General features: G+C 63.3%; 99 protein-coding genes, 1 tRNA gene and 2 pseudogenes. 50 read left to right on the top strand and 52 right to left on the bottom strand.

Translation table 11 applies throughout. The features are described 5' to 3' along the window. The 3 genes from AB4048_RS17990 to AB4048_RS18000 form a co-directional block, all read right to left on the bottom strand. Positions 1 to 5,827 (bottom strand): hypothetical protein (locus AB4048_RS17990; protein WP_442203356.1); only part of this gene is annotated, 5,827 nt, incomplete at its 3' end. A 10-nt stretch (positions 5,828 to 5,837) separates the two neighbouring features. Beyond that, on the bottom strand, positions 5,838 to 6,602 hold the full coding sequence (locus AB4048_RS17995) for a hypothetical protein (protein WP_442203357.1): 765 nt from the start codon (positions 6,600 to 6,602) through the stop codon (positions 5,838 to 5,840). A gap of 589 nt (positions 6,603 to 7,191) precedes the next feature. Beyond that, on the bottom strand, positions 7,192 to 9,357 hold the full coding sequence (locus AB4048_RS18000) for a transglycosylase domain-containing protein (RefSeq protein WP_442203358.1): 2,166 nt from the start codon (positions 9,355 to 9,357) through the stop codon (positions 7,192 to 7,194). Positions 9,358 to 9,570: 213 nt separating this feature from the next. Between AB4048_RS18000 and AB4048_RS18005 the strand changes: the two genes are divergently transcribed. Next, complete coding sequence (locus tag AB4048_RS18005) at positions 9,571 to 10,092, top strand: YcgN family cysteine cluster protein (RefSeq protein ID WP_442203449.1); 522 nt, start codon at positions 9,571 to 9,573, stop codon at positions 10,090 to 10,092. A 12-nt stretch (positions 10,093 to 10,104) separates the two neighbouring features. On the opposite strand, the gene AB4048_RS18010 is transcribed toward AB4048_RS18005, so the two are convergent. From AB4048_RS18010 to AB4048_RS18020, 3 genes and pseudogenes are all read right to left on the bottom strand, one after another. Further along, on the bottom strand, positions 10,105 to 10,431 hold the full coding sequence (locus tag AB4048_RS18010) for an MmcQ/YjbR family DNA-binding protein (protein ID WP_442203359.1): 327 nt from the start codon (positions 10,429 to 10,431) through the stop codon (positions 10,105 to 10,107). A gap of 68 nt (positions 10,432 to 10,499) precedes the next feature. Then, positions 10,500 to 10,988, bottom strand: a pseudogene (locus tag AB4048_RS18015) (hypothetical protein); the annotation flags it as partial. Positions 10,989 to 11,017: 29 nt separating this feature from the next. Beyond that, positions 11,018 to 11,515 carry a c-type cytochrome gene (locus AB4048_RS18020; protein WP_442203360.1) on the bottom strand — a complete coding sequence of 166 codons (498 nt, stop codon included), beginning with the start codon at positions 11,513 to 11,515 and terminating at the stop codon, positions 11,018 to 11,020. Positions 11,516 to 11,837: 322 nt separating this feature from the next. Between AB4048_RS18020 and AB4048_RS18025 the strand changes: the two genes are divergently transcribed. After that, positions 11,838 to 12,509 (top strand): hypothetical protein, encoded by a 672-nt coding sequence (locus AB4048_RS18025; RefSeq protein ID WP_442203361.1) that lies wholly within the window; start codon positions 11,838 to 11,840, stop codon positions 12,507 to 12,509. A 190-nt stretch (positions 12,510 to 12,699) separates the two neighbouring features. Beyond that, a complete protein-coding gene (locus tag AB4048_RS18030) occupies positions 12,700 to 13,914 on the top strand; it encodes a DNA-packaging protein (protein ID WP_442203450.1) in 1,215 nt (404 codons plus the stop codon). Between the two features lie 165 nt (positions 13,915 to 14,079). On the opposite strand, the gene AB4048_RS18035 is transcribed toward AB4048_RS18030, so the two are convergent. Continuing rightward, the gene (locus AB4048_RS18035) at positions 14,080 to 14,211 is read right to left on the bottom strand and encodes a hypothetical protein (RefSeq protein WP_442203362.1); all 132 of its coding nucleotides are present in this window, start codon (positions 14,209 to 14,211) and stop codon (positions 14,080 to 14,082) included. Positions 14,212 to 14,583: 372 nt separating this feature from the next. Between AB4048_RS18035 and AB4048_RS18040 the strand changes: the two genes are divergently transcribed. From AB4048_RS18040 to AB4048_RS18095, 12 genes are all read left to right on the top strand, one after another. Next, positions 14,584 to 15,231: a hypothetical protein gene (locus AB4048_RS18040; RefSeq protein ID WP_442203363.1), complete on the top strand. Its 648-nt coding sequence runs from the start codon at positions 14,584 to 14,586 to the stop codon at positions 15,229 to 15,231. A gap of 72 nt (positions 15,232 to 15,303) precedes the next feature. Next, positions 15,304 to 15,609 carry a toxin-antitoxin system TumE family protein gene (locus AB4048_RS18045; RefSeq protein WP_442203364.1) on the top strand — a complete coding sequence of 102 codons (306 nt, stop codon included), beginning with the start codon at positions 15,304 to 15,306 and terminating at the stop codon, positions 15,607 to 15,609. Positions 15,610 to 15,620: 11 nt separating this feature from the next. After that, positions 15,621 to 15,983: an HVO_A0114 family putative DNA-binding protein gene (locus AB4048_RS18050; protein ID WP_442203365.1), complete on the top strand. Its 363-nt coding sequence runs from the start codon at positions 15,621 to 15,623 to the stop codon at positions 15,981 to 15,983. A gap of 133 nt (positions 15,984 to 16,116) precedes the next feature. Further along, complete coding sequence (locus AB4048_RS18055) at positions 16,117 to 16,434, top strand: Dabb family protein (RefSeq protein ID WP_442203366.1); 318 nt, start codon at positions 16,117 to 16,119, stop codon at positions 16,432 to 16,434. 93 nt (positions 16,435 to 16,527) lie between these two features. Further along, entirely contained in the window at positions 16,528 to 17,682 is a 1,155-nt protein-coding gene (locus AB4048_RS18060) for a phage portal protein (RefSeq protein WP_442203367.1), read from the top strand. A gap of 229 nt (positions 17,683 to 17,911) precedes the next feature. Continuing rightward, positions 17,912 to 18,220, top strand: a complete 309-nt coding sequence (locus AB4048_RS18065) for a DUF6107 family protein (protein WP_442203368.1) — start codon at positions 17,912 to 17,914, stop codon at positions 18,218 to 18,220. Positions 18,221 to 18,252: 32 nt separating this feature from the next. Further along, complete coding sequence (locus AB4048_RS18070; protein ID WP_442203369.1) at positions 18,253 to 18,855, top strand: HK97 family phage prohead protease; 603 nt, start codon at positions 18,253 to 18,255, stop codon at positions 18,853 to 18,855. A 4-nt stretch (positions 18,856 to 18,859) separates the two neighbouring features. Further along, complete coding sequence (locus AB4048_RS18075; RefSeq protein ID WP_442203370.1) at positions 18,860 to 20,113, top strand: phage major capsid protein; 1,254 nt, start codon at positions 18,860 to 18,862, stop codon at positions 20,111 to 20,113. 212 nt (positions 20,114 to 20,325) lie between these two features. After that, entirely contained in the window at positions 20,326 to 20,895 is a 570-nt protein-coding gene (locus tag AB4048_RS18080; RefSeq protein WP_442203371.1) for a head-tail connector protein, read from the top strand. 1 nt (position 20,896) lies between these two features. Further along, positions 20,897 to 21,232: a phage head closure protein gene (locus tag AB4048_RS18085; protein ID WP_442203372.1), complete on the top strand. Its 336-nt coding sequence runs from the start codon at positions 20,897 to 20,899 to the stop codon at positions 21,230 to 21,232. Between the two features lie 103 nt (positions 21,233 to 21,335). Beyond that, a complete protein-coding gene (locus AB4048_RS18090; protein WP_442203373.1) occupies positions 21,336 to 21,746 on the top strand; it encodes a DUF3168 domain-containing protein in 411 nt (136 codons plus the stop codon). A 232-nt stretch (positions 21,747 to 21,978) separates the two neighbouring features. Then, positions 21,979 to 22,668 carry a VOC family protein gene (locus AB4048_RS18095; protein ID WP_442203374.1) on the top strand — a complete coding sequence of 230 codons (690 nt, stop codon included), beginning with the start codon at positions 21,979 to 21,981 and terminating at the stop codon, positions 22,666 to 22,668. Positions 22,669 to 22,780: 112 nt separating this feature from the next. Here the strand turns inward: AB4048_RS18095 and AB4048_RS18100 are convergent, their stop codons facing one another. Then, on the bottom strand, positions 22,781 to 23,095 hold the full coding sequence (locus AB4048_RS18100) for a type II toxin-antitoxin system YafQ family toxin (RefSeq protein ID WP_442203375.1): 315 nt from the start codon (positions 23,093 to 23,095) through the stop codon (positions 22,781 to 22,783). Positions 23,096 to 23,127: 32 nt separating this feature from the next. Beyond that, positions 23,128 to 23,397: a type II toxin-antitoxin system RelB/DinJ family antitoxin gene (locus AB4048_RS18105; protein ID WP_442203376.1), complete on the bottom strand. Its 270-nt coding sequence runs from the start codon at positions 23,395 to 23,397 to the stop codon at positions 23,128 to 23,130. A 261-nt stretch (positions 23,398 to 23,658) separates the two neighbouring features. Between AB4048_RS18105 and AB4048_RS18110 the strand changes: the two genes are divergently transcribed. From AB4048_RS18110 to AB4048_RS18170, 13 genes and pseudogenes are all read left to right on the top strand, one after another. After that, positions 23,659 to 24,066: a phage major tail protein, TP901-1 family gene (locus tag AB4048_RS18110; RefSeq protein WP_442203377.1), complete on the top strand. Its 408-nt coding sequence runs from the start codon at positions 23,659 to 23,661 to the stop codon at positions 24,064 to 24,066. Continuing rightward, positions 24,066 to 24,428, top strand: a complete 363-nt coding sequence (locus AB4048_RS18115; RefSeq protein ID WP_442203378.1) for a gene transfer agent family protein — start codon at positions 24,066 to 24,068, stop codon at positions 24,426 to 24,428. The genes AB4048_RS18110 and AB4048_RS18115 overlap by 1 nt, the downstream gene beginning before the upstream one ends. A 62-nt stretch (positions 24,429 to 24,490) precedes the next feature. After that, positions 24,491 to 24,655, top strand: a pseudogene (locus AB4048_RS18120) (rcc01693 family protein); the annotation flags it as partial. A 42-nt stretch (positions 24,656 to 24,697) separates the two neighbouring features. Continuing rightward, positions 24,698 to 25,276, top strand: coding sequence for a phage tail tape measure protein (locus AB4048_RS18125; protein ID WP_442203379.1), 579 nt, complete (start codon positions 24,698 to 24,700; stop codon positions 25,274 to 25,276). 9 nt (positions 25,277 to 25,285) lie between these two features. Beyond that, positions 25,286 to 25,927, top strand: a complete 642-nt coding sequence (locus AB4048_RS18130) for a phage distal tail protein, Rcc01695 family (protein ID WP_442203380.1) — start codon at positions 25,286 to 25,288, stop codon at positions 25,925 to 25,927. After that, on the top strand, positions 25,924 to 26,814 hold the full coding sequence (locus AB4048_RS18135) for a DUF2163 domain-containing protein (protein ID WP_442203381.1): 891 nt from the start codon (positions 25,924 to 25,926) through the stop codon (positions 26,812 to 26,814). Before AB4048_RS18130 ends, AB4048_RS18135 begins: the two co-directional genes overlap by 4 nt. After that, complete coding sequence (locus AB4048_RS18140) at positions 26,811 to 27,248, top strand: NlpC/P60 family protein (RefSeq protein WP_442203382.1); 438 nt, start codon at positions 26,811 to 26,813, stop codon at positions 27,246 to 27,248. The genes AB4048_RS18135 and AB4048_RS18140 overlap by 4 nt, the downstream gene beginning before the upstream one ends. Before the next feature lie 1,168 nt (positions 27,249 to 28,416). Beyond that, positions 28,417 to 32,259, top strand: a complete 3,843-nt coding sequence (locus tag AB4048_RS18145) for a baseplate multidomain protein megatron (RefSeq protein ID WP_442203383.1) — start codon at positions 28,417 to 28,419, stop codon at positions 32,257 to 32,259. Positions 32,260 to 32,289: 30 nt separating this feature from the next. Continuing rightward, positions 32,290 to 32,502: a hypothetical protein gene (locus AB4048_RS18150; protein ID WP_442203384.1), complete on the top strand. Its 213-nt coding sequence runs from the start codon at positions 32,290 to 32,292 to the stop codon at positions 32,500 to 32,502. A 127-nt stretch (positions 32,503 to 32,629) separates the two neighbouring features. Further along, the gene (locus AB4048_RS18155) at positions 32,630 to 32,878 is read left to right on the top strand and encodes a hypothetical protein (RefSeq protein ID WP_442203385.1); all 249 of its coding nucleotides are present in this window, start codon (positions 32,630 to 32,632) and stop codon (positions 32,876 to 32,878) included. A gap of 61 nt (positions 32,879 to 32,939) precedes the next feature. After that, positions 32,940 to 33,611, top strand: coding sequence for a response regulator transcription factor (locus tag AB4048_RS18160; RefSeq protein ID WP_442203386.1), 672 nt, complete (start codon positions 32,940 to 32,942; stop codon positions 33,609 to 33,611). Further along, entirely contained in the window at positions 33,601 to 34,998 is a 1,398-nt protein-coding gene (locus tag AB4048_RS18165) for an ATP-binding protein (protein WP_442203387.1), read from the top strand. The genes AB4048_RS18160 and AB4048_RS18165 overlap by 11 nt, the downstream gene beginning before the upstream one ends. 100 nt (positions 34,999 to 35,098) lie before the next feature. Beyond that, the gene (locus AB4048_RS18170; protein WP_442203388.1) at positions 35,099 to 35,530 is read left to right on the top strand and encodes a hypothetical protein; all 432 of its coding nucleotides are present in this window, start codon (positions 35,099 to 35,101) and stop codon (positions 35,528 to 35,530) included. Positions 35,531 to 35,543: 13 nt separating this feature from the next. Here the strand turns inward: AB4048_RS18170 and AB4048_RS18175 are convergent, their stop codons facing one another. Both AB4048_RS18175 and AB4048_RS18180 read right to left on the bottom strand, forming a co-directional pair. Further along, positions 35,544 to 35,855 carry a type II toxin-antitoxin system RelE/ParE family toxin gene (locus AB4048_RS18175; RefSeq protein ID WP_442203389.1) on the bottom strand — a complete coding sequence of 104 codons (312 nt, stop codon included), beginning with the start codon at positions 35,853 to 35,855 and terminating at the stop codon, positions 35,544 to 35,546. 2 nt (positions 35,856 to 35,857) lie between these two features. Beyond that, the gene (locus AB4048_RS18180) at positions 35,858 to 36,124 is read right to left on the bottom strand and encodes a type II toxin-antitoxin system ParD family antitoxin (RefSeq protein WP_442203390.1); all 267 of its coding nucleotides are present in this window, start codon (positions 36,122 to 36,124) and stop codon (positions 35,858 to 35,860) included. 162 nt (positions 36,125 to 36,286) lie between these two features. On the opposite strand from AB4048_RS18180, the gene ccmI reads away from it, so the two are divergent. The 8 genes from ccmI (at position 36,287) to AB4048_RS18220 (ending at position 47,399) form a co-directional block, all read left to right on the top strand. Beyond that, positions 36,287 to 37,423, top strand: a complete 1,137-nt coding sequence (ccmI, locus tag AB4048_RS18185) for a c-type cytochrome biogenesis protein CcmI (protein WP_442203391.1) — start codon at positions 36,287 to 36,289, stop codon at positions 37,421 to 37,423. Continuing rightward, complete coding sequence (gene ccmE, locus AB4048_RS18190) at positions 37,420 to 37,869, top strand: cytochrome c maturation protein CcmE (protein WP_442203392.1); 450 nt, start codon at positions 37,420 to 37,422, stop codon at positions 37,867 to 37,869. The genes ccmI and ccmE overlap by 4 nt, the downstream gene beginning before the upstream one ends. Next, on the top strand, positions 37,866 to 39,854 hold the full coding sequence (locus tag AB4048_RS18195; RefSeq protein WP_442203393.1) for a heme lyase CcmF/NrfE family subunit: 1,989 nt from the start codon (positions 37,866 to 37,868) through the stop codon (positions 39,852 to 39,854). The genes ccmE and AB4048_RS18195 overlap by 4 nt, the downstream gene beginning before the upstream one ends. Positions 39,855 to 39,916: 62 nt before the next feature. Continuing rightward, positions 39,917 to 40,363 carry a cytochrome c-type biogenesis protein gene (locus AB4048_RS18200; RefSeq protein ID WP_442203451.1) on the top strand — a complete coding sequence of 149 codons (447 nt, stop codon included), beginning with the start codon at positions 39,917 to 39,919 and terminating at the stop codon, positions 40,361 to 40,363. A gap of 167 nt (positions 40,364 to 40,530) precedes the next feature. Beyond that, positions 40,531 to 42,081 carry a Do family serine endopeptidase gene (locus AB4048_RS18205; RefSeq protein ID WP_442203394.1) on the top strand — a complete coding sequence of 517 codons (1,551 nt, stop codon included), beginning with the start codon at positions 40,531 to 40,533 and terminating at the stop codon, positions 42,079 to 42,081. 163 nt (positions 42,082 to 42,244) lie between these two features. Continuing rightward, positions 42,245 to 42,922 (top strand): response regulator transcription factor, encoded by a 678-nt coding sequence (locus AB4048_RS18210; RefSeq protein ID WP_442203395.1) that lies wholly within the window; start codon positions 42,245 to 42,247, stop codon positions 42,920 to 42,922. Beyond that, positions 42,919 to 44,328, top strand: coding sequence for a sensor histidine kinase (locus tag AB4048_RS18215; protein ID WP_442203396.1), 1,410 nt, complete (start codon positions 42,919 to 42,921; stop codon positions 44,326 to 44,328). The genes AB4048_RS18210 and AB4048_RS18215 overlap by 4 nt, the downstream gene beginning before the upstream one ends. A gap of 113 nt (positions 44,329 to 44,441) precedes the next feature. Further along, positions 44,442 to 47,399, top strand: coding sequence for a bifunctional [glutamine synthetase] adenylyltransferase/[glutamine synthetase]-adenylyl-L-tyrosine phosphorylase (locus AB4048_RS18220; RefSeq protein ID WP_442203397.1), 2,958 nt, complete (start codon positions 44,442 to 44,444; stop codon positions 47,397 to 47,399). Between the two features lie 12 nt (positions 47,400 to 47,411). On the opposite strand, the gene AB4048_RS18225 is transcribed toward AB4048_RS18220, so the two are convergent. The 11 genes from AB4048_RS18225 to AB4048_RS18275 all read right to left on the bottom strand — a co-directional run bounded on the left by AB4048_RS18225 (position 47,412) and on the right by AB4048_RS18275 (position 63,014). Further along, a complete protein-coding gene (locus tag AB4048_RS18225) occupies positions 47,412 to 49,733 on the bottom strand; it encodes a PAS domain-containing sensor histidine kinase (RefSeq protein ID WP_442203398.1) in 2,322 nt (773 codons plus the stop codon). A 151-nt stretch (positions 49,734 to 49,884) separates the two neighbouring features. Further along, positions 49,885 to 52,533, bottom strand: coding sequence for an aminopeptidase N (pepN, locus tag AB4048_RS18230; protein WP_442203399.1), 2,649 nt, complete (start codon positions 52,531 to 52,533; stop codon positions 49,885 to 49,887). 174 nt (positions 52,534 to 52,707) lie between these two features. Then, positions 52,708 to 53,958 carry an MFS transporter gene (locus tag AB4048_RS18235; RefSeq protein ID WP_442203400.1) on the bottom strand — a complete coding sequence of 417 codons (1,251 nt, stop codon included), beginning with the start codon at positions 53,956 to 53,958 and terminating at the stop codon, positions 52,708 to 52,710. Positions 53,959 to 54,135: 177 nt separating this feature from the next. After that, complete coding sequence (locus tag AB4048_RS18240; RefSeq protein ID WP_442203401.1) at positions 54,136 to 54,321, bottom strand: hypothetical protein; 186 nt, start codon at positions 54,319 to 54,321, stop codon at positions 54,136 to 54,138. A 144-nt stretch (positions 54,322 to 54,465) separates the two neighbouring features. Beyond that, positions 54,466 to 55,341 (bottom strand): uracil-DNA glycosylase, encoded by an 876-nt coding sequence (locus AB4048_RS18245; RefSeq protein ID WP_442203402.1) that lies wholly within the window; start codon positions 55,339 to 55,341, stop codon positions 54,466 to 54,468. A gap of 64 nt (positions 55,342 to 55,405) precedes the next feature. Next, on the bottom strand, positions 55,406 to 56,695 hold the full coding sequence (locus AB4048_RS18250; protein ID WP_442203403.1) for an Hsp70 family protein: 1,290 nt from the start codon (positions 56,693 to 56,695) through the stop codon (positions 55,406 to 55,408). A gap of 179 nt (positions 56,696 to 56,874) precedes the next feature. Further along, complete coding sequence (locus AB4048_RS18255; RefSeq protein ID WP_442203404.1) at positions 56,875 to 57,201, bottom strand: type II toxin-antitoxin system PemK/MazF family toxin; 327 nt, start codon at positions 57,199 to 57,201, stop codon at positions 56,875 to 56,877. Beyond that, the gene (locus AB4048_RS18260; RefSeq protein ID WP_442203405.1) at positions 57,198 to 57,422 is read right to left on the bottom strand and encodes an antitoxin MazE-like protein; all 225 of its coding nucleotides are present in this window, start codon (positions 57,420 to 57,422) and stop codon (positions 57,198 to 57,200) included. Before AB4048_RS18260 ends, AB4048_RS18255 begins: the two co-directional genes overlap by 4 nt. Before the next feature lie 92 nt (positions 57,423 to 57,514). After that, on the bottom strand, positions 57,515 to 60,631 hold the full coding sequence (locus AB4048_RS18265; protein ID WP_442203406.1) for an efflux RND transporter permease subunit: 3,117 nt from the start codon (positions 60,629 to 60,631) through the stop codon (positions 57,515 to 57,517). Next, the gene (locus AB4048_RS18270) at positions 60,628 to 61,866 is read right to left on the bottom strand and encodes an efflux RND transporter periplasmic adaptor subunit (RefSeq protein WP_442203407.1); all 1,239 of its coding nucleotides are present in this window, start codon (positions 61,864 to 61,866) and stop codon (positions 60,628 to 60,630) included. Before AB4048_RS18270 ends, AB4048_RS18265 begins: the two co-directional genes overlap by 4 nt. A gap of 359 nt (positions 61,867 to 62,225) precedes the next feature. Continuing rightward, positions 62,226 to 63,014: an SDR family oxidoreductase gene (locus AB4048_RS18275; protein ID WP_442203408.1), complete on the bottom strand. Its 789-nt coding sequence runs from the start codon at positions 63,012 to 63,014 to the stop codon at positions 62,226 to 62,228. Between the two features lie 223 nt (positions 63,015 to 63,237). Here AB4048_RS18275 and AB4048_RS18280 point away from each other — a divergent pair, with 223 nt between their 5' ends. Then, on the top strand, positions 63,238 to 64,902 hold the full coding sequence (locus tag AB4048_RS18280) for an electron transfer flavoprotein-ubiquinone oxidoreductase (protein WP_442203409.1): 1,665 nt from the start codon (positions 63,238 to 63,240) through the stop codon (positions 64,900 to 64,902). 183 nt (positions 64,903 to 65,085) lie between these two features. Beyond that, positions 65,086 to 66,189, top strand: a complete 1,104-nt coding sequence (locus AB4048_RS18285; protein ID WP_442203410.1) for a branched-chain amino acid aminotransferase — start codon at positions 65,086 to 65,088, stop codon at positions 66,187 to 66,189. Between the two features lie 59 nt (positions 66,190 to 66,248). Here AB4048_RS18285 and mgtE read toward each other — a convergent pair whose 3' ends face one another. Together mgtE and AB4048_RS18295 are read right to left on the bottom strand one after the other, a co-directional pair. Continuing rightward, entirely contained in the window at positions 66,249 to 67,625 is a 1,377-nt protein-coding gene (mgtE, locus tag AB4048_RS18290; RefSeq protein WP_442203411.1) for a magnesium transporter, read from the bottom strand. A 248-nt stretch (positions 67,626 to 67,873) separates the two neighbouring features. Further along, on the bottom strand, positions 67,874 to 69,052 hold the full coding sequence (locus AB4048_RS18295; protein WP_442203452.1) for an MFS transporter: 1,179 nt from the start codon (positions 69,050 to 69,052) through the stop codon (positions 67,874 to 67,876). 358 nt (positions 69,053 to 69,410) lie between these two features. Here AB4048_RS18295 and AB4048_RS18300 point away from each other — a divergent pair, with 358 nt between their 5' ends. Continuing rightward, entirely contained in the window at positions 69,411 to 70,358 is a 948-nt protein-coding gene (locus AB4048_RS18300; protein ID WP_442203412.1) for a diacylglycerol/lipid kinase family protein, read from the top strand. Between the two features lie 14 nt (positions 70,359 to 70,372). Here AB4048_RS18300 and AB4048_RS18305 read toward each other — a convergent pair whose 3' ends face one another. Beyond that, complete coding sequence (locus tag AB4048_RS18305) at positions 70,373 to 71,731, bottom strand: glutamine synthetase family protein (RefSeq protein WP_442203413.1); 1,359 nt, start codon at positions 71,729 to 71,731, stop codon at positions 70,373 to 70,375. A 192-nt stretch (positions 71,732 to 71,923) separates the two neighbouring features. Between AB4048_RS18305 and AB4048_RS18310 the strand changes: the two genes are divergently transcribed. Beyond that, on the top strand, positions 71,924 to 73,294 hold the full coding sequence (locus AB4048_RS18310) for an aspartate aminotransferase family protein (protein WP_442203414.1): 1,371 nt from the start codon (positions 71,924 to 71,926) through the stop codon (positions 73,292 to 73,294). A 45-nt stretch (positions 73,295 to 73,339) separates the two neighbouring features. Here the strand turns inward: AB4048_RS18310 and AB4048_RS18315 are convergent, their stop codons facing one another. Together AB4048_RS18315 and AB4048_RS18320 are read right to left on the bottom strand one after the other, a co-directional pair. Then, positions 73,340 to 74,929, bottom strand: a complete 1,590-nt coding sequence (locus AB4048_RS18315; protein WP_442203415.1) for a glycosyltransferase family 39 protein — start codon at positions 74,927 to 74,929, stop codon at positions 73,340 to 73,342. A gap of 288 nt (positions 74,930 to 75,217) precedes the next feature. Next, positions 75,218 to 76,234, bottom strand: coding sequence for a glycosyltransferase family 2 protein (locus AB4048_RS18320; RefSeq protein ID WP_442203416.1), 1,017 nt, complete (start codon positions 76,232 to 76,234; stop codon positions 75,218 to 75,220). 83 nt (positions 76,235 to 76,317) lie between these two features. Between AB4048_RS18320 and AB4048_RS18325 the strand changes: the two genes are divergently transcribed. Continuing rightward, positions 76,318 to 77,286, top strand: coding sequence for a lysylphosphatidylglycerol synthase transmembrane domain-containing protein (locus AB4048_RS18325; RefSeq protein WP_442203417.1), 969 nt, complete (start codon positions 76,318 to 76,320; stop codon positions 77,284 to 77,286). Here AB4048_RS18325 and AB4048_RS18330 read toward each other — a convergent pair. The 3 genes from AB4048_RS18330 to AB4048_RS18340 are packed head-to-tail and all read right to left on the bottom strand — an operon-like array spanning position 77,283 to position 79,261. Continuing rightward, positions 77,283 to 78,524 carry an RNA polymerase sigma factor gene (locus AB4048_RS18330; protein ID WP_442203453.1) on the bottom strand — a complete coding sequence of 414 codons (1,242 nt, stop codon included), beginning with the start codon at positions 78,522 to 78,524 and terminating at the stop codon, positions 77,283 to 77,285. The genes AB4048_RS18325 and AB4048_RS18330 overlap by 4 nt on opposite strands. 8 nt (positions 78,525 to 78,532) lie before the next feature. Beyond that, positions 78,533 to 78,892, bottom strand: a complete 360-nt coding sequence (locus tag AB4048_RS18335) for a YciI family protein (RefSeq protein WP_442203418.1) — start codon at positions 78,890 to 78,892, stop codon at positions 78,533 to 78,535. Between the two features lie 9 nt (positions 78,893 to 78,901). After that, a complete protein-coding gene (locus AB4048_RS18340) occupies positions 78,902 to 79,261 on the bottom strand; it encodes a YciI family protein (protein WP_442203419.1) in 360 nt (119 codons plus the stop codon). 154 nt (positions 79,262 to 79,415) lie between these two features. Between AB4048_RS18340 and AB4048_RS18345 the strand changes: the two genes are divergently transcribed. Continuing rightward, positions 79,416 to 79,628, top strand: a complete 213-nt coding sequence (locus AB4048_RS18345; protein WP_442203420.1) for a hypothetical protein — start codon at positions 79,416 to 79,418, stop codon at positions 79,626 to 79,628. A 67-nt stretch (positions 79,629 to 79,695) separates the two neighbouring features. Here AB4048_RS18345 and AB4048_RS18350 read toward each other — a convergent pair whose 3' ends face one another. Together AB4048_RS18350 and AB4048_RS18355 are read right to left on the bottom strand one after the other, a co-directional pair. Continuing rightward, positions 79,696 to 81,201: an AMP nucleosidase gene (locus tag AB4048_RS18350; RefSeq protein ID WP_442203421.1), complete on the bottom strand. Its 1,506-nt coding sequence runs from the start codon at positions 81,199 to 81,201 to the stop codon at positions 79,696 to 79,698. Positions 81,202 to 81,300: 99 nt separating this feature from the next. Continuing rightward, positions 81,301 to 81,474, bottom strand: a complete 174-nt coding sequence (locus AB4048_RS18355; RefSeq protein ID WP_442203422.1) for a hypothetical protein — start codon at positions 81,472 to 81,474, stop codon at positions 81,301 to 81,303. Positions 81,475 to 81,636: 162 nt separating this feature from the next. On the opposite strand from AB4048_RS18355, the gene AB4048_RS18360 reads away from it, so the two are divergent. After that, positions 81,637 to 82,335 carry a glutathione S-transferase family protein gene (locus tag AB4048_RS18360; protein ID WP_442203423.1) on the top strand — a complete coding sequence of 233 codons (699 nt, stop codon included), beginning with the start codon at positions 81,637 to 81,639 and terminating at the stop codon, positions 82,333 to 82,335. Between the two features lie 204 nt (positions 82,336 to 82,539). Here AB4048_RS18360 and AB4048_RS18365 read toward each other — a convergent pair whose 3' ends face one another. Together AB4048_RS18365 and AB4048_RS18370 are read right to left on the bottom strand one after the other, a co-directional pair. Continuing rightward, positions 82,540 to 82,890: a DUF2147 domain-containing protein gene (locus AB4048_RS18365; protein ID WP_442203424.1), complete on the bottom strand. Its 351-nt coding sequence runs from the start codon at positions 82,888 to 82,890 to the stop codon at positions 82,540 to 82,542. Positions 82,891 to 83,064: 174 nt separating this feature from the next. Continuing rightward, positions 83,065 to 83,412, bottom strand: coding sequence for a DUF2147 domain-containing protein (locus AB4048_RS18370; RefSeq protein ID WP_442203425.1), 348 nt, complete (start codon positions 83,410 to 83,412; stop codon positions 83,065 to 83,067). A gap of 435 nt (positions 83,413 to 83,847) precedes the next feature. Here AB4048_RS18370 and AB4048_RS18375 point away from each other — a divergent pair, with 435 nt between their 5' ends. Beyond that, complete coding sequence (locus AB4048_RS18375) at positions 83,848 to 84,108, top strand: sel1 repeat family protein (RefSeq protein WP_442203426.1); 261 nt, start codon at positions 83,848 to 83,850, stop codon at positions 84,106 to 84,108. A 121-nt stretch (positions 84,109 to 84,229) separates the two neighbouring features. Here the strand turns inward: AB4048_RS18375 and AB4048_RS18380 are convergent, their stop codons facing one another. The 3 genes from AB4048_RS18380 to AB4048_RS18390 form a co-directional block, all read right to left on the bottom strand. Next, positions 84,230 to 85,342, bottom strand: a complete 1,113-nt coding sequence (locus AB4048_RS18380; protein WP_442203427.1) for a pyridoxal phosphate-dependent aminotransferase — start codon at positions 85,340 to 85,342, stop codon at positions 84,230 to 84,232. 110 nt (positions 85,343 to 85,452) lie between these two features. Then, the gene (locus AB4048_RS18385) at positions 85,453 to 85,875 is read right to left on the bottom strand and encodes a PilZ domain-containing protein (protein WP_442203428.1); all 423 of its coding nucleotides are present in this window, start codon (positions 85,873 to 85,875) and stop codon (positions 85,453 to 85,455) included. Positions 85,876 to 86,016: 141 nt separating this feature from the next. After that, positions 86,017 to 86,355 (bottom strand): hypothetical protein, encoded by a 339-nt coding sequence (locus AB4048_RS18390; RefSeq protein ID WP_442203454.1) that lies wholly within the window; start codon positions 86,353 to 86,355, stop codon positions 86,017 to 86,019. A gap of 319 nt (positions 86,356 to 86,674) precedes the next feature. On the opposite strand from AB4048_RS18390, the gene AB4048_RS18395 reads away from it, so the two are divergent. Further along, positions 86,675 to 87,112 (top strand): glyoxalase superfamily protein, encoded by a 438-nt coding sequence (locus AB4048_RS18395; protein WP_442203429.1) that lies wholly within the window; start codon positions 86,675 to 86,677, stop codon positions 87,110 to 87,112. A 39-nt stretch (positions 87,113 to 87,151) separates the two neighbouring features. Here AB4048_RS18395 and iolB read toward each other — a convergent pair whose 3' ends face one another. The 5 genes from iolB to AB4048_RS18420 all read right to left on the bottom strand — a co-directional run bounded on the left by iolB (position 87,152) and on the right by AB4048_RS18420 (position 93,919). Next, a complete protein-coding gene (iolB, locus tag AB4048_RS18400) occupies positions 87,152 to 87,955 on the bottom strand; it encodes a 5-deoxy-glucuronate isomerase (protein ID WP_442203430.1) in 804 nt (267 codons plus the stop codon). An 87-nt stretch (positions 87,956 to 88,042) separates the two neighbouring features. Further along, positions 88,043 to 88,960: a myo-inosose-2 dehydratase gene (gene iolE / locus AB4048_RS18405; protein WP_442203431.1), complete on the bottom strand. Its 918-nt coding sequence runs from the start codon at positions 88,958 to 88,960 to the stop codon at positions 88,043 to 88,045. Positions 88,961 to 89,030: 70 nt separating this feature from the next. After that, a complete protein-coding gene (iolD, locus tag AB4048_RS18410) occupies positions 89,031 to 90,884 on the bottom strand; it encodes a 3D-(3,5/4)-trihydroxycyclohexane-1,2-dione acylhydrolase (decyclizing) (RefSeq protein WP_442203432.1) in 1,854 nt (617 codons plus the stop codon). Positions 90,885 to 91,011: 127 nt separating this feature from the next. Further along, complete coding sequence (locus AB4048_RS18415; protein WP_442203433.1) at positions 91,012 to 92,946, bottom strand: bifunctional 5-dehydro-2-deoxygluconokinase/5-dehydro-2-deoxyphosphogluconate aldolase; 1,935 nt, start codon at positions 92,944 to 92,946, stop codon at positions 91,012 to 91,014. Positions 92,947 to 93,043: 97 nt separating this feature from the next. Next, the gene (locus tag AB4048_RS18420; RefSeq protein WP_442203434.1) at positions 93,044 to 93,919 is read right to left on the bottom strand and encodes a MurR/RpiR family transcriptional regulator; all 876 of its coding nucleotides are present in this window, start codon (positions 93,917 to 93,919) and stop codon (positions 93,044 to 93,046) included. Between the two features lie 225 nt (positions 93,920 to 94,144). Between AB4048_RS18420 and AB4048_RS18425 the strand changes: the two genes are divergently transcribed. The 4 genes from AB4048_RS18425 to AB4048_RS18440 all read left to right on the top strand — a co-directional run bounded on the left by AB4048_RS18425 (position 94,145) and on the right by AB4048_RS18440 (position 97,577). Then, on the top strand, positions 94,145 to 95,263 hold the full coding sequence (locus tag AB4048_RS18425; RefSeq protein ID WP_442203435.1) for a Gfo/Idh/MocA family protein: 1,119 nt from the start codon (positions 94,145 to 94,147) through the stop codon (positions 95,261 to 95,263). 105 nt (positions 95,264 to 95,368) lie between these two features. Then, positions 95,369 to 96,595, top strand: a complete 1,227-nt coding sequence (locus AB4048_RS18430; protein WP_442203436.1) for an NAD(P)/FAD-dependent oxidoreductase — start codon at positions 95,369 to 95,371, stop codon at positions 96,593 to 96,595. Beyond that, the gene (locus tag AB4048_RS18435) at positions 96,592 to 97,401 is read left to right on the top strand and encodes an aldolase/citrate lyase family protein (protein ID WP_442203437.1); all 810 of its coding nucleotides are present in this window, start codon (positions 96,592 to 96,594) and stop codon (positions 97,399 to 97,401) included. The genes AB4048_RS18430 and AB4048_RS18435 overlap by 4 nt, the downstream gene beginning before the upstream one ends. Positions 97,402 to 97,486: 85 nt before the next feature. Then, a tRNA-Ser gene (locus tag AB4048_RS18440) sits at positions 97,487 to 97,577 on the top strand. Positions 97,578 to 97,781: 204 nt separating this feature from the next. On the opposite strand, the gene AB4048_RS18445 is transcribed toward AB4048_RS18440, so the two are convergent. The 9 genes from AB4048_RS18445 to AB4048_RS18485 form a co-directional block, all read right to left on the bottom strand. Then, positions 97,782 to 98,024 carry a hypothetical protein gene (locus AB4048_RS18445; protein ID WP_442203438.1) on the bottom strand — a complete coding sequence of 81 codons (243 nt, stop codon included), beginning with the start codon at positions 98,022 to 98,024 and terminating at the stop codon, positions 97,782 to 97,784. 127 nt (positions 98,025 to 98,151) lie between these two features. After that, positions 98,152 to 98,475 carry a hypothetical protein gene (locus AB4048_RS18450; RefSeq protein ID WP_442203439.1) on the bottom strand — a complete coding sequence of 108 codons (324 nt, stop codon included), beginning with the start codon at positions 98,473 to 98,475 and terminating at the stop codon, positions 98,152 to 98,154. A 1-nt stretch (position 98,476) separates the two neighbouring features. Continuing rightward, entirely contained in the window at positions 98,477 to 98,860 is a 384-nt protein-coding gene (locus AB4048_RS18455) for a hypothetical protein (RefSeq protein WP_442203440.1), read from the bottom strand. Between the two features lie 13 nt (positions 98,861 to 98,873). Then, positions 98,874 to 99,542: a hypothetical protein gene (locus AB4048_RS18460; protein ID WP_442203441.1), complete on the bottom strand. Its 669-nt coding sequence runs from the start codon at positions 99,540 to 99,542 to the stop codon at positions 98,874 to 98,876. Between the two features lies 1 nt (position 99,543). Beyond that, entirely contained in the window at positions 99,544 to 100,125 is a 582-nt protein-coding gene (locus AB4048_RS18465; protein ID WP_442203442.1) for a hypothetical protein, read from the bottom strand. Between the two features lie 199 nt (positions 100,126 to 100,324). Beyond that, positions 100,325 to 101,086 carry a hypothetical protein gene (locus AB4048_RS18470; protein ID WP_442203443.1) on the bottom strand — a complete coding sequence of 254 codons (762 nt, stop codon included), beginning with the start codon at positions 101,084 to 101,086 and terminating at the stop codon, positions 100,325 to 100,327. Beyond that, the gene (locus tag AB4048_RS18475; RefSeq protein WP_442203444.1) at positions 101,083 to 101,241 is read right to left on the bottom strand and encodes a hypothetical protein; all 159 of its coding nucleotides are present in this window, start codon (positions 101,239 to 101,241) and stop codon (positions 101,083 to 101,085) included. Before AB4048_RS18475 ends, AB4048_RS18470 begins: the two co-directional genes overlap by 4 nt. 372 nt (positions 101,242 to 101,613) lie before the next feature. Beyond that, entirely contained in the window at positions 101,614 to 102,174 is a 561-nt protein-coding gene (locus AB4048_RS18480) for a recombinase family protein (RefSeq protein ID WP_442203445.1), read from the bottom strand. Between the two features lie 364 nt (positions 102,175 to 102,538). Then, positions 102,539 to 102,673 carry a hypothetical protein gene (locus tag AB4048_RS18485; protein ID WP_442203446.1) on the bottom strand — a complete coding sequence of 45 codons (135 nt, stop codon included), beginning with the start codon at positions 102,671 to 102,673 and terminating at the stop codon, positions 102,539 to 102,541. A 209-nt stretch (positions 102,674 to 102,882) separates the two neighbouring features. Between AB4048_RS18485 and AB4048_RS18490 the strand changes: the two genes are divergently transcribed. After that, positions 102,883 to 103,323 carry a hypothetical protein gene (locus tag AB4048_RS18490; protein WP_442203447.1) on the top strand — a complete coding sequence of 147 codons (441 nt, stop codon included), beginning with the start codon at positions 102,883 to 102,885 and terminating at the stop codon, positions 103,321 to 103,323. A gap of 56 nt (positions 103,324 to 103,379) precedes the next feature. On the opposite strand, the gene AB4048_RS18495 is transcribed toward AB4048_RS18490, so the two are convergent. Beyond that, positions 103,380 to 104,726, bottom strand: a complete 1,347-nt coding sequence (locus AB4048_RS18495; RefSeq protein ID WP_442203448.1) for a tyrosine-type recombinase/integrase — start codon at positions 104,724 to 104,726, stop codon at positions 103,380 to 103,382. Between the last annotated feature and the right edge of the window lie 958 nt (positions 104,727 to 105,684).

Consider the following 105,684-nt stretch of genomic DNA (forward strand, 5'->3'; position numbering starts at 1 on the left):
TGCCGCCGGAGAGCGCGTCGTTGCCGTCGCCGCCCAGAAGCTGGTCGTTGCCGCCCCCGCCGTTGATGACGTCGTTGCCCGCGCCGCCGTCGAGGATGTTGGCGCCGCTGTTGCCGGTCAGCGTATTGTCGTCGGTGCTGCCGGTGCAGTTGATGTTGCCCGTGCCCGTCAGCGTCAGGTTCTCGACGCCGGTAGGTGCGGTGTAGTTCACCGACGACTGTATCGTGTCGGTGCCTTCGCCCGGGTTTTCGGTGACGATGTCACCGGTGCTGTCGACCACATAGGTGTCGTTGCCCTGGCCGCCGGCCAGCTGGTCGTTGCCCGTGCCGCCGTCGAGCGTGTCGTTGCCGGCACCTCCGGCAAGCGTGTCGTTGCCGGCACCGCCAGAGAGCGTGTCGTTGCCGAGACCGCCGTCCAGCGTGTTGTCGCCGCTGTTGCCGGTGAGCGCGTTATCGGCACCGTTGCCCGTGCCATTGATGTTCCCTGTGCCCGTGAGCGTCAGGTTCTCGACGCCGGTAGGTGCCGCGTAGTCGATCGACGACTGCACCGTGTCGATGCCGTCGGAACCGGGCGCCGTTTCGTCGACGATGTCACCGGCGCTGTCGACCACATAGGTGTCGTTGCCCTGGCCGCCGGCCAGCGCGTCGTTGCCCGTGCCGCCGTCGATGAGATCGTCGCCGGTACCGCCGATGACGATGTCGTCGCCGGCCTCGCCGTAGAGCTGGTCGTTGCCGACGCCGCCGTCGATGACGTCGTTGCCGTCGCCGCCGTGGATGGTGTCGTCGCCGCCAAGGCCGTTGATGGCATCGTTGCCGGCGGTGCCCGGGAGCGTGTCGTCACTGGCCGTGCCGTTGATTGCAGGCGGGGCCAGCGTATCTATGGGGACGATCACTAAGGTGTCGTCCGGCTTGTTGATCTGGATGTTCTCGACGCCAGTCAGGATATCGGTACCGCCATCCGGCGTGGTGACCGTCACCGAGCCATCCGCATTGCGGGTGGCGGTGATGTCTTCGAGGCCGTTGCCGTTGTAGACGGCGGTATCGTTGCCCTCGCCGCCGGCGATGATGTCGTTGCCAGCCCCGCCATTGAGGGTGTCGTCGCCGGTGCCGCCGTCGAGCGTATCGTTGCCGGCGCCGCCGGCGATGATATCGTTGCCGGCTCCGCCGTCGAGGGTGTCGTCACCGGTGCCGCCGAAGAGCGTGTCGCTGCCGGCGTCGCCGACGATGGTATCGTTGCCAGCCCCGCTATTGAGCGCGTCGTCGCCGGCGCCGCCGGCAAGGACGTCGTTACCGGCGCCGCCGTCGAGCGTGTCGTTGCCGAGACCGCCGTCAAGCGTATTGTCGCCGCTGTTACCGGTGAGCGCGTTGTCGGCATCGTTGCCGGTCGCATCGATCGGCGCCGTGCCGGTCAAGACGACGTTCTCGACGCCCTCAGGCGCGGTGTAGGTGATCGACGACTGCACCGTGTCGGTGCCGTCGGAACCGGGGGCCGTTTCGTCGACGATGTCGTCGGCGCTGTCGACCAGATAGGTATCGTTGCCCGCGCCGCCGGCCATCGTGTCGTTGCCCGTGCCACCGTCGAGGAGGTCGTTGCCGACGCCGCCGATGATGCTGTCGTTGCCGCCGCCGGCGTTGACGACGTCGTTACCGGGCGTGCCGTTGATCGTGTCGTTGCCGTTCGCGCCGTTTATAATGGCCGGTACCAGATCGTCGAGAGGGACGATATCGGCCGTGCCGTCCGGATGAACGATCTTGATGCTCTCGACGCCGGTCAGCGTGTCGGTGCCGCCATCCGGGGTGGTGATCGTCACCGAGTTATCGAGGTTGCGGGTGTCCGTGATGGCGTCGGGACCGGTGCCGTTGTAGACCGCGACATCGTTGCCGGCGCCGCCGGCGATGGTGTCGTTGCCGGCCCCACCTTCGAGAACGTCGTTGCCGGTGCCGCCGTCCAGGAGATCGTTGCCCGCTCCGCCGTTGATGGCGTCGTTGCCGTCGCCGCCATTGACGACGTCGCTGTCGGCGGTGCCCGGGAGCGTGTCGTCGGCGGCCGTACCGTTTACAATAGCCGGTGCCAGATCGCTGATAGCGACGATCACTAAGGTGTCGTCCGGCTTGCTGATCTGGATGTACTCGACATCAGTCAGGGTGTCGGTGCCGCCATCGACTGTAGTGACCGTCACCGAGCCGTCCGGATTGCGGGTGGCTGTGATGTCTTCGCGACCGTTGCCGTTGTAGACCGCGCTATCGTTGCCGTCGCCGCCGGCGATGATGTCGTTGCCAGCCCCGCCATCGAGCGTGTCGTCACCGACGCCGCCGAAAAGCGTGTCATCGCCGGCGTCGCCGACGATGCTATCGTTCCCAGCTCCGCCCGAGAGCGTGTTGTCGCCGCTGTTGCCGGTCAGCGTGTTGTCCGCATCGTTGCCGGTCGCATCGATCGGCGCCGCGCCGGTCAGGGTGACGTTCTCGACGCCCTCAGGCGCGGTGTAGGTGACCGACGACTGGACCGTGTCGGTGCCGTCGGAACCCGGCGCCGTTTCGTCGACGATGTCGCCACCGCTGTCGACCACATAGGTGTCGTTGCCGGCACCACCGGCCACCGTGTCGTTGCCCGTGCCGCCGTCGAGGAGATCGTTGCCGCCGTTGCCGTTGATCGTATCGTCGCCAGCTTCGCCGTAGAGCGTGTCGTTGCCGTTGCCGCCCGTGATTTCGTCGTTACCGCCGCCGCCGGCAAGCGTGTCGTCGCCGAGACCGCCGGAAAGCGTGTTGTCACCGCTGTTGCCGGTCAGCGCGTTGTCCGCATCGTTGCCGGTCGCTTCGATCGGCGCCGTGCCGGTCAATTCGACGTTCTCGACGCCGTCAGGCGCGCTGTAGTTGATCGACGACTGTACCGTGTCGGTGCCATCGGATCCGGGCGCGGTTTCATCGACGATGTCGCCACCGCTATCGACCACATAAGTGTCGTTGCCGGCACCACCGGCCATCGTGTCGTTGCCGGTGCCGCCGTCGAGGAGATCGTCGCCGCCGTTGCCGTTGATCGTGTCGTTGCCGGCACCACCCGAGAGCGTGTTGTCACCGCTGTTGCCCGTCAGCGCGTTGCCGGCATCGTTGCCGGTCGCTTCGATCGGCGCGTTGCCGGTCAATGCGACGTTCTCGACGCCGTCAGGCGCGGTGTAGTTGATCGACGACTGCACCGTGTCGATGCCTTCGCCCGGGTTTTCAGTGACGATGTCATTGGGGCTGTCTACGACATAGGTGTCGTTGCCGGCACCACCGCCCATCGTGTCGTCGCCGGTGCCGCCGTCGAGCGTGTCGTCGCCGTCATTGCCGTTGATGGTGTCGTCGCCGGCTTCGCCGTAGAGCTGGTCGTTGCCGTTGCCGCCCGTGATGTCGTCGTTACCGCCGCCGCCGGCAAGCGTGTTGTCGCTGCTATTGCCGGTGAGCGCGTTGTCGGCATCGTTGCCGGTCGCATCGATCGGCGCTGCGCCGGTCAGCACGACGTTCTCGACGCCCTCAGGCGCGGTGTAGGTGTTCGACGACTGCACCGTGTCGGTGCCGTCGGATCCGGGCGCCGTTTCATCGACGATGTCACTGGGGCTGTCGACCACATAGCTGTCGTTGCCGGCACCACCGGCCATCGTGTCGTCGCCGGTGCCGCCGTCGAGGAGATCGTTGCCGCCATTGCCGTTGATCGTGTCGTTGCCGTCGCCGCCGGCAAGCGTGTTGTCGCCGCTGTTGCCGGTGAGCGCGTTGCCGGAATCGTTGCCGGTTGCGTCGATCGGCGCCGTGCCGGTCAATTCGACGTTCTCGACGCCGTCAGGCGCGGTGTAAGGGATCGACGACTGCACCGTGTCGATGCCGTCGGATCCGGGCGCCGTTTCGTTGACGATGTCACTGGGGCTGTCGACCACATAGGTGTCGTTGCCGGCACCACCGGCCATCGTGTCGTTGCCCGTACCGCCGTCGAGGAGATCGTTGCCGGTACCGGCGTTGATGACGTCGTTGCCGTCGGTGCCGGGGAGCGTGTCGTCGCCGGCCGTGCCTTCGATCGAACCAACGATCGGCGGTGCCAGGACGGCGAGAGAGACGATCTCGCCCGTGATGCCGTCCGGGTGAATGATCTCGATGTTCTCGACGCCCGTGAGGGTGTCGGCGCCGCCATCGGCCGTGGTGACCGTCACCGAACCATCCGCATTGCGGACGGCCGTGATGTCTCCGGGATCTGTGCCGCTGTAGAACGCGGTATCGTTGCCGTCACCGCCGACGATGGTGTCGTTGCCAGCCCCGCCATTGAGGGCGTCGTCACCGGCACCGCCGTTGAGCGTGTCTTGGCCGTCGCCGCCGTCGAGCGTGTTGTCGCCGCTGTTGCCGGTGAGCGCGTTGTCGGCATCGTTGCCGGTGGCATTGGTGTTTGCCGTGCCGGTCAGCACGACGTTCTCGACGCCCTCAGCCGCGGTGTAGGTGATCGACGACTGCACAGTGTCGATGCCGTCGGAACCGGGCGCGGTTTCGTCGACGATGTCGCCTGCGCTGTCGATCACATAGATGTCGTTGCCGGCGCCACCGGCCATCGTGTCGTTGCCCGTGCCGCCGTCCAGGAGATCGTTGCCGGTACCGCCGTCGAGGGCGTCGTTGCCGGCGCCGCCGGAGATGGTGTCGTCGCCGCTGCCGCCGAAGAGCGTGTCGTCACCATCGACACCGTTGATGGTGTCGTTGCCATCTCCGCCATTGAGGGTGTTGTCGCCGCTGTTGCCGGTGAGCGCGTTGTCGGCATCGTTGCCGGTCGCATCGATCGGCGCGTTGCCGGTCAATACGATGTTCTCGACGCCTGTAGGGGCGGTGTATGTGATCGACGACTGCACCGTGTCGGTGCCGTCGGAACCGGGCGCCGTTTCGTCGACGATGTCATCGGCGCTGTCGACCACATAGGTGTCGTTACCGGCGCCGCCGGCCATCGTGTCGTTGCCCGTGCCGCCGTCCAGGAGATCGTTGCCGGTACCGCCGTCGAGAGCGTCGTCACCATCGACGCCGTTGAGCGTGTCTTGGCCGGTACCGCCCGAGAGCGTGTTGTCGCCGCTGTTGCCAGTGAGGGCGTTGTCGGCATCGTTGCCGGTCGCATCGATCGGCGCGGTGCCGGTCAGCACGACGTTTTCGACGCCCTCAGGCGTGGTGTAGGTGATCGACGACTGCACCGTGTCGGTGCCGTCGGAACCGGGAGCGGTTTCGTCGATGGTGTCACCGCTGTTGTCGACCACATAAGTGTCGTTGCCGGCACCGCCGGCCATCGTGTCGTTGCCCGTGCCGCCGTCGAGGAGATCGTTGCCGGCACCCCCGATGATGTTGTCGTCGCCAGCTTCGCCGTAGAGCTGATCCTTGCCGGCACTGCCATCGATGATGTCGTTACCGGCACCGCCGGCAAGCGTGTTGTCGCCGCTGTTGCCGGTCATGACGTTGTCGGCATCGTTGCCGGTCGCATCGAGCGGCGCCGTGCCGGTCAGCGTGATGTTCTCGACGCCAGCAGGCAGGGTGTAGCCGTCGGCCGACGACTGCACGGTGTCGGTGCCGTCGGAACCGGGAGCGGTCTCGTCGATGGTGTCATCGGCGTCGTCGACCACATAGGTGTCGTTGCCGGCGCCGCCGGCAAGCATATCGTTGCCCGTGCCGCCGTCCAGAAGGTCGTTGCCGGCACCCCCGACGATGTTGTCGTCGCCGGCTTTGCCGTAGAGCAGGTCGTTGCCGTCGCTGCCGGCAAGCGTGTTGTCGCCGCTATTGCCGGTCAGCACGTTGTCGGCATCGTTGCCGGTCGCGTTGATCGGCGCGGTGCCGGTCAATTCGACGTTCTCAATGCCGGCAGGCGGTGTAGTCGATCGACGACAGTACCGTGTCGATGCCGCCGGAGCCGGGCGCGGTTTCGTCGACGATGTCGTTGGTGCTGTCGACCACATAGGTGTCGTCGCCGGCGCCGCCGATAAATATGTCGCCGAGTGGGCTGCCGTCGCCGTGGCCGTGGCCGCGATCGATCCCGACAAACAGGCGCGGTGCGTCCGCCTCGGCCTCGGAAAGGGGCGTATCGGCCAGTAGCTCGGTCGTAAATTCCGTCGGCGGCAGCAGCGAGCTGTCGAGCGAACCTGAAAAGTCCAGATCGTCGTGGAAATTGCCGCCGGAGCTCCAGAGCGAGACCGAATAGGTGCCGTCCGGACCCTCGACCACGTTGAGGTGCTTCTCTTCGAACGCGGCGATGACGGCCTGCTGCGTAAGGGCAGCGTCGCCGATCAGGAGGCTCGGCGGCATATGCGGACCGCCGTTGACGAAGACGATTTTCGTTCCGTCCGCCTCGACGAGAACCAGGCTCGAACCCTCGACGCGAATGTTGACGGTCGAGGGGGTGGCGGCCAGATGCGCGACGCTGCTTTCGTAGGGAACGATGTTGGTGACGTGCACCGCCGCTTCACGTTCGCCGGCAGCCGGCTGAATGTCGGCGGCCTGCGCTACTTCCGTGCGAGGCGCATCCGAAGCATGCGCGTCGGCCTCTACTTGAAATGTGGAAAAAAAATCTTGGGTTGTATCTTCGTCGGCGGTTGAAATGCGCAGATCTTCATTGGTCATAGCAATCACCTCATTTAAATAAGTGAAACTTATTTCAAACAGTGCTGCATTTTGAAGACAACAAGACAGGCTACGCTGCTAAGATAATATATGAACAATATAACTACGAGTGTCAGCCGAATGCAATAGGATGTTACGGAACGTTATAGGGATATGAATTTGCTAAATAAGCATTTACTTATGATTATATCGCGATGAATAGATGGTGATTCGGGTTTTGAACTTTGAATAGATCAGATTTTGGAATAGATTCCAGAGATCGGTCATGGATATTAACAGGGTCGGTAGTGGACAAGTTGTCGCGGATCGACCATTTTGTTACTGGGACGTAAGGGACGGCGTGGTTCGCGGTTCAGCAATCGCCGTTTTGTCGAGGCGTTGATCCGGATGGCCCTGTCGGGTGGGCGATGGCTTGAGTTGCCCGAGCGCCGCGGCGAATATCAGGCCGTCAAGCGGTGCTGTTGCCCTCGGATCGAGATGGTTGTCCTCAAGCCTGTTCGAAAAGCTTCAAGCAGTTGCGCCGCGTTGCTACCCGCTATGGCGCGTTCTTCTCCAACTTCAGCGGCCGCATCATCGCAAGAGCGTCCGCTTATTCCGCGGTCGCGACCTTCTGAACGTTGAGCGGCGGGGCGTCCTTCAGCTCTTCCCCGATACCGCGAAGGATCGTCGTCGACGTCGCCGACAGCGTGCGCGGGCGCACCAGCGGCGGCGGCGCCGGCTCGGCGCCGGGTTCGGGCTTCTTGGCGGCCACGGTCTGGGTTTTGGCGCTTTCCGGCTTCGGCGCGGGGAAGGGGTCGGCAATGCCGGGGATGGGCTTCAGGACGATACCCTGATGGGCATAGTCCATGATCTTCTTGAAGGTCATGGCCGGAAGCGAGCCGCCCGTCATGTTGTTGGTCGAGGTATAGTCGTCGTTGCCGAACCAGACGGCGCAGGTGTAGTTGCCGGAAAAGCCGATGAACCATGCGTCGCGATAGGCCTGCGTCGTGCCGGTCTTGCCGCCGATGACGATGCCCTTGTCGAGGGCGGCCTTGCGGGCGGTGCCGATGACGGGAACCTGCGTCAGCATCTGGTTCATGTAGGCCGTCGCCTGTTCGGAAAGCACGCGGGTCGCCGGCGGCTCGTCGCGGTCGAAATCGTAGATGATCTTGCCGTCATAGCCGATGATCTGGGTGATGCCGTGGCGGCGAGATTGCATGCCGTCGGCGGGGAAGACGGCGTAGGCCGTCGCCTGGTCGAGCACCGTCACTTCCGAGGTGCCGATCGGGATCGTCTTGTCCTTGCGGATCGGCGTTTCGACGCCCATCGCTTTGGCCATGGCGCGGATCGGCTCGATGCCCAGCTTCTCCTTGGCGAGCCTCACAGGCACGGTGTTGATCGAGCGGGTGATCGCCGTCAGAAGGGTGATCTTGCCGGCATAGTGGTTCTCGTAGTTGTGCGGGGCCCAGTTGCCCCAGTAGATCGGCGCGTCGACGATGGTCGACTGCGGCGTCATGCCGTGCTCCATCGCCACCGAATAGGTATAGATCTTGAAGGATGAGCCCGGCTGGCGCAGCGCCCTGGTGGCGCGGTTGAACTGGCTCTCGCCGTAGTCGCGGCCGCCGACCATGGCACGCACGGCGCCGCCGTTTTCGATCATGACAGAGGCGCCCTGCTTGGCGCGGTAGCTTTCGCCGTAGTCGCGAAGGCTGGTTTCCACCCCGTCCTCGGCCGCCTTCTGCAGGCCCATGTCGATCGTGGTGCGCACGATCAGCGAACGCTCCGGGAAACGCGGGGAAAGCCGCTGCACCTCGTCGAAGGCCCAGTCGAGGAAGAAATCGGGCGAGTCCACCTGGGCGCGGTCGATCACGGTGGCGGGATTGCGCCGGGCGGCCACCACCTGGCCCTCGGTCATCAGTCCGCTCTGGACGAGGTTGGTGAGGACGTCGTTGGCGCGGGCGCGCGCTGCCGGCAGGTTTGCGTGCGGGGCATATTTCGTCGGCGCCTTGAAGAGGCCGGCGAGCATGGCCGCTTCCGCCAGGTTGACGTCGGTGATGCTCTTGCCGAAATAGAACTGTGCGGCCGCCGCCGCGCCAAAGGTGCCGCCGCCCATATAGGTGCGGTCGAGATAGAGCGACAGGATCTCTTTCTTCGACAGATTGGCTTCGAGCCACAGAGCGAGGTAGGCTTCCTTCATCTTGCGCTCGATCGAACGCTCGTTGGAGAGGAAGATGTTCTTCGCCAGCTGCTGGGTCAGCGTCGAGCCGCCCTGGACGACGCCGCCGGCCTGCGCGTTGACGGTGAGCGCCCGAAACAGGCCGACGACGTCGATGCCGAAATGGTCGAAGAAACGCCGGTCCTCCGTCGCCAGCACCGCCTTGACGAAGTAGTCGGGCAGCTCGTCGACGGGCACGGAATTTTCATGGATGATGCCGCGGTGGCCGATGACGTTGCCATAGCGGTCGGTGAAGGTGACGGCGAAATTGCCGCGATTGCGCCAGTCGCCCTTGGTCGCCTCGAAGGCGGGCTGGGCGAGCGCCAGCACGAGCACGAAGCCGGCGGTTCCGAGCGTCATCGCCTCGCCGGCGAGCTCGAAGACCATGCGCTTCCAGCCGCGCACGCGGAAACGGCGGAAGAAGATGGTGACGTCTTCCCAGATCTCTCCTGCCCGGAAGCCGGCGTTCCAGACGCTGGAATCGATCCACGAGTCGATGCGCAGAAGCAGATGGCGCTTCTTGGGTGTGGGCTGGTCTGGGGTGGATGGATCATCCTGCACGTTACGATTCCCGCCCGAATTATCGTGTATGCCGCCAATGGGCAGCATCTCGGTCGCCGCGCCGCGATGCGGCTGAAGAGGACGCGCAACGCCATTGCTGCCGCTTCCAGTTAGCGGCGCCGAGTTGAATAATTGGTTGATTTTCGGAAAAGAACAAGAGAAATGCGCCGCTCATGGTTCAGCATTTCGAGCCAGTGTGGCAAGGAAACGATGATGGACGACAAGCCCTTCTGGAAGCGCAAGACGCTTGGCGAAATGAGCACCGCCGAGTGGGAGAGCCTGTGCGACGGCTGCGGTCTGTGCTGTCTCAACAAAATCGAGGAGTGGGACAGCGGCGACGTCTACTTCACCTCGATCCGCTGCAAGCTGATGGATGGCGAGAGCTGTCGCTGCACCAGCTACCCGAACCGCTGGGACTTCGTGCCGGACTGCGTCCAGCTCACCAAGGAGAACGTCTCCGAGATCGCATGGCTGCCGCCGACCTGCGCCTACCGCCTCGTCAATGAAGGGCGCGACCTCTATTGGTGGCACCCGCTGGTCTCCGGCGACCCCGAAACCGTGCACCAGGCCGGCATTTCCGCGCGCGGCCGCACGATCAGCGAAAACGACGTCGAGGTCGAGGATTTCGAGGACTACGTCGTCGACTGGCCGCTGACGGTCGGGGGAGAGTACGACGAAGACGAAGACGAACAGCCAGAGAGCGAGCCGGCCGAATGGCCGGCGGTCAAGCCCTGAGGGCGACGACTATTACAGCTTCGATATCAGGGATTTGGGTGCCGCGTTCTTCCAGCCCTGCTCAATCAGCGAGCGCACCCTCAGATCGTCGGCGACGGCGTGAAGCAGCCTTGTCCAGCCGCGCTCGCCCCAGCCGCCCGGAACGGGCAAGATGACGTCGGGCGAAAGTTCGAGCGCCATTGCCTGCTGGTCCTGCGTCAGCTTCACCACGCAATAGCCTTCGTTCGGAAGCGTCAGGAAGATTTTCGTGCGCACGCGAAAATCCCGCGTCCCGAAATGCATGCCTTCGGTCGCCTCGGGCAGGCTGAGCGCAAAGGCGATGAGGTCGTCCTCCGTCATCGCGCAAGCATAGCACAGCAGGCCGGCGAGGGGTATTTGCGGGAACGATAAGAAAATAATCCCATTGCTTAAAGTCCCGAGCTCAGTACCTTTTTGCAGTCGGGCGAGAGCCTTGCCATGTTCTGGCGCAGGCAGGCAATTCCCCTGCCGCCGCCGAGCGGTACGCCGCTGCAAAAGGCCTGGAAGCTAGGGCCGCAGGTCTCGCGCAGAATGGAGAGTTCCTGGCGCGGCGTGAAGGTCGGCATCGCCCCAGTCGCAGCCGGCGCGGCCGGTGTGGCAGGCGTAGCCGGTGCCGTCGCCGTGGCTGGGGTCTTGGTTCCGGCGCTGCCAGACGGCGCCTTGGCTGAACCCGCAGGTGAGAGTGCGCCGACAGCCTGCTGGCAGGGCTGCGAGAGCGAGGCGCTATGCTGTTGCAGGCAGGAAAGGGCCGCCTGTCCGCCCGGCTGCACGCCGGAGCACTGCGCCATGAAATCGCTCCGGCAAGCGGATTTGATCGCGTCTCTTTGCGCCTGTGTCGGCTGCTGCGCGGCGGCCGGCGCGGCAATGGCGACCGCAGTGATCAGCAGGGCAACGCGGGTCGCCAATGTCATGGCATCACCACCGTCAGGACTGGAAAATCGGGCTTATCCTTTGGCCCGAGCGGTCCGGAAACCTTGTGTTTTACCGGCGGCAGCGACTTCAGGTAGATCGCGATCGACTTGGCGTCGGCCGGCGTCAGTTGCGCGAACGCCCGCCACGGCATGATGTCGGCGAGCATCCGGCCGTCGGGCCGCGTTCCCTTGGTGAGGGCGGTCACCATCTCTTCCGTCGTCCACGCGCCGAGCCCGGTCTCCTTGTCCGGCGTCAGGTTGGGACCGACGAAGCTGCCGGGCGGAATGCGGAAGCCGACGTCGGAGCCGCCGAGAAAGCGCGACATGTCAGGCTTGCCGAGGAAATAGCCGGGCGTATGACAGTCGTTGCAGCCGCCGAACTGCACCAGATACTTGCCGCGCGCAACCGTGCTTTCGGCCGAATACGCCGCACCGGCGGCAAATAGGGCGCACGCGGCAACGGCTGCCGCAAGCCCGAATTTCAAGGGGTCCATGGCGATCTCCCGGATATGATCGGAGCGCGCAGACTATAGTCCGCGCCCAAAACTCCCACAATCATACGTAAGGATTGCGCCTTGCAGTGCCCGGAATGAATGTATTAATCCGAAAGAAATAGCATGAAATAGGAAAATAATCCTTGACGGCGTTACGGTGGTTTGATAGGGTTATGGCATAGTCGGAAAGTTGCGGCCGCGGGGCGGTTCGCCATTCGATGAACTCTCTCATTTGAAGCGGCTTTGGCGGGCCTTGGCGCGGCGGTGGTTTGACCCCGCCCGGCGCTGAGGCGCAGGCGTCGCCGGCACGCGGGATCACGTCATGACCGATCTTACCTCGTTCGACCCGACATTGTTCGGGATCTGGCCGCCTGTGGGCGATCACCAGCCGGAGAGCGGGGCGGAGGCGTGGGACGCCGAGCGGGTCCGGCGCCAGGCGACGCGGGCGGTGATCGAGACGAAATCGGCGGAACAGCCGCGCGAGGATCTCAGGCTTCTGCTCAACGACATGACGCGCGAGATGCGCGACCAGTTCGACTATTTCCGCAAGCTCCGCGGCGCTGCCGAGGCGCTTGGCGCCATCGACGGCGACGAGGCGGCGGCAAAGCTTGCCCGTGCCGACGTGAAGGCCGCGACCGACGCGATGTCCCTGATCGTGCGGACGCTGGAGAAGGTCGATAGCCTGCAGCGACAGCTCACCCGCGACCGCGAACTCGAGGCCGAGCGTCATGCGCAAACCCCCGCCTACGAAAAAGCCAAGGAACACTTCATGCGCCAGATCGAGGCCCGCGCCGAAGAAATCGGCCGTGCTCTCCATGAAGAGTGGAAGCGAAACGGCGATCCGCCCGCCGACACCGGACGTGCGGCCAGCCAAAGCGCTGGGCCGGACGGCGCGCCGGATCGAGAAGAAGGCGCACCGGCAACTCCTGGCCGAGCGCAGCCGGCTTGCGGCCCTCCACCGGATGGCGCTGCAGGCGATCGACCGGGACCATGAGGGAGCCTACCAGCAGATCATGAATGACGACCCAGTGGCGTCGATCCTTTCGCGGGCCGTGTCGACGGGGACCGGCGCGTTGGAACAACCGCCCGCCGCCGCCGCACCATCGGAAACGCCGCCGCCGATCGATGACGAAGGGTTTGTCGAGAGCGTTGCCGCCACAGGCGAGGGCGCCGATTATGGGCGGATGGGTGCGGAGTGGCAGTTTTGCGGCCGCCTCGACCAGAAGCCGCCGAATGGCGACTGGCGCACCTGGCTGGTCCTTGGAGGGCGCGGCTCGGGCAAGACGCGGGCGGGTGCCGAATGGGTGCAGGCGCTCGCGGCCGACGCCGGTGAGCGTTCGGATCTGCGCATCGCGCTCATCGCCGAGACGCTGGGCGATGCCCGCGAAGTGATGATCGACGGCGTTTCCGGGATATGCCGGATCGCCAGACGTTTTCGGCCGGAGTTCGAGATTTCGCGGCGCCGGCTCGTCTGGCCGAACGGCGCGGTGGCGCAGATCTACTCGTCGGAGGATCCCGAAAGCCTGCGCGGGCCGCAGTTCCATTTCGCCTGGTGCGACGAGCTCGCCAAGTGGCGGCATGCGGAGGATACGTTCGACATGCTGCAGTTCGGCCTCAGGCTCGGGGTTTGGCCGCGCCAGCTGATAACGACCACGCCCCGGCCGGTGCCGCTCCTGAAACGGCTGATGGCGGATGCCGGCACGCGGCTGACACGCATGCCGACGGCCGCCAACGCTCGCAACCTCGCGCCGGGTTTCCTCGATGCGCTGGCGCTGCGCTATGGCGGCAGCCGGCTTGGACGGCAGGAACTCGACGGCGAGCTGATTGCGGATCGCGAGGACGCGCTCTGGCAGCGGGCGGCGATCGAGGCGGCGACCGTGCGGTTTACCGGCGCGCTCCGGCGCATCGTGGTCGCCGTCGATCCTCCCGCCGCCTCCGGTGCCAGCTCCTGCTGCGGCATCGTCGTCGCCGGGCTTGAAACGTCGGGGCGGGCGATCGTGCTTGCCGACTGCTCGGTCGAGGGCGCAAGTCCGGCCGCCTGGGCGACCGCCGTGGTGCGGGCCTACCGCCGCTTCGATGCCGACCGTGTGGTTGCCGAAATCAACCAGGGCGGCGACATGGTGACGGCGATGCTTAGAAGCATCGATGCGAACCTGCCGGTTTCGACCGTTCGCGCCACGCGCGGCAAGTTTCTGCGCGCCGAGCCGGTGGCGGCACTCTACGAACAGGGGCGGGTCGCCCATGCCGGGCGGTTTGCGGCGCTGGAAGATCAGATGTGCGATTTCGGCCCCGACGGGCTGTCGGCGGGACGCTCGCCGGACCGGCTGGATGCACTGGTCTGGGCGCTGACGGCGCTGGTGATCGACGCAGCGGCGGAGCCGCGGGTACGCGGCGTCTGAGAGCTGAGTTATCGCTCCGGATGCCGGAGGATGATTATCCGGCACCATTGTTTCAGTCGCGCCGAAAGAACCGGAATCCGGGTCCGGTCCTTAAGGCAGCTTCTACCTGTTTGTTTTCACGCAATTCCGGACGAAAAACCGTTTCACGCTTTTTCTGGAATGGGTCTAGCGGCGCGGCGTCGGCAGGCTGGGCTTCTGGGCCTCGTCCCGGCGTTCGCCCATCTGGCGCCATTCGCTTTCGATGCGGTCCAGGACATGCTGGGGGATAGTGGACTGGGTGGCGGTTGTCGTCTGCAATTGCGGCTCCTCCCTTCAATGCGATGACTGCCATCATCTTCCACAACGTAAAAGATTTGTAAATCAGTGGCTTAAATATTTTAAACGATTAAAATATTCTTTAATCGATTAAATTGTGGGGAACCGCCGGTGCCTCTAGCCGGCGCCTCTGCCGCCAGCCGCAAAAATGGCAGCGGCAGGTTGATGTTGGTTGTATAAATACAGTAATGCAAGTTAAAGTAAAGTATGATTAACTGCCTTCGCTCCCTGAAGCGTGATGGCGGGATCCCGAGATACGGGATGGGATAACGAATGTGCGAGGCCGAAGCGCCGCGCGCATGGGCCCTGCTGTGCCTTCCTTGAGGAGCGGATCAAAGCGCAACGGAGGGTGTCATGACAAGGATCAACCGCGACTTCTTCTTCGACCATCTGCATGACCGGCTTTATCCGAACGGCGTCAGCCAACCGGCTGTCGACGGGCACGAGGCAATTCTCGACGAGTGGGAGACACATCATGCCGCGTCCGACGACCGGTGGCTCGCCTATATCCTGGCAACGGCGCATCGCGAGGCGGGCCCGGCGATGCAGCCGGTTTCGGAAAACCTGAACTACAGCGCGCAACGGCTACGGCAAGTCTTCCCTGGGCGCTTCAACGTTGCGCAGGCCGCAGACTACGCGCATCAGCCTGAGCGGATCGCCAACCGCGCCTATGCCAACAAGATTGGAAACGGCAACGAAACGAGCGGCGACGGCTGGCACTACCGGGGGCGGGGACTGGCGCAGATCACCGGCAGGAACAACTATGCGAGATACGGCATCGTCACCACGCCCGACAAGGCGCTCGAGCCGGCCAAGGCGGTCCAAATCCTATTCGACGGCATGATCAACGGCACCTTCACCGGCAGGAGCCTGTCGAACTACTTCAGCCCGACCACCGCGGACTGGGTAGGCGCCCGCCGGATCGTCAATCCCGGCCAAAACGGCGCCCCGACCGCAGCCGACGCCAAGGCCTATTACGCGGCGATCAGCTATACGACCTGACGGGCGATTTCCCGGCTTGACGCGGCAGTCGGGATTTGATGTTGTTGGCGACATATGTTATAGAGAGCATATATGCCGCCAGCGACGTTGATCATTAGTCGAAAGCTCGTCATGGCCGATGGCGCCATTGTCCAGATACGTGTCTGGCGGCTCCCATTCGCAAACAGCGAACGGCCGCATGGGCTGAAGTATTCGCTTTTCTATGGTCGCGTCGGCGAGCGCATCATCGCCTATGACAACGAGGCTGGCAAAGGCGATCACCGGCACTATCGGGATAGCAAGGAACGCTATCGGTTCGATAGCCTGGCCAAGCTCTTGAGTGATTTCGAAACGGACGTGCGGCGTGAGATCGAACAGGATGGCCGCACCAAACCGTAGCAGGAGATAGGATGATGGAAGTCAGTCTGCACGTGGCTGGGCTCGACGATTTCTTTGCGGGCGCTCACGCGGCGGCGCGCAAAGTCGAGGGCGGCGATATGGGCGACGAGCGCGGCATCATCGCCTTCGAGACCATGGAAGTGCTGCTGAAGGTGTTGACGGCGAACCGCTGGCAGCTACTGCGCCGGCTGCGTGCCGAGGGCGGCACGTCGATCCGGCATCTGGCAGGGCTGCTCAAGCGAGACTATCGCGGCGTCCATGCGGATGTTCACGCGCTGATCGACACCGGTCTCATCGAACGAACGGACAAGGGCGTCATTTTCGTGCCGTGGGAGCGGATCACGGTGGAGATGGCGATCGATCTTGCCGCCTGAGGCATCCGTTGAACGCGAACGAGCCGCGTGCTAGGGCGGGGCCGCGCACGACCTGCGCCGATCGACAGCTGCTGCGTCCATTGCGGGTTATGAATGACCCGCAGGGCGCAGTCTTGACCCCGGGAGTGTCCGCGTGATCCGCCACATCGTTTTCTTCACCGTGCCCGACCGCGCCGATCTTGACGAGGTTCGCGCCGGCCTGTCGATTTTGACGGAGAACCCCCATGCGCGGCTGATCGAGATCGGCACCAATCTGAAGACCGATCCGCTCGGCAGCGAGGTCGATTTCGTCGTCTACGGCGAGTTCGACGACGAGGCGGCACTTGCCGCCTACAAGGCCCACCCGCTCTACCAGGCGTCGATCGACCGCGTCCGCCCGCTGCGCGAGATGCGGATCGCCGCCGACTACGAAACGGAGCGGGCAACCCGCACGCCGCTGCAAGTTTCGTAGTGCGCCGCCGCTGCCTGCTGAAACGGTTAGGGCAGGCGGGCCAAGCGCTCGACTGAGCGCCGCGCTGCCCTACGCAAAAACAGGAACAACCCGATGAAGATCCCTTTTCTCCGGCCGCGGAATGCCGCGGCGGGCCGCCTCGTTGTGCCCGAAGCCAAGGCCTCCGGCATCGTGACGCTGTCGGCCGAAGGCCGCGCGCACTGGACCGGCCGCTCCTATGCGGCGCTGTCGCGCGAGGGTTTCATGAAGAACCCGGTGGCGCATCGCGCCGTACGGCTGGTCTCGGAAGCGGCGGCCTCCGTCGTCTGGCTGCTCTATGCCGGCGAGAGGGAAGTGCCCACCCATCCGCTTCTCGCACTGATCGCCCGACCCAACGCCCGCGTGGACGGGCCGAGCTTCTTCGAGGCGCTCTATGGTCACCTGCTGCTATCAGGCAATGCCTATGTCGAGCCGATTTCCGTCGGCGGCGATCTGCGCGAACTTCACCTGCTGAGGCCCGATCGCATCGGCATCGTCGAGGGCCGCGACGGTTGGCCGGAGGCCTATGATTACCGCGTCGGTGGCTCGCTTCGACGGTTCGCCGTGGATGGCGAAGGGCTCGGCCTCCTGCACCTGCGGCTCTTCCATCCGCTCGACGACCATCTCGGCTTTCCGCCGCTGGGTGCCGCCCAGGTCGCGCTCGACCTGCACAATGCCTCGGCGACCTGGAACAAGGCGCTGCTCGACAACTCGGCACGCCCCTCGGGCGCGCTCGTCTACCAACCGAAGGAGGGCGGCAATCTTTCGCCCGACCAGTATCAGCGGCTGAAGCAGGAACTGGACGAGGGCTATTCCGGCCCGATGCGCGCCGGCCGGCCGCTGCTTCTGGAGGGCGGGCTGGACTGGAAATCGATGGGGCTCTCGCCGAAGGACATGGATTTCGTGGAGGCGAGGAACGGGGCGGCCCGCGACATCGCGCTCGCCTTCGGCGTGCCGCCGATGCTGCTCGGCATACCCGGCGACAACACCTACGCCAACTACCAGGAAGCCAACCGTGCCTTCTATAGGCTGACCGTGCTCCCCCTGCTTAACCGAACCGCGAGCGCCTTTTCCGGCTGGCTTTCGGACGCTTACGGAGAGACGCTGCGGCTTGCCCCCGACCTCGACCAGATCGCAGGCCTCGCCGCCGAACGCAGCGAACTCTGGGCGCGGGTCGGCAACGCGGACTTCCTGACCGACGAGGAAAAGCGGCAGGCGGTCGGGTATTGATGGCGAGGCAATGGGCAGAACGTCAGGCGGCGTAGCAAGTCCAGGAAAAGGGCTGCCGGAAAGAGCAAGCGGCTGCGCCCTTGGGCCCAACATCTGAAGTCCCTCGCTCAATCTATCAACGGCGCGCCGCAAGAGATTCAAATGATTCCGAGAAAAGCCTTTCGTCCACTTAGATGGCGGCAAGGCGGCTCGCACCGATAAAAAACCCGATCACCACAAGGGCTCAACAATGGCCGATATTTCGAGCGCTGCCGGCCTGTGGGTCGAGCGGGCGGTGGGGGCAGCGGCAGGGGCCGCGGTCTCGCTGATCTACCTTTTGCCTAGGAGCCGTCGCGAAGCGGCGGGCCGCTTCTTCACCGGGCTTGCCTGCGGCATGACCTTCGGCGGGCCGGCGGGTGCCTGGCTTGCGCAGCGGCTAGACCTTTCCGGCGTGCTGTCGGCTTCCGAGACGATGCTATCCGGTTCGGCTGCCGCCAGCCTCTGCGCCTGGTGGGGGCTCGGTGTGCTCGCGCGCCTTGCCGGGCGGCTCGCCCGCTAGCTTCTAATCACAATCCATCCCAGGAGCATCCCATGACCTCTGCCCGCGCCGAGGCGCGATTTTCCATGCCCGCGAAAACGGGGCCCGACAGCCGCAAGTTCGCCAGCCTCGAATTGAGGGGGCTTCGCCGCGACGGCTCATTTTCCGGCTATGCCAGCGTTTTCGGCGCGGTCGATCTCGGCAAGGACACCATCGAGCGTGGCGCCTTTCGAAAGTCGCTCGCCGAGCGCGGGGCGGAGGGCGTGCGCATGCTCTTCCAGCACGATCCGTCAGAACCGATCGGCGCTTGGACGACGATCCGCGAGGATCAGCGCGGGCTCTATGTCGAGGGCGTGCTGGCCGACGGCGTGGCCCGCGCCCGCGAGGTGCACCAGCTCCTGAAGAATGCGGCCCTCGACGGGCTGTCGATCGGCTTTCGCACCGTTCGGGCCCGCACCGACGCCAAGTCCGGCGTCCGGCGCATCCTCGAGGCCGATCTTTGGGAAATTTCCGTCGTGACCTTCCCGATGCAGCCCTTGGCGCGCGTCCAGAACGTCAAGGATGCGCGCTGGTTCCGCGACCGGGAAACCGAACTCGTCCGCTCGATGCGGCGGGCAGCCAAAATGCTGATGACCGAGACCTTCAAACAAGGATGATGCGATGACCGATGATACCGCTTCTGCCGCGCCGGAAAACAAGGCCATGCCGGAAACCATGACCGCCGCCTTCGACGACTTCATGGGGGCCTTCGAGGCCTTCAAGGAGGCGAACGACCGGAGGCTCGAGGAAATCGAAAGCAAGATGACCGCCGATGTCGTCACCCGCGACAAGGTCGACCGCATCAACCGCGCCGTCGACGAACAGAAGCGCGTGCTCGACCAGATGGCGCTGAAGCGGGCGCGCCCGCCGCTTGGCCGTGCCGCCGGCACCTTGCCGGAGGCTGCCGAGCACAAGGCGGCCTTCGAGGCCTACGTGCGCCGCGGCGACGAGGCGGGGCTTCGCGAACTTGAGGCCAAGGCGCTTTCCGTCGGCTCCGGCGCGGACGGCGGTTATGTGGTGCCGCCGGAAACCGATAGCGAGATCGGCCGCCGGCTTTCGGTCGTCTCGCCCATCCGCGCGCTTGCGACCGTGCGCCAGGTCTCGGCCGCCGTGTTGAAAAAGCCGTTCCTGACATCAGGCCTTGCCACCGGCTGGGTCGCCGAGACGGCCGCGCGGCCGCAGACCAATTCGCCGCAGCTTGCCGAGCTCTCCTTCCCGACCATGGAACTCTACGCCATGCCGGCGGCGACCCAGGCGCTGCTCGACGACGCCGCCGTCGATATCGACGCCTGGATTTCGAGCGAGGTCGACATCGTCTTTGCCGAGCAGGAAGGCGCCGCCTTCACCTCCGGCGACGGAACCAGCAAGCCGAAGGGGATCCTGGCCTATACGGCGGTGGCCGATCCGTCCTGGAGTTGGGGCAATATCGGCTATATCGCGACGGGTGTCGCCGGCGCATTCGCCGCGTCGAGCCCGTCCGACGTCCTCGTCGACACCGTCTACGCGCTGAAGGCCGGGCATCGCCAGAACGGCACCTTCCTGATGAACCGCCGCACGCAGGCGTCGATCCGCAAGTTCAAGGATGCCGACGGCAACTACCTCTGGCGGCCGCCGTCCGCCCCCGGCCAGCCGGCCTCGCTGATGGGCTTTCCGGTCGCCGAGGCCGAGGACATGCCTGATATCGCCGCCAACAGCTTTGCCATCGCCTTCGGCAATTTCCGCGCCGGATATCTGGTGGTCGACCGCACGGGCGTTCGCATCCTGCGCGACCCCTATTCGGCCAAACCCTACGTGCTCTTCTACACCACCAAGCGCGTCGGCGGCGGCGTGCAGAATTTCGAGGCAATCAAGCTCGTCAAGTTCGCGGCGAGCTGATGGAGGGATGGGAGGCGAGACCACCCGCGACGTCATCCTCGGCCTTGTGCCGAGGATCTGCCGCGTCGCAATGAAATCAACCGTTGCAGATGCTCGGGACAGGCCCGAGCATGACGGAAGAGGCGGGTTCATCAGCAGTCTGTAGCGAGTAGCGAATAGACGCTTTCGCCCCGCCATCCGTCTCGCCCTCCGTCCCACCCCCGAGGACCCCCATGACCTACATTCCGACCACCCCGCCGAAAGCGGAGACGCTGGCGGTTGCCGAGGCGCGGGCGCATCTGCGCCTCGACGCGGCCGATGAGGACGAGCTTGTCGGCGGGCTCATCCGCGTCGCCCGCGAGCACCTGGAGCGGACGACCGGGCTCTGCCTGATCACTCAGCGCTGGCGGCTCCTGCTTGATTCAATCTGTGAAGACGGCGTGACTCAGATTTGCAAAGGTCCCGTGCAATCCATTGAAAAGGTGACGGTTTACGACGCCGCTGGAAATGCCGCGGCCGTCTCGCTCGCAGGTCTTCTTCTCGACGGGCAGAGGCGGCCGGCGCGGCTGATGCTGGCGGCGCCCGTCGCGCCGGGCCGGGGGATCAACGGCATCGAGGTGGAATTCACCGCCGGCTTCGGCGCCTCGGGGGCCGATGTCCCCGACACGCTGAAGCGGGCGATGCTGACCCATGTGGCGCAGATGTTTACCTGCCGCGGCGTCGTTTCGCCGGACGAACAGCCCGCGCTGATCCCGCCGGGATACGATCGGCTGATCGCGCCCTACCTGATGCGGAGCCTTTGAGATGCGCTCCACGTTCTTCGACCCCGGCCGGATGACGGCACGGCTCGCGCTGGAGGCGCCGGTGGCAACGCCGGACGGTCAGGGCGGGGCGAGCATCGCCTTCGAGGAGCGCGCTAGCGCCTGGGCGCTGGTCGAGCCTGTGGCCGTGGCGATCGAGGTGATGGCCGGCAGCGAGACGTTCACGCGAACGCATCGTATCTGGCTGCGCTGGCGTACCGACATTACCGCCGGCATGCGCCTGCGCAAGGGCGCACGCCTGTTTCTCGTCGGCGCGCTCGAGGACCCCGACGAGAGCCGCCGCTATCTCATCTGCCATTGCGAGGAGAAAAACCTGTGAGCGCGCTGACGCGGATCACCTTGCCGGATCTTGCACGACTGCTGGCGCAATTGCTGCACCCGGGCGGGCAGACGGCTTCCAAAGACTCGAAAGTGGAACGAAAATGATCAGCGCCGCCAACGCCTTGCTCAAGTCTGTTCAGACAGCGCTTTCCAACGATACCGCCCTCGGCGCGCTGATCGGCGCGGGCGGCATGCGCGACCGGATCGTCGCCGGCAAACATCTGCCGGCTGTCGTCGTCGGCGAAACGACCACCACGGACTATTCGACCGCGACAGAACCAGGCGAAGAACATGTGCTGGTGCTGGAGGTCTGGTCGGACAGTGCCGGCCGGCGTCAGGCTGAGGAGATCGCCGCCCTCATCATAGGCCTGCTGCACGACGCGCCGCTGACGCTCGACGCCCATGCCCTGGTCAACCTCAGGCATGTTTCGACGAAGACACGCCAGGAGGCGAAGGCCCGTCTCTTTTGTGCCGAGATGCGGTTTCGGGCCGTGACGGAGCCAACGGGGTAAATCGAGCACCGAAGCGCTTTGCGCTGAGATGCGGTTCGGGGCTGCGAGGGATCAGGCGATCTGGTAGTCTCATGCCGCTCCTCGATCACGATCGAGGCAAATCGGGACCGGCCACGACGAAGGTGGCGCACCAATACCTTTGTGCAATTCAATTCAAGTGTGCGCCGTGCTGTGATCCGCGCGTCTCTAGGCGTGCTGCCGCTCTCAAGGCATCAACCCCAAGGAGGTCGACATGAGCAGTTCTGAACACAGCGAAACGGCAAATGGACCCGCGCACGCGAAAAAGGTCGACATGAAGTTTGAGGTGGTCGTGGTCCCCGTTTCCGACGTCGACCGCGCCAAGAGTTTTTACGACGGTCTGGGGTGGAGGCTCGATGCCGATTTCGCCTCCGGCGACGACTACCGGGTGATCCAGTTCACGCCACCGGGCTCCGGCTGCTCGGTCATCTTCGGCAAGAACGTCACCGCGGCGGCGCCGGGCTCCGCTCAAGGGCTCTACCTGATCGTCTCCGACGTCAAGGCGGCCCGCGACGACCTCGTTGGCCGCGGCGTTTCGGTCAGTGAGATTTTTCACGATGCCGGCGGTGTCTTCACCGGGCCGGATGAGCCTTTCCTGTTCGGACGGACGAGGGTTCGCGGCCCCGATCCCGACAAGCGCAGCTACCGCTCCTACGCCTCGTTCAACGATCCGGACGGCAACGGCTGGCTGTTCCAGGAGGTGACCGAGCGGCTCCCCGGACGCATCGATGCCGACGACACGACCTTCGCCTCGCAGGCGGATCTCGCGTCCGCGCTGCGGCGCGCGGAGACCGCGCATGGCGAGCACGAGAAACGGACCGGCGGCGGACGCGACGAGAACTGGCCGGAGTGGTATGCCGAATACATGATCAGCGAACAGGCGGGCAAGCCGCTGCCGCTATGATCTGACGCCATCAGGCGTTTCATGCAAGCGCGGTCGAAGCCGGCCGCGCTGCGCTTTGCGGCGGCGCTTTATAAGGATGCGAAGATGGCCGTGCGCCCGCGCGTTACTGCCGTCACCGGCCAAACAATTCCGAATGTGTTCCGAGCCTGACAAATTCGACGAACTCGTCGTCGCAGTCGTAAACAAGGAGAAAGTCGCCCCCGATATGCGCTTCCCGTGCGCCTTTCCACTCCTTGCCAGATAGCTCGTGATCGGACCATTCCGCGCCGAGCGGCTTCTTGAATATAATCAGCGCCATCAACTCGATGGCGCGGTTCATATCCACCTTCCCAGCTTTGTTGTAGCGCTCCCAATCTTTCTTGAACTCCTTGGTGTAGTCAGAAGCTCTTGGGAGCGAGGCCCGTCGGGCGGCACTTTCTTTTTTCACGTGGTCACCCGCGGGGATCTTCGATATGAACTCTACTCGCCGTTGAGATCAATAAAGAGTTCTTCGGGTGTGGCAAAACGCGCCTTACGAGCCTTCCTGATCTGTCGGGCTTCCAAGAGGGCCGCGCGGGTCTTTTCATTGGGAACCTTCAGTTCAAGCGGAAGGCCCTGGCTGGCGACGACCCGATGAAGGAAAATGCGAACCGCTTCCGACATCGTGAGACCCAGCGAATCGAGAACGGCAACTGCATCTTCACGAATGTCGTCGTCGACCCGAACGTGAAGCATTTTTGTCGCGGCCATTTTATTGTCCTTCCACGATCACGTAATTTCCGGAGGTCTAAGCGCCATCCGATCGCGTGGGGAATATGTATCTCATCTGCGATACAGTCAAGACGAGAGCCTCGCGAGCGCCAGCCCATCCGATTTGCAGGCGTTGGTCGCGTGCCGAGAAGAAGCGCACGACGGTAGTCCCGGTTAGCAGTCACCCGGTGTGGTTGAACCCGCCAATTTCCCCAATAGACATCGCGCCCGTCGAGGCGCGTTCATCGAAAGGACCACGCCATGGTGGCGCAAAAGGGCAAGGATCTGCTCCTCAAGATCTCCAACGGCAGCGCATATGCGACGGTGGCGGGACTGCGGTCGCGGCGGCTTTCGTTCAATGCGGAAACCGTCGACGTCACCGATGCCGAGAGCGTCGGGCGCTGGCGCGAGCTGCTCGGCGGTGCGGGCGTTCAACGCGCTTCCCTTTCCGGCTCCGGTCTCTTCAAGGACCAGACGTCGGACGGGCTCATCCGCAGCGCCTTCTTCAACGGCACCATCCTTTCCTGGCAGGTCGTGGTGCCGGATTTCGGCACGGTGGGCGGGCCGTTTCAGGTGACGGCGCTCGAATATTCCGGCGAGCACAACGGCGAGGTGACGTTCGATATCGCGCTCGAATCCGCCGGCGCGATCAGCTTCGTGGCGGCCTGATGCGGACGGCTTTGAGCGGCCAGCGCGCCAACCGCCGGCGCGGCGAGGTGGAGGCCGTGATCGACGGCGAGCGGCGCGTCCTTTGCCTGACGCTCGGCGCGCTGGCGGAGTTGGAGACGGCCTTCGCGGCGGAAGATCTGGCCGGGCTCGCGGCGCGTTTTTCCGCAGGCCGGCTGAAGGCGGCCGACATGATCCGCATCATCGCCGCCGGGCTTCGCGGCGGCGGCAATGTGTTTTCCGATGACGAGGTCGCGGCGGTCAGCATCGAGGGCGGGATTGCGGGCTTTGCAGCACTCGTCCGCGATTTGCTTGCTGCAACCTTCCTGGGGGACGGGGCCGATCTTGCCCCGGACCCTCTCTAGCCGCAGCGGGCAGCGGACATGACGGCAGCGAGCGGGCGGCGCCCGCCGCCTTCCCCTGGCGCCGCGCGCTGCATGTCGGCCTCTGCCTGCTGCGGCTTCCTCCCGATGCATTCTGGGCGATGACGCCGATCGAGTTCCACGCCGCGGCGGGCGGCCTTGGCGACCGCGCCGCAGGCTTCGATCGCGCAGCGCTTTCGCGGCTGATGGAACGGTTTCCCGATCGGTGACCGCCCGGCCTTGTTCCCTCGCCATTTTCAGAAGGGTTCCGCATGGACAGCGACGATAGCGACCTTTCCGCAGCCTCGGAGCAGGCGGACAGCTTGAAGAAGACGCTCGACGATCTCGACAGCCGCTCCCGTTCGTTCGGAGCGGCGCTAACGGGGGCGCTGGCATCGGCGACCGCCGGCGGCAAAAGCCTGGACACGGTTCTGCGCGGTCTCGGTAACCGCCTGGTCGACATTGCCTTGTCGGCGGGCATGAAGCCGTTGGAGACCGCGCTCGGTGGGGTGATGGGTGATCTCGTCGGCAGCCTGGGCAAGACCTTCGCCTTCGCCAATGGCGGCGTGCCGGGGAGGGTGACGGCCTTTGCCGATGGCGGCGTGGTATCCGCGCCCACCTACTTCCCGATGGGCGGCAATACCGGGCTGATGGGCGAGGCGGGCACGGAGGCGATCCTGCCGCTGAGGCGCGGCTCCGACGGTTCGCTCGGCGTGGCTGCGGCGGGCGGCGGCAAGACGCAGATCGTATTCAACGTGACCGCCGCCGACGCGCAGAGCTTCCAGAAGAGCGAAGCGCAGATTTCAGCGATGCTGGCGCGCACGGCGATGCGCGGCCAGCGCAGTCTTTAAGGGATGGCCATGACCTCCGGTTTCCACGAGGTGCGTTTTCCGCTCCGCCTTTCGCTTTCGACCAGCGGCGGTCCGGTGCGGCGCACCGATATCGTCAATCTCTCGAACGGGCGCGAGAGCCGCAACAGCCGCTGGCGGGATGCGCGGCGCCTCTATGACGCAGGCTCCGGCATCCGCTCGGTCGCGGACCTCTACGACGTGCTGGCGTTTTTCGAGGCGCGGAGCGGCGAACTCTACGGCTTTCGCTTCCGCGATCCGGTCGACTGGACCTCCGGCAGGCCGGGCGCCGCTCTAACGCCGCTCGATCAGGTCATCGGCGTCGGCGACGGCACGACCGCTCGATTCCAGCTGACAAAGACCTATGCCGACGCCGGCGCAAGCGCCGCGCGCGCGATCGCCAAGCCCCTCGAAGGAACGGTGACCGTCGCTGTCGACGGCAACGCCCAGCCGGCGTCGGCCTTCTCCTGCGACGCGGCGACCGGCGGCGTGACCTTCGTGCCTGCCGCCGTGCCGAAGGCAGGCAAAGTCATAACCGCAGGCTTTGAATTCGACGTGCCGGTGCGTTTTGCCACCGACCGCATCGATATCAGCCTTTCCGCCTTCAGCGCCGGACGCATTCCTTCCATTCCCCTGATGGAGATCGTCCCGTGAGAACGATCCAATCCGCGCTCGCCGCGCACCTTGGCGGCGCCGCCACGACACTCTGCATTTGCTGGCGGGTAGTCACGCGCGACGGCGCGGCCCTCGGCTTTACCGAGCACGACCACGATCTCACCGTCGCGGCCACGCAATACTGGGCGGCAAGCGGCTTTGCCGCCAGCGATGGAGAAGAGGCCGCGGGATTGCCAGCCTCGACCAGCAATGTCGCGGGCGGCTTCTCGCACGAGGCGATTACCGAGGCGGATCTTGCCGCCGGGCGCTATGACGGCGCGCGCGTCGAGGTCTACCTCGTCAACTGGGCCGATCCGGAGCAGCATCTGTTGCTGAAGGTTCAGGAGATCGGCGAGGTTACCCGACAGGCGGGGCAGTTCGAGGCGGAGCTGCGCAGTTTCGCCGCTCGTCTCGCCGAGCCGCAGGGACGCGTCTACAACCGGCGCTGCGATGCCGCCCTTGGGGATGCGCGCTGCGGCGTCGATCTCACCCTGCCGCGATATCGCGCCGAGGCGACCGTGGCTGCCGTTTCGAACAGCACGCGCCTCAGGCTCTCAGGCGCCGTCAGCCCTGCCGCCGGCTTTTTCGCTGAAGGCCGATTGCGCTTCTTCGACGGTGAAAACGCGGGACTTGCCGTCGATATCGACAGCTGTGCCGTGGAGGCCGGCCTGGTGGAGATAACGCTGTGGCTGCCGCTTGCGCAGGCGCCAGCGGTCGGTGACCGGGTCACCCTGACGGCGGGGTGCGACAAGTCCTTTTCCACCTGCCGCGCCAAGTTCGCGAACGCTTCGAATTTTCGCGGCTTCCCGCATATGCCGGGCGCGGACTTCGCCTACGGCTACGCCGACGGCACCAGCCGCCATGACGGGAGCCCGCTGTTTTCATGAGTAAGGATATCGGCGCTCGCGTGCTTTCGATCGCGGAAAGCTGGATCGGCACGCCCTATCGGCATCAGGGCGCGACAAAAGGCGTTGGCTGCGACTGTCTGGGGCTTGTCCGCGGCATCTGGCGGGAACTCTACGGCGAGGAGCCGGAGCGCCCGGCGGCTTACGCGACGGATTGGGCGGAACGCGACGGCGAAGAGAGACTGATCGGGGCCGCATATCGGCATTTCGGTTCCGCGCTGCCGGCCGATCGGATGCGACCCGGTGATCTCTTGCTCTTCCGCTGGCGGCCGGATTGCGTCGCCAAGCATGCGGGCATCTTCTGCGGCGGTGAGCACTTCATCCACGCCTACGAGCAGTCGGCCGTCGTGCGCTCGCCGCTCGCGCCGGCCTGGCGGCGGAAGATCGCAGGCGCGTTCCGGTTTCCTGACGGGTGAGTGCGCAAGAAAATGCAACTCTTGAAAAATGAGGCCGGTCGCGGTATTTCTGGAGTGGTGAGCGAGGTTGCGTCCTCGCTCACCGTTTGACTACGCTATGAAGCTTACCCGGACGGTGATAAACCAGCCCGTCCGGGTTTTCCTCACGCTAAGCGTAATGCTCAGTGGCAAGAACCACATCACATCACCTCCATGATCGAGAGCAAGGCCTTTGCCACGGTCGGCGCGGCCTATCCTCGCCGATGCACCGGCTGGCGCGGTGCAGGCTGCTTCGCTCTCAACCTGGCTTCAGATAATGCAATTTAAAGACGTAATTTCAAGCGCAAACTCTTGCTGGCCGCTCGTGCCGGCCTGGCAGCGGAAGATCGCCGGCGCATTCGGGTTTCCTGACGGGTGAGCGCGCAAGAAAATGCAACTCTTGAAAAATGAGGCCGGTAGGGGTATTTCTGGAGTGGTGAGCGAGGTTGCGTCCTCGCTCACCGTTTGCTTAGTGGAAGCTTACCCGGACGGCGACAGACCAGCCCGTCCGGGTTTTCCTCACGCTAAGCGTAATGCTCAGTGGCAAGAACCACATCACATCACCTCCATGATCGAGAGCAAGGCCGTTGCCACGGTCGGCGCGGCCTATCCTCGCCGATGCACCGGCCGGCGCGGTGCAGGCTGCTTCTGCTCTCAACCTGGCTTCAGATAATGCAATTTAAAGACGTAAGTTCAAGCGCAAACTCTTGCTGGCCGTTCGTACCGGCCTGACGGCGGAAGGTCGCAGGCGCATTCCGGTTTCCTGAGGGGTGAGCGCGCAAGAAAATGCAACTCTTGAAAAATGAGGCCGGTCGCGGTATTTCTGGAGTGGTGAGCGAGGTTGCATCCTCGCTCACCGTTTTGCTTAGTTAGAAGCTGACCCGGACGGCGACAGACCAGCCCGTCCGGGTTTTCCTCACGCTAAGCGTAATGCTCAGTGGCAAGAACCACATCACATCACCTCCATGATCGAGAGCAAGGCCGTTGCCACGGTCGGCGCGGCCTATCCTCGCCGATGCGCCGGCTGGCGCGGCGCAGGCTGCTTCTGCTCTCAACCTGGTTTCAATTAATGCAATTTTAGCACGTAATTTCAAGTGTAACGTCATGCGCCGCATGGCGCTGTTGGCGCTGCCATTCAAGCGGGATTTCCATGGCCACCATTGTCTTTCAGGCGGCAGGGGCCGCGCTCGGTTCGGTGTTCGGTCCGTTGGGGGCGATCATCGGTCAGGCGGCGGGCGCATTGGCTGGCAGCATGGTAGACCGCGCGCTGATCAACGGCGGCCGCACGATCTCCGGAGCGCGGCTCGCGACGGCGCGCATTCCCGGCGCGGACGAGGGCATGGCGGTAAGCCGCCTCTATGGTAGCGCCCGCCTCGGCGGCACGCTGATATGGGCGACGCGTTTCGAGGAGGAGGCGACCGTCGAGCGCGCCGGCGGCAAGGGCAGTGGGCCGAAAGTGGAGACGTTCCGCTATTTCGCCAATATCGCGATCGGGCTGTGCGAGGGGCCGATTGCCTGCGTACGTCGTGTCTGGGCGGACGGTCGCGAACTCGACCTCTCGCAGGTCGAGATGCGCGTTCATGTCGGCACGGCGACGCAGCTTCCAGATCCCTTGGTCGCCGCCAAGCAGGGAGAGGGCAACGTGCCCGCCTATCGCGGCCTTGCCTATGTCGTCTTCGAGCGCTTGCCGCTCGATCCCTATGGCAACCGTATCCCGCTCCTGCAATTCGAGGTCCTTCGGCCGGTCGGACGGCTGGAGAGCCAGATCCGCGCGGTGACGCTCATTCCCGGCGCGACGGAGCACGGCTATGCTTCGTCGCCCGTGAAGGAAGCGATCGGGCTCGGCCGCGCGCGGGCACTGAACCGCAACGCGCTGACGGCTACGACCGACTGGCAGGCCGCGATCGACGAGCTGATGGCTGTCTGCCCCGGTCTTCAGAGCGTGGCGCTGGTCGTCAGCTGGTTCGGCACCGATCTGCGCGCCGGCCAGTGCCGCATCCTGCCGGGCGTCGAGACGTTGGCGCGCCGGGGTGAAAGCAGTCAGTGGACCGTTTCCGGCATTCCGCGCGCGGGGGCTCACCTCATCAGCACCAGCAACGGCGGGCCGGCTTATGGCGGTACACCTGATGACACGAGTGTCTTCCAGGCGATCGCGGACCTGAAGGCGAGGGGCTTGAAGGTCTGCCTCTATCCCTTCCTGATGATGGACATTCCGGCCGGCAGCGGGCTGACCGATCCCTATGGCGGCGCGGAGCAGGCCGCCTATCCCTGGCGCGGGCGCATCAGCTGTTTTCCGGCCGCCGGCAGGCCGGGCTCGACGGATCGCACCGCGGCTGCGGCGGCCGAGGTCGCTGCCTTCTGCGGCAACTCCAAGGCGAGCGATTTCGCCGTCGATGGCCAGTCGGTCGTCGGCCACGGGGGTGATGGGGGCTATCGCCGGTTGGTGCTGCACTATGCGCATCTTGCCGCCGCCGCCGGCGGGGTCGACGGATTCATCATCGGCTCGGAACTCAAGGGGCTGACGCAGATCCGTGATGCAGCCGGCGCCTTTCCTTTCGTCCAGGCGCTCGCGGCTCTGGCGGCCGACGTGCGCACCATCGTCGGACCGGCAACGAGGATCACCTATGGCGCCGATTGGAGCGAATATTTCGGCTACCATCCCGCCGACGGCAGCGGCGATGTCTATTTCCACCTCGATCCGCTATGGGCTTCTGCCGCGATCGATGCCATCGGCATCGACAATTATATGCCGCTTGCCGACTGGCGCGACGAGGACCTCTCGGCGCCCAATCCCGACGGTTTTCGCTTAAGCGACGATCTCGCCGGCATGGCGGCGGCTATCGCCAGCGGCGAGGGCTTTGATTGGTATTATGCGAGCGACGAGGACAGGCGAAGCCGGCGGCGGACGCCGATCACCGATGGGCTCAACGGCAAACCCTGGGTCTTCCGCTACAAGGATATCGCGAGCTGGTGGTCAAACCCGCACAAGGAGCGCGTCGCCGGCAAGGAGCGCGCGACACCGACGGCGTGGGTGCCCGGATCGAAGCCGATCTGGTTTACCGAACTCGGCTGCCCGGCCATCGACAAGGGTGCCAACCAGCCGAACGTCTTCGTCGATCCGAAGTCGGCGGAATCGGCTGTGCCGCACTTTTCGAACGGCATGCGCGCCGATGCCATGCAGCGCCGCTTTCTGGAGGCGCATCATGACCATTGGCGCGGCCCAGGCGCGCCGGCCGGCATGGTGGATGCCGACCGCATGTTCGTCTGGACCTGGGACGCGCGGCCCTATCCGGCCTTTCCGCAGGACACCGCAACCTGGAGCGACGGCGGCAACTGGCGCACCGGCCATTGGCTGAACGGCCGCCTGGGCGCGGGAACGCTCGCCGACATCATCGCCGCCATCCTTCGCGACCAACAGTTCTTCGACTTCGACGTGTCGGAAGTGAGTGGCGATATGGCGGGCTACGTGCAGGGAGAGGTGATGTCGGCCCGCAACCTCATCGATCCGCTGCTCGAGGTTTTCCAGATCGACGTCGTCGAGGATGGCGGTCTCTTGCGCTTCCGCTCCCGTGCACGGGCAAGCCGGCCTTCGATGCCGCTGCCGGTGCTCGCCGATCTCGATGGTGAGCCGCTCTGGCGCGAGACGCGCGGTCACGACAGCGATTTCGCCGCCGAAGCGATGCTGACCTTTTCCGATCCTGACAACGACTACGAACAGGCGAGCGCCCGGTCGCGTCGGGCTCCTTCGGCATCCAATCGCGTGCTGCGTTACGATCTTGTGGCCGTCCTGCCGGAGGAGGCGGCCCTTGCCGCCGCCGAGGGGCTGTTGCGTGACAACCGCGTCTCGCGCCGATCCGTCAGCTTTTCGCTGCCGCCGACCGCGATCGGCTTGCAGCCGGGTGACGTGGTTTTCTTCGAAAGGGGGCCGCAAGGTCGCTTTCTCGTGGCGCGTATCGAGGATGGAGCCACGCGCAAGGTGGAGGCACGCGAATTCGCAAGCGCGACGGGTGGCGCTGTCGCGGTCGCTGAGAGCGGCCGAAAGACGGTGAGTGCGGCCTCCAGCGTTTTTTCGCCGCTGATCGAGATGATGGACCTGCCTCGTCTGTCAGCTGCGCAAGCGCCGAGCTTTGCCTGCGCCGCGGTTTATGCGAGCCCCTGGCGTTCCGTCGTGCTGTCGGCCTCGCCGACCACGCAAGGCTATACGAGCCGCTCCGTCCTCGACCGGCCGGCCCGGATCGGTGCGCTGGTCTCGGGGCTTGGCGCGGGCGTCAGCGGCCGATTCGACCGGGCTCAATTGCTGGAGCTCGACTTGCCTTTCGGCGGGCTGTCGTCGGCACCGAAGATCTCGGTGCTGAACGGCGGCAACGCTTTTGCGCTTCGCTCTGCCGCCGGGACCTGGGAAATCGGCGCTTTTCTCGAGGCCGAGGAGATCGCGGCCGGTCGCTGGCGACTGACCGGGCTGCTGCGAGGGCTTGCAGGCACGGAGGATGCGATGGCGGCCGGTGGTGCGGCCGGGGCGCCGATCGTCTTTCTCGACGAGGCGGTCCGGCCGCTCAACCTGGCGAGCAGCGAAATGGGCCTTACCCTCAACTGGATCGCCGAAGCGGCGGCAAGCGACGGCCGGGCGGGGCCGCTTGCATTTGCCGGCGGCATCAGGGCGGAGACGCCGCTGTCGCCAGTTCACCTTCGCGGCCGGCGCCGTGCGGATGGTTCTGCCGAATTCGCCTGGATCCGGCGCGGAAGGCTCGATTCGGACAATTGGATCGCCGCCGACATTCCGCTCGACGAGCCGACCGAACGCTATCGCATCGCAGTGCTTGCCGGCGCTGCCGTCGTGCGCGAGGTCGAGGTCACATCCGCGGCGTGGGTCTATTCGGCCGGCGACGAACTTGCCGACTTCGGCTCAGCCCAGACGGCGCTTTCGTTGCGCATCGCCCAGATGGGCCAGCGCGTGCCGCTCGGCATCGCCGCGACGGCGGTCGTCGCCTTGTGAAAATCAACTTCCAGCAAAAAGGAGTGTGTCATGGAAGACGCAAAGCAATGGTTCATGTCGAAGACGATCTGGGGCGCGCTGCTTGCGCTCGGCGCCTCGGTGGCGCAACTGGCCGGTGTCCATGTCGGCATCGCCGAGCAGTCGGCGATCGGCGATTCTGCCGTATCGATCGCCGGCGCGCTCGGCAGCCTGGTCGCGGTCTATGGGCGCGTCACCGCAAATTCGGCGATCAAGCCGGGCTGACGCGAAGCCCCAACCGGGCCCTTCCGCCGTCCTCCCGGCGGCGGAAGATCACCACGCATTCATTTGCCATTCAGGCGGGTTTGAGTACATATTTCGCAACAATGAATATCCCTGTGGAAGTTAGAGCATGGCATCTCCCTTGAGCGTCGCAGCCGCCGTCGCCATCATGGCCGGCACGGCCACGCTACCGGTCACGACGCCGACGCTGGTCGCGCGGGCGAACGGCGACTGCAGCGAGGCCGCAGCCGAGGTCGTCGCCAAGACGGGGGGACAATTGCTTTCGGCCCAGCCGTCCGGCGATTCCTGCGTCATCACCGTGCTTGTCCAGGGCAACGGCCAGCGGCCGCGTAAAGTCACCGTCAAGGTTCCTATGTAAAAGCTTCCAGTGTAGAACGGCCGAAAGGCTTGAGCGAAGCGGATAGGACAGGCGGATCATCATGCGCATTCTGGTAGTCGAAGACGACATCAATCTGAACCGCCAGCTCGCCGATGCGCTGAAGGAAGCGGGCTATGTGGTGGACGTGGCCTTCGACGGCGAGGAAGGCCATTTTCTTGGCGAGACCGAACCCTACGACGCGATCATTCTCGACATCGGCCTGCCGGAGATGGACGGCATTACCGCGCTCGAAAAATGGCGGTCGGCGGGTCGCGGCATGCCGGTCCTTATCCTGACGGCGCGTGACCGCTGGAGCGACAAGGTCGCCGGCATCGACGCCGGCGCCGACGACTACGTGGCAAAGCCATTCCATGTCGAGGAAGTGCTGGCGCGTATCCGCGCGCTCATCCGCCGTGCGGCGGGCCACTCATCGTCGGAAATCATCTGCGGCCCCGTCCGCCTCGACACCAAGAGTTCCAAGGCGACGGTCGACGGCAAGCCGCTGAAGCTCACCTCGCACGAATACCGCCTGCTTGCCTATCTCATGCATCACAAGGGCGAGGTGGTGTCGCGCACGGAACTGGTCGAGCATATGTACGATCAGGATTTCGATCGCGATTCCAATACGATCGAAGTGTTTGTTGGACGTTTGCGCAAGAAGATGGGCGTCGATCTCATCGAAACGGTGCGCGGTCTCGGCTACCGCATTCAAGCGCCCGGCAATGCGCATTAAGTCGCTCACCGCGCGCGTACTCCTCTTGACCACGCTGTGGTCTACCGTGGCGTTGGTGGCGATCGGGCTGGTGATCTCGACGCTCTATCAGAAAAGTGCCGAGCGCGGCTTCCAGGATCTGTTGCGCGCCCAGCTCTACAACGTCGTCAATTCCGTCACCATCGGCGATCAGGGCGCGCTTGCCGGTAGCCCGCAGCTCGGCGATTTGCGCTTCGCACAACCGAAGACCGGCTGGTACTGGCTGGTCGAGCCGCTCGGCACCTTCACGGCATCTCCGCTCGTCTCGCCGTCGCTGGGTGCCGCCAACCTGCCTGTACTGTCGGTGCTGGAAGCGCCTTTCGACAAGAATTACGAGCGCTACTATATCGTCACGGACGCTTTCGGAAACCGGGTGCGCGTGGCTGAGACGGAGATCGTGCTCGACACCGACGGGCGCGCCGCAAGGTTCCGCGTGACCGGCAACGTCGCGGTTGTCGAGGACGACGTGCGCACCTTCTCCCACAGCCTCTATCTGGCGCTTGCCGGCTTCGGCGTCGGCAGCCTCATCGTCAACGCCCTTGCCATTCTTTACGGCCTCAAACCGCTCGACAAGGCACGCGGGGCGCTGGAGCGCATCCGCGCCGGCGACAGCGAACGCCTGCAGGGCGATTTCCCCCGCGAGATCCTGCCGCTTGCCAACGAGGTCAACGCGCTGATCGACAGCAATCGCCGCATCATCGAACGCGCCCGCATGCAGGTCGGCAACCTCGCCCACTCCCTGAAGACGCCGATCGCGGTGCTGCTCAACGAATCGCGCGTGCTCGATCGCTCGCACGGCGATCTTGTGAAAAATCAGGCGGAAGCGATGCAGGGGCAGGTGCAGTCCTATCTGAACCGCGCCCGGATCGCGGCCCAGCGCGAGAGCGTGCTCGCCCGCACCGAGGCCGAACCCGCGCTCGAACGGCTGGTGCGCGTGATGCGCCGCCTCAACGCCGACAAGGAGTTCGAGCTCTCGGTGTCGCCCGGTCTGGCACTTGCGATGGAGCAGCAGGATCTGGAGGAAACGCTCGGCAACCTGCTCGAAAATGCCGCCCGCTTCGCAGTTCAAAAGGTGCGCGTGACGGCGAGCGAAGCGCCGCCGGATGTCAAGGGCATCGATCCGGCGCGGCGGTACTGGGTCGAGCTGGTGGTGGACGACGACGGGCCGGGGCTCGAGCCGGATCAGATCCGCGAGGCGCTGAAACGCGGCCGCCGGCTGGACGAAAGCAAGCCCGGCACCGGGCTCGGCCTCTCGATCGTCAGCGAGATCACCAGTGAGTATCAGGGCAGGCTGGAGCTTTCGCGCGGACCCTGGGGCGGCCTCCAGGCGCGTCTAATTCTTCCAGGCGTCAGCAAGGATGTTGCGTGAGACGCTGCATGATGCCAGAAAGGCGCGGTGCGTCATGGGGATGGCACCGGCCGGTTGTGCTCCGGCATCTGAGTTTTGACCTAAATTCAGGTTTGTTTGTATGAATTTTTGCATTTCACGTCCAATTGCCCCCTTGCTCGCGGCGGCCGTTGCCCTTTCTGCCTGCGGGACGACGCACAATCCCGTCGGGTCCAGCCTTGCCATGCTGAAGCCGGGCAAGCCGACGTCGACCCCCTATATCACCGGCTTGCAGGGCGGCATCATCGGGCGCATCGACCTCGACCTCAGCGACAGCGACCGGCAGCGGGCGCTGGAGGCGGAATATCGCGCGCTTGAAGCCGCTCCCGGCGGCCAGCCGGTGGTCTGGTCCGGCCGCGGGGTAAACGGCAGGGTGGTCGCGGCCGCACCCTATCAGGTCGGCTCGCAGAACTGCCGGCAATACACGCACACCGTGACCGTCGACGGCCGCGACAGACAGGCGCGCGGCGCCGCCTGCCGCAACCCGGACGGCAGCTGGACACCGCTGGGCTGAACGCAGAATCGGCTTAAAACCGTTCCTGCAGAACTTCCGGGACAATATTCTTGCCACGGCGGAAAACGCCGAGGACCGTAACCACGTCGCCGTCGACAACGAATGCGATCGAAGTGGTGCGGCGATAGCCAATGATGCGTAGTCCCGGAATGTCGCCCTCACGCACCGTGCCGCGCTGGGCAAAGGTCTTCAGGCCGCGGATCAGTTCATAGATGCCGCCGACATAGTGACTGGCGATTTCCGGTCCGGCGGCCGCGGCGATTTCGTCGTACATTCCGGCCAGCTCGGCTTCGGCAAGCTGGTGGAGCTTGATCCGGTATTCCACGCTTATTTGGCTTTAGCCAGTTCGGCGCGATGCTTCTCTTCGAAGCGGGCGACGGCGTCCTCAAGGAGAACCGCCTGTGACGGGTCGCGCTTCAGTTGCTCGTAGCGCGTCGGCACTTCCTCCCTCAGCCAGCGCTCGCGCATTTCTTCATAGTCTTCCAGCAGGCGCAGGCCAGCCCTCACCACCTCGCTGGCGTTGTTGTAGCGTCCGCCTTCTAGTTGCTTTTTGATGAAGGCTTCGTAGTGTTCATTCAACGCAAAGCTTGCCATGGGTATCTCGCGATCGAAGGGGTTCCGTGGGGCGATACTAACAACTATTGTCAACAATTCCCATCTGCTTTTGCGGGACGGAATTGCGGCCAAACGACACAAATCTTCGTCACTTCGCCTTTGGCTGTTGGAATGCGGCCTCTGTTCAAGTAATGGGGCGATATGCTGTTCTGGATTCTCGTGGCCGTTCTGACGGCGGCCGTTTGCGCTGTTCTGCTCTATCCGCTTTTGCACGGAGCAAACGCGGTTGCGGATAGGCGCGCCGGCGAGGAGGCCGTTTATCGCGACCAGCTTCTGGAACTCGATCGCGACGAGGCGGGCGGGCTGATCAGCGCCGGCGAGGCAGACTATGCGCGCGCCGAGATCGGCCGCCGGTTGCTCGCGGTCGTAGCGCCGGCAGAGGCTCCGCGCATTGCCGGCGGCAACCGGCTGACGCAGGCTTTCGTCATTCTGCTTTTGCCGGCGATCGGGCTCTGTCTTTATTTGACGGTCGGCACGCCCGGGCTGCCGTCGCAGCCGCTTTCGGCACGCCTCGAAAATCCCGGTAACGACATGGCGATCCTGGTGGCCAAAGCCGAACGGCATCTCGACGAGCATCCCGAGGACGGCAAGGGCTGGGACGTGCTTGCGCCGATCTACTTCAAGTCGATGCGGGTCGGCGACGCCGAGCTTGCCTATCGTCACGCGATCCGCCTGCTCGGTCCGAGCCCGGAGCGTCTCGATGGTCTGGCGGAGACGCTGATGGCTGTTTCGCAAGGCGTCGTGACCGCCGAGGCGAGTGACGTGCTGAAACAGTCGCTGGCGCTTCAGCCGGACAATCCGCGTGCGAAATTCTACCTCGCCCTTGCATTCGAGCAGGCCGGCAAGGCTTCGGAGGCGAAAGCAGCCTTCGAGGCGCTTGCCAAGGCCTCGCCCGCCGACGCGCCATGGCTGCCGATCGTCAACGAGCACATTGCGAGAAACGGCGGCGCGCCGCTTGCAGCGGACGCCTCCACGCAGGCGCCCGGCAATCCGACCTCGGCGGACGTTGCTTCCGCCGAGACGATGAACGCCGGCGACCGCATGCAGATGATCCGCGGCATGGTCGAGACCCTCGATGCCAAGCTCAAGGACGATCCCAACAATTTCGAAGGCTGGATGCGGCTGATCCGCTCCTACGCGGTGCTAAAGGACGACGCGCGGGCGGCGGGCGCACTGAAGCGCGGACTGGCGGCATTTCCGCCAACCGGCGCTGAAGGGCAGCAACTCGTTGCGCTCGCCAAGGAACTCGGCTTGCCGACAGAGGATGCGCAGCCATGACCCGCAAGCAGAAGCGCCTTGCCGTGATTGCCGGCGGCATGAGTTTCATCATGGCCGCGGTGCTTTTGGTGCTCTTTGCCTTTAGCCAGTCTGTCGCCTATTTCTACATGCCGGGCGATCTCGCCAAGACGCAGGTGAGCCCCGGCACGCTGATCCGTCTCGGCGGGCTCGTCGGTGAGGGAAGCGTGGTGCGCGGCGAGGGTACGGCCGTGCAGTTCGCCGTCACCGACGGCACCGATACGGTGAAGGTGAAGTATACCGGCATCCTGCCGGATCTCTTTCGCGAAGGGCAGGGGGTCGTGACGGAAGGCCGCTTTGAACCCGGTAGTTCCGTCTTCACCGCCGACACCGTGCTTGCCAAGCACGACGAGCGCTATATGCCTAAGGAAGTCGCCGACAGGATGAAGGCGCAAGGCGTCTGGAAGGGCGAGGGATCCCAGCAATGATCATCGAGCTTGGACATTATGCTCTGGTTCTGGCGCTTGCCACGGCGATCATCGTCTCCGTCGTGCCTGTGATCGGCGCCCGGCGCGGCGACGCCTCGATGATGGCGCTTGGCCCTTCCGGCACGGTCGCGATCTTCGGGCTCGTCGCCTTCGCCTTCGGTGTCCTCACCTATGCGCACGTCGTCTCCGACTTCTCCGTTGCGAACGTCTGGGAAAACTCGCACTCGATGGTGCCGCTGATTTTCAAGATCTCCGGCGTCTGGGGCAATCATGAAGGCTCGATGATGCTCTGGTTGCTGATCCTTGCGCTGTTCAGCGCCATGGTCGCGGTCTTCGGCACCAACCTGCCGGATACGCTGAAGGTGAACGTGCTTGCCGTGCAGGCCTGGATCGGCGTTGCCTTCATGCTCTTCATCCTCTTGACCTCGAACCCGTTTGCCCGGCTCGATCCGGCTCCGGCGGAGGGGCGCGACCTCAATCCGGTGCTGCAGGACGTAGGCCTCGCGATCCACCCGCCGCTGCTCTATCTCGGCTATGTCGGCTTTTCCGTGTGCTTCTCCTTCGCGGTCGCGGCCCTCATCGACGGTCGCCTCGATGCCGCCTGGGCGCGCTGGGTGCGGCCCTGGACGCTGGCCGCCTGGATATGCCTGACGGCGGGCATCGCCATGGGCTCCTACTGGGCCTATTACGAGCTCGGCTGGGGCGGCTGGTGGTTCTGGGATCCGGTCGAAAACGCCTCGTTCATGCCGTGGCTCGCGGGCACGGCGCTTCTGCATTCGGCGCTTGTCATGGAAAAGCGGGCGGCGCTGAAAATCTGGACCGTGCTTCTGGCGATAGTCACTTTTTCGCTGTCGCTGCTCGGCACCTTCCTCGTGCGCTCCGGCGTTCTCACCTCCGTTCACGCCTTCGCCAGCGATCCGACGCGCGGCGTCTTCATTCTCGCCATCCTGCTCATCTTCATCGGCGGTGCGCTGTCGCTTTTTGCTTTCCGCGCCCCGCTCTTGACGGCCGGCGGCCTGTTCGCGCCGATCTCGCGCGAGGGCGCGCTGGTCTTGAACAACCTCATCCTGACCGTCGCCTGCGCAACGGTGCTGACCGGCACGCTCTATCCGCTGGCGCTGGATATCCTGGCCGGGGACAAGATCTCCGTCGGGCCGCCCTTCTTCAATCTGACCTTCGGGCTGCTGATGGTTCCGCTCCTCGTCGCAGTGCCCTTTGGGCCGATGCTTGCCTGGAAGCGCGGCGACCTCCTCGGCGCCTTGCAGCGGCTCTACCTTGCGGCTCTACTGGCATTCGTCGGCGCCGTCATCCTCGTCTACATCAAGAACGGCGGACCGGTTATGGCCGTGCTCGGCCTTGCGGCCGGGCTGTTCCTGGTTTTCGGCGCGATCGCCGATCTCTGGTACCGCGCCGGCGTCGGCAACGTGCCGGCAGCGAGAGCGTGGCGGCGGCTGATCGGGCTGCCGCGTTCGGCCTTCGGTGGCGCGCTTGCCCATGCCGGCCTTGGCGTCACAGTCCTCGGCATCGTCGCCGTCACCACCTTCCAGACGGAAAACATCACCGAAATGAAGCCTGGCGCCACGGCCGAGCTCGGCGGCTACACGCTGCGCTTCGACGGCCTGCGGCCAGGCGTCGGTGCGAACTACACCGAGGATCGCGGCCAGTTCACGGTGAGCCGCGGCGGCGTGACCGTGGCCGAGATGTCGTCGGCAAAACGATTCTATACCGCAAGGCGCACCGCAACCACCGAATCGGGGATCCTGACTTTCGGCCTCAGCCAGCTTTATGTGTCGCTTGGCGACGCGGTGGATGGCGGCGGCATGGTCGTGCGCATCTGGTGGAAGCCGTTCATCCTCTGCATCTGGCTGGGCGCCGTCGTCATGGCGCTTGGCGGGGCCGTGTCGCTGAGCGACCGACGGCTGCGCGTCGGCGCGCCGAGCCGCAGGGCCAGGCGCGTAGCGGCCCAGATGGAGGCGGCGGAATGACGGCCGTTGCTCTTGCCTGCCGCGACAGGGGCCCGCGTCCCAGACGGACAAGCGCGGGCGCGCTGCTTGTCGGCCTTTTCCTGGCGCTTCTAGCGCCGCTGCCGGCACTTGCCGTCAATCCGGACGAGGTTCTTGCCAACCCGGCGCTTGAGGCGCGGGCGCGGACGCTTTCCGAAGAACTCCGCTGCATGGTCTGCCAGAATCAGTCGATCGACGATTCGAACGCGGAACTCGCCCGCGATCTCAGGATTTTGGTGCGCGAGCGCATCACGGCGGGAGACAGCGACCGGCAGGTTCTGGATTACATCGTCTCGCGCTACGGCGAGTTCGTGCTCTTGAAGCCGCGCGTGAGTGAAAAGACCTGGGTGCTGTGGGGTATGCCGGGAGGGCTGCTCCTGGTCGGCGCCGCGGCACTCATCTTCCTTGCGCGCAGGCGCAGCGGCAAGCCGACGGGCACGTTGCTGAGCGACGAGGAACGGCAGCGTCTCGACGAGATTCTCGGCAAGTAGTTGCCGGCAATAAAGTCTGATTTTTCAGCAATTTTTCCACATTACGAATAATTCATCGCCAAGACAGTTCGCCGTAACGTGCGCGCTCCTATATCTTCGTCATCAACTGATCACCGCCGGTCCCGCCGGGGTCACAGTCGGACGATAGAAAAGAAGGGTAACGCACAATGTTCAAGAATATTAAGGATGGGCTGTCCCGCAGCAGCGCTCTGAAGGCTTCCGCAATCGCCGGTCTTGCCGCAGCCGTGCTTGCGACCGGGATCCCCGTCGCGATCAACGCCTCCCATGCCGAAGCCGTTGCCGTCCAGGCTCCGCAGGTTCCGAGCTTCGCAAACGTCGTCGACGCCGTTTCCCCGGCCGTGGTTTCCGTTCGTGTCGAATCCCGCGTCAACCCGGTTTCCGCCGACGAAGATGAAAGCTTCGGCCTCGGCCGCGGCTTCGACGACCTTCCCGATGATCATCCGCTGAAGAAGTTCTTCCGCCAGTTCGGCGAAGAGCAGAACGGCCGCAACCAGGACAAGAAGAAGGACCATGCCCAGGAAGGCAAGGGTCGTCTGCGTCCGGTCGCCCAGGGCTCGGGCTTCTTCATCTCCGAAGACGGCTTCCTCGTCACCAACAACCACGTCGTTGCCGATGGCGCTGCCTTCGTCGTCGTCATGAGCGACGGCACGGAACTCGATGCCAAGCTGATCGGCAAGGACCCGCGCACCGACCTCGCCGTCCTCAAGGTCGACGACAAGCGCAAGTTCACCTACGTCAAGTGGGCCGATGACACCAAGGTTCGCGTCGGCGACTGGGTCGTTGCCGTTGGCAACCCCTTCGGCCTCGGCGGCACCGTCACCGCCGGCATCGTTTCGGCTCGCGGCCGCGACATCGGCTCCGGTCCGTACGACGACTACATCCAGGTCGACGCTGCTGTTAACCGCGGCAACTCGGGCGGCCCGACCTTCAACCTCAACGGCGAAGTCGTCGGCATCAACGCCGCCATCTTCTCGCCGTCGGGCGGCAATGTCGGCATCGCCTTCGCAATCCCGGCCGATACCGCCAAGGGCGTCATCGCCGACCTGATCAAGAGCGGCTCGGTTTCGCGTGGCTGGCTCGGCGTTCAGATCCAGCCGGTAACGAAGGACATCGCCGAATCGCTTGGTCTCTCCGAGCCAAGCGGCGCGCTGGTCGTTTCTCCGCAGGAAGGCTCTCCGGGCCAGAAGGCCGGCATCAAGAACGGCGACGTCGTGACCGCGGTCAACGGCGAAACCGTGAAGGATCCGCGCGATCTGGCACGCCGCATCGCTGCCATGACGCCTGGCTCCAAGGTGGAAGTATCGCTGTGGCGCGACGGCAAGGCTCAGCCTCTGACCGTCGAACTCGGCACCCTGCCGGCTGAACAGAAGGAAGCCGCCACCGACGAGGACAAGCCTGCCGAAACCCAGAAGCCGGCATCCGAGAAGGCACTCGCCGACCTCGGCCTGACGGTTGGCCCGTCTGACGACGGCAAGGGCGTTGCCATCACCACGGTGGATCCGGACTCCGACGCTGCCGACCGCGGCATCAAGGAAGGCGAAACGATCACCTCGGTGAACAACCAGGAAGTCACCTCGGCTGGCGATGTCGCCAAGGTCATCGCTCAGGCAAAGAAGGACGGCCGCACCCGTGCTCTCTTCCAGATCCAGTCCGAGAACGGCAGCCGCTTCGTCGCCCTGCCGATCAACCAGGGCTGATCGAGCAAAGCCGCTATAAAGCTGAAGCCGCGCAAGCCCTGGGCTTGCGCGGCTTTTTTCATGTAGATGTGGAGGCGTAAAGACCATGACTGTTCGCCAGGACGTATCGAACCCTTCCGATAAAGGTTGTGCGCAAGCACGGGCCACGATTAGTGTTGAGCACATGAAGATTCTTGTTATCGAAGATGATCTGGAAGCTGCCGCCTATCTGACCAAGGCCTTCCGCGAGGCCGGCATCGTCGCCGACCATGCGAGCGACGGCGAGAGCGGTCTCTTCATGGGGACCGAAAACAGCTACGACGTCATGGTCATAGACCGCATGCTGCCGCGCCGGGACGGACTTTCCGTCATCGCCGAACTGCGGCGCAAGGGCGTGCACACGCCGGTCCTCATCCTTTCGGCGCTCGGCCAGGTTGACGACCGCGTCACGGGCCTGCGCGCCGGCGGCGACGATTACCTGCCGAAGCCCTATGCTTTCAGCGAATTGCTCGCCCGCGTCGAGGTCCTTGGCCGGCGCAAGGGAACGCCGGATCAGGACGTCGTCTATCGCGTCGGCGATCTCGAGCTCGATCGCCTGTCCCATGAGGTGCGGCGCGGCGGCAGGGAGATTCCGCTGCAGCCCCGCGAATTCCGCCTGCTCGAATATCTCATGAAGAATGCCGGCCAGGTGGTGACACGCACCATGCTGCTCGAAAACGTCTGGGACTACCATTTCGATCCTCAGACGAACGTCATCGACGTGCATGTCTCGCGTCTGCGCTCGAAGATCGAGAAGGACTTCAGCCAGCCGCTCCTAAAGACGATCCGCGGCGCCGGCTATATGATCAAGGACGAGGGATGAGCCGCTTTCGCGTCCTCTTCAAGTCGACGCCCGTCCGCCTCTCCGCCCTCTATATCCTGCTGTTCGGGCTGTGCGCGGCGGTGCTGGTTTTCTATGTGACCGCTCTGTCGGAGCGGCTGCTGACGGGCCAGATCCGCGACGCCGTCCAGCAGGAAGTGACGCAGGTCAAGCGGGCCTACGATGCCGGGGGGCTCAATCTCCTCCTGCGCACGATGGAGCGCAGGTCCCGCCAGCCGGGCGCCAACCTCTATGTGATCGCAAGCCCGACAGGCGAGATCCTGGCCGGCAACGTCGCCGGCGTGCAGCCGGGCGTCTTCACCGAAGAGGGCTGGACCGAACTGCCTTTCCGCTACGAGCGCTATGGCGAGGGCACCAACGAGCGGCGCAATCTGGCGATCGCCAATATCTTCGTCCTCGACAGCGGCCTGCATATCCTGATCGGCCGCGATCTCGGCGAGCCGGAGCGCTTTCGCCTGCTCGTGCGCCAGGCGCTGATGCTGGCGCTGGCGATCATGGGTGTCGGCGCACTCGTCATCTGGTACGGCATCGGCCGCAATGCGCTAAAGCGCATCGACCGGCTGACGGAAGCGAGCCGCAAGATCATGGCGGGCGATCTGTCGCAGCGCCTGCCTTTCGGCGGTTCGGGCGACGAGTTCGACCGCATGTCGGATTCGCTGAATACGATGCTTGAGCGCATCGAGCGGCTGAACGAAGGCCTGCGCCAGGTTTCCGACAACATCGCCCACGATCTGAAGACACCGCTGACGCGGCTTCGCAACAAGGCCGCCGACGCCATCGATAGCGGCGACGGCGAAGGCAGGCGCGTGGCGCTGGAAGGGATCATCGGCGAATCCGACCAGTTGATCCGCACCTTCAACGCGCTGCTGATGATTTCGCGCGTCGAGGCAGGCTCGATGGCGGCGGAAATGTCGGCGGTCGATCTGTCGTCGATCGTTGGCGACAGCGCCGAACTCTATGAGCCGGTCGCCGAAGAGGCGGGGCTTACGCTGAAGGCGGAGATCGAACCCGGCATCGAGGTGCAGGGTAACCGCGAGCTTATCGGGCAGGCGATTTTCAACCTCATCGACAACGCCGTCAAATACGCGGCCGGCTGCCATGGCGCGGCCGAGATGACGCTCAAGCTGCAACGTGGCGCCGACGGCGTGCGGCTCAGCGTCGCCGACCACGGACCTGGCGTGCCGGCCGACAAGCGCGCCGACGTGGTGAAACGCTTCTTCCGGCTGGACGAAAGCCGATCCAAGCCCGGAACGGGTCTCGGGCTTTCACTGGTCGAGGCGGTGATGGAGCTTCACGGAGGCCGTCTCGAGCTTTCCGATACGGTCCCGGACGCGCCAAGCGCGCGGGGACTGACCGCCACCATAGTCTTCCCCGCGGCGAGCGCCTGAGATCAGGCGTCAAAGCTCCGTCTTGCGTATGCCGCTGCGATTTGGGCTTGCGCATAACCCTTTAAATCTATTTCGATTTAAAAGGTTATGCGCAAGACTGGCCGGAGAACCGTATGAAGACTGCCGATCCTCGCCTCGATCAAGTGGAAAGTCAGCTTATCCGCCCGCTGAACCAGGCGGAGGTCAAGTCGGTGCTGTCGGATCTGCGCGATATCGCCAAGGCCGAGCCGGCGGTCGCCGCACTTCTTGAAAGTGCGTCGCCGCTGCGGGACTTTCTTGTGAATGTGCTGACCCTTTCGCCCTATCTGCGCGAGACCGCCAACTACGATCCAAGCCTTGTCGCGGCTGCCATCGCCGAACCGCTGTTGCCGCAGATCGAGCGGCTCGTCACGGACGCGCGCAACGCCTGGGCACCGGGCGAAAACGGCGCAACGCCCACCGAAGCCGAAGTGATGAGCCGCTTGCGCATCGCCAAGCGCAAGGCGGCCTTCCTGATCGCCCTTGCCGATCTCGCCCGCATTTTCGACGGCCGCACCACCACGCAGTGGCTGAGCACGCTTGCGGAAGCGGCGATTACCGCCGCGATCGATCACCTGCTGCTGTCGGCCCATGACGCCGGCAAGCTCAGGCTCGTGAACACCGCCGCTCCGAGCGAGGGATCCGGCGTGATCGTGCTCGGCATGGGCAAGCTCGGCGCGGGCGAGCTCAACTATTCCTCGGACATCGATCTCGTCATCTTTTTCGACGAAATGGCCGGGATCGTCCCTAATCCGGACGATGCGATCGACATTTTCCCGCGGCTGATGCGCCGGCTCGTGCGCATCCTGCAGGAGCGCACCGCTGACGGCTATGTCTTCCGCACCGATCTCAGGCTACGCCCCGATCCGGGCTCGACGCCGCTCGCGATCCCCGTCGATGCGGCGATGATCTACTACGAGGGTCGAGGGCAGAACTGGGAGCGCGCCGCCTTCATCAAGGCCCGCCCCGTCGGCGGCGACCGCGAAGCCGGGGCCGCCTTCCTGCGCAACCTCGTGCCCTTCGTCTTCCGCAAGTATCTCGACTATGCGGCCATCGCCGACATCCATTCGATCAAGCGGCAGATCCACGTGCACAAGGGTCACGGCGCCATCGCGGTCAAGGGCCACAACGTCAAGCTCGGGCGCGGCGGCATCCGCGAGATCGAATTCTTCGTGCAGACGCAGCAGCTGATCGCCGGCGGCCGCATGCCGCAACTGCGCTGCCGCGCGACCGAGGAGACGCTCGCCGAACTCACCAAGGCGAAGTGGATCGACGGCGAGACGAGCGCGGAACTGGCGGAAGCCTATTGGTATCTGCGCGACGTCGAGCATCGCATCCAGATGGTGCGGGACGAGCAGACCCACCTGCTGCCGGAGACGGAGGCCGAGCTGAAGCGCATCGCCTATCTGATGGGATACAGCGATACGGCAAGCTTTTCCGAGGCCCTGGTTTCAAGGCTGAAGACGGTGGAGCGGCGCTATGCTCAGCTGTTCGAACAGGAGGCAAAGCTCTCCAGCGAGACCGGCAATCTCGTCTTCACCGGCCAGGGCGACGATCCCGATACGCTGGCGACATTGCGCAAGCTCGGCTTCGAGCGCCCCTCCGACATCGCCAACGTCATCCGCACCTGGCATTACGGCCGCTACCGCGCGACGCAATCGGTAGAGGCACGCGAGCGGCTGACGGAGCTGGCGCCCGAGCTCCTGCGCGTCTTCGGCGAGAGTACCCGTGCCGACGAGGCCCTGCTGCGCTTCGACAACTTCATCTCCGGCCTGCCTGCCGGCATTCAGCTTTTCTCGCTGCTGGGCAACAATCCCGCCCTGCTTTTCCTCATCGTCAACATCATGTCGTCGGCGCCTCGGCTGGCCGAGATCATCGCCGCCAAGCCGCATGTCTTCGACGGCATGCTCGATCCCGGCCTGATGGCCGAGTTGCCGACGCGCGACTACCTCGCCGAACGCATTCGCGGCTTTCTGGCGCCGGCCCGGCATTATGAGGAAGTCCTCGACCGGCTGCGCATCTTCGCCTCCGAGCAGCGTTTCCTGATCGGCATCCGGCTTCTGACGGGTGCGATCAGGGGCGCCATGGCCGGCCGCGCCTTCACCCATCTTGCCGATCTCGTCGTAGAGGCGGCGCTCGACGCGGTCATGAAGGAAATCAGGGCGGCGCATGGCGACTATCCGGGCGGCCGCGTGGCGGTCGTCGGGATGGGCAAGCTCGGAAGCTTCGAACTGACCGCCGGCTCCGATATCGATATCATCCTGCTCTACGACTACGACGATGCAGCCGGCGAATCGTCGGGCCCGAAGCCGCTCGATGCGACGCGCTATTTCACCCGCATCACCCAGCGGCTGATCTCGGCGCTCTCGGCGCCGACGGCGGAGGGCGTCCTCTACGAGGTCGACATGCGCCTCCGGCCCTCGGGCAACAAGGGCCCGGTCGCCACCCGCATCAAGTCCTTCGAAAAGTACCAGCGCGAGGAGGCGTGGACCTGGGAGCACATGGCGCTCACGCGCGCGCGCCTCATCTGCGGCGACAGCGAACTGATCGGCGAAGCCGAGCGGATCATCGCCGAGGTGCTCTCCGACAAGACCGACCCGAAGCGGATCGCCAGGGAGGTGTCGGAGATGCGGGCGCTGATCGAGAAGGAAAAGCCCCCGGCGAGCATATGGGACCTGAAGCTCATTCCGGGCGGGCTGATCGATATCGAGTTCATCGCGCAGTATCTGCGGCTGACGGCCGCCGGAAAGGGCATCGCCGTTGACGGCGACGATTTCAATACGTCGGGTCAGCTGAAGCTTCTCGGCTCCGAACTGATGGATCGCAACGACCTGGAACTCTGCCTGGCGGCGCTGTCGCTCTATACGGATATTTCGCAGCTCATTCGTCTCTGCATCGACGGCGAGTTCGATCCGTCAACGGCGCCGGCCGGCCTCATCGAGGTCGTTTGCCGGGCAGGCGATTGCCCCGAAATCCGCCTCCTGGAGACGCAGCTGCGCGAGTTGTCGGGTGCCGTCCGCAGCATCTTCGAAAAGGTTACGAGGGCGGCGTAAAGCGTTCTGCGCTCAAGCCAACGCTTGTCTCGGAATACGGATCGAGATCACCGTGCCGATCCGCTCGCGCGAGCGGATTTTCATGGCGCCGCCGTGCAGGGCGGTCAACGACCGCGAGATGGCAAGCCCGAGGCCGGAGCCGCCCTTGCTCTTGGCATACTGGCTCTGCACCTGTTCGAACGGCTGGCCGATCTTGCTGAGCGCTGCTTTCGGGATACCGATGCCGGTATCGGCGATCGTCAACACCACGCCGTTGCCGCTGTCGCGGGTACGCACCACGACGCGGCCGCCGTCGTTCGTGAATTTCACGGCGTTGGACAAAACGTTGAGCAGGATCTGCTTCATGGCGCGCCGGTCGGCCGAAAGCTTGATTCCGGATCCGATGCGCTGATCGATTGCGATATCCTTGTAGGCGGCAGGGACCGCGGTAAAGCGCAGGCATTCCTCGATCAGCGGCGTCAGATCGATCATCTCGCGATCGAGCTTCATATGGCCGGCTTCGATCTTCGACATGTCGAGAATGTCGTTGATGACGTTCAGGAGGTGCTGGCCGCTGCCGTGGATGTCGTCGGCGTATTCGTTGTATTTTCCGGAACCCAGCGGGCCGAACATCTGGTTCTGCAGGATTTCGGAGAAGCCGAGAATGGCGTTGAGCGGCGTGCGCAACTCATGGGACATATTGGCGAGGAATTCGGATTTCGCCTTGTTCGCCGCCTCGGCGCGGTCCTTTTCGGCGAGATAGTTGGTGTTGGCGGTCGAAAGCTCGGCCTTCTGGCGCTCGAGGATCTGCCGGGAAGCCGAGAGGTCGTTGATGGTCGCCATCAGTCGGCGCTCGGAATCGCGCAGCCGCTCCTGGTTGCGCTTCAGGAGCGTGATATCGGTGCCGACCGAGACCATGCCGCCGTCGCGCGTGCGGCGTTCGTTGATCTGCAGCCAGCGTTCGTCGGCGAGCTGCACTTCGGTCGTCTGCGCATAGCCGGAGCGGTCCGGGTCGGCGCGGCGGCGCTCGATCACCGGGCGCTGTGCGGCGGCGTTGACCGTCGAACGCTCGGTGCCGGGCACAAGTACGCTGTCCGGCAAGCCATAGGCCTGCTGGTAGTGGGCGTTACACATGACGAGCCGGTCGTTTTTGTCCCAGAGCACGAAGGCTTCCGAGGTGCATTCGATGGCGTCCGCGAGGCGCTGATCAGCCTCGGCATAGCGCTGAGCGAGGCGATGCTGCTCCGTTACGTCCATGGCAATGCCGATCATGTGGACGCGGCCGGAGTTGGTGCGGATCACCTGGGCGCGTGCACGCATCCAGACATAGTGACCCTTGGCGTGGCGGATCCTCAGCACCTGGTCGACCTGGCTGGCATTGCCGCGAGCCGACGCGCGGGCCAGCGTATATAGGCTCTTGTCGGCGGGATGCATGAGCCGGGCGACATCGCCGAAGGTCAGCGTCTTGTCGGAGCCCGGCAGGCCGAGCATGTCGTACATCGAGCGCGACCAATAGAATTCGCGCCGGGCGAAATCGAAATCCCAAAGGCCGCAACGTCCGCGCGACAGCGCGGTCTCGACGCGCAGGTTGGATTCGAGAAAGATTTCGTCGGCATCGCGGGCCCGCTTCGCCTGGGCATAGTAGGCGTAGAGGATGACGAGCAGGGTCGAGGAAATGCCGGCAAAGAGCGTGACGTTCAGCGTCAACTCGTCGCGCCAGCGCTCTGCGATACGGTTCATCGAGGTCATCGACAGGATGAGCGAGCCGTCGTCGCCGACGAGCGACATCGCCGCATAATGGGGTTCGCCGTGGATCCGCGTCTCGATGACGCCGGCACGGTCGCCCACCCGCCGGACGGTTGATACCTCCGGAAAGAAATCGGAAATCAGCATGCCGACATAGGCGGCACCCGCAGCCGAGGCGCCGAACACACGACCGTCGGCCTTCACCATGAGGACAAAGGCATCGGCATCGAGGCGGTCCTGCGGCAGATAGTGCGCAAGCGTCCGTTCGGCGGCCGCGCGGTCGCCCTTGCCGAACGCATCGGCATTGCCGGCGAAGGCCGCCGAAGCGGCGGCGGCAGCGAGCGCGGTCGTGCGTTGTGCTGCGTTTTCCATGCGCGAATGTTCGGTGACCATCCCGAACAGATGCGAGGCGGCGATGACCGACAGGAAGGCAATGATCAGGACGGGAATGCCGCGCTTGAGAGCTTGCTCCAGCTTGGGCAAGTGTCGCGAGACGGTCTCCAGATGGATGCCGGTGCGCTCACCGAGCCCGTCCTGCCAGGATTTCGCTCCACCGAAATTTGAACGCAGCCGTCCCCCGGCCGCAGTCGCCCGCCGCACGCTCATCATCGCTATCGCCTTGATCCCTCGTGTGATTCGCGCGCCGCCCGCCCGAATCTACCCTAATGAATCATTGGTGATTCGCCTTGTCTAGAGGGTTGGTTAAACTTTCGTAACTATTTGCCGCGAGGCGCCGAATCGCCGTCGACGCGAGCCGCCGTCACTCCTTGAGCATGCGCTCGACGATATCTCGCACGTCGGTGGAGAGTTTGTCGGCCCCGGCGATTTTCCTGAGCGCTGCGTGGGCGTGGTCGGCGCGGCCTTTTTCCAACGAGCGCCAGGAGCGCATCGAGGTCAAAAGGCGTGCGGCGAGTTGCGGGTTGCGCTGGTCGATGTCGAGGATCTCGTCCGCGAGGAAATGGTAGCCAGCGCCATCGGCGCGGTTGAAGCCGGTCGGGTTTCCGAACGCGAAGCTGCCGATCAGCGAGCGCATGCGATTGGGATTGGTGCGGTTGAAGAGAGGCGACCCCATGAGTTTGCGCACACGCTCCAGGGTGTCGGCGCCCGGCGTCCCCGCCTGGATGGCGAACCACTTGTCGACGACGAGGGCGTTTTCCGCGAAGCGTTCGCGGAAGGCTGCAAGCGCTGCGGCAGTCTCGGCGCTATCAGGATGGCGATGCACGAGCAGCGCCAAGGAATGGCTGAGATCCGTCATGTTGTCGGCTGCGTCGAAGGCGACCTTGGCGCGCGCCGGTGCGTTGTCCAATAGCGTCAGGAAGGTGAGGGCGGCGTTGCGCAGCGCGCGCCGTCCGGCGCTCGCCGCATCCGGGCTGAAGGTTCCCGACGTCCGCATCCCGTCGTAGAGCGACGTAAAGACGTCCTTCCCGGCGAGAGCGATCTCGCCGAGGATGGCCTGGCGGCCGGCATGGATCGCATCCGGATCGTTGTTCGAGCCAAGCTCGCGGGCGATGTCGCTTTCGCTCGGCAGGTTGAGTGCCTGCGCCCGGAAGGCAGGCTCGAGGCTCTCGTCGCCGGCCGCCGCAAGAAGGGCGCCGACGAATGCCGGATCGCAGCTGACCGCCTTGCCCTCGCGCGCATCGCGCGCCGCCTGCATCAGGTTCGGCAGCGCGAGGTCGTTGAGCGCCTGCCAACGCGCGAAATGATCGGTTTCGTGACGGGCGATCAGGGCGAGATCGGCGGTCCCCTGGCTGAAATGCAGGTTGATGGGGGTGGAGAAGCTGCGGTTGAGCGACAGAACCGGCCGCGAGGAAATGCCGTCGAAGACCGCCGTCTGGCTGCGGTCCGTCAGGTGCAGCACATCGCCGGTGAACTCGGCGCCGGTCACCGATTGCGGCGTAACGATGCTGCCGTCCTCGGCAAGTAGCGCCAGGCGCAGCGGAATGTGCATCGGTTCCTTCGACGACTGTTCCGGTGTCGCCGGCACCATTTGCTCGAGCGAGAGTGTGAATGTCTGGGCTGTCGCATCATAGGCGCCCGAGGCCGTCACCAGGGGTGTGCCGGCCTGGTGGTACCAGAGCGAAAACTGGCCAAGGTCGCGACCGCTTGCGTCCTCGAAGCACTTCACGAAATCCTCGACGGTGGCGGCGTCGCCATCGTGGCGCTCGAAGTAGAGATCCATGCCCTTCTTGAACAGTTCGCGCCCCAGCAGGGTCGCGATCATGCGGGTGACCTCGCTGCCCTTTTCATAGACGGTGGTCGTGTAGAAGTTGTTGATCTCCCGGTATTTCGTCGGGCGGACCGGGTGGGCGAGGGGCCCGGCATCCTCGGGGAACTGCTCGGACTTCAGGTGCCTGACCTCGGCGATGCGCTTGACGGGCCGCGAGCGCTGGTCGGCGGAGAATTCGTGGTCGCGGTAGACCGTCAGCCCTTCCTTGAGGCAAAGCTGGAACCAGTCTCGGCAGGTGATGCGGTTGCCGGTCCAGTTGTGGAAATATTCGTGCGCGATGATCGCTTCGATATTGGCGTAGTCGGCATCGGTCGCGGTTTCCGGGTCGGCCAGCACGTATTTGTCGTTGAAGACGTTGAGCCCCTTGTTTTCCATCGCCCCCATGTTGAAGTCGGAGACGGCGACGATCATGAAGATATCGAGATCGTATTCGCGGCCGAAGGCCTCTTCGTCCCACTTCATCGAGCGCTTCAGCGCGTCCATGGCGTAGGCGGCGCGCGGTTCCTTGCCATGCTCGACATAGATCTTCAGAGCCACGTCGCGGCCCGACATGGTGGTGAACGTGTCTTCGACCGCGCCCAAGTCGCCGGCCACGAGCGCGAAGAGATAGCTCGGCTTCGGATGCGGATCGAACCAGGCGGCGAAATGCTTGCCTTCGCCGTAGCCCGCACCGCCGAGAAAATTGCCGTTGGACAGCAGCAGCGGATTGGCGGCCTTGTCGGCGATGATGTTGACCGTATAGGGCGCAAGCACATCCGGACGGTCGGGAAAATAGGTGATGCGGCGAAAACCCTCGGCTTCGCACTGGGTGCAATAGATGCCGCCGGTCCGGTAGAGACCCATCAACTGGGTGTTGGCTTCCGGATTTATGATCGTGGTGATCGTCACCTCGAAGGGGACTGAAGCCGGCACGTTCGCGATCGTCAGGCTTTCGGGCGTCGCGGTATATTGTGATGCGGGTATCTCGGCCTGGTCGAGCAGTAATCCGGCAAGGTTCAGTTCATCGCCATCCAGCACCAGCGGCAGCGTCGGGTCCGTGCCTTCGCGACGACGGAAGATCAGCCGCGCCTCGACCTTGGTTTCCGTCGGATCCAGTTCGAAGGTCAGATCCACGCGTTCCAGGACGAAGTCGGTAGGGCGATAATCTGCCAGATAGACGATCTGGCCGGTGTCTGTGCGCATGGTGTTTCCTGATCAGGCGTTGTTCGCGGTGCTGCGGCCCACGTGGGGAACATGGGTTCCCGAGGGAGAAAATCGACGGCATGATTGCACCAAAAGTCTGAACCAAAGCTAAAGCCATGCCGCGTGCTTGTTTCGATTTGTGGCAGGTCTTTGGCCTCTTCGTCAACATTGCCGTCAGGCCAATTGATCGCTCGGCGGCGGGACGGCACGGGCGGCGGGATCGGTGCCGCCCACCGGCGGGATCGGCATTGCCTGAAAGCCTGTCTTTTCGATCCGCCCTTCGCCAGCCTTGCGTCTTGCTATGCGGAAGGCGGCGTAGCCGGCATAGAGCGCGAAGATGAATGCCATGAAGGCGAGAAGGCCGGTCGAGCCCGCCGTCTGCATCATTGCTCCCCCAACGAGGGGACCGGAGACCGTGCCGAGGCCGTAAAGGATCATGATGCCGCTGGAAATCATCACGTATTCGTGGGGTTCGGCGCGGTCGTTGGCATGGGCGACGTTGATCGCGTAGATCGGATAGAGCACGGTGCCGGCGAAGAAGGTCGAGACGTAGAGCGCCGGCAGCGAGTTCAGGTCGAACAGCGACATCGCAATGCATGAGACGACGCCGATGATGCCGCAGACGACCATGACGATGCGGCGGTCGATGAGGTCGGAAATGCGGCCGATCGGCATTTGCGAGATGGCGCCGCCGGCGAGCACGCAGGCGAGCAGCGTCGCACCCTGAGTGGTGTTCATGCCGATCTTCTGGGTGTAGACGCCGCCAAGGCTGTTCCATGTGCCCGACAGCGCCCCTGAAAGCAGCGAACCGATAAAGGCGATCGGCGACAGGCGATAGAGCTTGGGCAGATCGAACGCCGCCTCGGTGATCGGCGTCGGCGACTTGGCTGTCGAAAGCGCCGTCGGCAGCATGGCGAGCGAAAAGATCACGCCGCACAGGATGAATAGAAAGGTCGTTTTCGGGTCGCCGAGCGGCACGAGATACTGGCCGCCGATCGAGCCGACCAGGCAGGTGACCATGTAGACCGAAAATAGGGTCGCCCGGTTTGCATTGGTCACGCGCTCGTTGAGCCAGCTTTCGATGATCAGATAGCTGCCGGCAATGCCGAAGCCGCTGATGAAGCGGAAGACAATCCATGCCCGCCAGTCGACCAGCAGCGCGCAAAGCAGGATGCCGATGCATAGAAGCGCGATCAACGCGCCGAAAACGCGCACGTGACCGACACGTTTCACGAAGAGGGGCGTGATGATGCAGGAGATCGTGAAGCCGAAAGTATAGCCCGTCGCGATGACGGAGATGGTGAAGGTCGACCAGCCTTCAGCGACCGACCGGATCGGAACGACGAAGTTCATAAGGCCGTAGCCGATCATCATCAACAGCGTTGACAACATCAGACTGGCGATCGAGACGAGGCTGGCCAGCATTGGAAGATCCCGGTCGAGAGGAGAGGCGGCTGAAGCGATTATGTCTTCTAGCCGAGCGACCGGGCGCGTTCAATCGCGACAGAGCCCGCATCCGTGATGCAACGTCCGCGCAAAACGAAAAAGCGCCGGCTTCAATCCGGCGCGTCCTCATCAATATATTGGCCTAAATGGCCGATCTCAGTATTCGCGAAAGTCCGCGAAGATCGATATCGGGCGTACGACGCGTGAGATACCGGTACCGCGAGCGGTCATCTGCTCATTCGCGGCAGCGCCGCGACGATAGCTGTGAGCCGCGCGAAGATGTTCGCTGGCGTGGCGCAGGGTTTCGAACCCGCTGTGGATAGGTCTGTGGCGTACAGTCATGGCCTTGGTTCCTGATCGTGGTTTCCTCCCAAGACACAGGCCATATATTGCAGTGCAGCATCGATTCTGCAAGGGCACGGCGTGACGTTCCGCTATGCAAAAATGACATGGCTTTTTTAATGCAATCTTCACATTGATAAAAAATTAATCGGAAACGTTGTCGAGACGTACCCTGAACGCGAGAAGATCGTTCCAAGCCAGTCGCTTGTTGACCGGGGCGGTCAGGAGTTCCTGTGGGTGCAAACTGGCGATGGCCGGTATCATGCGGCCGGCGATGCCGACATCCCGCCATTGTCCGCGCATCCCGTGGATGGTCTCGTTGCCGCCGAAGAAGAAGCGGGCGGTAAAGTTGCCGAGCAACAACAAAAGCTTGGGTTCCGCAAGCGCGATCTGCCGCTCGATGAAGGGACGGCAGATCTCCATCTCCGGCGCAGAGGGCGCCCTGCTGCCCGGCGGGCGCCAGGCAATGACATTGGTCAAGAGGATCTCGTCGCGCCGCAAGGCGATCGCGCCAAGCATGCGGTCGAGCAGCAATCCGGCGCGCCCGGCAAAAGCCGTTCCTTCGCGGTCGTCGTCGGCGCTGGGCATCGGCCCGATCACCATGACGCCGGTCTTTGGATCGCCGCTTGCAAAGATCGTCGAACGCGCGCTGGTCTTCAGATTGCAGCCGTTGAATGCTTCCAGCGCCGTCTTCAGTTCGCCAAGCGACCGGGCGCTCTCGGCGGCGAAGCGGGCCTGTTCGACAGCCTCCCCGTCGGGGATCGCCGGCGCCGTGCGGTTCGCGGCCGGCGGTGGGGCGGCAGCTCGAGGCTGGCGCGCCGCCGGCGATGCCTCAGGCGTGGCGCCAGCTGCCTCCGCCGTGGCGGACGGACGGGTAGCCCGCCGGCTGGCTTTGGCTGCCTCGAATTCCGCGAAGCGATCGACCGCCTCTTCCTCCAGCAGCCACTCCACGCCCGCATCCGCATGGAAATGCAGGAGGGCTGCGAGTTCTGCCGGGGTCAGGTCGCTTGCGGAGATCATGGCGCGACCTTAGCGAAGCCGCGCCGGAAGGGAAAGTCCGTGCAGGGCATCAAAGCAGTCGGCGTCAGGCTGTCCACTGCGCGATGTCGTCACGCTCGCCGATGAGCGCCAGGCCGTGGGCGATCGACAATAGCTCGCCGCCGGTTTCGATCCTGTCCCGGTCGAAGCGTTCCGTGAAGATGCGCCGCACTGCGGGAACGAAGGACGTGCCGCCTGTCAGGAACACCTTGTCGATATCGCGCTCCTGCATGCCGGTCTTCAAGAGTACGTCGTCGAGCGCGTCCTCGATCTTTCGCAGGTCATCGCTGATCCAGCGCTCGAAGTCCGACCGGCGAATGCTGCGGTGGCCGCCGGGACCAAGCGGCGGGAAATGAAACTCGGCTTCCTCCTCCGTCGAAAGCGCCATCTTCGTCGCCGATACCGCTTGATAGAGCGGGTAGCCCTCGTCGTGCTCGACGAGGTCGACGAAGGTCTCCAGTTTTTCCGGCTCCAGGCTGGTGCGCACCAGCGCCTTCAGGCCCGCGAATTCCCGGGTCGTCTTGAAGATGGAGAGCTGGTTCCAGCGCCCGAAATTGGCGTAATAGGACGATGGCACTTCAAGCACCTTGTCGAAGCTCTTGAAATGGCTGCCCTTGCCGATCCCAGGGGCGACGACGTTGTCGATCATGCGATAGTCGAAATGATCGCCGGCAATGCCGACGCCGGAATGGCCGATGGGGGTGGCCTTGAGCTTTCCGCCATGCGTTTCGAAGCGGATGACGGAATAGTCGGTCGTGCCGCCGCCGAAGTCGGCGACGAGCACTGTCGCGTCGGTCTTCAGCGTCTGGGCGAAATAGAAAGCGGCGGCGACCGGTTCGTAGACGTAGTGGATTTCCGGAAAGCCGAACCGCGAGAGTGCCTCGTTGTAGCGCGCCGTGGCGAGAGCCGGGTCCGGATTGGCACCCGCGAAATGCACCGGCCGGCCCGTGACGATGCGCTCGATGCCCTCCGGCCAGCCGTCGCCGGCATAGGCGCGAAGCCGCCGCACGAAGATCTCCATCAGATCCTCGAAGCTGTGGCGCTTGGCGAAAATCAACGTTCCCTGAAAGAGTGCGCTCGCCGCAAAGGTCTTGATCGACTGCAGGAAGCGGCAATCGCCGGGATTGTCGATGAACTGGCGGATGGCGGCATGGCCGGCCTCGACCTTCAGCGCCTGGGCGCCGAGATCCGGATCCTTCATGAAGGAAAGGGCGGTGCGCAGGCTGTCGGCGGTGCCGGCCGAGCTGGTGAGAGCGACGGAACGGGTCGCGCGGTTCTCTGCCAGCGCCAGCACCGTATTGGTCGTGCCGAAATCAAAGCCAAGTGCCTGAGCCATGCCCGCACTCCTATACTCTAGCGATTGAATGAGTTGTCGACGGCGGGCGCGGTTTTCGCCTTGGCCGAAGGAGCGGGCCTTCTGGCACGACAAGAGCGCCAGGGCAAGATCCCGGCGACAAAAAGACAATGCCAACGAGTCCCGGACGGAATGCGGAATAGTTGCGCCACGACTGGCCGTCAGTCGGCGAGGCCTATCATGACCGATAGCATGTTGTTCAGCACCAGTATCTCCGCCGCGGAAAGATGGCCGATCACCGGGCCGCATTTGGCACGTGGATAAGCCAGGACCTTATCCACCATGATTTGCGAGACGGTCTTGAGGCCGTTTGCAGCCGTCGGCTCGATGGTGAGCCGGTAAAGCGGGGTATCGGCAACCGAGCCGGTGATCAATGCAACCAGTACGCTGTCTGCCGCATTGAGCGCATCAGATTGAACGATGACAGCCGGGCGGGGTTTGCCGTAGTCGCCTTGCGCCGAGACCGTGACGAGATCGCCCCTCTTCACGCACCCGGCCATTCGACAGCGGAAGCGATGAAATCAAGTGCTTCGGCTTCCTCGTGCCGACCGCGCAGAAGAAGACCTTGCCGCTTGGCTTCGGCGGCAAACTCCGGCCGATGAGGGTCGGGTACCCAAATGCGCAACTGCTTCATGCCCCGATGCTGCTGCTGCTGTCGGTAGCGTTGAAACTTGGTCAAACCGTCATCGGTTTGCTTGGGGCGTGGCATACTATCCTCCATTAGGTAGCGCGCTACCCTACCACGAGGGTTGCGCGCTACCTAATGATTTTGACCTCGCCGCGAACATCGGAATCGGACGATCACTCGGCTGCGATCGCCGGCCGTTCCTCGGTCTCGGGATCCGCTTTCTTCTTCTTGCCGAGGCCGCCGAGCCAGGTGTTCAGCCGATCCATCTCGACGAAGATCACCGGCGTGATGAACAAGGTGAGAGCCTGCGAAACGATCAATCCGCCGACGACGGCGATGCCGAGCGGCTGGCGCAGTTCCGAGCTCGCGCCGGTGCCGAGCGCGATCGGCAGGGCGCCGAGGAGCGCGCAGAACGTCGTCATCATGATCGGGCGGAAACGACGCACGCAGGCTTCATGGATCGCCTCGGTCGGCGACACGCCCTTAGAAGAGCGCAACGTCTCCAGCGCCACGTCGATCATCATGATCGCGTTCTTCTTGACGATGCCGATCAGCATCAGGAGGCCGATAAGGGCGATGATCGAGAGGTCGAAACCCAGGAGTTTCAAGGCCAGCAGGGCGCCAAGCGCTGCCGCCGGCAGGCCGGAAAGGATCGTCAGCGGATGGATGAAGCTCTCGTAGAGGACGCCAAGCACCACATAGATCGTCAGCACCGCGGCGAGGATGAGCAGCGGCGTGTTGCCCTGCGACTGCTGGAAGATCTGTGCCGTGCCGCCGTAGGACGTGAAGACGTCCGCCGGCATGTTGATGTCCTTCTTGAGCTGGTCGATCGCCGCGGTCGCGTCGCCGAGCGCCACGCCCGCAGGCAGGTTGAACGATACCGTCGTCGATACCAGCTGGCCCGTCTGGTTGATCGTGACCGGGCCGGTCGTCCGTTCGACGGAAGCGAAGTTCGAAAGCGGCACCAACGAGCCGTTCGCCGAGGCCACGCGGATCTGCTGAAGCTTCTGGTCGTCCCACGGCTTGCTCGTGTCGTATTCGACGATGACGTCGTAGCTGTCGCCGGTCGATTGAATCTGTGCCGCGGCAAATCCGCCGAAAGAGCCCTGCAACGTCGTTCGCAGCTGGTCGTCGGTGATGCCGAAGGCCGCGGCCTTCTCGCTGTCGACGACGATGTTGGCCTGCAGCGCGTTGTTTTGCTCGTCCGAAGTCACGTCCGTGAAGCGGCTGTCCTTGCGCAGCGCATCCTTGATCTTGTTCGCCCAAAGGTTCGTCTGGTCGGCGTTTAGCGCCTGGATCACGAGCTGATACTGGCTGGCGGTGTTGCGCCCGCCGAAGCGCAGGCTCTGCTGCGGCGTGATGTAGGCCTTGATCCCTGCGATCTTGCTGATGCTGGCACGCAGTTCGCGCAGCGTCTGGTCGAGCGGCGGCCGTTTTTCCTTGTCCTTCAGTTGCACATACATGGTGCCGTTATTGAGCGGATTGCGGGCGTTGCCGCCGACGATCGACATCACATGGTCGACGGCCGGATTCTTGCGAACGATGGCCGCCGCCTGGTTTTGCAGGTCCTGCATGGCGGCGTAGGAAATGTCCTGACGGGCCTGCGTCGAGATCGACAGGCGGCCGATATCCTCGGTCGGGAAGAAGCTGGCGGGCAGCACCATGAAGAGATAGAGCGACAGGCCGACCGAGCCCAGGAACAGCATCAGAATGGAGCGGCGATGCCCCAGGCACCAGCCGACCGCGCGGTCGTAACCGCGAAGCGTCCGCTCGAAGCCGGCGTTGAAGAGGCGCACCGGCAAGGGCACATGGCCGCCGCCGCCGGACAGACGCGAGCCGAGCATCGGCGTCACCGTCAGCGAGACGACAGCCGAAGAGACGATGGCGATCGCCACCACCATGCCGAATTCGTTGAAGATGCGCCCGACGACACCGCCCATCAAGAGAATGGGGATAAAGACGGCGATCAGCGAGACCGACATGGATATGATCGTATAGCTGACTTCCGCAGCACCCTTGATCGCGGCCTGCCGGACCGGCATGCCTTCCTCGACGTGCCGCAGGATATTTTCAAGCATGACGATGGCGTCGTCCACCACAAGGCCGACGGCGAGCGTCAGCCCGAGCAGCGAGATATTGTCGATGCTGTAACCGAGCACATACATCGCCCCGAAGGTCGAGATCAGCGATAGGGGAACGGCAAGCCCCGGTATGATCGTCGCTGTGAGATGCCCGGTGAACAGATAGATCACCAGGATGACGAGGCCGATCGTGATCAGCAGCGTAACCTTCACGTCGGCGATCGCATCCCGGATCGGCTTTGCCGAATCGTTCATGACCGTCATGTTGACCGAACGGGGCACTTCGGCGTGCAGGCCCGGCAGCTTCGCATTGATCGCGTCCACCACCTCGACGGTGTTTGCGTCCGGCTGACGCTGGATGGCGAGAAGGATCGAGCGTTTGCCGTCGTACCAGCTCCCCGTGTAGTTGTTCTCGACGCCATCCTTCACGTCCGCCACGTCGGACAGATGGATCGGCGCGCCGTTCGGGGTGGCGATCACCAGCGAGCGAAACTGTTCGGCATTCGTGCGCTGGGTGTTGGCATTGATCGTCATGCTCTGCGTCTCGTTCTGCAGAGAGCCGACCGGGACTTGACTATTGGCGTTGGCGATTGCGTTGTTGACGGTATCGATGCCGATGCCGCGGTCCTGTAGCTTGGCGGGATCGACCTCGACGCGCACCGCGTAGGTCTGCGCGCCGAAAACGGTGACCTCGGCGACGCCCGGCAGCGTCGAGAGCGATGGCGAAATGATGTTCTCGGCGATGTCGTCCAGCTGGCTGCGGGGCATCGTATCGCTCTGCACGGCCAGAAGCATGACCGGCGCGTCGGCCGGGTTCGTCTTGCGGTAGCTCGGCGGCGTCGTCAGATTGTCGGGCAGCTGACGTGTCGCATGCGAAATCGCCGCCTGAACGTCGGATGCGGCCGCATCGATGTCACGGTTGAGATCGAACTGCAGCACGATGCTGGTATTGCCGAGAGAACTCGTCGCGCTGATTTCGCTGATCCCGGGGATCGTCTGGAACTGCTTGATCAGCGGCGTGGCGACCGAGGTCGCCATCGTTTGCGGCGACGCCCCGGTCAGCTGCGCCGAAACGTTGATCGTCGGGAAGTCCACTTGCGGCAGGGCCGCCACCGGTAGCAGCCGATAGCCGGCAAGGCCCGCGAGGACGACGCCGATCGCCAGGAGCGTCGTTGCAACGGGCCGCTGGATGCAGAAATTGGGGATCATTGGTCCTCTCCAGCCACAGCTGCCTTACCCGGCTGATCCGCCAGAGCCAAATTCTCGCCCGTCTGATCGCTGAACTGCTCGGTCACTGCCTGCCCGTCGGTGAGCTGCACCTGTCCTTCGACGACGACGTGGTCGCCCTCCGACAGTCCATTGGAGATGGCCGTGCGGCCGCCGTTGGCGCGCGCGACCGTCACCGGCGTCATGCGCACCTTGCTGTCCTTGCCGACAACGAAAGCATAAAAGCCATCGGGGCCAGGCGCGACGGCGACCGTCGGCACCACGATGACCTTTTCGTCGCTGTTGAAGTGAACCACCAGATTGACCGACTGGCCGGGCCAGACCGATCCATCCGCATTTTCAAACCTGGCCTTGGCAAGGATGGTGCCGGACGCGGGATCGACCGTGTTGTCGTAGAAGGTGATCTGACCGTCGCGTGGCTTGCCTTTGTCGCTGCGGGGGACGGTGGAGACTTTGACCGTCCCGACGGCGAGCGCCTGCTTGAGCTGGCGCAGGTAGGCCTCCTGAAGATGGAACTTGACGTAGATCGGGTCGTATTTCGCAATCGTCACGATCGCGGTTCCGGGGCTGACAAAGGCGCCGACGCTGAGCGTTACGTCGCCGAGGCGCCCGTCGAAGGGTGCCCGGATTTCGGTGTGCTCGAGCAACACCTGATCGGCGGCGAGCTGGGCGCGGTCTCCATCGACGGTCGCCGCCGCCGCGTCGCGCGCGGCGCGCGCCTGATCGACCGTCTGCTGCGTCCCGGCACCGTTGAGAAGGCTCTGCGCGCGAGTAAGCGCCGACTCCGCCACCGTCAGCGTTGACTGATCCTTGGCGAGCATCGCCCGATCCTTGTCGACAGCTGCTTGGGCAGTCCGCGCGTCGAGCTTGGCGATGAGGTCGCCCGTCTTCATCATCGCACCGTCCTGAGCGTCGATCGAGACGATCGTGCCTTCTTCCTGAGCGGCGATCGTCGTCGTGTCCTCGGCGCTTGCCCATCCGGTTGCGGTCACGTCGTTCGGCAGGGTGCCGAGGGCGGCCGCCACCGTCTTGACGGGCGAAGGGGTCGCGGCATGCCGGTTGTGCTGGTCCTTCGGGCCGCCGCCGCTGCCGTCGGCAGCCTTGCCGGCCGTTGTCGTGGTTGCGTATTTTTGCAGAAAGGGAATGTGCTCCCTTTGCGTCCAGGCGACCCCGGCAACAATAGCGAGAAGGCTGATGGTGACTAGAAACTTCTTCATTCGATGACAACCGGATCCGACGAAAATTCACGATGAGGTGCGGGATACTGCAATGCAAAAGGTTTGGGAGAAATGCCGCAACTCTTCACTTCACTGTGACCGCTAACGTGGACAGGACACTGGCCTGCCGAGAATTCCCAGACGCGCATTCGCCTACAACTTACCATCATCCGCGCCTGCGAAAAAATTAAAGCTTGGAAAGCTTGGCGACTGCCGTTGAGGCAAAACGATGTTTTGTTCGAGCGCCTTATAGAAGCGATAAAAAACAGAAACGCGACGCTGCGGTTCGCAGCGCCGCTCCGCTTCGATCAATATTTCGCGAGCGCAGGGAAGATAGGGCTCCGCGCTTGCGGATCGCGTCAGATGGAGGCCGCGGCTCCGCCGTCGCAGCGAATCAACGATCCCGTGACATAGCTTGCCGGCTCGCTGCAGAGGAAGGCGGCGACCGCTCCGAATTCTTCGACGCTGCCGTAGCGGCCGATCGGAATCTCGGCCTGCCGCTCGGCACGAATGTCCTCGATCGGACGTCCGCTGCGCTTTGCCGCGGCGCCGTCCAATTCGTCGGTGCGGCCCGTCAAGATACTTCCAGGCAGCAGCATGTTGGACGTGATCCCGTTTCGGGCGACCTCGGTGGCGAGCGTCTTGCTCCAGCCGACGAGTGCCGGCCTCAGCGTATTGGAAAGCGCAAGGTTCGGTATCGGTTCGAAAACGCCTGATGAGGCGACGGTGAGAACGCGGCCCCACCGCTGCTCGATCATGCCGGGGAGGAAGGCGTTGGTCAGCGTGATCACGCGGGAGACCATGGCCAGGAAATAGGTATCCAGCTTCTCCGGGCTCATGTCGGTCGTCCGGCCGGGCGTCGGCCCGCCGGTATTGTTGACGAGAATGTCCAGGCCGCCGAATTTATCCGCCACGGCGATTTTTACCGCTTCGACGAAGTTGTCCTCGTTGAGGTCCGCCCAGACCCAATCCGCCCTGCCGCGTTTTTCAGCGTTGATCGCCTTGCAATTGGCCTCCAGACGGTCGCTGCTGCGCCCGCACAGAAGAACGTTTGCGCCCTCGCGCGCCAGGGCCACGGCGATGCCATGTCCGATCCCCTTCGATGAAGCGAGAATCAGTGCGCGTTTTCCTTTGATGCCAAGATCCATGACTGTTGTCCTTTCGCTGCGGAGGCGCTGGTGTTCAGCCTTCTATAGAGCGCAACGGCGCGCATTTGAAAGAGCGGGACGCCATCTTGCGCATTCTGGGGCAAGACAGGGCAAAATCGGGCCTTTCCTGTCGCTTCTCGGCTCGACAATTCTTTCTCGTTTTGACAAGAGAGAGGCATAAAATGGGGGTTTGGGCCGTACGCGGCCAACTGGAGAATGGTGAATGACTGATTTGCATGAGCTGCCAGAGCGCGAGAGCATGGAATTCGACGTGGTAATCGTCGGTGGGGGACCGGCGGGGCTTTCCGCGGCGATCAGGCTGAAGCAGGTCAATCCGGATCTGACGGTGGTCGTCCTGGAAAAGGGTTCGGAAATCGGCGCGCACATTCTCTCCGGCGCGGTCGTCGACCCGATCGGCATCGACCGTCTTCTGCCCGGCTGGCGCGAGGAGGAGGGTCATCCCTTCAAGACCGAAGTCACGGCCGACCACTTCCTGTTCCTCGGCCCGGCCGGCTCCATCCGCCTGCCGAACGCCTTCATGCCGCCGCTGATGAACAATCACGGCAATTACATCGTCTCGCTCGGCAACGTCTGTCGGTGGCTCGCCGAAAAGGCCGAGGCGCTCGGCGTCGAGATCTATCCGGGCTTTGCCGCAACCGAAGTGCTCTACAACGACGAAGGCGCCGTCATCGGCGTTGCGACCGGCGACATGGGCATCGAGCGCAACGGCGAACCGGGGCCGAACTTTACGCGTGGCATGGCTCTGCTCGGCAAATATGTGCTGATCGGCGAAGGCGTGCGTGGGTCGCTTGCCAAGCAGCTCATTGCCAAGTTCGATCTTTCCAAGGACCGTCAGCCGCAGAAATTCGGCATCGGCATCAAGGAATTGTGGCAGGTCAAGCCGGAGCACCACCGGCCGGGTCTGGTGCAGCACTCCTTCGGCTGGCCGCTGGATATGAAAACGGGCGGCGGCTCGTTCCTCTATCACCTCGAGGACAATCTGGTCGCCGTCGGCTTCGTCGTGCACCTAAACTACAAGAACCCCTACCTCTACCCGTTCGAGGAATTCCAGCGCTTCAAGACGCATCCGGCGATCCGCGGTACCTTCGAGGGCGGCAAGCGCCTCTCCTACGGCGCCCGCGCGATCACCGAGGGCGGTTATCAGTCGGTGCCGAAGCTCTCCTTCCCGGGCGGCGCGCTGATCGGCTGTTCCGCGGGCTTCGTCAACGTGCCGCGCATCAAGGGCAGCCATAACGCCGTGCTCTCCGGCATGCTCGCCGCCGACAAGATCGCCGCGGCGATTGCCGCCGGCCGCGCCAACGACGAAGTGGTCGAGATCGAGAACGCCTGGCGCGCCACCGATATCGGCAAGGACCTGAAGCGGGTGCGCAACGTCAAGCCGCTGTGGTCGAAGTTCGGAACGGCTGTCGGCGTGGCGCTCGGCGGCCTCGATATGTGGACAAACCAGCTCCTGGGTTTCTCCTTCTTCGGTACCCTGAAGCATGCGAAGACCGACGCGCAGTCGCTGGAGCCGGCAGCAAAGCACAAGAAGATCGACTATCCGAAGCCGGACGGCGTGCTGACCTTCGATCGTCTCTCGTCGGTGTTCCTCTCGAACACCAACCATGAGGAGGATCAGCCGATCCACCTGCAATTGAAGGATCCGGCGCTGCAGAAGTCTTCGGAGCTCGACGTCTACGCCGGCCCTTCGACGCGCTACTGCCCGGCCGGCGTCTACGAATGGGTGGAGAAGGACGGCAAGGAGACCTTCGTGATCAACGCGCAGAACTGCGTGCACTGCAAGACCTGCGACATCAAGGACCCGAACCAGAACATCAACTGGGTGCCGCCGCAGGGCGGCGAGGGGCCGGTCTATCCGAACATGTAGTCGGATCGCTTGTGAGTTTCAGAAGCCGGGGAGGTCAGCGCCTTGCCCGGCTTTTTGCCGTATCGCATCCGAGTGCGGCTTTGCGACCGCAATCGCCTCAATTTTGTGCGCAATCGGCTTGATAAATGCCGACTAAGACTGCAATTTGCGCCCTCGTTCGAAGTCACTGGAAAGACATAAGAGATGCAAGCCGCCACATCGCGCCCCACATTTGACGTCAAGCCGAACCAGCACCCGATGCCCGAGGCAGAACGGGCCAAGGCCTTCGAGAGCCTGGGCTTCGGCACGCTGTTCAGCGACCACATGGCCGTGATCCGGTGGAATGTCGACAAGGGGTGGCATTCCGCTGAAATTACCGCCCGTGCACCTTTCCAGATCGATCCCGCGAGCAGCGTGCTGCACTATGCCCAGGAGATCTTCGAGGGGATGAAGGCATACCGGACGGCCGATGGCCGCGCCGTTCTCTTCCGGCCTGAGGAAAATGCCCGCCGCTTTGCCGCGTCGGCGGAGCGCATGGCGATGCCGGAAATACCGGAGGAGATTTTCCTCGAAGCCGTCGAACGGCTCGTCCGGATCGACAGCAAGTGGATTCCGGACGGCGACGGCAGCCTCTATCTGCGTCCGTTCATGTTCGCCAGCGAGGTTTTCCTCGGCGTGCGGCCGTCGCGCGATTACATTTTCTGCGTCATTGCCTCGCCGGTCGGCCCCTATTTCAAGGGCGGTGCGAAGGCTGTCAGCATCTGGGTCTCCGAGCATTATAGCCGGGCCGCTCCCGGCGGTACGGGCGCTGCGAAATGCGGCGGAAACTACGCCTCAAGCCTTGTCGCGCAGGCCGAAGCCGCGGCGCGCGGATGCGATCAGGTCGTTTTCCTTGACGCCGCCGAGCACCGCTGGGTGGAAGAACTGGGCGGCATGAACGTCTTCTTCGTCATGGAGGATGGCTCGCTCGTAACACCGCCCCTTTCAGGCACCATCCTGCCGGGGATCACCCGCGCTTCGCTGATCGCTCTTGCCCGCGATCAGGGACTGACCGTCCACGAGCGGCCCTATTCCTTTGAGGATTGGAAGGCCGATGCGCAAAGCGGACGACTGAAGGAAGCGTTCGCCTGCGGCACGGCTGCCGTCGTCGCCGGTATCGGCGCGGTAAAGTTCACGGGCGGGGAATTCCGCATCGGCGGCGGCGAGACCGGCCCTGTCACCAACAAGCTGCGCGAAGACCTCGTCAGCGTCCAGCGCGGACGCAGCAACGACCCGCACGGCTGGGTAAAGGCAATCGACGGTGTGTAATTGATCGTTCCTTTTTAAGTTTTTCGGCGGGTGCGGCGACGCACCCGCCGTTTTTTGTTCTACAGCAGCGTGCCGCTCAGGATCATCAGCGCGACCGAGAAGTAGATCACGAGACCCGTCACGTCGACCAGCGTGGCGACGAACGGCGCCGAGGCGCTTGCCGGGTCGAAACGCAGCTTCTGCAGCAGGAACGGCAGCATCGAGCCGCAGACCGAGCCGAAGGTTACGATACCGATCAGCGCCGCGAAGACGGTAAAGCCGACCAGGTGCCAATGTTCGCCGTAGTCGAACAGCCCAAGCGACTGCCAGACGGTGATGCGGATAAGCCCGATCAGGCCGAGGATCACGCCGAGCGTAATCCCGGACGGCAGTTCGCGCAGCAGCACCCGCCACCAGTCGGAGAGCTTGATCTCGCCGAGCGCCAGCGCCCGGATGATCAGCGAGGTCGCCTGCGAGCCGGAGTTGCCGCCGGAGCTCATGATCAGCGGAATGAAGAGCGTCAGAACGACCGCCTTTTCCAGCTCGCCTTCGAAGTGCTGCATGGCGCTTGCAGTCAGCATCTCGCCGAGAAACAGCGCTGCGAGCCAGCCGGCGCGCTTGCGGATCATGCCGAGGAAGCCGATCGACATATAGGGTTTGCCGAGCGCTTCCATGCCGCCGTATTTCTGGGCGTCTTCCGTCGTGTCGGCGATCATCGTGTCGATGACGTCGTCGACGGTGACGATGCCGAGCATCTTGCCATCGTCGTTGGTGACGGGCAGGGCGAGCAGGTTGTGCTTGCGGATCAGTCGCGCGACGTCCTCCTGCTTCATCAGCGCATCCGCGGTGACTGGGGCGCCTTGCTGGGCGACGGCGAGGATGGAATCGTCCGGCGCGCCGGTGATGAGACGGCGCAGCGTCACGACATGGATCAGCGAATGCGTGTGAGCGTCGAGAATGTAGATCGCATAGACCGTTTCGCGCGAGCGCTCCACCTGACAGACGTGGTCGAGCGTCTGGGCGACCGTCCAGGTGTCCGGCACGCTGACGAACTCCGTCGTCATGATGCTGCCGGCCGTCCCCGGCGGGTAGCCCATGAGGTTCTGGATGGCGACGCGCGTGGCGTTGTCCATGAGATCGAAAATGCGGGCATGCGTCGCCTCGTCCATTTCCAGGAAAAGATCGACCACGCGGTCGTTCGCCGTCGCGTTGAGGAGACGGGCCGCTTGCTCGGACGGCATCTCCGTCAGGATCGCGGCGGCGTTGTGAAGCTCAGGGCGGCTTAAGATCCCGACTGCCTTTTGCTGCGGCAAGGCGGCAAGCACACGGGCGGCTTCGGAAATTTCGAGTGCATTGAGCCGCTCAACGCGCTCGGCGGTGCTGATGGCGCCGCGACCGTCGTTGATGAGGCTGAGGGCAGCATGTCCTGCCCGGAGAGGAAGGCTGTTGAAGTTCATTGGCTTGCCTTTCAGTCGATCCGCCGTCGCAGCGGATCGTGGCAAGCCGACAGGAGTCGGTTAGAGCACGAAGGCCGCGGACGGCAAAGGCAATCGACTACTACTGTCGCTAGGCATCGTAAGATGGCTCCGGTTAATCGGCATGGAAGCACGCTGTCTTCCACGGCCGAGAGATGGCTCCCGCGTGCAAAAAAGTCAAGTGGCCGAAAAGGTTAATGCCACAATGCCGCACCAGTTTTTCGTCAGCGTCAGGCGTCTTTCTGTCGCCGCTCGAKAGCAACGGCGAAGGCAAAGACCAGAAGGCCGGCGAACGACAGGACCGCGCCGACATAGCCGGTCGCGGCAGCGGTGTAGCCCCAAACGATGACGAGCCCGCCGAGCCAGGCGCCGAGCGCGTTGGCGATATTGAACGCCGAATGGTTGGAGGCGGCGGCAAGCGTCTGCGCGTCGGCGGCGACATCCATCAGCCGCGTCTGGACGGCCGGGCAGGCGGCAAAGCCGCAGCCGATCAGGAACACGCAGATGCACAGCATCAGCGGGTTTGCGGCTGTCAGCGAAAACAGGACCATCACCACGATGTTGAATACGAGCATGCCGCCGATCGTACCCTTGAGCGAGATATCGGCGAGGCGCGAGCCGACGATGTTGCCGACGTTCATGCCGATGCCGAAGAGAGCAAGCACGATCGGAACCATGCGCGCCGGCATGCCGGCCACGTCGGTTGTCGTCGAGGCAATGTAGGTAAAGATCGAAAACATACCGCCGAAGCCGACGGCGGCCATCGCCAGCGCCAGCCAGACCTGAACGCGCCGCAACGCTCCCAATTCGCGCAGGATGCTGGCACCTTCCTCGACCTCGTCCTTCGGCTGGAAGAGCGCGATCAAGAGGACGGTCAGCGCACCGATAGCGCCGACCATCATGAAGGCGGCGCGCCAGCTCAGGAGCTGGCCGAGGAAAGTTGCGACCGGGGTTCCGACGAGCGTCGCGATCGTAAGCCCGAGCATGACCTGGCCGACGGCGCGGGCGCGGCGTTGGGCCGGCACCATCGAGGCAGCGACCAGCGCGGCGACGCCAAAGTAGGCGCCGTGCGGCAGGCCTGTGATAAAGCGCAGAATGGTGAAGGATGCGAAGGTCGGCGCCAGCGCGCTGGCGATGTTGCCGAGTGCAAACACCGTCATCAACAGAAGGAGGAGCGTCCGACGGGACAACTTGGCGGCAAGTGCCGCAATCACCGGCGCGCCGATAACCACGCCGAGTGCGTAGGCGCTGATGACGTGCCCCGCCTGCGGCGTCGTCACGTCGAACGCGCCGGCGACGTCCGGCAGCAAGCCCATGACGACGAATTCGCCGGTGCCGATGCCGAAGCCGCCGACGGCGAGCGCCAGCGTGACCAGGGCGACCGCTGCTTTCGACGGTTCCTGTGTGATTTCCGACGAGGCGAGACGGTCAACGGCGACATCACTCACGGGCGAACTCCTGTGCGGCGGACGTAAAGGGGGCCGCGAGACGGCGCGGTCGAGCCTGCCTGCCTCGGACGATTTCCGGGAAATACGATTGAAGAGCGCGAAGCGCCCAGAAACACTTATCCAGCGCAATCGATGGCGCTGTCGCGTGCAATTTTTGCAGTGCAGCATCCTGTTATGTGCATAGGTTCGATGCACGTGGTGGCACGACGTCTCGCGACAGGTGCTTGAAATGCCGGCGAGGCGAACCATCTCCCCAGTTGCGCCGAAGCAGTCATGGCCCAGCCGGGTCTTTGCCTTTTTGTGAAACGACCGGGGATCGATGAAATTCATCGGGTTTTTCAATCGCGACGGCGGAACCTTCCGCACGATCGACCTGCAAGCTTATGCTCTGCGAGCAACGCAGGTCTTTCGCGATGCCGGCCACGATTTCGAAGCGCAGATCGTGGGCAGCGATAACGTCGTGGCCGCCATGCAGCACGCGGCACGCCGCGACGAGGTGGACGGTATCGTCGCCGGCGGAGGTGACGGCACGGTCTCGGCGGCTGCAGCCGTCGCCTGGCGCAGCGGCATTGCGCTCGGTGTTATTCCAGCCGGCACGATGAATCTCTTCGCTCGATCCCTGCGACTGCCGCTCGACATATGGCAGGCGCTGGACGTCCTGGCTTACGGCGAGATCGAGCACGTCGACATAGGCAGCGCCAATGGGCGGCCCTTCATCCACCAGTTTTCGGCCGGCATGCATGCCCGCATGGTGCGCTACCGCAGCGCCTACACCTATCGCTCGCGTGTCGGAAAAATATCGGCGAGCGTTCGTGCGGCCTTCGGCGTCGTCTTCAACCCACCGGAATTCGACGTGGATTTTGTCGCAGATGATATTCGCGAGCGACGGCGCGTGTCGGCGGTCCTGGTATCCAACAATCCCTTCGGCGAGAATGCTCTGCTCTACGCCGACAGGCTGACGACGGGAACGCTGGGTTTCTACACAGCAAACCCGATGAGGCCGCTCGGCGTCGCCAGGCTCGCAGTGGACATGCTGAGGGGTAGATTTCGCGAAAACGCGGATGTCATGGTCATGCACACCAATGCGCTGAAGCTGCATTTTCCGCGGATGAGCCCGAAAGCCCACTGCGTGATCGACGGCGAACTCCTGCCTTTGCGTCGCGACGTCGAACTGCTGCTGCATCCCGGCGAACTCAAGGTCATGGTCAACAAGGACACCGCCGAGCGCGCGGCCGCGGAGGCGGCGCTTCAGCAGGCAGGCGCCTGACGGCCGGAGAGGCTCTAAAGCCGGGGCAGGTAGGTCTGGTAGTCGAAATCCGAGACGGTGCGCAGATAGGTGATCGCTTCCTTGCGCTTCGTGTCGCCGTAGAGCTTGCGGTAGCGTTCGCCGAAGACGTCGGCGATGAAGGGCGATGCGGAAAATTCCTCGACAGCGGTCAGGAAGTCGTGCGTCAGTCGCTCGACGCCGACCGGATCCTTGCCCGGTTCGGTGGCCGCGCCGGGATCGAGGTCCTCGTCGAGGCCAAGCAGCATTCCCCCGAGGATCGCGGTCAGTAGCAGGTAGGGATTGACGTCGGCGCCGGCGACCCGGTGTTCGATGCGCGCGGCGGGGCCTTGGCTGTCCGGAATGCGGATCGCCGTGCCGCGATGACCAAATCCCCAGTCGATATCGACGGGTGCGAAAGAGCCGGGCTGGAAGCGCCGATAGGAATTGGCGAAGGGCGCGAAGATCAGCTGCGCCTGGCGCATCGTCTTCAGCATGCCGGCGCAGACCGATTTCAGCCGCACCGGATCGCCGCCTTTGGCGTCGAGGATGTTGCGGCCCTCGCGGTCGACGATGCTGGCATGAACGTGCAGCCCAGAACCGGCCTGGTCGGCATAGGGCTTTGCCATGCAGGTGGATTTCAGGCCGTGACGGCGTGCGGCCTGTTCGGCAATCCGCTTCAGGTAGATGCAGTCGTCGGCCGCGGCGAGCGCATCGGGCCGATGCAGCAGATTGATTTCGAACTGGCCGTGGCCGAATTCCGCGGTTGTCGCGTCGGCTGGCAGTTCCATTTCGCGCGCCCAGGCGCGAACCGTCTGCAGATAGTCATCCAGCGCGTCCGTGGCGTTCATGTCGTAGAGCTGGAAACCGTTCGGCTTTCCGCGATAGGTCAGCCGCTCCGGCGGACGCGGCTTGCCGGTTTCGCGCCAGTCGTCCTCCACCACGTAGAATTCGAGTTCCGTTGCCACCACGGGCGTCAGCCCCCGTGCCTCGAAGCGCTTCAGCAGTTCGGCCAGGATCGCGCGCGGGCACATGAAGCTCGGCGCGCCGTCGAACTCGTGCATCGTGGCCAGCACCTGCTTGGAGCCGTCGGGCGCCCAGGGCATGGCCGCCAGCGACCGCCGGTCGGGAAGGACAGCGCCGTCGGGATCGCCGACCGACAGCGAAAGCCCTGTGATGTCGTCGTTGTCGTCGCCCCAGATGTCCAGCGACTGGGTGGAGGAAGGCAGGCGCACCGAGCCGTCCCAGACCTTCTTTTCCGCCTCCAGCGGAATTTGCTTGCCGCGCAGGTCGCCATTCATGCCGACAAGCAGGATCTCGATCCTGGGCGGGGCGTTGGCGGGCGCGGTGCCGGCTGCTGGGCGTTCTTTCGTCATGGTCGGCTTCGTTTCGGCTCTTGAGGGAGGCCCTTGGTGGCGTGGCGATTCTCTCGCCTGTCCCTTGCCAAATGCCTGTAGGATAGGCATTTTCCTAGCCCATTCTGCTTCGTCGTTCAATGATTTGCGGATTTTTGCGGGTTTCCGAGGGAAACGCGCCGAAGGTCCTTCATCCCCTAAGGAAGCCTTTTGATGCCGACCACGTCCGCCGCCGTTTCCAACCTTGGTGCCCTGGATGCCGCCCACCATCTTCATCCCTTCTCCGACATGGGGAAGCTGAACGCCGCCGGCACACGGATCATCGAGCGCGCCGAAGGCTGCCACATCTACGACAATCACGGTAAGCGCTACCTGGACGGCTTTGCCGGTCTCTGGTGCGTCAATATCGGTTACGGCCGCAGGGAAATCGCCGACGCCGTCATGCGGCAGATGAACGAGCTTCCCTACTACAACACGTTTTTCGGCACCACCACGCCACCGACCGTTCTGCTCGCGCAGAAGATCGTTTCGCACGCCGGACCGAACATCAACAGGGTCTTCTTCACCGGCTCTGGCTCTGAAGCCAACGACACCTGGTTGCGCATGGCCCGCGTCTATTGGGCAGCAGTTGGCAAGCCTTCGAAGAAGATGGTGATTGCCCGCCGCAACGGCTACCACGGCTCCACGATTGCCGGCGCGTCGCTCGGCGGCATGAAATACATGCACGAGCAGGGCGATCTGCCGATCGCCGGCATCGTCCATATCGGCGAGCCCTATTGGTATGGCGAGGGCGGGGATCTGTCGCCTGCTGCGTTCGGCTTGAAGGCCGCGCGCGAGCTGGAGCAGATGATCGACGAACTCGGCGAGGACAATGTTGCCGCCTTCGTCGCAGAGCCGATCCAGGGTGCGGGCGGCGTCATCGTGCCGCCGGAGGCCTACTGGCCGGAAATCGCCCGCATCTGCAAGGCCCGTAACATTCTGCTGGTCATGGACGAGGTAATCTGCGGCTTCGGCCGCACCGGCAACTGGTTCGGATTTCAGCATTTCGGCGTCGAGCCGGATCTCGCCCCGATCGCCAAGGGGCTATCCTCCGGCTATTTGCCGATCGGCGGCGTGATGGTCAGCGATCGCGTCGGTGACGTGCTGGTCAACGAGGTCGGCGACTTCAACCACGGCTTCACCTATTCCGGGCATCCGGTCTGTGCTGCCGCGGCGTTGGAAAACCTGCGCATCATCGACGAGGAGGGACTTGTCGAGCGCGTCCGCAACGATATCGGTCCTTATTTCGCGGCGGGGCTTCAGTCGCTTGAGGATCACCCGATGGTGGGTGAGACGCAGAGCGTCGGGCTGATGGGCGCGGTCCAGCTTGCGGAAAGCAAGGCGACCCGGGGCCGCTTCGAGGACCGCGAGCGCGCCGGCGTGGAGGTGCGCAACCATTGCCTCGCCAACGGTCTGGTGCTGCGCGCCACGGCTGATCGCATGCTGTTTTCGCCGCCGCTGATCATCACGCGCGACGAGGTCGATACCATGATCCGCACCACGCGCGCCGCGCTGGATGCCGTCTGGGCCGAGGCGAAAGGCTAGTCGGAAAACCGCGTACCACTTTTCCTAGAATTGCTCGAAGCCGGCTTACTTAGGATAGATCCAGGAGTAGGCGAAGGTCACAGCAGAGCCGGCCTCGCCGTTGGCGTAGCTGACGTCGGCGCGACGGACGGTGGAGCCCTCGTAGCGAGGGCCGACGGCGCTGCGCAGCCACTCGACGAGCGTTGCCGGCATCGCGCCGTTATCCTTCTCCGGCAGCCAGACGAGCAGGATCGGCCGATTGCGGCTCCATTCGTAGCCGGTCTCCAGATTGGCGAAAAATCTCGACATGACAGGCACTGTCGGCAGCTGCAGTTTGAGATTGCCGGCCGGAAGCCAGTCGTCGGTTACCGCAAGTCCCGGCTGCTTTCCTTCGCTTGCCACCACCTGTTCGACAAAGCTGTCATAGGGAACGTTGTAGGCCTCGTAACTCTTGAACCAGTGCGGAAGCGTTACCCGCACCAGGAGCGCCGCCGGGATGAGCAGCATCAACGCCAACGGAATGTAGATGAACCGCTTGGCAAATGCGTCCGGATTCACGCCGGCTGCTTCCATCTTGAGGCAGAGGTAGATCGGCAGCGGCAGCAGGAAGGGCAGGAGCCAGCGGTCGCGCAGGTCGGTCATGCCGACGGCAACGATCAGCGCCAGCACCGAAAGCGCGAGCACGGCCGCGAAGATCTCGAAGAAGCGCGTCCATTCGTCGGATTGCTTGAGGTTTTTCAAAAAGCTCCCACGGAAAACCAGCGCGTAGAGCAGCAGGGTCGGCGCGCCCATCAAGATGACGAGCTTGACGAATTTCAGCGGACCCGCACTGAATTTCGAGATCGCGCTCGCGGGCGCGTTCTGCGCCATGATGCCGAGAGTGCGGCCGGAGGCAAGGTCGAGGTTGTGGACGAGCCACAGCCCATGCGGCAGGAAGATCAGCAGTCCGACCGTAATCGTCATCAAGAAGCGCTTGTCGAAAATCCGCGAACGGCCCTGCGGATGGAACCAGACGGCGACGAGTGCCGCGGCGGGGACCAAGACGAAGTTATACTTCGACAACATTCCGAGACCAAGAGCGACGCCCATCAGGAAATAGGAAGCGATATCAGGCGCTTTCAGCGTTCGGATCACGGCATGCAGGAACAGGTTGACGGTCAGGAGTTCGGCGACGGTGTGGGTGAGGTCCCGCTGCGCTTCCCAGGAGAGCTGGGGGATCGCGAAGAGCGATAGCGTCGCGATCGCTGCGAAGAATTTGTCCTTCAGGACAAGCCGCGCGAGCTTGTAGTAACTCACATAAACGAGAAAAAGCGCCGCATTCTTGACGAAGGCAAGCGTTGCGACAGACAGCCCGAAGAGAGCGACGACCGTCGCATTCACCCAATTGTAGAGCGGCGGTTGGGAATCGTAGCCAAGCGCCAGCCACTGGGAGAAGAAGGCTTGCTGCGACTCGTCGTAGCGCAGCCCCTGCGGCATCGCCAGGCGCACGAAGAATTCAAGAAGGAAATACCCGGCAAGCAGGAGAATGACCGCATCGGGCTTTCGAGCGAAAAGCCGGTCGGGACGGATGGATCCGACCGGATAGTCCCGCAGGGACATGGTCTGACCATACGCGGCGCGCCCTTCGGCACCTGCGGTAGGTGTATATTCCGACAAAGCTCCGTCCCCGAATGGCATGCCAGCAAGAAGTCAGGAAAAAACCGCCGACTCATTGGCACATGTCATTTTAGATTATTACTATGCCCGAATAAATGAAGCGGGCCCGGATTGCTACTGATTAGTAGGCGGGCGCCCTCACTCATCTCTAAATTAGATTTTCAAATGGAATTAATTCGTTACTGCATCTTCTTGATGTGGATCGTATAAACGCCGTTGCCATTCGCTTCTTAACTGTGGCCGGTCGGCCACAGTTTGCGAAGGTAAAACGACCCGCTCTGGCCGACGCTATACGTCGAGATGGTTTCGATCGAAGATCTCGCGGACCACGTAGTTCGGGGAGGCGTCGTCGCGGTAGTAGGTGCGCGCAATCATCTCCGAGAGGATGCCGGTGGTGATCATCTGCACCGAGGACAACAACAGCACCACGCCCACCATCAGGAGCGGTCTTGTGCCGATATCGTCGCCCATGACGAACTTGTCGAAGGCCAGGTAGACGAAGATCAGCGCGGCGAGCGCACCCAGTCCGAGACCGAGTGAACCGAAGAAATGGCCGGGCCGCGCCTTGTAGCGCATGAAGAACATGACCGAGAGAAGGTCGAGGATGACGCGGAAGGTGCGCGAGATCCCGTATTTCGACGTACCGTGCTGACGTGCGTGATGGGTAACCACCATTTCGCCGATGCGCGAGCTTGGAACGACGTTCGCGACCCAGGCCGGGATGAAGCGATGCATCTCGCCCATCAGCTTGACCTGCTTGATGATGGAGGCGCGATAGATCTTCAGGCTGCAGCCATAGTCGTGCAGTTTCACGCCGGTGATGCGACCGATCAGATAGTTGGCGCACCAGGAAGGGATCTTGCGAAGGAAGAGGCCGTCCTGGCGGTTCTTGCGCCAGCCGACCAAAAGGTCGAGCTGTCGCCGTTCCAGCTCCGCGACCATCGCGGGGATGTCCTTCGGATCGTTCTGCAGGTCGCCATCCATGGTGGCGATGAGGCGGCCGGCGGCGGTGTCGATGCCGGCCTGCATGGCGGCGGTCTGTCCGAAATTGCGCTGCAGCTCGACGACCCGCAACGTCAACCCGTCATTGCCGACGGCGAGCCGGGCGTTGGCAAGCGTCGCATCCGTGCTGCCGTCATCGACCAGGATGAGCTCCCAAGGCTCGGCATAACCGGACATCGCCGCCGATATGCGGTCGATCAGCGGACCGACGCTCTCTTCCTCGTTGAACACCGGCACCACGAGCGAAAGCGCGATCGGGTTCGCCGCGGTCGTAGGGCGGATGGACTCAGCCGTTGTCTGCAACTCTTCTTTCTCCTAAAAGACCGACGATATCGGTCGAAAGCGGGCATGACAGCCGCTTTGAAATTTTCAAGGTGCCTAACTACATGAAGCCAACTCCGGTTGCCAGCCGACAATCCTGGTTTATGCGCAACCGCATGACGCTTCTGACCTTCGCGGTGGTCGCGGCCTATGCGGCCTTCATCGAATGGTTCTGGGGTTGGCAGTCGATACTGGCGCAATGGGCAACGATCGGCGTGCTGCAGATCTTGACCGCACTGGTCCTGCTGACCAGCACCTATTTCCTCAGAACCTGGCGTATCTACGACTATTTTCCGCGCGAGACGGCCGGACGCTATCTGGCGCTCTTTCGCGTGACGCAGATCCACAATCTCCTCAATATCATGCTGCCGTTCCGCACCGGCGAAACCAGTTTTCCATTGCTGATGCGCACCGAATTTGGCATTCCGCTCGCACGCGGAACCTCGGCGCTGCTGGTCATGCGGCTTCTCGACCTGCATGCATTGATGAGTGCCGGTGGTATCGGGCTTGTTGCCGGATCCTCCTGGCCGATTTGGGGCGTGATCGTCTGGCTGCTTTTCTTGCTGGCGCCGGTCTTAGGCTTCGCCATGCGCCGTCCGCTCCTCCGGTTTGCCGCCAAATCCTTGCCGGCCAAGGCGCAGTCTCTGGTTCATGAGATCGAGCGCGGGCTTCCGCGCGATGCCAAAGCCTTTGGCCGGGCATGGATGACGACGATCGTGAACTGGCTCGTCAAGGTGCTGGTGCTTGCCTGGGCGCTCAGGCTGATGCAGGTGACGCCGCTTGCCGCGAGCTTCGGCGGCGCGCTCGGCGGCGAGCTTTCCTCCGTCCTTCCGGTCCATGCACCCGGCGGCGTCGGCACCTATCCCGCGGGGATCACGGCAGGCGCGGTCGCTTTCGGCGGCGGACGCGACAAGGCAGCGCTCGATCTTCTCGCGCAGGCAAGCATCAACGCGCATCTGCTGATCATCGTTTCGGCCCTGACGGGCACGGCACTGGCGCTGCTGGTCGGACGCGCGCGTCCGGCAGACCGCTAGGGCCCATCACCCCCATCAAGCTCGGCGATACGCCGGCGCAGGAATGTTTGTTCCGGCGCCTGGCGGCAGTGCGTCAAAGCCTTTTCATAGGCGCGCCTTGCCTCCTCGGTCCTGCCCAGCTGCCGCAGAAAGTCGGCGCGGGCGGCGTGCGCCAGATGATATTCGGCGAGATCTCCCCTTTCGATGATCGCATCGGCGATCTTCAGACCGCTGGCGGGGCCATCGCACATCGAGATCGCCACGGCGCGATTGAGCTCGATCACCGGCGAGGGATGATCGGCAAGGAGCAGCTCGTAGAGCCCGGCGACCCGCCGCCAGTTTGTCTCGGGCGCCGTTTCGACCCGCGCGTGCTCGGCGGCGATCGCCGCCTGCAGAACGTAGACGCCGGCCGAAGATCCTGGTTTTTCCGCGTCGACGAGCGCCAGTCCCTCCGCGATCATCGCCCTATCCCATAAAGAACGGTTTTGATCGGGAAGGAGCACCAGCTCGCCGGAGGGGTCGCTGCGCGCATTGCGCCTTGAATGCTGCAACAGCATCAGCGCCAGCAGCCCCTTCACTTCTCCATCCGGGAGCAGGCCGGCCAAAAGGCGGCAAAGGCGGATTGCCTCGCCGGCAAGATCGGACCTGACGACAGCGTCGCCCCTGGAGGCGGAATAGCCCTCGTTGAAAACGAGGTAGACGACCGTGAGCACCCGCTCCAGTCGGTGCGGCAGTTCGGCCGGCTCCGGGACCTCATAAGGAAGTTTCAGCGCCTTGATGCGGTTCTTCGCCCGTACGATCCGCTGCGCGACCGTCGGCGCCGGCACGAGAAATGCATGCGCAATCTCCTCGGTCGTCAATCCACAGACTTCCCGGAGTGCCAGCGCCGCCTGCGCATCTGCCGGCAGCGCCGGGTGACAGCAGGTGAAGATCAGCCGCAGCATGTTGTCTTCTATCGGCTCCATCGCGGATAGCTCCAGCATTTCGGCCTCAGGATAGAGAGTGCGCTGGATTTCATCGGCGCCGGCGTCGAAGCGTGCCCGTCGCCGGATCTGGTCGATGGCGCGAAAGCGCCCCGCGGAGACGAGCCAGGCGAAGGGATTGTCCGGCACGCCAGCGTCCGGCCACGCGCGGGCGGCGGCCGCAAAGGCGTCGTGCAGCGCTTCCTCCGCCCTGTCGAAATCGCCGAGCAGGCGGATGAGCGTCGCCAGCACCTTTCGCGACTGCGCCCGATAGATCTCCTCGATCACCTTCTCCACGACGAACCTCAGCACTCCTCCTTGATCGAGTAGGCCGGGCGCACCTCGATCGAACCGTATTTTGCCACCGGAAAAGTAGCGGCGATCGCGGTTGCTTCCCGCATATCCTCCGCCTCGATCACGACGAAACCGCCGAGATGCTCCTTGAGTTCGGCGAAGGGACCGTCGGTTGCCGAGACGTCGCCACTGCGCACCCGCACCGTCACCGCGTTTTCGGGCTCACGCAAAGCGAGCGCGACGACGAGATGTCCGCTGTCGCGCAGCCGGTCGTCATTGGCGATCGACTCTCTTGTCAGCGTCTCTCCCTCTTCCTTCGAAATGGCGCGGATCCTGGCGGTTTCGAACCAGACTTGGCAAAGATATTTCATCGCCGCCCCTCACACGTCGTCGCGGAAGGAATAGATCGGCCTGACCTCGATCGTCCCGAGCCTGGCAAGCGGAATGCCCGCGGCAACGCGGATCGCGTCGTTCAGATCCTTGGCGTCGATCAGTATGAAGCCGCCGAGTTGTTCCTTGGTTTCGGCAAAGGGGCCATCGGTCACCGATGTCTCGCCGCTGCGAACCGTGACCTTCACCGCCGAACGCGGCGACTGCAGGGCTTCCGCGTGGATCATGTGGCCGCTTGCGACAAGATCCTGATCGTAGGCGAATGAATCGCGGTCGAGGCTTGCCTTTTCCTCCGGCGACATCGCTTCCAACAGGGCGCTGTCGAACCACACCTGACAAAGATATTTCACACCGATCTCCCTCGTTTCACTTTCGACAGCTCTTGGACGATCAGCCTAAGCGTATTTCGACACCGGAGGAAAAGTCTTTTTGGCGAGCTTTCTGTCGAATTTTCACAAGCGCGCTCGACAACGCTCCATCAACGTCGATGAAGGAGACGGAGCGATGGGTGTTCTCGAAAGCGTGCTTGCGAGCCTGATCGGCAACGCTGAAGAAATCGGCCGGATGGAACGCGACGATGCCTATGTCATGAGGGCGTTGCTGCGGACAGCCATGGCGCTTGCGGCCTTCGCGGTCATGGTCGTCGCGCTTGACGTGGCATCGGTCGGCACGCCATCGATCACGGATCGCGCGGCAACGACGATCGCCACGCGTTAGTCAGCTTTTGCGCAATTCCTGACGGAAAACCGCGCTACACTTTTCCTGGAGTTGCTCTGGAAACCGGCTACTGGAAGGCGGTTTCGAAGAAGCTTCTGAGCTTGCGGGAATGCAGTGCTTCAGGCGGCATGGACGCAAGCTTCTGGATGGCGCGGATACCGATCTGCAGGTGCTGGTTCACCTGCGTACGGTAGAACGCGGTCGCCATGCCCGGCAATTTCAGCTCGCCATGCAACGGCTTGTCGGAAACGCAGAGCAGCGTTCCGTAGGGTACGCGGAAGCGGAAGCCATTGGCGGCAATGGTGGCCGATTCCATGTCGAGGGCAATCGCGCGCGCCTGGCTGAGGCGCTTGACGGGTCCTGCCTGGTCGCGCAGTTCCCAGTTGCGGTTGTCGATGGTGCCAACGGTGCCGGTGCGCATGATGCGCTTCAGCTCGAAGCCTTCGTAGCCGGTGATCTCGGCAACGGCTGCCTCGAGCGCCACCTGCACTTCGGCCAGGGCCGGGATCGGCACCCAGACGGGAAGGTCGTCGTCGAGAACGTGGTCCTCGCGCATATAGGCATGGGCGAGCACATAGTCGCCGAGCCGCTGGCTGTTGCGCAAGCCGGCGCAGTGGCCGAGCATCAGCCACGCGTGCGGTCGCAGCACCGCGACGTGGTCGGTGATGGTCTTGGCGTTGGACGGGCCGACGCCGATGTTGACCATCGTGATGCCGGCATGCCCCTTCTTCTTCAGATGGTAGGCCGGCATTTGCGGCAGGCGCACGGCGCCGCTGTTGCCTTCCGGCTGGCTCGATCCGGCAAGCGTCACGATATTTCCCGGCTCGACGAAGGCGGTGTAGCCGTCGCCGCCGCCCTTGGCCATAACGTCGCGGGCCCAGGTGCAGAACTCGTCGATATAGAACTGGTAGTTCGTGAACAGCACGAAATTCTGGAAATGATTGGCGCTGGTCGCGGTGTAGTGCGCAAGGCGGGCGAGCGAATAGTCGATGCGCTGCGCGGTGAAGGCGGCGAGCGGCGAGGGCTGGCCCGGCGGCGGGATATATTCGCCGTTGGCGATCTCGTCGTCGGTCGTGTTGAGGTCCGGCGTATCGAAGATATCGCGCAGTGGCACGTCGACGAAGGCGTTGGCGGACGCTTCCACATGGGCACCTTCGCCAAACGCGAAATGCAGCGGGATCGGCGTGGATGATTCCGACACCACGATCGGAACGTTGTGGCTGCTGCGCAGCAGCGCCAGCTGCTGATTGAGATAGTATTTGAAGAGCTGCGGCCGGGTAATGGTCGTCGTATAGACGCCAGGCGCCGTGACATGCCCATAGGAGAGACGCGAGTCCACGTGGCCGAAACTGGTCGTCTCGATGCTGACCTGCGGATAAAAGGCACGGTAGCGCGACTTGATCGGCGCGCCCTTGGCGAGCTCCGCGAAATGATCGATGAGAAACGCCGTGTTGCGCTCGTAAAGCGCCGTCAGCGCCTCGACGGCGAGTGCCGGATCATCGAAGCTTTGCGGCTGGAAGGGCGGAGGGGACGCAATGTCGAGAGGCGGCAGGGAAGGGATTCGTGTGCTCATGGGGCATTATAGGGTGTAGTTTTTAACAAGCAAACGACGCGGCAAAGGATAAAGAGAGAATTTCAGCGGGCGCTTCGCCCGCGCTAGGCGTGCCCGCGTTTATCGAACGACGGAACACGTCGCTCCGCTCGACTGCAGGCACGTAAAGCTCGCGCCGAAATGCGACTGCGCGCCGCTTCCGCCGTTGTACTGGACGGCTGCCGAAAATGTGATCGCGAAGACGGCCGCGGACAGCGTAATGATGGTGAAGCGTCGCGCCATGATGTTGAACATGTTCTTGATCCCTGCACTTGATCGTGCCCTATCGTGATCGCAGTTTTGCCACGAGCAGGCTGAACGGGTGCTGAGAGCCGGGTTCATCCGGCGTTCAGGTTTCAGGACCGGCGGGTTGGCGGCGTATTGGATGTTTCGATGGTTAAAGAGGAGCTATTTTTGATGACGGCAGCAATCGAACTTTACTACTGGCCGACCCCGAACGGCTGGAAGATCACCATCATGCTCGAGGAACTCGGCGTTCCCTACGAGGTGAAATTCGTCAATATCGGCAGGGGCGATCAGTTCGCACCGGACTTTCTGAAGATTGCCCCGAACAACCGCATGCCTGCGATCATCGATCCCGAGGGGCCGGGCGGCCAGCCGATTTCCGTTTTCGAGTCAGGCGCCATCCTGCAATATCTCGGGCGGAAGTTCGGCAAGTTCTATCCGGCCGATGAACGCACGCGCGTCGCCGTCGAGGAATGGCTGTACTGGCAAGTCGGCGGTCTAGGCCCGATGGCGGGGCAAGCCAACCATTTCCGCAACTATGCGCCGGAGAAGGTCGAATACGGCATCAACCGCTACACGAACGAGGTCAATCGGCTCTATGGCGTCATGAACACGCGTCTTGCCGATCGGCCGTTCCTCGCCGGTGACTATTCGATCGCCGACATGGCGAGCCTGGGCTGGGTCGTGTCCCACGAGCGCCAGGGGCAAGACCTCAACGACTTCCCCAATCTCAAGCGCTGGTTCGAAACGCTCATGGCGCGCCCAGCGGTCTTGAGGGCCATGGAGGTGGGCAAGGAAGAGCGGGCGAACAGCAATCTCGCGACCGACAAGGAAGCCCAGAAGATCCTCTTCAATCAACGCGCCCGCTGACGCGGAAGCGGCGCGTCGAACACCGGCGGAGAGCCGGGTCATGGCGCGGACAAAACTGCGACTGCTCTTCCTTCGTCATGCTCTGGCTCGTCCCGAGCATCCGCACCGTTTGATTTTATTGAGACGCAGCAGATCCCCGGCACAAGGCCGAGGATGACGCCGAGTGAGGGGCGTGGTTTTTCGTCTGGAGCTGCGCAGAATAAGCTAGAGCCGCGTCCAGGTCTGGGATTTGCAGAGAATTTTGAGCACGCAGCCCTGCAGCTTCAACGCGTCGCCCGATACGCTGCCTGAACCGCTATAGGTCTTGTCCGCTTCCGGGTCGGTCAGTTCGCCCGTGTAGCTGCCGCCGGTGCCGCTCATCTTGCCGATCTGGCGGCCGGTGAATTTGCCGCTTTTCAGCGTCACGCAGTAGGCGCTGCCGCAGAGGCCGATTTCGGCCGTTTCACCCTTGGCTGTCTTCCAGGTGCCGACGATCGGCTCTTCGGCCCGCGCAAAACCCGTTCCAAGTGCAAAGACGCAGCCGACGACGCCGGCCAACATAATACTGCGGATCATATACCCTCCCGTTCTGCAATCCTCCACGGTCTCCCACCGCGGAGTCGGCAGGAAATCTAGCTTACGCGAACGTAAAGGTAAATCATGAAGTCGCAAGAAAACGTTGGAGCGAGTTGTTTGTCTTTAGGCAATTGCGGACTGAAAAACGGCTTCGCGCTTTTCCAGTCGTTGTACCTATAGGCGCGTCCAGATCTGCGATTTGCAGAAGGCTTTCATGGCGCAGCCCTTCAGTTGCAGCGCGTTGCCCGATACCGTCCCTGATCCGTCATAGATCCTGTTCGTGACGGGGTCGGTCAGTTTGCCGACGTAGCTGCCGTTGCCGCCGGTAAACTGGCCAATCTGGTGCCCCGCGAACTTTCCGGTTTTCAGCGTGGCGCAGAAGCCCTTGCCGCAGTGGTCGACGACGGCGGTGTCTCCCTCGAGCGTCTTCCAGTTGCCGACGATCATGTCTTCGGCCTGCGCAACACCTGCCATGGACAGCGCGGCTGCAACGGCGGCGATGAGAATGGCTGTGCGTATCATCCACTATCCCCCTGGCTTTGGCGGCGATTTTGCTGCGCAAGGCTTGGCGCCGATACCTCACCATTCTCCGAGAAGAACCGGATTTATGGTCTTTCGATGGAGCGTTTTGATGATCTCACCCAGGGCTGTTCCGTTTTCACGGTGAACAAAGGGTTGAAATCGAAAACTTAATCATTCGTAAAATTCCTCGAAAAGTCCTTAATCTGCAAGGCAAGCGATGTTTAACAGAATCCCAAGTTTACCAAGCGTTTGCACTTTGTTTGCATCGAATTAATCAAGCATTTTAAGCGCTTTTTGAAAGCCGTCTGAGATAGTGAAGCCATCAGACGAGCGGGGCAAACCCGCCACCCGGAAGGGGCCCAAGAGCCGCAATAGACGGCCAGGCCCCCGACGGAAAACAGGGATAGCATACACGCTGAAACAGGGACAAAACCGATGGCACGCTTCGAAATCGCAAATTCTGAAATGGCCACGATGGCTGGCAATGCCGATACCTACTGCGAGATGGGCCTGATGTATGCAACCGGCCGCGGTTGTCAGGTCGACCTTGTCGCTGCGCACAAGTGGCTCAACATCGCCGCCATCAGGGGCTGCGATCGCGCCGCGGAGCTCAGGGCCGACGTCGCCGCCTCGCTCAGCAAAATGGAACTCGCGGCCGCCCTTCGCGCAGCTCGCGAATGGATGACGATGCACTGAAGCGGTGCCGATCTGAATAGCGGCTTCGGCCTCATGGGGACGGAGTCGAATGCAAAGAATCGCGACAGGCGAGAACCCGTCGCGGTCTTTTCATGTCCGGGCAGAACAGTTCATCGAAGCATCAGCCAAGCGTCTTGATGACAGCCGGAAGCGCTTCGGCGAAACGATCGAGATCCGCTTGCGGCCCGACGCTTACGCGTACGCAGCGGTTCAGCGGCGGAACGCCGGGCATGCGGATGAACACCCCGTGCTCAAGCAGGCCATCGACGATCGCGCGCGCATAGGTCCCGTCGCGGCCGCAGTCGATCGCCACGAAATTGGTGGCGGAGGCAAGCGGTGCGAGGCCATTCTCGTGGGCAATAGTGGCAATGCGATCGCGGGCGGCGTGAATGTTGCCGATCACGTCCCTCAAATACGCCTGGTCCCTGAGCGCGGCGAGCGCCGCGACGGTTGCAAGGCGGTTCATGCCGAAGTGGTTGCGGATCTTGTCGAAAGCCTGAACTGTCTCAGGCGTTCCGATCGCATGGCCGACGCGCGCGCCGGCGAGCCCGTAGGCCTTGGAGAAGGTACGGGTTCTAAGCACGTTCGGCCGGTCGATCAGGTCGGCGATCGCCGGAGTGGAACCCGCCGGCCCGGTTTCGCAATAGGCCTCGTCGAGGATCATCAACGTGGTCTCCGGCAGGGCGCGCGCGAAGGCAACGATACTGCCGGCGTCCCACCAGCTGCCCATCGGATTGTCGGGATTGGCGAAATAGACCAGCGGCGGACTTTCACGCCTTACCGCGTCCATCAGCCTATCGAGATCCTCGCGGTCGTTGGCGTAGGGGACCGTCACCAGCCTGCCGCCGAAACCGACCACATGGAAGTTGAAGGTCGGGTAGGCGCCGAACGAGGTTACGACGGGCATGCCGGGCTCGATGACCATCCGGACGATGAGGCCGAGGAGGCTGTCGATGCCTTCACCGACCGCGATATTGTCGGCTTTCACCCCGAGATGCGCGGCAAGCGCCTGCTTGAGGGCAAAGTTCTCCGGATCGTTGTATTTCCAGATATCGCCGGCCTCTTCGCGCATGGCCGCAAGGACGGATGGCGCAGGCCCGAAGCCGTTCTCGTTTGCGCCGATGCGGGCCAAGACCGGCAAGCCGCGCTGACGCTCGAGGGCTTCAGGCCCGACGAAGGGAACGGTGGAGGGGAGGTTGCCGATCAGCGGCGTGAAGCGCGAGAAGGCGGACATGCTGGATGGATTTCCCGTTTTCAATGGCACGGGCAAAGAGAATAGGCGCCTGGACGAGCGGTGCAAGGCCCCGAAGGGGCAACTCGGTACGGTATGTCGACGATCGGGCGCTAGCGGCGCGCCTTGATCTCCAGCCGCTGCGGTTCGTTGCTCTTGATGCCGCGCGCGGCCATGGCTTCCTTGTTGCCGGTCATGAAATCGGCGCGAACGACCCTGCGCAGCGTTTCCAGTTCGACAATATTGATGAAGCGGACGCCGATGCGGTTGCCGTTGCGGTAAACTTCGGCGCAGCCGATGCGATAGGCGAGGCCGAGAATGTTGAGGTAGTAATGGAGCGGCAGGCCGATCGCCGTCGCCACGATGAAGCTGGCGCCGCCTTGCGAAATGTCGATGATTTCGGCGCTGCGCATGGACATGCCCGTAAGGCAGGGATTGACGGCGATGAGACGGGCGGGCCGTTGAACGAAGAACCGCTCCCACTGCCGCTCGTAGACCTCGGATTTAACTCGCGCAAGGTGGGTTGCCTGCAGCATTCTATTCCTCCGGCTCTATCCGGATCGAAGATCTCGGGGCCACTTCGAAGGCTGGCACGAACACTTTGCGCTTTACTCAACGAGAATGGTTAAATTTTAGCTAGTTCTGTCTTTAGGGTGCCATTCGAGCGAGGCATCGCATCAGGTGCTTTCCTCGAAGTTCAGGCGTTGCACGTGGTGCAGGAAATCCGGGCTGATCAGCATGTTGAAGCAGACCGTCACCACGGTGCCGTTACGTTTGAGGAGTGTGCAGCCGATCTCGTCGTGAATGCCGAGAATCTCCAGGAAGAAGTTCTGCGGAATATCGAGGCCCTTGTTCACTTCGAGGACGGCGCCTGACAGCGAAATCGTGCGCACGACGCAGCGCACCTGCAACGTCGTCGTAAGATGATGCCCGATGGAAATGATATTTCCGGGGCGATCGACGACAAATTCCTCCAGCGCGCGTTCGGGTGCGGGATGCTGGGTGTCTGAATGCATCTGAAAGGGCATTGGACCCTCCATCGTTCTTGTCGTTTCAGGATAAGGTGGGAACGTTGACGAATGCTGAATTGAAATCGCCAAAGGCTGCAGCGTACCGATAGGCATCGGACTCCGGCGCCAAACAGGCTCGTTTCTTGACTTTGGCCGATCCGTCGTCCATACCGCGATCGGTCGAGGCGCCTGCCGCTCGCAAAGCGAAAGCTTTCGGTGAAGTCCTCACGTCCATGAAAAAAGCCACACTCAGTGCATGCTGACTGCAGGCAATGCGAGCCCCCTTTTGAAGTCCTAGATGCATGCCTTTGTGAAAGGCTTTCTCATGACACGGTCGCTACCGACCATCGACGAATTGAAACTGCAGGCCAAGCGCCTGCGCCAGGCCATGACCGAGCGCGGAGCGGCCGTCACGCACGGCGCGGCCCTCGAACTCGTGGCGCAACAGCACGGCGCGCGGGATTGGAATACGCTTTCAGCGCGCGCCCCTCGCGATCAGCCGAAGCCACCGTTTTTCGCGGTCGGTGAACGGGTGCGCGGCCGCTATCTCGGTCAAAGCTTCGAGGGCAGGGTGTTGTCGCTCGCGACACTTCCCGGCGGCGACGCCTACAAGATCTCGATCCACTTCAACGAGCCCGTCGACGTCGTCACGTTCGACAGCTTCTCCGCCTATCGAAGCCGCATCACCGCGCAAATCGACGCCAACGGCGTTTCGCCGCGAAAGACGTCGAACGGCCAGCCGCATCTCGTGCTGGAACATTGATGCCGAGCAGGATACCGCGTCATGCGACGCGGTATCTTTTCACGCTTTCATCAGCCACTCATGCTCCGGCGCGTTGTGAAATTTCCAGACGCGCTTCGGGCCGGCCATGACGTTGAGATAATAGAGATCGTAGCCGTGGCAGGCCGCGCACGGGTGATAGCCCTTGGGCACCATCGTCACGTCGCCGTCTTCCACCGCCATCACCTCGTCGAGCGAGCGGTCGTCCGTATAGACCCGCTGGAAGCCGAAACCCTGCGGCGGGTTGAGGCGGTGATAGTAGGTCTCTTCGAGGAAGCTTTCGTTCGGCAGGTTGTCCTGGTCGTGCTTGTGTGGCGGATAGGAGGAGGTGTGTCCGCCGGGGGTGATGACCTCAACGACCAGCAGCGAGTGGGCGGCGCCGTCGTCTTCCGGCATGATGTTGTTGACGTAGCGGACGTTCGTGCCCTTGCCCCGCGTCAGCGCCGGGTGCGTGCCGGGCGGGATCGCCCGCGCTTCGTGGGCACCGCCGCCGGGTGCCGAGCAGACGGCGAGCTCCAGATCCGTCTCCGCCGTCACCGACCAGCTCGAGCCGGCGGGTATATAAAGAGCATGCGGCGGCCCTTCGAACGGGTTCATGCGCTCGCCGATCAGCCCGAAATCCTTGCCGCCAGCCTGCGCGCCGCCCTTGCCACTGACCCAGACGAGGCAGACCTCGCGGTCGTTGGTTTCGCCCGATGCCTTTTCGCCCGGGCTCAGGCGATACATATCGAAGCCTACATAGGTCCAGCCGGCGCTTTGCGGTGTGACGCTATGAACCTTGCCCGCCGTTCCGCTCGGGCGCAGGTGAAGAGGGGACTTGCTCATTGTGCGGTCTCCTTTGGGAAATCCACGAAAAACGATAGACCGGATAGGCGGTCGCCGTTGCCGCTACGCCGGCCGGGTAAACACACGCTACCCCTTGGGAAAGCCCTCCGTTTCCACGGTGTAGCCGGCGGCCGACATGACGCGCATCAATTCGGCATGGCCGATTTCGGCCATTTTCTGAGGCGGCGCCTTGCGTGGATCCTGTTCTGCCTCGACGACGAACCAGCCCTCATAGCCGTGATCGGCCAGCCGTTGGACAATCGCACCGAAATCGAGCGAGCCATCACCCGGAACCGTGAAGGCACCAAGCGCTACCGCGTCCAGGAAGGACTGCCGGCTGCGATCCAGCCCATCCACCACAGGCTTGCGGATGTCCTTGACGTGAACATGATTGATGCGGGCGTGGTGGTTGTCGATGGCGCGCAAAACGTCACCGCCGGCAAAAGCCAAATGCCCGGCGTCGAGCAGAAGCGGAATGCCGGCGCCCGAATAGCGCATGAAGGCGTCGAGTTCCGGCTCGGTTTCGACCACGGCGGCCATGTGATGGTGATAGGAGAGCGGCATTCCGTGCTCGGCGCACCATTCCCCAAATTCGGTGACCCGGCGCGCATAGCTCTTCATCTCCTCATCGGAGAGCTTCGGCTTGGTCGCAAGCGGCTTGGAGCGGTCGCCCTGGATGGAGCGGCCCACCTCGCCATAGACGATGCAGGGCGCATCGACCGCCTTGAAGAGTTCGATCATCGGGGCGATGCGGTCCTTGTTTGCGGCAAGGTCCTCGTCGACGAGCGTGCCCGAGAACCAGCCGCCGCACAGCGTCACATCGGCGGCGCGCAGAATGGGCAGCATCACCTTTGGATCCTCGGGAAAACGGCGGCCCTTTTCCATGCCGGTGAAGCCCGCACTGCGCGACTGCCGCAGGCACTCCTCGAGGGACACATCCTCGCTGAGATCAGGTAGGTCGTCGTTCCACCACGCGATGGGCGACATGCCAAGTTTGGCCTTCATTAAACATTCTCCTCAGGCGTATTGTTGGAAGGCCGGCAACCGACCTTTCAAAGAGAGCGACAACAATCAATTAGCCGATGCGTTGGGCGGCGCGTGCGTCGACGTAGTTCTTGCGCGCCTTGTTGACCTCATCGCGTGGGCTGACCTCGGGAACGGCGACGTCCCACCAGTGGCCGCCGGCCTCCGTCGTGATCAACGGATCGGTGTCGATCACGATCACGGTCGTGCGGTCGTTGCCCTTCGAGGCGACAATCGCCGTTTCGAGCTCGGCGATCGAGGCAACCTTGACCGCGATCGCGCCCATCGATTCCGCATGCGCGCGGAAATCGATCTCCGGCATCACCTCATAGCGGGAGTCCTTCAGCAGATTGTTGAAGTTGGCCCCGCCGGTTTCCATCTGCAGGCGGTTGATACAGCCGTAGCCGCGGTTGTCGAGGAGCACGACGGTAAGCTTCAGTGCGAGCATGACCGAGGTCGCAAGTTCCGAGTTCAGCATCATGTAGGAGCCGTCGCCGACCATGACGACAACCTCGCGTTCGGGATGCGCCATCTTGACGCCGAGCCCACCGGCGATTTCGTAGCCCATGCAGGAAAATCCGTATTCCATGTGATAGCTGCCGGGCGCGGTCGCGGGCCAGAGCTTGTGCAGTTCGCCGGGCAGGCCGCCGGCGGCGCACAGCACCGTGGTGGTTTGCTCGCGGCCGATCGTGCGCGCCACCGCGCCGATCACCTGGGCGTCGGAGGGCAGGGCGGCATTGGTCGAGGCCATCGCCTTGTCCGCGGCCTCCATCCAGACGCGCTTCTCCTTCGCCGCCTTTTCCGCGAGCGCCGCCGGAGCCTTCCAGCCGGCAAGCGCTGCCGAAAGCGTCTTCAGGCCCTCGCGCGCATCCGCGACCAGGGGCTGGCTGTTGTGCTTAAGCGCATCGTAGGCAGCGATGTTGAGGCTGACGATCTTGAATTTTTCGTTCTTGAAGAGGGCCCATGAGCCGGTGGTGAAATCCTGGCAGCGCGTGCCGACGGCAATGACCAGATCCGTTTCCTCGGCGATCGCGTTGGCTGCGGACGTCCCGGTGACACCGACGGAGCCGAGCGCCAGGGGATGGCGCTCGTCGATCGCCGACTTGCCGGCCTGGCTGACGACGACCGGAACGCCGTGGGATTCGGCAAAGGCTGTGAGTTCGGCCGTTGCCCGCGAATAGAGAACGCCGCCGCCGGCGATGATGACGGGCCGTTCGGACGCTCGGATGAGGGCGACGACGTTCGCCAGTTCGTCCGCGTCCGGGCGTGGACGGCGCGTCATCCAGACGTGCTCATCGAAGAAGCTCTCGGGATAGTCGTAGGCCTCGGCCTGCACGTCCTGGCAGAGCGCCAAGGTCACCGGACCGCAGTCAAGCGGGTCCGTCAGCACCTGCATGGCCCGCTTCAGCGCGGTCATGATCTGCTCCGGCCGGGTGATGCGGTCGAAATAGCGCGAGACCGGTCGGAAGGCGTCGTTGGCCGAGACCGTACCGTCGCCGAAATCCTCGATCTGCTGCAGCACCGGATCCGGTGCGCGGTTGGCAAAGATGTCGCCGGGCAGGAAAAGAACGGGAATACGGTTGACGTGCGCGACGCCGGCCGCCGTCACCATGTTGAGCGCGCCAGGGCCGATCGAGGAGGTGCAGGCCATGAAGCGCTGGCGGAAATTTGCCTTCGCATAGGCGATCGCGGCGTGCGCCATGCCCTGCTCGTTGTGGGCGCGATAGGTCGGAAGCTCGTCGCGTACCTGGTAAAGCGCCTCGCCGATGCCGGCGACGTTGCCGTGGCCGAAGATCGCCCAGACACCGCCGAAGATCGGCAGGCGCTTGCCGTCGACCACGGTCATCTGCTTCTTGAGGAAGTGCGCGACTGCCTGCGCCATCGTCAATCTGATCGTCTTGCCCATCGGGCGCCTCCCAATTCAGTCTTGTGATATCTGAGCGCTTCCGTTTTTCTCGGGAACCACGGAAATGCTCTGTCTGTTGGTTTTTTAGCAATTCCGGATGGAAAGCCGAGGTTTTCCGGGAATTGCGCTAGTGGCCGGCGTGGGTTCTGAGCCACGCCTGGGTCAGTTGCCGGAAGCGCCCGGCCATGTCGGCGATCGCCGCTTCGTCGTCCATTTGTCCCGCCATCCAGGCGCGCGCGGCGTCGGCAAAGATCGTCCGGCCCACCGCGAAGCCCTTGACCGAAGGCGCGGCAAGGGTTGCTTCGAAGCTGCGAAGCAGCTCTTCGGCCGGAGCTTCCAGTCCGAGCAACACGATGCCGCGGCAAAGCGGATCGTTCTTTGCGATGACGGCGTCGATCTTGCGCCAAGCCGCACTGGAGGCCTGCGGCTCCAGCTTCCACCAGTCCGGCTTTATCCCGAGCGCATAAAGCTCCTCGAGCGCCCTCGGGATCGTGTCGTCCGTCAGCGGGCCGTTCTTGCTGGCGATGATCTCGACGAGCAGCTCGCGCCCGACCTTGCGTGCTGCTTCGAAGAGCGTCCTCACCTTTTCCTGCTGCTCGCTCTTCAATTCAGCCGGATCGTCAGGATGATAGAAGCAAAGGCATTTGATGCAATGGTTCGTCGGCCACTCCGTGAGTTGCGAGCCGATGTCCTGGCTGAACTCGAAGCGCAGCGGCTTGGAGCCGGGCAGCTCGACAGGACGGCCGATCCAGCTGAAGCCTTTGGTTGCCGCATCGAAGAAGGCATCGCGGCCGAAGCGTTCGTCGATCAGCATGCCGTAACCGGGCCGGCCCTCGGCGACGCGCGCCGCCGCCTCGACAGCCAGCCGCTTGAACGCCGAGATGCGGTCATGGGGAACGCCGAGTTCGTCGGCGACGCTGACCAGCTGCGACCGGTGATCGATGGCAAGCGCCATGAGAAGAGGGATCTCTCCGGAGCGTGTCGTTGCCCAATGAATGTGGTTGATCGTTTCGTCCTTGCGCAGCGCGCGGTGCTTGCTGCCGGTCGTCAGGAAGAAATCCAGCTCTTCCCAGGTCGGATATTCCGGCGAGCAGAGGAGGCGGGAGACGGCAAACGCGCCGCAGGCATTGGCCCACGTGGCGCAGGTCTTGAGCGGCTCGCCTCTCAGCCAGCCGCGCAGGAAACCGGACATGAAGGCGTCGCCGGCGCCGAGGACGTTGAAGACCTCGATCGGAAAACCCTGGCCGACGATGCCGGCTTCGAGATCGTCGGAAATCGGACCGTCATAGACAATGCATCCCATGGCGCCGCGCTTCAGCACGATGGTCGCGGGCGACAGCTTGCGGATCGCTTTCAGCGCGCCAAGCGGGTCGTCGGCGCCCGAGGCGATCATGATCTCCTCTTCGGTACCGATTATGAGATCGCAGTCGGGAAGCGTTTCCTTCATCTTCGAAGAGACGCGGTCGGACTTCACGTAACGCTCGAAACCTTCGGCGTGGCCGGCAAGTCCCCAGAGGTTCGGCCGGTAGTCGATGTCGAAAATGACCTTGCCGCCATTCTCCTTGGCGATGCGGATCGCCTTGCGCTGCGCGGCCTCGGTGTTCGGCTTGGAAAAATGCGTGCCCGAGACGAGAACCGCGTGCGACGAGCGGATGAACGCCTCATCGATGTCTTCCTCCGAAAGTGCCATGTCGGCGCAGTCCGAGCGGTAGAAGATCATCGGCGAGACGCCCTCCGCCTCGACCGCAAGCAGCACCAACGCAGTCAGTCGCTCCTTGTCGGTGGCGATGCCCTGCGTGGCCACGCCCTCGCGGGCGGCCTGCTCGCGGATGAAGCGCCCCATCTGCTCGTCGCCGACGCGGGTGATCAGACCGGATTTCAGACCGAGCCGCGCCGTGCCGATGGCGATATTGGAGGGGCAGCCGCCGACGGACTTGGCAAAGGAGGCGATATCCTCGAGCCGCGAACCGATCTGCTGGCCGTAGAGATCGACGGACGAGCGGCCGATAGTGATCACGTCGAGTGTACGCGCCGGCGAGGAGCCGGGATTAGGTTGGGCCATTATGTCCTCCCGTCGAGTTGGCAACGGACATTCGAGCGTCCGCGCCTTTCGAGTGATAATGAAACATTGGTTCCGTTATTTTGTCAATTCGGAATGTTTATTCCATTTTGTCTTTTGTGGTTTTTGCCGGCGTCATCTTACGCCGCCGTTCGGCGATGGCGACGGGAAAGGCCATGATCAGCGCCATCGATGCGGAAAGCGAGCGGAAGCCGGCGAAATCGGATTCAGCCACCTCGAACCAGTGTGTCGCGCAGGCGGCGAGCGGAGAAAAAGCAGAATCGGTGATCGCGATCACGGGCACTCCGCGATCGGCCAGCTCCTGGCTCTGCGTCAGGCTTTCGGCTGCATAGGGCGAAAAGCTCGCGGCGATCGCGGCGTCCCTGGGCGTTGCGAACTGCACCAACTCGGGATCGACGCCGTTCGGCGAGGCAACGATCTGGTGGCGTATGCCGAGCTTGGAGAAGGCGTAGGTCATGTGCGCCGTCAGCGGATAGGAGCGGCGCTTGGCGATCAGATAGATGGTGTCGGCCGCGGCGAGAATGTCCACCGATCTGGCGAAGGCCTCCGTTTGCACGGACGCGGCGAGCCGGTTGATCGACTGGCTGGCGGCCGACAGGAAACCGGAGAGGATGCTGGCATCCTCGTCTTCGGCGCCGGACTGCTCCAGCGAGACCAGACGTTCCTCGTAGGACAGCGTCCGGTCGCGAAGGCGCTCGCGAAAAATGCTCTGAAGATCGGAAAAGCCTTCGTAGCCCAGGTGATGGGCGAGCCGCACCAGGGTCGAGGGCTGCACCTCCGAGGCCGCCGCGATGCTGGCGGTCGTTCCGAACGCGATCTCGTCGGGATTGGTGAGCGCGAAGGCCGCGACCTGGGCGAGCCGCTTCGGCATGGCATTCTTGCGCTCGATGATCGTGCTGCGCAGGCTCTCGAAATCCCGCGGCACCTTCGTCGGCAGCTTGACCTCGTTATCCATTCCTACACCCCGCGCGGCAACTGCCGGTGAAACAAACATTCCATGCGTCGAACATAATGAATTCTGGAAGGAACGGGAACAATATTTTTAAGTCTAGGAAATTAAATAGATAAAGCTAAAATATTGGAGATTTGAACTCTGCTTGAGCAGATGCTCGCCTTGCCAAAACGGTCTAAATATTCCAAAAATCGCCTGAAACCAACCCTGGATGGAGGCTCGGCCGGTATGAAGCAGCTTGGCGTCGGATTGATTGGAACCGGCTATATGGGCAAATGCCACGCCTTGGCGTGGAACGCGGTGAAAACCGTGTTTGGCGACGTCGAACGGCCGCGCCTCGTGCACCTTGCGGAGGCGAACGCCGAACTTGCGGCGGCAAGGGGCGCCGAATTCGGTTTTGAGAAGGCGACCGCGGATTGGCGTGCGCTGATCGCCGATCCCGAGGTCGACGTCGTGTCCGTCACCACGCCGAACCAGTTCCACGCCGAGATGGCGATCGCGGCACTTCAAGCGGGCAAGCATGTCTGGTGCGAGAAGCCGATGGCGCCGTCCTATGTCGACGCCGAGCGCATGCTCGAGGCGGCCCGCGCCTCAGGCAAGGTGGCCGTCCTCGGCTACAACTACATCCAGAACCCGGTGATGCGGCATATCAAGGTGCTTGTCGGTGAGGGAGCGATCGGCAAGGTCAATCACATCCGCGTCGAGATGGACGAGGACTTCATGGCCGATCCGGAAGGCTTTTTCTATTGGAAGAGCGCGCTTGCGGGCGGCTACGGTGCGCTCGACGATTTCGCCGTGCACCCCTTGTCTTTGCTGTGGTTCCTCTTCGGCCATGTGGAAGCCGTCGTCACCGACATGGTGAAACCTTATCCCGACCGTCCCCTGCAGCAGGGTGGCCGCAAGGCGGTGGAGAATCACGACGGCGCCAACGTGCTGATGCGGCTTGCCGGGGGCATTTCGGGGGTGCTGATGGTCAATCGTGCCGCCTGGGGCCGAAAGGGCCGGATCGCGCTGCAGATATTCGGCTCCAAGGGCTCGATCACCTACGACCAGGAGCGAATGAACGAGTTCGATCTCTATCAGGCCGAGGGAAGGGGGACGGAGCAGGGCTACAGGAAAATTCTCGCCGCGCCAGCGCACGCGCCCTATGACCGCTTCATTCCAGCACCCGGCCACGGTCTCGGCTTCAACGACCTGAAGATCATCGAATGCCGCGAGTTGTTGCGGGCAATCGCCGGCGAACCCTCCTCGACGGTGAGTTTCGCGGACGGGCTGCGCATCGAAAAATCGGTCCATGCCATGGCCAAGGCTTTTCATGAGCGGGGCTGGGTTACGGTCGACGACTAGCGGCCGGATCCTAGGTTGACGCATCGAGAGTGAGGGGATAGGCCTCTCTCCAAGATGCGCCGGCCTGAGGCCTGAAGCGCTTTTTACGCACTGGAGCCAGGAATCGTGACGAACAGACTGGTCATCGTCGGCGCCGGCCAGGCCGGCTTCGCGCTCGCGGCCAAAATGCGCGCCCTCAAGGATACGCGGCCGATCACCATCATCGGTGCCGAGGAAAGTCTTCCCTATCAACGCCCGCCGCTGACGAAGAAGTACCTGCTTGGCGAGATGAGCTTCGATCGGCTGCTTTTCCGCCCGCAGCATTGGTATGCGGACAACGACGTCGAGATCAGGCTGACGACCTGGGTCGAGCAGATCAAGCGCGACGAGAAGCGTGTGGTCATGCAGGACGGCTCGTCGCTGGATTACGGGACGCTGGTGCTTGCCACCGGCTCGACGCCAAGACGCCTGCCGCCCTCGGTCGGCGGCGATCTCGACGGGGTTTACGTTGCCCGCGACAAGCGCGATGCCGACCTGCTCGCCGGCGAAATGCGCGCCGGTCGCCGCGCGCTGATCATCGGCGGCGGTTATATCGGCCTGGAGGCGGCCGCCGTCGCCCGCCATCGCGGGCTCGAGGTGACCGTCATCGAGATGGCGGATCGTATTCTTCAGCGGGTCGCCGCGAAGGCGACGGCCGACATCATGCGCCGGATCCATCAGGACCATGACGTCGTCATCCGTGAGAAGACGGGTTTGAAACAACTCGTCGGCAAGAACGGCCGCGTCGTCGCGGCGGAACTCTCCGACGGCACCACGATCGACGTCGATTTCGTCGTCGTCGGCATCGGCGTCGCGCCGAACGACCAGCTTGCCAAGGAGGCGGGGCTCGACGTCGCCAATGGCGTCGTCGTCGACGCCTTTGCGCGCAGTTCCGATCCGTCGATCTACGCCGTCGGCGACTGCGCCATCCTGCTTTGGGACGGCGGCAGGGCGAGGCTGGAATCGGTGCAGAACGCCGTCGACCAGGCGGAAGCCGCGGCCGCCATCATCGGCGGCGGCAATGAGCCATACGATCCGAAACCGTGGTTCTGGTCGGATCAGTATGACGTGAAATTGCAGATCGCCGGCTTCAATCTCGGCTATGACGAGACATTGTTTCGTGCAGGCGCGCGCGAGGGAGCCGCCTCGATCTGGTATTTCAAGGCGGGCAAGTTCATCGCCGTCGACGCGGTGAACGACGCCAAGGCGTATGTCACGGGCAAGAAACTCCTGGAGAGCGGCGTCCAGCCGGATCGCGCCGTCCTCGCCGACCCCGCCTCCGATCTCAAGCAACTCCTTGGATTGATGAAATGACCCTTGCCCCAAACGCCTTCAAGGCCGCCCTTCGCGACCGCCGTCCGCAAATCGGGCTGTGGCTCGCCATGGCCGATGCTTACGCCGCCGAGCTTGCGGGACACGCGGGTTTCGATTGGCTGGTGATCGACGGCGAGCATGGCCCGAACGACCTGCGCAGCATTCTGGCACAGCTTCAGGCGCTGGAATCCTCGCCCTCCGAAGCCGTGGTGCGGCTGCCCGTCGGCGAGACGTGGATGATCAAGCAGGCATTGGATATCGGGGCACGCTCGCTGCTCATTCCGATGGTGGACAGCGCCGAGCAGGCCGAAGCTTTGGTGCGCGCGGTGCGCTATCCGCCCCATGGCTTGCGCGGCATGGGCGCGACGATCGCCCGGGCCTCGCGTTTTGGCACCATCCCGGACTATGCCGCCAACGCTTCCGAAGAGATATGCCTCGTCGTCCAGGCCGAAAGCCGCGCGGCGATGGCGGATCTCGAGCGAATTGCGGCCGTCGACGGCATTGACGGCGTCTTCATCGGTCCCGCCGACCTCGCCGCCGACATGGGACTGCCGGGTCAGCTGCAGGCTCCCGAGGTTCAAGCTGTCATAGAAACGGGAATCGCAACGATTCTCGCCGCCGGCAAGCCCGCCGGCATCCTGACGATGGATGAGACGCTGAACCGGCGCTATCTGGAGCTCGGCGCGACCTTCGTCGCGGTCGGCGCCGACGTCACCGCGTTTTCGGCCGCCCTGCGCCGCCTTGCGACCATCTACAAGTCGGACCAACCCGGCGCGTCCGGCGAGGGGAAGCCAAGCAGCTACTGAGCTTTGATGAAGCGCCGGGGGAAATGCCGCGACAGGCAAATTGCGGCTTGATTATCCCCGCGAATAGCCCTATCAGGGCCGCACCGGAGAGGTGGCCGAGTGGTCGAAGGCGCTCCCCTGCTAAGGGAGTATACGTCAAAAGCGTATCGTGGGTTCGAATCCCATCCTCTCCGCCATCCACCCAATAAGTCTATTTTACCCTTTAATAACAGTTGCTTAGCTAGGTCGTTCTAAATCACTTGTGCCAATCACTTGTGCCAATTTAATTGTGCCAGAGTCGATTCGGCTCGGGCGTTCCTTGGTTCGACCTCTTGGGTTAGTCGAGGGTTCCACAAAAAAGTTCGTCGCGCTGAGGCCCGCACCCGAGAAATCTCGGAAGGTCAGCCTTTCAGCCACCCAAGCGCCCTTTCGCGCACCTCGGGTCTATCCTCCAGCATACCGTGGACGACCTTCGCCGTATCCTCGGCGCTGATGTAGACGCCGGAGATGTTCCAGTCGTTGATCCGCCGGTCCTTCCACTCGATGAACCAACGAGCCCTCGGCTTCGTCTTGCGGACAAGCCGTGTGTCTCGGTTGATGCTGAAGGTGTTGCTGTTCAAGCTGTGGTCGTCGATGGTGTCCATTGAATATTGTCCTCTCGTTGTCGTTCAGAATGATGGAGGGTGTGTGGTGCCGTAGCGGCCATAGAAGCGCGTCGTGGGTCGGCTGGTAGGTCGACCCAACCAACCCACAAAACGCTCTAGAATGGCCCTACGCGTGCGCGAAGAATGACGGTGCGTAGGCCTTGCGGTGGGGCGACTTCGTATCGCTCTCCACCCAGTCCTCTGCGGCCCATGCGCCGAGGGTCCGGTCACGCTTCAGGACTGCGACGTAGCCTTCCTTGTTGGCCTTGGCCCGCCTGACGTGGACGACAGTGTCGGGGTCATGACCAAGGTTGATGAGCTTCCTGCACAACGGCGGGATGGCGCTCTTGGTGGTGCTGCGGTTCCGCTGTGACGTACGGTCTACAGTCTCGTCGGTTTCAACGTGGTAGGCCGTATGCGAGCCAAGAAGCTCGATGGTAGACGGCTGCATCTCAGCGCTTGCGGCGAAGTGTTGCGCGAATGATGCTCGCTGCCGAAGGTCGGGCTGAAGGCGTACGATCCTCGCGGACCTTCCAGCCTTTATTACCCACCCGCTGCATGCCTGCTTCGATCCCACGGGCGTACTGGTCCCGGGTGATGAGGCATTTCTCGTAGAGCGTCTTGGCTTGCTCGGCGGACATGGCAATGCCGTCAACAATCGTGTCCACAGTGCTGGGGTCGTGCGATGCGAACATCTCGCTGGCCATGTCGCTGGACACGTAGGACGGCTTGTAGATCGCCCGCGTCTCCTGATGAAGCTGGATCGCCAGCTGACGTTCGCGCTCGGGGTCGTTGCCGTTGTCGGAAGACGTGGAGAAAGAATGAAAGTTACCCATAGTCGTGTTGTCCTTAAGGTTGGTTCGACGTGTCGCGGCTGAGCGCGGCGAGACGGTCGGAGTGGTGTTCGAAGTAGAAGTGGAGGGAGCGGCTCGACAGCTTGTCGTAACCGTGGTTCATCGAGAGGTTGCGGCAGGCCTGCATTAATTCGGCTATGCCGCAGCCGAGTGTGGTCGCGAGGGCGTCGTAGGAGATCGCCTTAGCTTCTTCGATTGCAGCTATGAGGGCTGCTGCGAACTCAGCGGGGTTGCTTGGTTCTTGTGCGTCGGGAGGCCAGATGAAATTGTTCTCGTCTGCCTTGACCGGAGCGGAGGGCAGGCTGAAGCCATGTTCGTCCTGCCCCGCTCGGTACTTGGCGTCGGCCGTCTCCTTGATGACCTTGGCATTGCGACGGGACAGGAAGTCCTCGTTGGCGTTGAGCTTGGCCCCGACTTCCCCCGGACCCGCCTGCCACATCCCGTGGAACCTCTGAAGCCTCTCGGAGACGTTCCAGAGCGTCTGTTCGTCGGTCCCGAGGTGCTTCCCCAGATCAGCCCAGTCGGTCGCTGTGTAGTGGACTACGGCCCACAGGATTGCCGCCGCAGCATCGTGAGGTCTTTCGACGGGGCCGCCGGTGAGCGTGAAGAGGACGGCGGTGTCCTCGGGTGTCGGAGGTGTTGCCGGAACGTAGATCGCGGTCATCTCAACCACCTGCCGGAACCCATTGCGCCCCCGAGAACCGCGCGATGATGGCCATCTGACGGGCTTCGGCCTTCTCGGCTGGCAAGTCTTCGTCACGGATCCAGCGATGACCGTCGGGCAGCGTCGGGGAGACCCTCGATAGACGATCCGCTTCGGGATCACTTACGCGGGTGTCGATCTGGCTGAACGGTTCGGCCTGCCGGATGTCCTCGACAATGAAGGCGTCCGCTTCCTCCCGAGCCTGCCGCAACAGGTCACGGGCTTCGAAGGCGTGGGTGTCAGCCATGATCTGGTCGATGACGCTGTTCGGCACCGAGCGGGCTTCGTTGGCCAGCCTGCGCCGCTCCATGATCTTGTCGTAGTATCCCGGAGGCGTGAGCCGTTCGATCTGGCGTCCGGTCTTGCGCTCCCAAGCCCTGCGAAGCTCCCAGGTGTGCTGCGACTTCGCCTTGAAGCTCGCGTCTGCCGCTGGGGTTGGTGGAAGCTGGGCCATGGGAATGCCCACCTTGAGGCACTCCAGAAGCCAGTTGGGTTGGGTTCTGCGGGTCGTTGCATCTGCCCCGCTGCGAATATCTGCTCTCATTCTTGCTCATGTCCTTTCGATGAATAGAAGAAGGCCCGGATTGCTCCGAGCCCTCATTGATGTCGTTCTGTGTGCTGCTGAAATAGTGAAGCGCAACCGCTACAAGCCCTGCGTAGTAAGGCATTGCAGGCTATTGTGTCGCCCCAGAGCGGCTAATTAGCCACTTCCGTCGTAAGTCATTGAAATCTAAAGAACTACCCTAGAACTCTGGCTCGAAAGCCACCCTAGGCCACTCTCGCTTCCCCGTGACGGCCTCGGAGACTTCGGTGACCAGTGCCGCTGCCACGGTCAGCACCTGCCGAGCCTTACGGCTATCCTTCATGGCACGCATGCAGGCCATGTACTCGTCCAACGCTGCCCGTGCTGCCTTGGCGTATTCCTCGTCCATGTCGGGTCCCTTCACCTCTGCATCGTTACCCTGCTCCAGCCCGTTGCCATTCATGGCCGCGTAGATCGCCGGGAAGTCGGACTGCATCCACTTCGGCAACTGGTGCCGCGATACGATCCCGTTCAGGTCCTTCTCCATCTCCCTCGCTGACTTCACGGCGCTACCTCTGCCCGTGCGATGCCTCTTCGCTCTGACGTAGGCGCGGAAGACGTTCCGCTTGTCCGCCCGCGACAACGGCAACCCGTGCCGCCTATTCGCCTCCGCAGCCAACCACGGGATTTCATCGAGTCCCGTCGGTGTCACCAGAACGGCGTCGATCTCCCGAAGGCCATTCCGCCGTGCAGCACTGACGCGATGCCACCCGTCCACGAGAGCGAATCCTCTGGTGTCATCGGTGGCATCAATCCGCGCGACCTTGATCGGCACGAACTTCTCGCCGCCTCGCATCAACTCGGCGTACTCCCGAACCGTACGCAAGCACATCTGCTCGCGGATCTGATTGTCGGGCAGCAGCACCAAGGCATCTAGCGAGACGGTGATCAGGTCGCCGGGAGACAGGCCTTGCGGTGTCATCGCTCGTTCCTGTCCTGCTCGTGGATGTCGGCAGCCTTCCGTGCCAGCTTCCTGCGCTCCGCCTTCTCGATGGCATTGCGGGCGGATGCCATGATGCTGCGTTCCATCCTCTGCTTCGCTGTGAGCGTCGGCTTCTTCCATTGTCTGTATGCCATTCTAGTCCTCGTTGGTGTCGTTGGGTTCCTCATGTGCCGGAGGGGTCTCTGCTCAAGGTCTGAAACATAGATCGCGAAACACGCGGTTTCGACGATTTCAAGCAATCCAGCCGGTTCTGTGCATCAAAAACATGCACACGAAGGCGCTCAAGCCAGCCTCGCCCGATGAGGCGGCGGGTCCGACCAGCGAGCGACCTCGTCTAGATGTCGATATGCAGCTAGGGGTGTCCCAATTCATTGTGATCGCGCTAGGGGTCATGGAATTATCCAGAGGAGCCGCAAGAACCCCTGCACAACCTAAATCACGGGCGTTATCCCCCACGCCGGACTACTTCAGTCCACGCGCGATCACCCGAGACACCTGCGTTGCCCTCACTCGCTCCTGAGGATGCGGAAGACGCTTGACCGGCTGATGCCCAGTTCGACCACGATCTGATCAGCGGTCTTGCCTTCAGCCTTGAGCTTCTTGACCTCATCCGCCTTGCGCTGGGCAGTCGGTGCGCGTCCCTTGTACTTGCCGTCCGCCTTGGCGTTGGCGATGCCTTCTCGTTGACGCTCCAGCATGATCTCCCGCTCGAACTCCGCGATAGAGCCCAGTAGGTTCATCATGAGCTTCCCGGTCGGGGTGGCGGTGTCGATGTTGAGGTTCAGGATCTTGAGAGTGACGCCTCGGGTCTCCAGCGTGTCCTTGAGCTTGACGAGGTCCGCCATGGAGCGAGCTAGTCGGTCAAGCTTGGTGATGACGAACACGTCACCATTACGGGCATAGTCAATTGCCTTCGCCAACTCTGGGCGCTGCTTATCGACCGAGGAGAGTTGCTCTTGGAAGACCCTCTCGCAGCCAGCGGCCTCCAAGTCCCGTAGCTGGGCAGCAAGGCCATAGGTCTGGTCGAGGGTCGAGGTGCGAGCGTAGCCGATGATCGTAGGTGCCATGATGTTGCCTGTCCTGAAGTGCCGTTGACGTTAAGGACGTTGTGACACTGCCAGTACCAGAAGTCAACTAGCATGTGTGTGGCACTACTTCTGGCACCTTTCAGGGTGAGTCACATGGGCAGGGTTCATTGGCACTGCGAAGAGAGAGGCGAGGTCTGTCATCACCTGTCGGATTACGCTTCATGCAGCTAGGGGTCAGGGTATTCCTTGCGGGGTTCAACCTCGCTTGGTGCTGAGGGTCAGCGCATTCGGCGCAGGCCTCCGACTTCGAATTCTCAACGCAGCGTCTCCATTGATGCTACCGTCGCCTATGGAAGACAATCGCTACGTCACCCGCCGACACCCGGACCATACGTGGTCGGTCTTAGACAGCGCCACCGGAGACGCAGCCGAGACCTGCGACTTCACCATGGTGCGGCTCACGCAGGAACTCGCTGAGGAACTGGCCGATCTCCTGAACGTCGACCCCCGGTATCTCGATCCGGAAGACCAGCGCCACGCCAGACCACCACGGCCCACCTCAGCAGCCCACGGTCCACCGAGCGTCCGGTAAGGCTGCCTTGAGGTGAACGAGGGTGCCACGGGGGGTCTCCGCGCGGTCCATCCTTATTCATGCCACTTCGCATTTTCGTAGCGCAGACATTCTGCCTCCTCGTTGACCTCCCAGGTTGGCTCTGCAATCTTGGCATCGGGAATGGGGGGAAGGGCATGCGGAAATATGTGGGGACTGTGGTGGCATCGCTTTACCTAGCTATCGGTTGGGGATGCAGCGCGGAGGCGGGCTACCAGAACGACTATGCGTCATGGAAGGGGCTGTCTCTCATTGAGCGGTACGCCTACTTCGAGGGTCTATTCGATGGTCAGCAGAATGGCGGCTTCATAGGAGACCCGCCGTACGCAGTGGCCCTAAGGTCAGCGCTCAGCGATTGCGCTGTAGGCCTGCATCTTACCCCTGCTATGATCGAAGGCGGCGTTACGCGGCACTATGAGGCCTTTCCGCGTGACTGGGGCTTCTCGCCTGCCATGATCGTCAGCAGGGTCACCCAGGAGGTGTGCATAGACTACATCAACGCAGCTCGTAGCAAGTTGCAGCTGGCCCCATGGGAAGCACCATCAGGCTCGATCTCCGAACATTTGAAGCACGACTAGCGGTGTCAACCAGCTTCGACCAGCGCTGCTTGCGGGCGGCGGACCCTAAGAACTTCTTAGCCCGTTGACCGCAGCGTCCTCGGGACCACCACCGCCTCCACACACTTCACCTTCTGTTGCCAACTTGCGTCCTTGGCGTAGCTCTCCCGCAGGACTGACTTCTTCTCTTCCTTCTTGCCGGTATCGTGGCCAATCACGTCTTGGATGACCTCCAAGGGGATGTCGGCATGGCGGGCCTTGGTCGCGAAGGTGCGCCGGAAGCTATGGAAGTTGACGAGGCTGCGCCGCTTGCCGTCCCGCTTTTCATCGACACCTAGCGCCACCCGCCGCCGCGTGAAGGCCGTCGAGAGCGTGTCCGATGGGTTGGGCAGGTCCTCGAACTCCTTGAACAGCAGTTCCTTCCCCGCACGTCCCTCGCAACGCTTAGCGATGAGGTCAGCCAGCTTCGAATGAATGGGCACGACACGGACACCCGCATTCGTCTTCGCCTTCGATAGGTCGAACTTGCCGCCGTGGCATGCCTCCACGGTCAAGTCCGTGATCTCAGCCAGCCGCATTCCGCTCAAGGTCGAGATGAAGGCCAGTTCCTTCAGTTGCTGTTCCCACTCAGGCTTGCGCTGCCGTTTAGTTGGAGTGTCGAGGTGGAGGACCTTCGCAAGCTCTTCGTCCGTGAAGGCTCGCTCTTCTTCCGTAGCCACGCCCTGCTTGCCACGCTCGGGTGCGATCTGGTCCGCCCACGGGTTGGCGCTGGACTTCCCCAGATGACCACGGCGGCGTAGGTGGTCCCAGTAACCCACGAGTGCCCCGAGGTGCTTCTTCGCCGTCACCCTCGTCATCTTGTCGGGATCGAGAAGTTCACCCGAGACGTACTGCCCTGCGGTCTTACGGTCGATATCGACAACGGTATGGCCCTTGGCCTTGCACCACACTGCGAGCCTCTTGACGATGCCTTGGTAGTCCAGGGTGGTCTTGGGTGCGAGCTTGGCCTCCTTCAGCCATGCGCCGAGATGGGTGTCGACTTGTTCGTGCCCAGACCAAGCTTTGTCGAATGCCGCTTGAACATCCGGCTTCCGCTCAAGCCGCTCGCTGTGTTCTTGCGCGATCTCCACCATGAGGGCCCTCTGGTCGCGGTCTTCCTCCTTTATATATACCTCCCGTGAGAACCGCCCATATTCAACGGCCTTGGCAATCTGATCTGACACCACCGTGCCCGAGGGGACCAAGCGCCCGCTTCGGATGTCGTCAAACATGTCCTGCATCTCCCGCTCGCGCTTATTGCGCCACTTGCGGGCCGTGACGATGTCGCCGGTTCCGGTGCTTTCCACGTAGTTCTGCTGCCCCTTGAAGAAGGCGCGGCACTCAGCAGGAATGCCAATCTTGAACTGGTAGGTCTTGCCCTTCATGCGTAAGTGCCTGCTCGGCTTGCCGCGAAATCCTGCCATGTCTGGTCCCTCTGAGGCACTTGTGCCAAGAACTTGTGCCAATTTCAGAGGTGATTGGCAAGTAAAATCAATGCCATCAATGGCTTGAGAGCTACTGGCGGAGCTTCCCATCCTCTCCGCCATCCACCCAATGTCCGACCCGGATACATAGGTAACAGTCTGTACCTAAGACATGGGTGACAACCTCGTGCCGAACGGGGTGTCGTCATTTCCCGGAATTCTTCCAGCGAGCGGCCGACTTCAGCGACCACAAGTTCCGAATAGAATATGGCTCCGCGCGGCGAGAACGCTTTGCGCCCAGATCATCGTGATCGACGCCTTCCATGGAATTGAAGAGCGGTCGTTAGCTCGACCGCAAAGTGCCTTCCCTAACGTCATCCTCCTGACGCGCTCGAATCAATCAACGGTGTTCGATTCGAATGACTGCCGTGCACGCGCCCTTGAGCGCCCCGACAACCGGAGCCCGGCGAAGAGGTTCCGTGCAAAACGGCGCGCCCATGCCGCCCTAACTCCCGGAAACCGCTGAGAAGTGGCGGAAAATGGCCGCCGCCTTCTTTGTCCAAGCACTGCCCGCAGGGCGTAAGTGCCCGGCAGATAAGGATTTTCTTAACGAATTCTAAACAAGCGGAAAGGCCGTGTGTCGACTTTGTGTCCTTTCAGCAACATGAACTAATGAAGCGAGAGGTAAATAAGTAAATTAGGCCGAATGCAGATTGCTTGGTGACCGCCGTCTTGTATTTTCAAATTCGGAAGCAAGGGCGGTTGATCGTCCGACTTCTTGAAACATGGGGATGGGGCAGGGAATGCCTCTTGGCAAAAAACCCAGACCCGATCGAAACTTTGAATTGGAGGTCAATATGAACATCAAGAGCCTTCTTCTCGGCTCCGCTGCTGCTCTTGCAGTAGTATCCGGTGCTCA

Source organism: Rhizobium sp. RAF56 (assembly GCF_052113965.1).
Taxonomy (GTDB): Bacteria; Pseudomonadota; Alphaproteobacteria; order Rhizobiales; family Rhizobiaceae; genus Rhizobium.

What these genes read in the sequence shown, in the direction of transcription:
- AB4048_RS18345 (WP_442203420.1), top strand. Translation starts at nt 79,416, where the DNA reads ATGGGTGTTCTCGAAAGCGTGCTTGCGAGCCTGATCGGCAACGCTGAA.
- AB4048_RS18360 (WP_442203423.1), top strand. Translation starts at nt 81,637, where the DNA reads ATGACGGCAGCAATCGAACTTTACTACTGGCCGACCCCGAACGGCTGG.
- AB4048_RS18390 (WP_442203454.1), bottom strand. Translation starts at nt 86,355, where the DNA reads ATGCATTCAGACACCCAGCATCCCGCACCCGAACGCGCGCTGGAGGAA.
- AB4048_RS18170 (WP_442203388.1), top strand. Translation starts at nt 35,099, where the DNA reads ATGAATTTTTGCATTTCACGTCCAATTGCCCCCTTGCTCGCGGCGGCC.
- AB4048_RS18215 (WP_442203396.1), top strand. Translation starts at nt 42,919, where the DNA reads ATGAGCCGCTTTCGCGTCCTCTTCAAGTCGACGCCCGTCCGCCTCTCC.
- AB4048_RS18025 (WP_442203361.1), top strand. Translation starts at nt 11,838, where the DNA reads ATGACCGATCTTACCTCGTTCGACCCGACATTGTTCGGGATCTGGCCG.
- AB4048_RS17995 (WP_442203357.1), bottom strand. Translation starts at nt 6,602, where the DNA reads ATGACCAATGAAGATCTGCGCATTTCAACCGCCGACGAAGATACAACC.
- AB4048_RS18350 (WP_442203421.1), bottom strand. Translation starts at nt 81,201, where the DNA reads ATGAGCACACGAATCCCTTCCCTGCCGCCTCTCGACATTGCGTCCCCT.
- AB4048_RS18490 (WP_442203447.1), top strand. Translation starts at nt 102,883, where the DNA reads ATGCGGAAATATGTGGGGACTGTGGTGGCATCGCTTTACCTAGCTATC.
- AB4048_RS18030 (WP_442203450.1), top strand. Translation starts at nt 12,700, where the DNA reads ATGGGTGCGGAGTGGCAGTTTTGCGGCCGCCTCGACCAGAAGCCGCCG.
- AB4048_RS18095 (WP_442203374.1), top strand. Translation starts at nt 21,979, where the DNA reads ATGAGCAGTTCTGAACACAGCGAAACGGCAAATGGACCCGCGCACGCG.
- AB4048_RS18455 (WP_442203440.1), bottom strand. Translation starts at nt 98,860, where the DNA reads ATGGGTAACTTTCATTCTTTCTCCACGTCTTCCGACAACGGCAACGAC.
- AB4048_RS18375 (WP_442203426.1), top strand. Translation starts at nt 83,848, where the DNA reads ATGGCACGCTTCGAAATCGCAAATTCTGAAATGGCCACGATGGCTGGC.
- AB4048_RS18180 (WP_442203390.1), bottom strand. Translation starts at nt 36,124, where the DNA reads ATGGCAAGCTTTGCGTTGAATGAACACTACGAAGCCTTCATCAAAAAG.
- AB4048_RS18085 (WP_442203372.1), top strand. Translation starts at nt 20,897, where the DNA reads ATGCGCTCCACGTTCTTCGACCCCGGCCGGATGACGGCACGGCTCGCG.
- AB4048_RS18245 (WP_442203402.1), bottom strand. Translation starts at nt 55,341, where the DNA reads ATGATCTCCGCAAGCGACCTGACCCCGGCAGAACTCGCAGCCCTCCTG.
- AB4048_RS18335 (WP_442203418.1), bottom strand. Translation starts at nt 78,892, where the DNA reads ATGAAATATCTTTGCCAAGTCTGGTTCGAAACCGCCAGGATCCGCGCC.
- AB4048_RS18065 (WP_442203368.1), top strand. Translation starts at nt 17,912, where the DNA reads ATGGCCGATATTTCGAGCGCTGCCGGCCTGTGGGTCGAGCGGGCGGTG.
- AB4048_RS18385 (WP_442203428.1), bottom strand. Translation starts at nt 85,875, where the DNA reads ATGCTGCAGGCAACCCACCTTGCGCGAGTTAAATCCGAGGTCTACGAG.
- AB4048_RS18005 (WP_442203449.1), top strand. Translation starts at nt 9,571, where the DNA reads ATGGACGACAAGCCCTTCTGGAAGCGCAAGACGCTTGGCGAAATGAGC.
- iolE (WP_442203431.1), bottom strand. Translation starts at nt 88,960, where the DNA reads ATGAAGGCCAAACTTGGCATGTCGCCCATCGCGTGGTGGAACGACGAC.
- AB4048_RS18155 (WP_442203385.1), top strand. Translation starts at nt 32,630, where the DNA reads ATGGCATCTCCCTTGAGCGTCGCAGCCGCCGTCGCCATCATGGCCGGC.
- AB4048_RS18235 (WP_442203400.1), bottom strand. Translation starts at nt 53,958, where the DNA reads ATGCTGGCCAGCCTCGTCTCGATCGCCAGTCTGATGTTGTCAACGCTG.
- AB4048_RS18060 (WP_442203367.1), top strand. Translation starts at nt 16,528, where the DNA reads ATGAAGATCCCTTTTCTCCGGCCGCGGAATGCCGCGGCGGGCCGCCTC.
- AB4048_RS18220 (WP_442203397.1), top strand. Translation starts at nt 44,442, where the DNA reads ATGAAGACTGCCGATCCTCGCCTCGATCAAGTGGAAAGTCAGCTTATC.
- AB4048_RS18480 (WP_442203445.1), bottom strand. Translation starts at nt 102,174, where the DNA reads ATGGCACCTACGATCATCGGCTACGCTCGCACCTCGACCCTCGACCAG.
- AB4048_RS18270 (WP_442203407.1), bottom strand. Translation starts at nt 61,866, where the DNA reads ATGAAGAAGTTTCTAGTCACCATCAGCCTTCTCGCTATTGTTGCCGGG.
- AB4048_RS18195 (WP_442203393.1), top strand. Translation starts at nt 37,866, where the DNA reads ATGATCATCGAGCTTGGACATTATGCTCTGGTTCTGGCGCTTGCCACG.
- AB4048_RS18260 (WP_442203405.1), bottom strand. Translation starts at nt 57,422, where the DNA reads ATGCCACGCCCCAAGCAAACCGATGACGGTTTGACCAAGTTTCAACGC.
- AB4048_RS18110 (WP_442203377.1), top strand. Translation starts at nt 23,659, where the DNA reads ATGGTGGCGCAAAAGGGCAAGGATCTGCTCCTCAAGATCTCCAACGGC.
- AB4048_RS18425 (WP_442203435.1), top strand. Translation starts at nt 94,145, where the DNA reads ATGAAGCAGCTTGGCGTCGGATTGATTGGAACCGGCTATATGGGCAAA.
- AB4048_RS18435 (WP_442203437.1), top strand. Translation starts at nt 96,592, where the DNA reads ATGACCCTTGCCCCAAACGCCTTCAAGGCCGCCCTTCGCGACCGCCGT.
- AB4048_RS18470 (WP_442203443.1), bottom strand. Translation starts at nt 101,086, where the DNA reads ATGACACCGCAAGGCCTGTCTCCCGGCGACCTGATCACCGTCTCGCTA.
- AB4048_RS18415 (WP_442203433.1), bottom strand. Translation starts at nt 92,946, where the DNA reads ATGGCCCAACCTAATCCCGGCTCCTCGCCGGCGCGTACACTCGACGTG.
- AB4048_RS18310 (WP_442203414.1), top strand. Translation starts at nt 71,924, where the DNA reads ATGCCGACCACGTCCGCCGCCGTTTCCAACCTTGGTGCCCTGGATGCC.
- AB4048_RS18275 (WP_442203408.1), bottom strand. Translation starts at nt 63,014, where the DNA reads ATGGATCTTGGCATCAAAGGAAAACGCGCACTGATTCTCGCTTCATCG.
- AB4048_RS18115 (WP_442203378.1), top strand. Translation starts at nt 24,066, where the DNA reads ATGCGGACGGCTTTGAGCGGCCAGCGCGCCAACCGCCGGCGCGGCGAG.
- AB4048_RS18010 (WP_442203359.1), bottom strand. Translation starts at nt 10,431, where the DNA reads ATGACGGAGGACGACCTCATCGCCTTTGCGCTCAGCCTGCCCGAGGCG.
- AB4048_RS18240 (WP_442203401.1), bottom strand. Translation starts at nt 54,321, where the DNA reads ATGACTGTACGCCACAGACCTATCCACAGCGGGTTCGAAACCCTGCGC.
- AB4048_RS18070 (WP_442203369.1), top strand. Translation starts at nt 18,253, where the DNA reads ATGACCTCTGCCCGCGCCGAGGCGCGATTTTCCATGCCCGCGAAAACG.
- AB4048_RS18250 (WP_442203403.1), bottom strand. Translation starts at nt 56,695, where the DNA reads ATGGCTCAGGCACTTGGCTTTGATTTCGGCACGACCAATACGGTGCTG.
- AB4048_RS18020 (WP_442203360.1), bottom strand. Translation starts at nt 11,515, where the DNA reads ATGGACCCCTTGAAATTCGGGCTTGCGGCAGCCGTTGCCGCGTGCGCC.
- AB4048_RS18150 (WP_442203384.1), top strand. Translation starts at nt 32,290, where the DNA reads ATGGAAGACGCAAAGCAATGGTTCATGTCGAAGACGATCTGGGGCGCG.
- AB4048_RS18355 (WP_442203422.1), bottom strand. Translation starts at nt 81,474, where the DNA reads ATGTTCAACATCATGGCGCGACGCTTCACCATCATTACGCTGTCCGCG.
- iolD (WP_442203432.1), bottom strand. Translation starts at nt 90,884, where the DNA reads ATGGGCAAGACGATCAGATTGACGATGGCGCAGGCAGTCGCGCACTTC.
- AB4048_RS18125 (WP_442203379.1), top strand. Translation starts at nt 24,698, where the DNA reads ATGGACAGCGACGATAGCGACCTTTCCGCAGCCTCGGAGCAGGCGGAC.
- AB4048_RS18165 (WP_442203387.1), top strand. Translation starts at nt 33,601, where the DNA reads ATGCGCATTAAGTCGCTCACCGCGCGCGTACTCCTCTTGACCACGCTG.
- AB4048_RS18145 (WP_442203383.1), top strand. Translation starts at nt 28,417, where the DNA reads ATGGCCACCATTGTCTTTCAGGCGGCAGGGGCCGCGCTCGGTTCGGTG.
- iolB (WP_442203430.1), bottom strand. Translation starts at nt 87,955, where the DNA reads ATGAGCAAGTCCCCTCTTCACCTGCGCCCGAGCGGAACGGCGGGCAAG.
- AB4048_RS18140 (WP_442203382.1), top strand. Translation starts at nt 26,811, where the DNA reads ATGAGTAAGGATATCGGCGCTCGCGTGCTTTCGATCGCGGAAAGCTGG.
- AB4048_RS18465 (WP_442203442.1), bottom strand. Translation starts at nt 100,125, where the DNA reads ATGAGAGCAGATATTCGCAGCGGGGCAGATGCAACGACCCGCAGAACC.
- AB4048_RS18105 (WP_442203376.1), bottom strand. Translation starts at nt 23,397, where the DNA reads ATGGCCGCGACAAAAATGCTTCACGTTCGGGTCGACGACGACATTCGT.
- AB4048_RS18090 (WP_442203373.1), top strand. Translation starts at nt 21,336, where the DNA reads ATGATCAGCGCCGCCAACGCCTTGCTCAAGTCTGTTCAGACAGCGCTT.
- AB4048_RS18045 (WP_442203364.1), top strand. Translation starts at nt 15,304, where the DNA reads ATGCCGCCAGCGACGTTGATCATTAGTCGAAAGCTCGTCATGGCCGAT.
- AB4048_RS18160 (WP_442203386.1), top strand. Translation starts at nt 32,940, where the DNA reads ATGCGCATTCTGGTAGTCGAAGACGACATCAATCTGAACCGCCAGCTC.
- ccmE (WP_442203392.1), top strand. Translation starts at nt 37,420, where the DNA reads ATGACCCGCAAGCAGAAGCGCCTTGCCGTGATTGCCGGCGGCATGAGT.
- AB4048_RS18040 (WP_442203363.1), top strand. Translation starts at nt 14,584, where the DNA reads ATGACAAGGATCAACCGCGACTTCTTCTTCGACCATCTGCATGACCGG.
- AB4048_RS18075 (WP_442203370.1), top strand. Translation starts at nt 18,860, where the DNA reads ATGACCGATGATACCGCTTCTGCCGCGCCGGAAAACAAGGCCATGCCG.
- AB4048_RS18445 (WP_442203438.1), bottom strand. Translation starts at nt 98,024, where the DNA reads ATGGACACCATCGACGACCACAGCTTGAACAGCAACACCTTCAGCATC.
- AB4048_RS18300 (WP_442203412.1), top strand. Translation starts at nt 69,411, where the DNA reads ATGAAATTCATCGGGTTTTTCAATCGCGACGGCGGAACCTTCCGCACG.
- pepN (WP_442203399.1), bottom strand. Translation starts at nt 52,533, where the DNA reads ATGCGCACAGACACCGGCCAGATCGTCTATCTGGCAGATTATCGCCCT.
- AB4048_RS18080 (WP_442203371.1), top strand. Translation starts at nt 20,326, where the DNA reads ATGACCTACATTCCGACCACCCCGCCGAAAGCGGAGACGCTGGCGGTT.
- AB4048_RS18280 (WP_442203409.1), top strand. Translation starts at nt 63,238, where the DNA reads ATGACTGATTTGCATGAGCTGCCAGAGCGCGAGAGCATGGAATTCGAC.
- AB4048_RS18365 (WP_442203424.1), bottom strand. Translation starts at nt 82,890, where the DNA reads ATGATCCGCAGTATTATGTTGGCCGGCGTCGTCGGCTGCGTCTTTGCA.
- AB4048_RS18225 (WP_442203398.1), bottom strand. Translation starts at nt 49,733, where the DNA reads ATGATGAGCGTGCGGCGGGCGACTGCGGCCGGGGGACGGCTGCGTTCA.
- AB4048_RS18305 (WP_442203413.1), bottom strand. Translation starts at nt 71,731, where the DNA reads ATGACGAAAGAACGCCCAGCAGCCGGCACCGCGCCCGCCAACGCCCCG.
- AB4048_RS18210 (WP_442203395.1), top strand. Translation starts at nt 42,245, where the DNA reads ATGAAGATTCTTGTTATCGAAGATGATCTGGAAGCTGCCGCCTATCTG.
- AB4048_RS18265 (WP_442203406.1), bottom strand. Translation starts at nt 60,631, where the DNA reads ATGATCCCCAATTTCTGCATCCAGCGGCCCGTTGCAACGACGCTCCTG.
- AB4048_RS18475 (WP_442203444.1), bottom strand. Translation starts at nt 101,241, where the DNA reads ATGGCATACAGACAATGGAAGAAGCCGACGCTCACAGCGAAGCAGAGG.
- ccmI (WP_442203391.1), top strand. Translation starts at nt 36,287, where the DNA reads ATGCTGTTCTGGATTCTCGTGGCCGTTCTGACGGCGGCCGTTTGCGCT.
- AB4048_RS18420 (WP_442203434.1), bottom strand. Translation starts at nt 93,919, where the DNA reads ATGGATAACGAGGTCAAGCTGCCGACGAAGGTGCCGCGGGATTTCGAG.
- AB4048_RS18205 (WP_442203394.1), top strand. Translation starts at nt 40,531, where the DNA reads ATGTTCAAGAATATTAAGGATGGGCTGTCCCGCAGCAGCGCTCTGAAG.
- AB4048_RS18395 (WP_442203429.1), top strand. Translation starts at nt 86,675, where the DNA reads ATGACACGGTCGCTACCGACCATCGACGAATTGAAACTGCAGGCCAAG.
- AB4048_RS18460 (WP_442203441.1), bottom strand. Translation starts at nt 99,542, where the DNA reads ATGACCGCGATCTACGTTCCGGCAACACCTCCGACACCCGAGGACACC.
- mgtE (WP_442203411.1), bottom strand. Translation starts at nt 67,625, where the DNA reads ATGAACTTCAACAGCCTTCCTCTCCGGGCAGGACATGCTGCCCTCAGC.
- AB4048_RS18050 (WP_442203365.1), top strand. Translation starts at nt 15,621, where the DNA reads ATGATGGAAGTCAGTCTGCACGTGGCTGGGCTCGACGATTTCTTTGCG.
- AB4048_RS18450 (WP_442203439.1), bottom strand. Translation starts at nt 98,475, where the DNA reads ATGCAGCCGTCTACCATCGAGCTTCTTGGCTCGCATACGGCCTACCAC.
- AB4048_RS18380 (WP_442203427.1), bottom strand. Translation starts at nt 85,342, where the DNA reads ATGTCCGCCTTCTCGCGCTTCACGCCGCTGATCGGCAACCTCCCCTCC.
- AB4048_RS18370 (WP_442203425.1), bottom strand. Translation starts at nt 83,412, where the DNA reads ATGATACGCACAGCCATTCTCATCGCCGCCGTTGCAGCCGCGCTGTCC.
- AB4048_RS18130 (WP_442203380.1), top strand. Translation starts at nt 25,286, where the DNA reads ATGACCTCCGGTTTCCACGAGGTGCGTTTTCCGCTCCGCCTTTCGCTT.
- AB4048_RS18285 (WP_442203410.1), top strand. Translation starts at nt 65,086, where the DNA reads ATGCAAGCCGCCACATCGCGCCCCACATTTGACGTCAAGCCGAACCAG.
- AB4048_RS18495 (WP_442203448.1), bottom strand. Translation starts at nt 104,726, where the DNA reads ATGAAGGGCAAGACCTACCAGTTCAAGATTGGCATTCCTGCTGAGTGC.
- AB4048_RS18325 (WP_442203417.1), top strand. Translation starts at nt 76,318, where the DNA reads ATGAAGCCAACTCCGGTTGCCAGCCGACAATCCTGGTTTATGCGCAAC.